We start from the raw sequence: 114,454 nt of genomic DNA on the forward strand, positions 1-114,454 counted from the left end.
GATGCCCGCGGCTTCCGCGCCGAACAGCGTGACGAACGCTTCGGGCACCAGAGGCAGCATGAAGCTGACGACGTCGTCGGGGCCGACGCCGAGCGCATGAAACATGTTCGCGGCCTGCGTCACCTTCGCAATGAAATCGCGATAGGTGATGACGACCGGCGTATCGGCGGGATCGGCATTCTGCAGAAACTGGATCGCCGGCGCATCCGGATTCGCAGACGCCCCGCATTTCAGCGCCTCGTAGGTGCTCTCAGCGGCGATGCGTTCGCCGTAAGGCGTCTGCTCGAAGGCGCGGATGTCAGCCGTGCTGGCGAATGTCGGATAATCGCTGCCGATGGCGCGATCGAGCAGATGAATGCCCTTGGGAATACCCATGGCCTGTCCTCCCAGTGTCGTGTCCTCGTCCGGCCTGATTCAGCCGGTGATCGCGCGCGGGCTCTGTGGCCCGTTCGTCGCGATCGTCAAAAGACAGGATGAGGGAGAATCCGTCTTGCGTCTATCCCGGCTTTGCCGGGCAGGCGAACCCATTTGCCGCAGCCGCACTGCCGTAGGGTGGGCTAAGGCGCGTCCACCGGTGCTGCTCCGCGCCATTCAGCTGACGCGCCGTGCCCACCGTCGATCAACGCGCGAGCTCCGCAATGGTGGGCACGTCGCGCGCGCCAGTCTTTACATCACAGCCGCCGCGGGCGCGCCTTTGCCCACCCTACGGCCCCCGCCGCTTCCGCGTCATTGCGAGCGTAGCGAAGCAATCCAGGGCCCCGCCTACCATGCTGGATTGCTTCGAGGAGCCGGTCATCGGGCCGCGCTTCGCGCGGACCCGTTGGCTCGCAATGACGGGAGGATAGAGCTCGGAACTGAATGTCCGCAGCGTCGCAGCAAGGCAATGCTCAGCTCGCCGCGTCGATCAAATTTTCCAGCAGCCGCTTCAGCTCACCCGTGGCCTTGTCGCCGTAGTTCTCCAGGATGTGCGCCTCCTGGCTGGCGGCGAGCGAGTTCAGGCGCTTGCACAGCGCCTTGCCGCGGTCGCTGATGAACATCAGCACCTTGCGGCGATCGTGGGCGTCCTGGCGGCGGTAGACCAGCGAGTCCGACACCATGCGGTCGATCATCTTGGTCAGGGTCGGATGGTTCAGCAGCACGGCCTCGGCGAGGTCGCCCATCGAATGCCCCTCGCCGTCGGAGAGCACCTTCAGGATGCGCCACTGTTCGACGGGTACGCCCTCCGTGCTCAGGCGCGATTCCAGCTGCCGGTTGATCTCCCGGTTGGCCTGCGCGAGCAGATAAGCGAGATGTTCGGTGAGAGGCGTGTTGGGATTTGGCGATTTGGCCACGATGAACTTCGCTTGCGGTCCCGATTTGAATGATTGTCCGGCAGTTGCTGCCCGATCTATATGCATTCGAATTCTTGAACATTCAACATTTTCGAATAGGATATTTGCCGAACGCGTGCTGATTTTGACGGCGTGAGACCACAGGCCCACACTGGGCCCCTCACGGCCGCGGCCAAGGAGTGGGTGTGCTCTCGACGGGATCTGTCACGGCCGGGCACTGCAGCCTGCCGCCCTCCCTGCTGTTCAGGAGCCCGCCCAAGCGGGTTGGCCTGCCGGCGCTCGCTCCCTTCGATCCCGATCGCTTTGCGCGGCGCGGCCGCCACAACAAGCTGCGCATCGGCAACTTCATCACCTTCTCCGGCTCGCCCGGAATCTGGGGGCCGGCGGCGACCAACAGCGCGCTGCTTGCGGTGTCCGAGATCAATCGCTGCGGCGGCATCCTCGGCCGCGAGATCGAATTGTCGTTCTACGATTCCGGCGGTCCGGTCGAGGAGGTGGTCGCGCGCGCCAGGGACGCGCTCGATTTCGACGACATCGACGTCGTGATGGGCTCGCATATCAGCGCCGTCCGGCTGGCGCTGCGCCGGCTGACGCGCGGCCGTATCCCTTATGTGTATACGCCCGTCTATGAAGGCGGTGAGCGCACGCCGGGCGTGATGGCGATCGGCGAGACGCCGCACAGCCAGACCCGGCCTGCGATCCATTGGCTGGCGGAGAACAAGGGCGCCAAGCGCTGGTACCTGATCGGCAGCGACTATGTCTGGCCGTGGCAGTCGCACCGCTCCACCAAGACCTACATCACCGAGGCCGGCGGCCAGGTGGTCGGCGAGGAATTCGTCCCCGTCGGCGAGGATGATCACGAGGCGCATCTGGCGCGCATCCGTGCCGCGCGTCCCGACGTGGTGCTGATCTCGCTGATCGGCACCGACAGCATCACCTTCAATCGCGCGTTCAGCGAATCCGGCCTCGCCGCGACGACGTTGCGGCTTGCCGGCGCGGTCGACGAGACCGTGCTGCTCGGCATCGGTGCCGACAACACCGAGAACCTCTATTCCGCGTCCGGCTATTTCAGCTGTATCGGCTCCAAGGCCAATGACGACTTCATGAGTCGCTACAGCGCTATGTTCGGCACTGAGGCGCCGCCGGTCGGGTCGGTCGGCCAGTCGAACTATGAAGGTCTGCGTTTCCTAAAAGCCGCCGCCGAGCGCGCCGGCGCGCTGTCGCTGCGTCCGCTCGCCACCACCGGCCGCAACATCGTCTATTCCGGCCCCCGCGGCGACGTCGCCATCCGCCACGGCCGCGCCAGCATGGCCATGCACCTCGCCGAAGCCGACGGGCTGGATTTCAGGATCCTCCGCACGTTCTGAGCAATGTAAGCTGCAGGATCGGACGCGCGCCGCGTCCCGTGGCTCCACCCTCCCCTCCAGGCAGGGCTATCGCACGTGACGACTGCAGTTTTGTGCTCGTCTCTCACCACGTCGTCATGGCCGGGCTTGTCCCGGCCATCCACGTCGTCCGGCATGCTGAGGACCACGTAGATGCCCGGGACAAGCCCGGGCATGACGGAGTAACCCATGTGCAGGATTGCTCGCCGCGGCAGCTCCGCATCTCCATATGCGAGAGCCCCACTCCAGGTGAGGGTGGCACCTGCATTCACGCAGCTGCGGCGTTCTTGGCCAGCGCTTCCGCGACAACGGCCGGCGCGTCCCCCACCTCGCGGATCATCCGGCTGATCGCCTCATGCGGCATCGGCTTGCCGAACAGGAAGCCCTGCACGCTGGTGCAGCCTTCCTCGCGCAGGAAGGCGAGGTGCTGCTCAGTCTCGACGCCCTCGGCCAGCACGGGGATGTTGAGGCTGCGGCCGAGCAGCAACGTCGCCTTGACGATGGCCGCCGCATGCACGCTGGTCTCGACCGACTGGATGAAGCTCTTGTCGACCTTGATCTTGTCGAACGGAAACACTTGCAACGTCGAGAGCGACGAATAGCCGGTGCCGAAATCGTCCATCGCCACGGTGACGCCGATCGCCTTCAGCGCCTGCATCACCTGCAGCGCGTGCTGGCGGTCGGCGATGATGCCGGTTTCGGTCAACTCGATCTCCAGCCGCTCCGGCGCCAGACCCGTCTCGCGCAGCACCTCGGCGACGCGCTTCGGCAGATCATGGTTGAGCTGCATCGGCGCGACGTTGACCGCGACCTTGAACGGCTGGCTCCAACTCGCCGCTGTCGCGCAGGCGGTGCGCAGCACCCAGTCGCCGATATCGACGATCAGCCCCGTCTGCTCGGCCATCGGGATGAAATCGTTCGGCGGCACGCGGCCCTTGACCGGATGGTTCCAGCGCAACAGCGCCTCGAAGCCGATGATCTCGCCGCTCTGCGTGTCGTTCTGCACCTGGTAGTGCAGCTCGAACTCGTTGCGCACCAGCGCGCGCTTCAGGTCGATCGCAAGCTCGGCGCGGCGCCGGCTGGCCTCGTCCATCGACGGCTCGTAGGTGCAGATCTTGCCCTGGCCGAGGCTCTTGGCGCGATACATCGCGAGATCGGCGCGGGTGAGCAATTCGTCCGAGCTGAGGCCATGCTCGGGATAGAGCGCGATGCCGATGCTGCAGCCAACGGAGAGGCTGCGCTCTTCCCACTCGACCGGCGTCAGCACCAGCATGCGCATGCGCTCGGCGAACTTGGCGGCCTCCGCGCGGGCGAAGATCTCGGCTTTCACGGCCACGAATTCGTCGCCGCCGATCCGTGCCAGGAACTCATTGGGCTGCAACGTCGCGGCGATGCGCTGGGCGATCGCGGTCAGCACTGCGTCACCAGCGGCATGTCCGTGCGCGTCGTTGATGTCCTTGAAGCGGTCGAGGTCGATCGCGAGCACGACGAGATGCGCAGTCTCGTCGCCCTCGGTCAGCAGCGGCGCGAGCCGCTGGCCGAGACCGTTGCGGTTCGGCAGGCCGGTCAGCGGGTCCTGCAGCGCCAGCTGCCGATAGCCTTCCACCGCCTCCTGCGCCGCCTGCATATCGATCATGTAGGCCGACGCCGCCATCGCCATGATCAGGCCGATGCCGGTGACGATGCTGATCAGCATTACGCTGTCGGACAGCGCCTGTGCCGGCGCATCGGCTCCGGCCATCGGCGCCAAGGTCAGCGCCGCCATGCCGGTGAAATGCAGGCTGAGGATCGCGAGCACCATCGCGAGCGAGCCGCCGTACTTGCAGAACCGCGTGACCGGGCGCGCGATCCGGTTGGCCGCGACCGCCCCGAAGCCCATCGCCAGCACCAGCGAGAGCAAGATCGCCGGTGCATGCCAGGTCCTGACGCCGTCGAGATTGAGCGCGCTCATGCCGGTGTAGTGCATGGCGGCGATGCCGAAGCCAAACACGGCGCCGCCGATCTCGATCAGCGGGCCGCGCTGCGTGCGCGTGGTGATGAAGAAGCCGAGCCAGGAGAACGCGACCGCGAGGCCGAGCGAGGCGAAGGTCAGGCCGGCTTCGAAGGAGCGGCTGCCGGGTGCGTCATAGCCGAGGATCGCGGCGAAATGCGTCGTCCACACCGTGCCGCCGGCGACGAGGCCCGCGAGAAACAGCAGATGAAAGCGGCGCAATCCCGTGTTGCGGCGAACCCGGGCGAGCAGACGCATCGACAGGATGGAGCCGAGCACGCAGACCAGCAGCGCGGCGGCGACGTAGCGGAGATCGTGATCGGCAGGCAGGCAGGACAGGATGGTCAACATCGGCAATGAACCCTTACGCAGGCCAGCTACGAACCGGGGCGGCCTGCGTTTTGGCGCACGGGATTCGCGGTTAGCAAAGCGTCAATGCGGGCAGAAAATCTTGGCCCGCGCCGAGTCATGCACAAGGTTTCGAAGCCGACGATTAAGGCGCGCGTGCCGTGGGCCGAGCTCCTCCGAGGAACCCCGGACATCGTGAGCAAATGTCCAACGGGTCGCCTCACTCTGCGCAGAGCTGGAACCTGCGACCTACTTGCTCGCGACATTGCCCGGTAGCGCATAGGCGCGAACATAATCGCCGAGCTTGGTGCCGAACGAGCCGTGTCCGCCATCGACCGTGACGACATATTGCCTGCCGCCCACTTCGTAGGTCATCGGCGTCGATTGCCCGCCGGCCGGCAGCCGGTCCTGCCACAGCATGCGGCCGTCCTTGATGTCGAAGGCGCGGATGTAGTCGTCCATCGTGCCCGACAGGAACGCGACGCCGCCCGCCGTCACCATCGGGCCGCCGAGCATCGGCACGCCCAGCTTGAACGGCAGCGGCAGCGGCGCCTGGTCGCGAATGGTGCCGACGCGGTGCTGCCAGACGATCTGGTTGGTCTTGAGGTCGATCGCGGCGAGGCTGCCCCAGGGCGGCGCCATGCAGGGGATGCCGAGCGGCGACAGGAAGATGCCGAGGTCGACGCCATAGGGCGTGCCGTACATCGGCTGCACGCCGAGCTCGGTGCCCGGCGGATGCGCGGAATTCGGCGCGGCCGGATTGTCCTTGCCGCGCGGCACCAGCCGCGACACGAACGGGATCGATTGCGGATTGGCGATGGCGATCTTCCGGACGGGATCGATGGCGATGCCGCCCCATTCGAACATGCCGAAATCGCCGGGATAGACCAGCGTGCCCTGCTCGGAGGGCGGGGTGAACGGCCCCTCGTAGCGCAACCGCTTGAACTTGATGCGGCAGGCGAGCTGATCGAACATCGTCGCGCCCCACATCTGCGCGCCAGTGAGGTCCTTGCGCGGACGGAAGCTCAGCTCCGAGAACGGTTGCGTCGGTGACAGCCGGTCGCCGGGAGCTGCGCCTTGCGGCACGGGCTTCTCCGGCGCCGGAACTAACAGGTGCCCATCGCGGCGGTCGAGCACGAAGATGTTGCCGGTCTTGGCCGGCACGTAGATCGCCGGCACCACGCCGTCTTGGCCTGGCATGTCGACCAGGCTCGGCTGCGACGGCATGTCCATGTCCCAGAGATCGTGATGCACGTTCTGGAACGACCAGCGCAGTTTTCCCGTGGCGATGTCGAGCGCCACCAGCGCGGAATCGTAGCGCTCATTGTCGGCCGAGCGGTTGCCGGCCCAGATGTCGGGCGAGCTCGAGCCGAGCGGGATGTAGACCAGGCCGAGCGCCTCGTCGGCCGCGCCGACGCTCCAGCCGTTCGGCGAGCCCGGCGTGAAACGATGCGTGTCCGACGGCATCTCGTTGGGATCGGGATTGCCGGGATCGAACGCCCACAACAGCCTGCCCGAGTAGACGTCGAAGCCGCGGATCGCGCCCGACGGCACCTTGTTGGAGTAGTTGTCGATCACGGCGCCGGCCATGATGACGACCTTGTCGGTGACCACGGGCGGCGAGGTGCCCTCGTAGAAGCCGACCGTGGTGATCTCGTTGCCGGCTTTCAGGTCGATCTGGCCGTGATCGCCAAAGCCCTCGCACGGCTTGCCGCTGTCGGCGTCGAGCGCGAACAGCCTTCCGTCATTGGTCGGCAGGAAAATGCGTTTGGCGCATTCGCCCGGAGCGGCCGCGCCTGACACGTCGACCGCCCCCGGCTTGGTCTCGTGATAGGCGACGCCGCGGCAGGTCATGTGCTGGAAGTTCTTGTGGTGCTCGATCTTCGGATCGAACGTCCAGCGCAGCTTGCCGGTCGCGGCATCCAGCGCGAACACCTTCTGGTGCGGCGAGCAGGTGTAGAGCAGGTCGCCGATCTTCAGCGGCGTCACCTCGTTGGTGAATTCGTCGGGATCATCGGGTCCCTTGCGATCGCCGGTCTGGAATTCCCAGGCGAGCTGCAGGTTCTTCACATTGTCAGCATTGATCTGCTTCAGGCTGGAGAAGCGCGTGCCGAAATTGCTGGCGCCATAGGCGGTCCAGTCGGCTTGCGCTTCCGCAGGCGCGGTATCGGTCCCCGCGGTCGCAGCCGCCGCCTGCGGCAGCGCGCCGTTGACGCCGAAGCGGTCGCCGCGCAAGGAGGCGCCGAGCACGACGATGGCCACCGCGAGCACGGCCACGAGCCCCCAGCGCGCCGAGCGCATGTCGCCGAGGAGATGCGCGGTGATGAACGGCAGCAGCAGCCAGATGCCGAGCGGCGCCAGCACGTCGCCGCGCGGCGCCAGCGACCAGAAGTCCAGCCCGACTTCCCAGATCGCCCAGATCATCGTGCCCAGCAGCAGCGCCGCGTAGAGCCACAACGCCGACGCATGCCGTCGCCACAGCAGCCATGCCGTGCCGAGCAGCGCGGCGCCGGCGATGACGTAGTAGAGCGAGCCGCCGATCACGGCGAGCCAGAGGCCGCCGGCGAACAGCGCCAGCCCCATCAGTGCGACAATGATGGCAGTGAAGGTCAGCAGCGGCGCGCGCTGCAGCTCGCGGGCGGCGGCCATGCGCGGCTCCAGGCTGATGAGAACGAAGCGCGGCAGGACGCCGCAGTCGCGTCATGAACGGCGGGGCAGCGCGGAAGTTCCTGGTCCTCGCCCAGGAGGCGAAAGTCGTCTGCAATGCTCCGCTGCGGTGCTCCGCCGAGCGGCGCCCTCCGCCGCAGCCGCCCCATCACACGCGGTTTTGTGAACCCCCGGGCCGGAACGGGTTGCCGCTCCATGACGGAATTAATACGATCCGATGTCAGTCACATGAAAATTGGAGTGCCGGATGCGTGCGCAGTCGCGAGCTTTGTCGAACCCGGTCGCCCTGTGGTGGGCGATGCTGACCCTGGTCAGCTTCGCCAACGTCGTGTTCTGGTTCATCCTGTATCGCCAGCTCGGCGGCGGCAGCGGCGCGCTCGCCCAGTCCTCGGACACCAGCGCGATGCTGGCGCTGTCGGCCGCCTATGTGTTCGGCTGCGCCTTCCGCTCGGTGCTGCCGCGCGCCGACGTGCAGCGCATCTGCCTGGTGGATAGCTGGCTGTCGAGCGTGTTCGTCGGCCGCACGGTGGCGACCATCGCCGAGATCGCCTTCGCGGCGCAATGGGCGATCATCCTGGCGCAGCTCGGCGCGATTGCCGACGCCGAGACCGCGGTCAACATGGCGCGCCTGATCGTGCCGATCATCGTCGTCGCCGAGATCTGCTCCTGGTACGCGGTCGTCACCAAAAACTTTCTCTACAACGCGATCGAGAACTCGCTGTGGGCGGTCGCCTTCCTGCTCGTCGGCATCGGCCTCGGCCGGCTGTTGCCGGAGTTCGATGGCCTGGTGCGCGGGCTCCTGATTGCGGGCCTGGTCGGCATCGCCTGCTATCTCGCCTTCCTCGTCGTCGTCGACGTGCCGATGTACGTCAAGCGCTGGCGCATCGAGCGCGCTGCCGGCAAGCCGCTGCTGCATCCGCTGGTGGGGCTGCGCGATTCCGCCACGCAGTGGACCGTCACACATGACATTGAGCATTGGCGCGAAGAGATCGCCTGGATGTCGCTGTATTTCAGCGCGGCGGTCTGGGGCTCGCTCGCGCTGTGCGCGCTGTCTGCGATGAACGATCACCTGCCGCAGGTCCGCGCGCAGGCCTCGGCGCCTGCCGCAATCGTGCAGCCGGTGCAGACGCGCTGAGCGAACGCGACATCTCTGAGACGACAAATCTGAGACGACAAAAACCCGCGGTGCATGCACCGCGGGTTCTTCTTTTTCCGGCCTCAGCCATGCAGCGTGAAGTGATGCGAGTCGTCGATGTGGGCGACGTGGCTGAAATCGTGGTGCGGGGCGTCGTGCGCGCCGTTGGCGTGGCTGAAATCGTGCGGCGGAACGATGCCGGTGTTGCCCGCCTGATGATCGTGGCCATGGTCGCCGAACCCGTGATTGCCAAGCCCGTCGGCGATGATCGGGTGATGGGACGAGCCCTCGCCATGCAGTGGCAGATGGAACACGCCGGTGTTGGCGCCGCCGCCATGGCCGTTGTCGCCGGCCTGGTGGATCGCCTGCGCGATCTGGTCCCAGAACCCGCCACCATGGCCGCCAGTGTGGCCGCCCTCATGGCTGCCGCCGAGCACGTCACCGGCGAGCTTGAACAGGTCGTTGAGCGCGGCATGAGCATTGCCGTGGCTGAGATCGCTGGCCAGCGCGCCGAGATCGTGGCCGATCGCGTTGGCCTGGTGTCCGACCGCATGGGTGAGGTCGCTGGCGGCTTCCGTCAGGCCCGACACGCCGGCGCCGACGGCGTGGCTGATGCCGCCCGTGATCCCGGAGCCAACCGTCTCGGCAGCGTGCGCGACATCGGAGATGACGTGGCCGAGCGGTCCGCCCACCAGGTGGCCGGCATTCGACACCGCATCCGTGACGACGCCGAGCGCACCATGGCCGAGCGTCGTGCCGACCTCGAGGCCGCCCTTCACCACATCGCCCGCCAGATGGATGCCGTCGGCGCCGACATGCGCCGCGGTGTCGACGATCGTGCCGGCCATGCCGAGCGCGCCGTGACCGATCGCGCCGGCCGCTTCCAGGCCGGCATGTCCGAGACCAACGGCGCCATGGACGGCGTCGCCCACAGTTGCGATCACGCCATGCGCCAGGTCACCGCCGACCTTCACGCCACCGTTCACGATGTCGCTGCCGATATGACCGATGTCGTGGGCGACCCCACCGAGATCGCCGTGGACGAGATGGTTGAGGCCGGAGGCGACGTCGCCGACCACGTGAGCGCCGGTGCTGGCGATGTCGCCGGCGATATGACCGGCGGTCGACACCACGTCCTGAACTCCATGAATGATGCTGCCGCCGACCGCCGCGCCGGCATGCTCGACCGCATGCACCACGCCGCCGACGGTGTGGATCGCCTCGCTGCCGAGATGGCCGATGCCGTGCGCCACGTCATGCACGACGTGTCCGACATCGCCGGCGACATGACCCACGGTATGGACCACGCTCGATGCGGCGTCGCCCACGGTGTGCGTGACCTTGCCGATGGTATGGATGACCGAGCCGCCGAGATGGCCGACCTCATGCGCGACGCCGCTCGCCGCATGCTCCACCGTATGCACCACGCTGGAGGCGGCATGACCGACCGCATGGCCGATGTCCGACGCCACATGCGCCACGCCCTTCACTGCTGACCCCAGAGCGTGTCCGATGTCGCCAAATAAGCTCATTGTTGTTCTCCCTCGGTTGGCGTCACCTCACCGCGGGTGACGGCCGAGTTCTCGCAGACCCGGCGCGATCGCTCCGTGAGCCGGGTCACGCAGTAGCCCGGGCGGAAGAATCGTTGGAGGCGAGGCCGGTCGGGATCGCGCATCAAGCGGCGAGAGCTTTGGCTTGCTCGAGCTGTCCTCGTGAGGAGGGCAACCTCTCGAGGCTCCCTCCCCGTTGTGGGCAGGGCTATCGCAGATGGAAATTCTAGGCTCTCCCGACGGACAATTCTGCCGGTTAGTTACTCCGTCATGCCCGGGCTTGTCCCGGGCATCCACGTGGATCTCAGCATGCCGGACCACGTGGATGGCCGGGACAAGCCCGGCCATGACGACGCGGAGAGAGACGAGCGCTAAACTGCGATCGCCATATGCGATAGCCCTGCCCTTGTGGGGGGGGGAGGAGGGGGTAGCCCAGGGGTCGGTGGGTGTGGCCACCCCCCTCCCTAGCCCTCCCCACAAGGGGAGAGGGAACGACCTCGCGCGAGGAGAGAGCACGGCTAATCAATCAGCAGGCTATGCGCCGGCAGCGATCATGTCCGCCATCAGCAGGCCAGTCGTACGCACCATCGGCCTGCGCGCAGAACTCATTTCTCCTTTGCCCTCAAGCTGATTTGGGTTGTCCAGTCCATCCGCCAAAAATATTTCGCTTCGCGATTTCTGAAATTCGTGATTTTATCTCCTCGTCCCGCCTCATCGACGAGGGGCGCTGCGCGGTCGTCACGAAGCGTGGAGTGCGGGATGTGGTGGGCGGGCCGGTTTGCAGCGTGAGATGATCGGATCGTGTCCCATAGAGTGGTGTAGCTGGCATGGTGGATCACCGGGCGATTCCGGTGCGGGCCGAGCTGGTCAGCCTGCCACGGCGGGCAGGCCAGCAATGGGATCATCGCTCAAAGGCGCGATGGTTTCCAGAGTCATGTAGCGGGCGCGCTGGACGGCCCACTCGTCGTTCTGCTCGAGCAGGATCGCACCGACGAGACGGACGATTGCTTCCTCGTTTGGGAAGATGCCGACGACCTCGGTGCGGCGCTTGATCTCGCCATTGACCCTCTCGATTGGATTGGTCGAGTGCAGCTTGGCGCGGTGCTGTGCCGGGAAGCTCATATAGGCGAGCACGTCAGGCTCGGCCTCATCCATGAGGGCGGCGAGCTTGGGCACGTTGGGACGGATCTGGTCGGCGACCTTGCGCCATTGCGCCTTGGCTGCCTCGGCGTCGTCCTGGGCAAAGGCCGTGGCGATGAAGGCGGAGACCACGCGGCGCCCGCTCTTACCGGCATGAGCGAGAGCGTTGCGCATGAAGTGAACGCGACAACGCTGCCAGGTGGCATTGAGCACCTTGGCGACGGTGGCCTTGATGCCCTCGTGAGCATCCGAGATCACGAGCTGCACGCCACGCAGTCCACGGCGTGTGAGCTTGCGCAGGAACGCGGTCCAGAACGTCTCGGCCTCGGACGGGCCGACGTCCATGCCCAGCACCTCGCGTCGGCCGTCGCTGTTGACGCCGATCGCGACGATAACCGCGACCGAGACGATGCGCCCGTTCTGGCGCACCTTCACGTAGGTGGCGTCGATCCACAGATACGGCCAGTCGCCTTCGATCGGACGGGCGAGAAAGGCCTTCACCTTGTCGTCGATCTCGCCACAGAGCCGGCTCACCTGGCTCTTGGAGATGCCGCTCATCCCCATCGCCTGCACGAGGTCGTCGACCGAACGGGTCGAGACGCCCTGGACGTAGGCTTCCTGGATCACGGCGGTCAGCGCCTTCTCGGCCATCCGGCGCGGCTCCAGGAAGCCCGGGAAGTAGCTTCCCTTGCGCAGCTTGGGAACGCGCAGCTCGACCGAACCGGCCCGCGTCTCCCAGGTCCGGTCACGGTAGCCGTTGCGCTGCGCCAGACGCTCGGAGCTCTTCTCGCCATAGGCCGCCCCGGTCAGCCCGGCGACTTCCATCTCCATCAACCGCTGCGCTGCAAAGCCGATCATCTCGCGCAGAAGATCCGCGTCCGGGGCCTTCTCCACGAGTGCGCGAAGGTTCATCATCTCGTCGGTCATCGGTGGTTCCTCGAATCAGGTTGGTGTCAGCAACCCGACCCTACCGGGCAATCGCCGGTGACCACCGCAAAGCCGTCCACCCGCTACAGCGCTATGGGGGAGCGCGCGGGCGGACGGCTTTGCTCTACCGAGTTACACCACGCCCGGGGACACGACCGATGATCGCGCCGACGAACAGATTGGTCCGCACGGTCAAGTCGCGTGGTCCTGGCCTCCCGAAGCTGAGGTCAAGTCCGTGCCGATGCGCAGACGCGCTGGTGCGGATGACGGTGGCCAACAAGCCCGGCGCACCGGGGAGAGCGCGAAGCAGCCGTAAAGCCATCGCGCAGGGAGGGCCGGGTCGTTCCGGCTGGACCTGTGGTACCTGCCGCCTGCATTTTTTTCCGCAGGCGGGCCACGGGCCTCAGTCGAGGCCCGGCTCTCCCTGCACCCTCGGTTCAAAGAGGGTGATCAGTTGCAACACTCGGACGCGAAGAGCGGGCGCGAGAATGCAAAGTCGTCACCGCAAACACCGCTGTCGTCCCGGACAAGCCGTGACGCGCAAAGCGCGTCTCGGCGCCGATCCGGGATCCATACTCCGCAGCAGTCGTATCAGGCACGCTGGAGCATCCTGCTCGCGCAGCGATTCCCGCCGGTGGTTATGGATCCCGCCGTTCGCCGGGATGACACCGATTGCTTGGATGCCGATACGGACCTATCGACACGGAGCGCGGACAGTCGCGACGAGGCAGATCAAGCGATCAGCCAACCGGAATAGCGAGCCTCGTGATGTCGCGCCGGCGGGCCTACTTAAACCCGGCAAACCGGCTGTCGAACGAGTTCGACTGCAGCACGGGCGCGGCGCCGGAGACCAGGGAGGCCTGGGTCTGGGCGGGCGCGGAGGCCGTCGTTGCCGGCGCGTCGCCGGCGGCAGGCTTGAACGGCGGACGCGCGGCGGCCTGCTTGGTCTCGGCCGGCTTTGCGGCCACCGGCTTCGGCGCCGGCTTGGTTTCCGCGGTCTTGCTCTCGGCCGGCTTGGTCGTCGCCGTGGTCTCGGCGGATGCTCCTCCGCCGATGCCGACCTTGCGGGCGAGGCTCGACATGAAGCTCGGCTTCTCCGGCGCGGCCACCGCGGCGACGCGCGTGGAGGGCGCCGTCGCGGCAGGCGATGTCACCGGGGCCGGCGCTGCACTGGCCGGCATCGCTGCCATCTCATTGGCCTCGGGCGCACGCGGCGGATTGACGTGACCGGGGATCGTGCCCGGCGCAGCCTGGAAGTTGGCGAGCGACAGGCCCGGCGCCTCGCCGGCGTCGGACAGGCCGGTCGAAGCCCCCGGCACGCGCGAGGCAAAGATGGGGTTCATGCCGCCGTCGATCCCGGTGTTGAGCTTGGCGACCGGCGTGCCCTTGGCGACCAGCTTGGCGTATTCGGCTTCGTCCGCCTGCTGCTTCTCGCGCACCGCGGTCGTGATCTCGTCCGGCACGACATAGGCCGGGCACTTGGCGGCGGCGTCGAACACCGGGTCACGGGTCGCCCCCGGTGGCTTCTGCGCGTTGAAGACGTATTTCTTCTCGCAGAAATCGACCTTCGGCTCCTGACGGGTGACCTCGAAGGCGTCGTAGCCTTCCTTGATCATGCGCCAGAACGGCATGTTCGGATTGTTGCGGTGCTTGGCCATGTTCACCGGCGTCATCCGGAACGGATAGGCCTGGAACTGGAAGGCGCGCTGGCCGCCGAAGAACGACTCGCGTCCGAGCGCATAGATCTCGGCGATCTGCTCGTCCGTCATCGCAAAGCAGCCGCGCGAGGAGCAGTCGCCATGCACCATCAGCTGCGAGCCGGTGCGGCCCAGCGCCTTGTCGAACGCGTTCGGATAGCCGGTGTTGAAGGAGAGGTAGTAGGCCGATTGCGGGTTCATCTGGCTCGGATTGATCGAGTAGAAGCCCTCCGGCGCCTGTCGGTCGCCCTCGCGCACCTTGGGCCCGAGATCGCCCGACCAGCGGCAGATCGGATAGGATTTGAGCAGCCCGAACTTGCCGGAGCGGTCCTGCTTCCAGACTTCGAGCTCGGCCTCCTGCTTGAACACGCGGACCAGGATCGGCGACTGCGGATCCATGTCCTTCTCGGTCATGGTCGCAACCAGCTTCGGCGGCACCGGCTGATTGGCCTTGGCATTGGTGGCAAGTGCGACCTGGTCGCTGTTGCAGCCGGTCAGCAGCGCGCCAGCGGCCAGCGCGGCCGAGGTCATCAGGACCCGGACGAAAGCGCGGTTGATCAAAGCGAAGCTCCCCGCAAACCCAGCATGTCGCGATACCCCACTCTCGTTTCGACCAATCGGCCGGGAAACTCGGGAGATCCCAGGTCGACCGCGCGCCATGCCACCGTCAAACCAATGATTAAAATTGTACCCTTTGGCCCCGGGAGCCGCAACCCGCGCCACAGCGGTGCCGCGGCGCGCTGGCCCTCGTGGTCAACAAGTTCTAAACAGCAGACCGCGCCGCCACGGCCGAAATGCGGCCAAACGGCTGGAAAGACTCACAAATCCGCGAGCGGCCGACGCGGGCGGGCCGGCTCAGCTCAGCTTGCGGCCGATCTCGATGAACTTCTGCCGGCGCTGCTTGCGAATGGCGTCGCCGTCGAGGCCCTTCAGCTCGTCGAAGGCCTGGGCGATCGCCTCGCCGGTGGCCGCGATCATCGCGGCGGGGTCGCGGTGGGCGCCGCCGACCGGCTCCTTCAGGATGGTGTCGACCACGCCGAAGCGCAGCATGTCCTGGGCGGTGATCTTCATGCTGTTGGCGGCTTCCTGCGCCTTGGTGCCGTCGCGCCACAGGATCGAAGAGGCCGCTTCCGGCGAGATCACGCTGTAGATCGCGTGCTCCAGCATCAGCACCCGGTTGGCGGTGGTCAGCGCGATGGCGCCGCCCGACATGCCCTCGCCGGTGATGATGGCGACGTTTGGCACGCCGAGCGCCAGGCAGGCATCGGTGGAACGGGCGATGGCCTCGGCCTGGCCGCGCTCCTCGGCGCCGATGCCGGGATAGGCGCCGGCGGAATCGACCAGCGACAGCACGGGAATGCCGAAGCGCTCGGCCATCTCCATCAGCCGCACGGCCTTGCGGTAGCCCTCGGGGCGGGCCATGCCGAAATTGTGCTTGAGGCGAGATTCGGTGGTGGCGCCCTTTTCCTGGCCCATCACGCAGATCGGCTCGCCGCGGAAGCGGCCGAAGCCGCCGAGCAAAGCGGCGTCCTCGCCGAACTTGCGGTCGCCGGCGAGCGGCGTGAACTCGGTGATCAGCGCATTGACGAAGTCGGTGAAGTGCGGCCGCTGCGGATGGCGCGCGACCATGGTCTTTTGCCACGGCGTCAGGTTGGCATAGAGGTCGGCCAGCGCCTGGCCGGCCTTCTCCTCGATCCGGCCGACCTCCTCGCCGATATCGGTGCCGGAGGCGGCCATCGCCCGGAGTTCATCGACCTTGGAATCGAGCTCGGCAACGGGCTTTTCGAAATCGAGGTAGCTGCGCATGGGATCCGGCATGGAAGAGCTGAAGGAAGAGCGCTGGGAGACTTAATCGGTTCGGCCTTCGGACCTGAAATCGAGGGACTTCAAGAGCTTAAGCGTCGATCGGTGCGCCGCATCCAGGCGTCGTGCCGGGAGAACGGGCAGGATGGCGCTCTTTCGGGGCAGACGGGCGCGAAGTCAAGCGGGCGGCGCGTCACGCCCCAGGATTTGGCTTGGGATTTGGTTTCGGGAACGTGTGAGGCGGGATCAGGTCTCGGCCAGCGGGTGCAGGTCGCGCACCAGGCTCTTGAGCCGTTCCTCCACCACATGGGTGTAGATCTGGGTGGTCGAGATGTCGGTGTGGCCGAGCAGGGTCTGCACGATGCGCAGGTCGGCGCCATTGTGCAGCAAATGGCTCGCGAAGGCGTGGCGCAGCACGTGTGGCGACACCAGCCGGGCCGGCAGGCCGCTCGCCACCGCGAGCTCCTTGAGGTCGCGGGCGAAGTGCTGCCGGGTCAAATGGCCGCTCTCGCCGAACGAGGGAAACAGCCATTTGCCGAAGGTGGCGCTGGCCTTCTTCTCCGGCTTCTGCCTGTCCAGAACAGCCAGATAGTCCGCCATCGCCTGGCGCGAGGCTTGGTTCAGCGGCACCAGCCGCTCTTTGTTGCCCTTGCCGCGCACCACGATCATGCGGGCGTCGTTGCGGGCCGCCGTGCGCGGCAGCGCCACCAGCTCGGAGACGCGCAGGCCGGTGGCGTAGAGCACCTCGAGCAGGCAATACAGCCGCAGCGCGCGCAGCCGCTGCGAGGGCGAGGCGTCGGCCGCCTCGGAGAGCTCCTTGGCCTTGGTCAGCATGCGGTCGACGTCGCCGATCGACAGCACCTTGGGCAGCGAACGGCCGCGCTTCGGCCCGGACAGGATCGCGGCGGGATCATCGCTGCGAATGCGCTCGCTCAGCAGGAAGCGGAACAGGTGCCGCATGGCCGACAGCCGCCGCGCTACGCTCGAGGACTTGAAGCCCCTGATATCGAGATCGGCGAGATAGTCGCGCAGCGCCTGGGTGTCGGCGGTCGCGAAGCTGTTGGCCTTGCGGGTGAGAAACTCGGAGAAATCGGTGAGATCGCGCCGATAGGCGTCGAGCGTGTTCTGGCCGGCGCCCTGCTCGGCGGCCATCATGTCCAGAAACAGGCTCATCAGCCGGGCGTCGGAGGCCTTGACCTTCATACCGTAGATTCCGCTGGGTCCGAGGCGATCGAATCAGTTCGAAAAATTCGCCGGGGCACGTCGAGCGGTGACTGCGAATCTGGCCGATATCGCGGCGCCGGGCCGTCTCAGACAACCGCAAAAATCTTAATCAATGCCGTGTGGCTTTTCGGTTGTCCGCAGCCGCGCGGCCTACTTCTTCTGGAACTTGTCCGGCGGAATCGACACCGTCATCTCGCGCGACTTGGGGGTGACGAAATTCGCCAGCGCGTAGATCGCGCCATAGACCACGCCGACGATCACGGCGATCACGGTCAGGAAGCGGAACAGGCTGGGCATCGGGGTCGCAGAAGCCACCAGGGAAGGAACGATTTCATCCAACATGTTCGCACCCGGCTGGCAAGCCCGACGGGACCGCCAACGGGACCGCCAGATCGACCCGGTTGCGTGTCGCGGAACAGGATGCCTTTGAAAGCAGCAGGGGCTGGGTTAGAAGCGGAGGGATGACCGAGACGACCCAACCAGCACCCAGCCCAGCCGCTCCGGAGGCCGCGATTGTCGCGGGCCTCGGCAAGCGGCTGATCGTGCTGGTCGGGATGATGGGCGCCGGCAAGTCGACGGTGGGCCGGCGGCTCGCGGCGCGGCTGCGGCTGCCATTCGTCGATGCGGACACCGAGATCGAGACCGCGGCGGGCATGAGCATACCGGAGATCTTCGAGGCGCGCGGCGAGGACTATTTTCGCAACGGCGAGGCGCGGGTGATCGCCCGGCTGCTGGAGGCGGGGCCGACCGTGCTGGCGACCGGCGGCGGAGCCTTCATGCGCGAGGAGACGCGCCAGCGCATTCACGAAAAAGCTGTCTCGGTGTGGCTCAAGGCGGATGCCGATGTGATCATGCGCCGGGTCCGGCGCCGCGCCGATCGCCCGCTGCTGCAGACCGCAGATCCCGAAGGTACCGTCGCGCGGCTGCTGACGGAGCGCGAGCCGGTCTACCAGACGGCTGACATCACCATCTGCTCGCGCGACGTGCCGCATGACCGCGTCGTCGAGGATTGCCTGGAGGCGCTGCAGGCATTCCTGGCCCCCGCGCCGGTGGCCGAAACCGAGGGGCAGCCGGACGGGCCGCAACCCGACCCGATTCAACCCGATCCTCCGCAGGCGATGAGCGCACTCCGATGACGGCACCCCTGAAGCATTCCGATCCGATCATCGTCGACGTCGCGCTCGGCGACCGCGCCTATGACATCGTCATCGGCCGCGGCGTGCTGGCGACGCTTGGTCAGCGCATCGCGTCGCTGCGGCCGGGCGTTCGCACCGCTATCGTCACGGACCGGACCGTCGCAGCGCATTGGCTCGAGCCGACCGAGGCGATCCTGGCGGAGGCCGGCATCCCCACGTCCACCATCGTGGTCGAGGAGGGCGAGGGCTCCAAGACCTATGCCGGCCTGGAGAAGGTCAGCGAGGCGCTGATCACCGCCAAGATCGAGCGCAACGATCTGGTCATCGCGCTCGGCGGCGGCGTGGTCGGCGATCTCGCCGGCTTTGCGGCCGCGATCCTGCGCCGTGGCGTCGATTTCGTGCAGGTGCCGACCTCGCTGCTGGCGCAGGTCGATTCCTCCGTCGGCGGCAAGACGGGGATCAACTCGCCGCAGGGCAAGAACCTGCTCGGCGCGTTCCACCAGCCGGTGCTGGTCATCGCCGATACCGCGGTGCTCGACACCTTGTCGCCGCGCCAGTTCCGCGCCGGCTATGCCGAGGTCGCCAAATACGGCCTGCTCGGCGACGCCAGCTTCTTCGCCTGGCTCGAGGCCAACCACGCCGACATCGTCAAGGGCGGCGCGGCGCGCGAGCATGCGGTCGCGACCTCCTGTCGTGCCAAGGCCGCGATCGTCGCCCGCGACGAGCGCGAGACCGGCGACCGCGCGCTGCTCAATCTCGGCCACACTTTCGGTCACGCGCTGGAAGCGATCACCGGCTTCTCCGACCGGCTGTTCCACGGCGAGGGCGTGTCGGTCGGCATGGTGCTGGCGGCGCAGTTTTCGGCCGAGCTCGGCATGCTGCCGCCCGACGACGTCACGCGCATCGAGCGTCACCTTGCCGCGGTCGGGCTGCCGACCCATCTCCAGGACATCGCCGGCTTCGCCCAGGAGGGCGTCGGCGACGCCGACCGGCTTTTGGCCTTGATGGCGCAGGACAAGAAGGTGAAGCGCGGCAAGCTCACCTTCATCCTGATGGAGGCGATCGGCCGCGCGGTCATCGCCAAGGATGTCGACCCGACACGGGTGCGCGACTTCCTGCAGGCCAAATTGCAGCGCCGCGGCTGATCGCAGCTTTACGCCGCGTTGAGCAGTGGCGGGGCATCATCGGCGGCTTCCCTCGAGAGTGACATCGGCGTCATGGACTGGCTCACACTCACCATCGTCATCATCTGCCTTGGTGCTTCCGCCTTCTTCGCGCTGAGCGAGACCGCGCTCACCGGCGCCTCTCGCGCCAGCATGTTGCGCCTGTCGAAGCAGGGCAATCGCGACGCCGACGTGGTGTCGAGCCTGTTCGACATGCGCGAGCGGCTGATCGGCGCACTGCTGCTCGGCAACAACATCGCCAATATCGGCGCCTCCGCGCTGGCGACCGGAATCTTTACCGCCTGGTTCGGCGAGGTCGGCGTGCTCTACGCGACCGGCGTGATGACAGCCCTCGTCGTGATCTTCGCCGAGGTGCTGCCGAAGACGATCGCGATCAACGCGCCGGACCGGGTGTCGCTGGCGGTGGCCCGGCCGATGCGCGCGACGGTGATCGTGCTCGGTCCGGTGCTGGCGGTGATCGAGGCGATCGTGCGCGGGCTGATGCGGCTGATCGGCTTCAAGGTCGGAGCCAACCAGCCGATCCTGTCGCCGACGGAACGCCTGCGCGGCGCAGTGGATCTGCTGCATCACGAAGGCAAGGTCGAGAAGCAGGACCGCGACATGCTCGGCGGCCTGCTCGATCTGCGCGAGCTGCAGGTGTCCGACGTGATGGTTCACCGCACCGAGATGGTGATGGTGAATGCCGACCTGCCGCAGGAAGAATTGGTGCGCGAGGTGCTGGCGTCGGAATACACGCGCATCCCGCTGTGGCGCGACACGCCGGAGAACATCATCGGCGTGCTGCACGCCAAGGATCTGCTGCGTGCGATCCGCGCGGCCGAAGGCGACGTGACGCACATCGACGTGGCGTCACTCGCGCTGCCGCCCTGGTTCGTTCCGGAGATGCGTTCGGTGTCGGAACAGCTCAAAGCGTTCCGCCGCCGCAAGACCCATTTTGCTTTGGTCGTCGACGAGTATGGCGAGGTCGAAGGCATCGTCACGCTCGAGGACATCCTGGAAGAAATCGTCGGCGACATTTCCGATGAGCAGGACGTGCAGGTCGCGGGCGTGCGCGTGCAGCCGGATGGCTCCGTCGTCGTCGACGGCTCGGTGCCGATCCGAGATCTCAATCGCGCGATGGACTGGACCTTGCCTGATGAGGAGGCAACGACGGTTGCCGGTCTGGTCATTCACGAGGCGCGCTCGATCCCGGAGCGTGGCCAGAGCTTCACGTTCCACGGCTTCCGCTTCCGCGTGCTGCGCCGGGAGCGCAATCGCATCACCGCGCTCCGCATCGTGCCGGTGCCCCGTGGAGAAACGGAGGAGACACGGCCGCGCCGAGCCGGTACGGCGTTCTAATCGGTGGAAGTTGTCAGATCACGCTTCGCCCGGCGCCTTCGCATGCAGCGCGAGCGCATGCACGGAGCCGGCAAGTTCCTCGGACAATGCGGCGTTGATCAGGCGATGACGATCGACGCGGCTCTTGCCGGCGAAGGCCTGCGACACAATATACACGCGGAAATGGGTCTCACCGCTGGGACGGTGTCCCATGTGGCCCGCATGCAGATGCGATTCGTCCTGCACATCGAGGCTTTCTGGAGAGAAAGCTTCGCGCAACTTTTCGATGATAGCATCCCGGGTCCGCATGGTCTCTGGAAATACGCATCAAATTATTTTTCGTCAATCGGCGGTCCCCGCCTGAGGTATTCGCAATGTCAAGACTTGAAGCTTTTCGCGTTGCGTAGTCAAAGTCCGCCATGCCGATCGATTCAAACAAATTCTTCGACTCCATCCGCATCAAGCCCAAGAAGACGGCTGCGCGGCAGCCGGTGGTGCGCGAGGAGGCCCAGCCGTGCCAATGGCCGGACTGCAAGAACAAGGGTTCGCATCGCGCGCCAAAGGGACGCGAGAACCAGCGCGAGTATTGGCACTTCTGTCTCGACCACGTGCGCGAGTACAACCAGTCCTATAATTTCTTCTCCGGCATGAATGCCGATGCGGTCGCGCGTTATCAGAAGGACGCGCTGACTGGACATCGCCCGACCTGGAAGATGGGCGCCAACACCGCGGGCAAGCGCGGTACGGGGAATGCCGAGAACGATCTCGGCGATGCCTCGGATCCGTTCAGCGTGTTCGCCGAGATCAACGGTCGCGCCGGCTGGCGTCCGGGTGCGCAGTCCGCGCCGCCGAAGGCGGAGACGCGCAAGGTGTTCAACGCCGAGCGCAAGGCGCTGCAGGTGATGGGCCTCGGCCCCGACGCCACGCTCGAGGACGTCAAGGTCAAGTACAAGGCGCTCGTGAAGCAGCACCATCCCGACGCCAATGGCGGCGACCGCTCGACCGAGGATCGCCTGATCGAGATCATCAAGGCCTACAACTACCTGAAGACGGTGGTGAAGGGCTGACACGCGGCAGCGTCTGAGCTGCCGCGTGTGTTGTCTTGAGGTTCAGGGCTGCGGCCCGATATAGGCCGAACTCGGCCGGATCAACCGCCCCGTCCGCTGCTGTTCGCGGGCATGTGCGGTCCAGCCCGCGGCACGGGCGACCGCGAAGATCGGCGTGAACGCCTGGCGCGGAATCTTCAGCGCATCGAGCAGGATGGCGGTGAAGAACTCGACATTAGTATCGAGCACCCGCTCCGGATTCTTCCGCCGCAGCGCCTGGCGGATGTAAGCCTCCACCTCGCTCGCGAACGGCAGATCCGCCCCGCTCCCCGCCAGCCGCTCGATCGCGCCCTTCAGCACATCGGCCCTGGGATCGCGCACCCGGTAGATCCGGTGCCCGAACCCCATCAAACGCTCGCCGCGGCCGAGCGCCGCATCCACCCAGGGAGCGATGTTCGCGCTCGTCCCGATCGCATTCAGCATCTCCAGCACCGGCTCCGGCGCCCCGCCATGCAGCGGTCCCGTGAGAGCGCAGTATCCGGCAGTGATCGCGGCGAACAGGTCGGCCTGGGTGGAGGCGACAACGCGGGCGGCGAAGGTCGAGGCGTTCATGCCGTGATCGCTGACGGTCACGAGATAGGTATCGAGTGCCGCGACTTCGCCAGTGGAAGGCGTATCGCCGCGAACCATGCGCAGGGTGTCGGCGGCGTGGCTGAGGTCGGGATTCGGTGCGATCGGCTGCGCGCCACGGGCGCGCTGCACCAGGGCGCCGGCGATCACCGGACCGGCGCCGACGATGGTGGCCTCGTCATCAAGGCCGGGCTCAGGGCGCAGCGCTGCAACGGCGGCGCGGTAGCCGTCGATGATCGACATCCCGGAGGTCGCGGCGAGGAGCTCGGGCAGCCGGGCGAAGGCGCGCTGGCGGGCCATGCCGAGGCTGGCGCGCACGTCGGCCTCGCTGATGCCGCGCTTCGTCGCTGCGCTCCAGAGCCGGGCCGTCACCCCCTCGAAGCCGCTGGCGGCGGCGAGCTCGGCCACGCGATGGCCTGCGATGATCAGCTCGCCCTGCTGGCCGTCGACATGGCTGAGCACGGTCTCGGCGGCGGGGATGCCGTCGAGGCCGATGGGGGACTTCGAGAGCTGGATTGTCATGGCGCGATCTCCTGCGTGAATGGTCACGCCACGAAGATTCGCCCGGTCGACAGATTGATCAATCTTGATTAAGCTGATCAATATGAAAAAAGACAGTGGTCTTTACCTATCGGCCCGTGAGGCCTCCGCCGAGCTCGCGATTACGCCCGCGACGCTGTACGCCTATGTCAGCCGGGGTCTCGTCCGTTCCGAACCGTCACCGGATTCGCGCAGCAACCGCTATCGCGCCGAGGACATAAGGGCGCTTAAGGAGCGGCGCGCGCCGGCTCCGGAGCCGCGCGCCTTCCGCAGCTTCGACGCGGATCTGCCGGTGTTCGATTCCGCGGTGTCGACGATCACCGAGTCCGGTCCGATCTATCGCGGCGTCAATTGCGTCGAGCTGGCGGAGCGGGATTCGCTAGAGCATGCGGCGACCCTGCTGTGGGACGTCACGGCACTCGATCCGTTCGCATCCGAGAACATGCCGCACATCTCGGACGAGATGCGTCTCATTGCCGAGGCCGCCCGGCGCGCCGCGCCGATCGACCGCGCCATTGCCGTGCTGGCGCTGGCGGCACATGCGGATCCAGCAGCGTTCAACCGCGCCCCTGACGGTCGTGCTCTGGTCGGTGCGCGCATTGTCCGGCTGGTGGTCGCGACGATGCTGAATGCGCCGCCTTCTGCCGAGCCTCTCCATGTTCAGGTCGCCAAGGCCTGGGCGCCTGAGCACAAGCATGCACCCGACCTGATCCGCCGCACCCTGGTGCTGCTGGCCGATCACGAGCTGAACGCATCCACCTTCACCGTCCGCTGCGCGGCCTCGACCGGCCTAAGCCTTTACGATGCCGTGATCGCCGGCCTCGCCGCGCTGAAAGGTCCGCAGCACGGCGGCGCCGGCGTGCTGGCCTCGCAACTGGTGAAGACGCTGATCGACCGCGATGTGGCGCCGCTGATCCGCGAGCGCGTTGCGCTCGGCGAGCGCTTCGCCGGCTTCGGACACGGCGTCTACAAGCGCGGCGATCCGCGCGCGATCTCGCTGCTCGATGCGCTGACTCGCGCGGGTGCGCCGCGAAAGTTCACCCGCGAGGTGCCGGAGCGGATCGCGGAAGCCACCGGCGAGTTCGTCAACATCGACTATGCACTCGCCGTGCTGGTGCACAGCCTGCGCCTGCCGGCCGGCAGCGAGCTAGCGCTGTTCGCGATGGCGCGCTGCGTCGGCTGGATCGCGCACGCCTGCGAGCAGCTACAGTTCGGTCGCTTGATCCGGCCGCGAGCCCGCTACACCGGGCCCATCCCGGGACGGGCGGCCAGTCTCGAAACGCTGTAGCGCACCTATTCAGCTGACCCTGCCGCCAGTTGCGTCTCGCGCCGCTTGCGCACCAGCCGAAGCACCAGCCAGACCACGATCGTTCCGGCCACCGCTGCGATGATCCAGGTCGACTTCGCGATGTGGCTATGATGCGGAATGCCGCCATAGCGATGCAGCAGCTGCACCGCGAACACCCCTGGCAGCACATGCGCGCAGGCCCACAGCACGATGGCCGGGATGTTGACGGCGTAGAACCGCGCCGGCGGGATGTCGAGCGCGCCCGCCGTGATCGGCACCACGGCACGGATCGGCGCCACGAACCGGGCAAAGAAGATCGCCAGCGTGCCGAAGCGGTGGAAGAACGCCTCGCTCTGCGCCACCAGGCGCGGATAGTTCGAGAACGGCCAGGCCGTCAGAATCTCGCGCTGCTGGCGATGGCCGACCCAGAAGGCGCCGCCGTCGCCGATCACGGCGCCAAGAATGGCGGCCGCCAGCACCCATTGCAGCGTCAGCTCGCCGCCGGGGATGAGCGCGCTCAGCGCCAGGATGATCGTCGTGCCCGGGACCACGGAGCCCACGATCGGGACCGCCTCCAGCAGCGCCGCCAGGAACAACGTGAGATAGGCCAGCCCCGCATGCGCGGAGACGAAGGCGATCAAGGGGTCGAGCAGATGGGCCACACGGATCCTGCCGGTTGTGACGGAGAAATGACGAGCTGTTCGATAAGTAGGAACCCCGGCCCGGAGTGCCACGTCAGAATGCCGTACGTGTCATGGGGCCAAAAGGTGGCGTGATACGCAGGGCAGCCTTCCAAAAACGTCGGCCCATGCCTATCTCGATGATATAACGACGGAACTTTGATCAAGGCTTAGGCTTCTGCCCGCGCGTGCTCTCTGCTAGGCTGGCGTTCGAAGCCCTTCAACCGCAGCCAAACCATGAAATCTGGTTTCGGGATTGCCCGGGACCTCGGAGGATGAATGACGACCGCCGCTACGACCAATGCGCAGGAGATGACCGGTGTGCCCGACATGAAGGTGTCGGTGCGGCAGGTGTTCGGGATCGACAGCGACCTTGAGGTGCCGGCCTTTTCCGCAACCGACCCGCATGTCCCCGAAGTCGACGCCGACTACCGTTTCGACCGCGCCACCACGCTCGCGATCCTGGCCGGCTTCGCCAAGAACCGCCGCGTCATGGTGACGGGCTACCACGGCACCGGCAAGTCGACCCATATCGAGCAGGTCGCCGCCCGCCTGAACTGGCCGTGCGTGCGCGTCAACCTCGACAGCCACATCAGCCGTATCGACCTCGTCGGCAAGGACGCGATCGTCGTCAAGGATGGCAAGCAGGTCACGGAGTTCCGTGACGGCATCCTGCCCTGGGCGCTGCAGCACAACGTGGCGCTGGTGTTCGACGAATACGACGCCGGCCGCCCCGACGTGATGTTCGTGATCCAGCGCGTGCTCGAAGTCTCGGGACGGCTGACGTTGCTCGACCAGAACAAGGTCATCAAGCCGCACCCGGCGTTCCGCCTGTTCGCGACCGCCAACACGATCGGCCTCGGCGACACCTCGGGCCTCTATCACGGCACGCAGCAGATCAACCAGGGCCAGATGGACCGCTGGTCGATCGTCACGACCTTGAACTATCTCGCGCATGACGAGGAGGTCGAGATCGTGCTGGCAAAGGCCAAGCACTATCAGAACGCGCAGGGCCGCGATACCGTCAACAAGATGGTGCGGCTCGCCGATCTCACGCGCAATGCCTTCGCCAATGGCGACCTGTCGACGGTGATGAGCCCGCGCACGGTGATCACCTGGGCGGAAAACTCCGAGATTTTCGGCGATATCGGCTTCGCCTTCCGGGTAACCTTCCTCAACAAGTGCGACGAGCTCGAGCGTCCGCTGGTCGCGGAATTCTATCAGCGCTGCTTCAATGCCGAGCTGCCGGAATCCGCCGTCAACGTTGCGCTAAGCTGATTGAAGGCGTCGTCCCGGCCTTGAGCCGGGACCCATACGCTGTGACGTTTCGGCGATGCGCCGGAGTTGGCGTCGACACGATGAGATGACCGCCGGTGGCTATGGGTCCCGGCGTTCGCCGGGACGACAGGCCGCAGGGATAAGATGACCACATCCAACAGCAAACTCCGTCCCGGTACCAAGGAAGCGCCGACGGAGCCGTTCAAGCGCTCGGTGACGGGGTGCTTGCGCGCCATCGCGCGATCTCCCGAACTCGAAGTCTCCTTTGCCGCCGAGCGGCCGGGTCTTGCCCCGGGCAAGGCGCGGCTGCCGGAGCCGGCGCGCAAGATGACCAAGCGCGATGCGGCTGTCGTGCGCGGCCACGCCGATTCGATCGCGCTCAAGATCGCCTGTCACGATCCGAAAATTCACCGCAAGCTGATCCCCGGCAATCCGCAGGCGCGCGGCGTGTTCGAGGCCGTCGAGCAGGCGCGGGTCGAAGCGATCGGCGCCAAGCGCATGGCGGGCGTCGCCAAGAACCTCACCGCGATGCTCGACGATCACTTCCATCGCGGCAAGTACGACGAGATCACCGACCGTGCCGATGCGCCGCTGTCGGATGCCTTGGCAATGATGGTGCGCGAGCGGCTGACCGGCATGGCGCCGCCCAATGCGGCGCGCAAGGTCGTCGATCTCTGGCGGCCGTTCCTGGAAGACAAGATCGGTTCGCGTCTCGATGAGCTCGGCCGGTTCACCGAGGATCAGGCCAAGTTCGGCGATCTCGTTCACGACCTGTTGTCGGCGCTCGATCTCGGCGACGAGCGCAATGCTGACTCCGAGGAGGACGAGGACAACGACGACAACCGCGACGGCGACAATGATCAGTCCGGCGCCGAGGGTTCGCCGGAGTCCGATGCCGCGCAGGAGATGAGTGCCGACCAGGCGCAGACGACGTCGGACGAGATGTCGGAGAGCGCGATGGAAGCGGCGCAGGCTTCCGCTTCGGATACGCTCGATGACGGCGAGCTCGGTGACGACGAGACGCCCGGCGAGGCGACGCGGCCGAACCGCAATGGCGCCAACGAGCCGCGCGGGCCGGAGTATCACGCCTTTGCGCCGAAGTTCGACGAGATCATCGCCGCCGAGGATCTGTGCGATCACGACGAGCTGGAGCGGCTGCGCTCCTATCTCGACAAACAGCTCGCGCACCTGCAAGGCATCGTGGCGCGTCTCGCCAACCGGCTGCAGCGCCGGCTGATGGCGCAGCAGAACCGCGCCTGGGAGTTCGATCTGGAAGAGGGCATTCTCGATCCGGCGCGGCTGTCGCGCGTCGTCATCGACCCCTATCAGCCGCTGTCGTTCATGCGGGAAAAGGAAGCGACCTTCCGCGATACCGTCGTGACGCTGCTGCTCGACAATTCCGGCTCGATGCGCGGACGCCCCATTACGGTGGCAGCGACCTGCGCCGACATCCTCGCCCGCACGCTCGAGCGTTGCGGCGTCAAGGTCGAGATTCTGGGCTTCACGACGCGCGCCTGGAAGGGCGGGCAGTCGCGCGAGGCGTGGCTGGCCGCCGGCAAGCCGGCGAATCCCGGTCGCCTCAACGATCTCCGCCACATCATCTACAAGTCCGCAGATGCGCCCTGGCGCCGTGCGCGGAAGAATCTCGGCCTGATGATGCGCGAAGGTCTCTTGAAGGAGAACATCGATGGCGAGGCGCTCGACTGGGCGCACAAGCGCCTGCTTGGCCGGCCTGAGCAGCGCAAGATCCTGATGATGATTTCGGACGGCGCGCCGGTCGATGATTCCACGCTGTCGGTCAATCCCGGCAATTATCTGGAACGTCACCTGCGCCACATCATCGAGGAAATCGAGACCCGCTCACCGGTCGAGCTGATCGCGATCGGCATCGGCCATGATGTGACGCGCTATTATCGCCGCGCGGTCACGATCGTCGACGCCGAGGAGCTCGGCGGCGCCATCACCGAGAAGCTCGCCGAGTTGTTCACCGAGACACACTCGGCGCCGCAGCAGCCTGCGCGTGCACCGAAGCGCAAGCTGCATTGATCCGCCGGCCTAGGGCTGGACGCGTCCCTCCTCCCGACGGGAGGAGGTGGGGGAGGGGGCCCCGCTGACAATGCCGCTGCAGGCGATCGCCGACCGCAGGCGCTTCCTGGCGCTGACTCTCGGCGGAGTGTCGGCGCTCGCCTGGCCCGACGGCACCCACGCGCAGTCGGCCCCGGCCGCGGTCCGGAGGCGCGCCGGGGTTGATGAGCACTCCGTCACCTCAGCGACCAAGATCGAGGTCAAGGCGCGGCCGCTGCCGTCGTTCGATCTGCGCGACCGCACGCATCTGCGCTTCGGCATGCTGCATTATCGCAGCGGCGTCGCGCTGACCTCCTCCTATCCGGGCTTCGGCGGGCTCTCTGGCATCCGGCTGGACGCGAAGGGCGAGCGCTTCCTCGCGATCAGCGATAAGGGCGGCTGTTTCACCGGCCGCATCGCCTATGCTGGCCGCGACGTTGTCGGGCTCGCGGACGTCGAAGCGGCGCCGCTGCTCGGTCCGGACGGACGGCCGATCACCGATCGCGGCTGGTACGATTCCGAGTCGCTCGCGCGCGACGGTGACGTCGTCTATGTCGGCCTCGAACGCGTCAATCAGCTGCTGCGCTACGACTTCGCCAAAGGCGGTGTCGGCGCGCGCAGCGAGATCATCCCGCTGCCGCCTGCGGCCAAGCGCTTGCCCAATAACAAGGGCCTCGAAGCACTGGTCGTCGTGCCGAAGGGTCTGCCACTCGCCGGTACGGTCATCGCGATTTCCGAGCGCGGCCTGGATGCGAACGGCAATCTGCTGGCGTTCCTGATCGGTGGCTCGTCTCCGGGACAGTTCAGCATCGTCCGCAGCAATGATTTCGATGTCAGCGATGCCGTGCTGCTCGCGTCGGGCGACTTGCTGGTGCTGGAGCGCAAGTTCTCGCTGTTCAACGGCGTCGGCATCCGGATACGCCGTATCAAGCTTGCTGATATCGCTCCCGGCGCGCTGGTCGATGGTCCCGCGATCTTCGCCGCCGATCTCGGCCAGGAGATCGACAATCTCGAAGGCATCGACGCGCATGTCACGCCCGAGGGCGAGACCGTGTTGACCTTGGTGTCAGATGATAATTTCTCGATGATCCAGCGTACGCTGCTGCTGCAGTTCACATTGCTGGAATGAGCTGCACTGCATTGCAGCAGCCGCGTTGACCGCGTCCGCGGCATCGCCGACACTTGCTGATAAGACCACACCGTCAACCGCCTCAACCCGGAACCCCGCATGAGCGCCCTGTTCACTCCGATCAAGCTGCGCGGCCTCGAGCTCGCCAACCGCATCGTCGTGTCGCCGATGTGCCAGTACTCGGCCGAGAACGGCGCGGCCAATGATTGGCACTTCACCCACATCAACACGCTGGCGCTGTCGGGCGCGGCGATGTTCTGCATCGAGGCGACGCATGTCGAGCCGATCGGTCGCATCACGCCCGGCTGCCTCGGACTGTGGGACGATGCGACCGAAGCCGCGCTGAAGCCAATTCTGGCCTCGGTGCGCAAGCATTCGAAGACGGCGATCGCGATGCAGCTCGCCCACGCCGGCCGCAAGGCTTCCAGCCACAAGCCGTGGGATGGCGGCCAGCAGATTCCGATTGCCGAGGGCGGCTGGCAGACCGTTGCGCCCTCAGCGTTGCCGCACAAGGACGGTGAGCTGGCACCAGAAGCGCTCGACGCTGCCGGCTTGGCTCGCATCCGCGACGCATTCGTTTCCGCGGCGCAGCGTGCCGCGCGCCTCGGCATCGACGCGATCGAGCTGCACGGCGCGCACGGCTATCTGCTGCATCAGTTCCTGTCGCCGATCGCCAACCAGCGCAGCGACGCTTATGGCGGCTCGCTGGAAAATCGCATGCGCTTCCCTCTGGAAGTCTTCGATGCCGTGCGCGCCGTCTTTCCCGCGGACAAACCGGTGGGCATGCGCGTCTCGGCAACGGACTGGGTCGAAGGCGGCTGGGATCTCGACCAGACCATCGCCTTCGCGAACGAACTGAAGCGCCGCGGCGTCGATTGGATCGACGTGTCCTCGGGCGGTGTGTCGCCGCTGCAGAAGATCACGCTCGGGCCCGGCTATCAGGTGCCGTTTGCCGAGGCCGTGAAGAAGGCAACGGGATTGCCGACGATGGCCGTCGGCCTGATCACGCAGCCGCAGCAAGCGGAGGAGATCGTAGCCTCCGGCAAGGCCGACATGGTCGCGCTCGCCCGCGGCATGCTCTACGACCCGCGCTGGGGCTGGCATGCGGCTGCTGAGCTCGGCGGACAGGTCGCCGCACCTCCGCAATATTGGCGCTCGCAGCCGTCGACGCACAAGGAGCTGTTCGGCCCGACCACGTTCGGCGCACGCTGACGTGCAATTGATCACGATGACCGCGGATCAGCCTTGCGCAGATTCGCGGGTCATCATTTAGCCAGCGACACAGCGGACGATTGCCGCTGTCGAACGAAGTGCTACACTTCGCAGACCACGTGCGGCGTTGCCGACTCCGTTGGTCGTGTTTCGTCTCGCGTGACGATGAGCGCATCACAAAGGTGCGCCGCAGTATAAACGCGAGAGGAAAGCGCCATGGAAATCGGATACTTCACGATGCCCTCGCATCCGCCGGAGTGCGGGTTGAAGGAAGGGCAGGAGTGGGACCTTCAGGTCCTGCGCTGGCTCGATGAGCTCGGCTATCAGGAAGCCTGGATCGGCGAGCATCACACCGCGCCCTGGGAGCCGCATCCGGCGCCCGACCTGATCCTGGCGCAGGCCTTCCGCGAGACCAAGAACATCCGCCTCGGGCCCGGCGGCTTCCTGCTGCCCTATCATCATCCGGCCGAGCTCGCCAACCGCGTCGCGATGCTCGATCACCTCTCCGATGGCCGGCTCAATTTCGGCATTGCCGCATCCGGCCTGCCGAGCGACTGGGCGATGTTCAACGTCGATGGCATGAGCGGGCAGAACCGCGAGATGACGCGCGAGGCGCTGGAGATCATCCTGCGGCTGTGGACTGAGCCCGCGCCGTTCACGCACAAGGGCAAGTACTGGACGGTGACCAAGCCCGACGTGATGTTCGACTTCCTCAAGCCGCACATCAAGCCGGTGCAGGCGCCGCATCCGCCGATTGGCGTCGCCGGTCTGTCCAAGAATTCCGATACGCTGAAGCTCGCCGGCGAGCGCGGCTTCATTCCGATGAGCCTCAATCTGAACCCGGCCTATGTGTCGTCGCACTGGGACTCGGTGGAGGCGGGAGCCGCGAAGTCCGGTCGCAAGCCGAGCCGCAATGATTGGCGGCTGGTGCGCGAGGTGTTCGTGGCCGAGACCGATGAGGAGGCTTGGCGTCTGTCGACCGGCGATATGATGGGGCGCATGATGGGCGAGTACTTCCTGCCGCTGCTCAGCCATTTCGGCTTCAAGGACTATCTGAAGCATTCACCTGACGTGGTGGATTCCGACGTGACCGTGGACTATTGCGCCAAGCGCAACTGGATCATCGGCTCGCCGGCGACCGTCACCGAGAAGATCGAGAAGATCTGGCACGAGGTCGGCGGCTTCGGAACGCTGTGCGTGTTCGGCTTCGACTACAAGCACAAGCCGGAAGCCTGGCACAACTCCTTGCGGCTGCTGAAGCACGAGGTGATGCCGAGGTTGCGCCATCTCAATGCCGACATGACCAAGGCGGCCTAACATCCAGGATTGGACCGGCGTTCCGGCGCCGGTCCGGTCAGCGAGGGTCATTGCCATGCGCATCCGTGTCCGCCAGTCCGCCCACGTGCTCGAACGGTCGGGGCTTGCCTTGGCGGGCGCGGCTTGCGGTGTTTTCGTAGGAGCCCATGTCGGATCCAGCGTGCCGGCGCTGACGACCCAGGGCTTCCTGCTGCTGATGATGCTGTCCGGCGCGTTCGGCTTCTATCTCGGCATCGATACGCCCCAGATCCCGTTCCATCCGCATGAGGAGGGAACGCCGGCCGAGAACAAGATCGACACGGCCGAATTCCTCAGCGCCGTCGGGACCTTTCTCGCGACGCTGACGGCCTTCTTCGCCGTCGGCATCATCATCCTGCGTGAGGACCCGCACATCGTGTGGACGTCACTCATCATGGCCGGTTGGGTCATCGGCGTGGTGATGCAGATCGTCGCCGGCGCGATCGCGCGCATGCGCCGATGACGTCGTGGTCAATTTTTGTGCTGCAGCTGTCGCGACTTTCATCCGCCTTGGCTTAATCGCGCTATGCCGAGTTCTATAGGGCGGAACTAAGAGAGCCTGCGTCCACCTGTTATAGCGCCTGCCTGCTGTCTTCATCCGACCGCGTACGGATCAACGTCCATGAATTCAGGGCCCAGCACGTGGCGTCGCAGGATGCCCATGCGTTCAGAGCAAGCGCCGCATCGAATCGCCGCATGGCGCCATCCCGCGCGTTGGCGCGCTTGATGCATCGCTCCCCATAGGACCATTTGGGAAGCTGATCATGTTGAAGCGGGTGTTGTTGGGTGTGATCATCGGCTGCGGATTGTCCGCGGCTCATGCGGAGGAGCCGAAGCTCGGTGGTGTCGTCAATGCCGTTATCCAGCCCGAGCCGCCCGGCTTGATGCTGGCGATGGTCCAGAACGGCCCGACGCAGATGGTGTCTGGCAACATCTTCGAAGGACTGCTGCGCTACAGCCCCAAGCTCGAGCCGCTCCCCGGCCTCGCCGAGAGCTGGACGATCAGCCCGGACGCCAAGGTCTACACCTTCAAGCTGAAGAAGGGCGTGACCTGGCACGACGGCAAGCCGTTCACCTCCGCGGACGTGCTGTTCTCGATCGAGATGCTGAAGCAGACGCATGCACGCGCCCGCAACAATCTCGTGATGGTCGAGAAGGTCGAGGCGCCCGATGACTTCACCGTCGTGTTCACCCTGAAGGAGCCGTTCGGTCCCTTCATCGGCATCTTCGAGGTCGGCTCGCTGCCGATGGTCCCGAAGCATCTTTACGAGGGCACCGACTACAAGACCAATCCGAACAACAACGCGCCTATCGGCACCGGTCCCTTCATGTTCAAGGAGTGGCAGAAGGGTTCGTTCATCCGCATGGTGAAAAATCCTGATTACCACGAGAAGGGCAAGCCCTATCTCGACGAGGTCTACTGGCAGATCATCCCCGATGCGGCTGCGCGCGCGGTCGCGTTCGAGACCGGCAAGGTCGACGTGCTGCCGGGCGGCTCGATCGAGAATTTCGACGTGCCGCGTGTCTCGAAGCTGCCGGGTGCCTGCGTCACCGGCGCCGGCTGGGAGTTCTTCTCGCCGCTGTCCTGGATGTGGCTGAACCTGCGCAATCCGATCCTTGCCAACAAGAAGGTCCGGCAGGCGATCATGTACGCCATCGATCGCGACTTCGCCAAGGACGTGATCTGGAACGGCCTCGGCAAGGTCGCCACCGGCCCGTCGGCCTCGACGATCAAGTTCTACACCGACGACGTGCCGAAATATCCCTATGATCCGGCCAAGGCCAAGGCGCTGCTCAAGGAGGCCGGCTACAAGGGCGAGAAGATCCGCATGCTGCCGCTGGCCTATGGCGAGACCTGGCAGCGCTGGGGCGAGGCGGTGAAGCAGAACCTGCAGGACGTCGGCATGACGATCGAGACGATCGCGACCGACGTGCCCGGCGGCAACCAGAAGATCATGGACTGGGACTACGACCTCGCCTTTACCTATCTCTACCAATATGGCGATCCCGCGCTCGGCGTCTCCCGCAACTACCTGACCTCGGCGATCGCCAAGGGCCAGGTGTTCAACAATGTCGAGGGCTATTCCAATCCCGAGGTCGACAAGCTGTTCGCCGAGGGCGCGACCGCGCCGACCGACGCCCAGCGCAAGGCGGCCTACGACAAGGTGCAGAAGATCCTCGTCGAGGATGTCCCCGTGGCCTGGCTGCTCGAGCTGCAGTTCCCGACCATCACCAAATGCAAGGTGAAGAGCCTGATCACGACCGGCGTCGGCGTCAACGACGGCTTCCGCGACGCCTGGCTCGACAAATAGCGGCTGTTCAGGGAGCGCGGCCATCAACGCCGCGCTCCAGCGCCTCATTTGATCGTGCCGAGCTGACCATCACGGGCCCTTCATGCTCTCCTTCATCGCCCAGCGCGTCGCGAAGGGTGTCATCGTCCTTCTCGCCATCATCGTGCTGAACTTCTTCCTGATCCGGCTGGCACCGGGCGATCCCGCTGTCGTCATGGCCGGCGAGGCTGGCGCCTCCGATCAGATGTTCGTCGCGCAGCTGCGGGAGAAGTTCGGCCTCGATCGTCCGTTGCCGGAGCAACTCCTCATCTACGTCAAGGGCATCGCCACCCTCGATCTCGGCTTCTCGTTCCGCCAGCAGGCGCCGGTCGCCAAGCTGATCGGCGAGCGGCTGCCCGCGACCCTGCTGCTGACGCTTTCCGCGTTCGCGATCTCGCTTGCGCTCGGCGTGCTGTTCGGTGCCTTGGCGGCGCGGTTCGCCGGGACGTTCCTCGACACGGCCATTACCGTGCTCGCGCTGATCTTCTACGCGACGCCCTTGTTCTGGATCGCACTGATTGCCATTCTCCTGTTCTCCGTCTGGGTCGATTGGCTGCCGAGCTTCGGCTACGAGACCGTCGGCGCCGGCTATACGGGTCTGCGCCACGCGCTCGATGTCGGCGCGCATCTCGTGATGCCGGCTGCGACGCTCGGCCTGTTCTTCATGGCGACCTACACCCGCATGACCCGCGCATCGATGCTGGAGGTCAAGCGGCTCGACTTCGTCAAGACGGCGAGGGCAAAAGGCCTGCGCGATGGCGTCATCCTGCGCCGCCACGTGCTGCGCAATGCGCTCTTGCCGGTCGTAACGCTCGCCGGCGTCCACGCCGGCACGCTGGTTGGCGGCGCCGTGCTGACCGAGACCGTGTTCGCCTGGCCTGGCATCGGCCGGCTGATGTATGACGCGCTGATCCAGCGCGACTACAATCTGCTGCTCGGCGTGTTCGTGGTCTCCTCGGCGATGGTGCTGATCTTCAATCTCGTCACCGACCTCGTCTACCGCCTGGTCGATCCGCGCATCGAGTACGCCTCATGAGACAGTTCTGGCGCACCATGCTGCGCAGCCCGAGCGGCATCATCGGGCTGATCATTCTCGTCCTGGCGATCGTGATCGCGGTCGCCGGTCCGTTCTACTTCCCCAATTCACCGTGGCGCATGGTGCAGCGGCCGTTCGTGCCGCCGTTCACCTTGGCGAAGGTGCCGCTCGGCACCGACGCGCTCGGCCGCGACGTGCTGGCCGGCCTGATCTTCGGCGCCCGCGTCTCGCTGCTCGTTGGCCTCGTCTCGACCTTGGTCGCGCTCGTCGTCGGCGTGCCGCTCGGCGCCATCGCCGGCTATTTCGGCGGCCGCGTCGACGATGCCTTGATGCGCTTCACCGAGTTCTTCCAGACCATCCCGAGCTTCGCGCTCGCCATCGTGCTGGTCGCGATCCTGCAGCCCTCGATCTATTCGATCGTCGCCGCCATCGGGCTGGTCAGCTGGCCGCCGGTGGCGCGGCTGGTCCGCGGCGAGGTGCTTTCTCTGCGCACGCGCGAATACGTCCAGGCCGCGATCGTGACTGGGCAAAGCAATTCATGGATCATCTGGCGCGAGATCCTGCCGAATGCACTGTCGCCGGTGATCGTGCTGGCGTCCTTGATGGTCGCGACCGCGATCCTCCTGGAATCCTCGCTGTCGTTTCTCGGCCTCGGCGATCCCAACCTGATCTCCTGGGGCTACATGGTCGGCGCCGGCCGCACCGTCATCCGCCAGGCGTGGTGGATCACGGTGTTCCCTGGCGTCGCCATCCTGCTGTCGGTGCTCGGCCTCAACCTGATCGGCGAGGGCCTGAACGACGCATTGAACCCGCGCCTCTCGCGCGAGGGCAGGTGAGCATGATCGATCATGACTGCCGTAGGGTGGGCAAAGCGAAGCGTGCCCACCGATTGTCGGTCTCGTCTGCTGATGGTGGGCACGGCGCGGGAGGGAGCGGAGCAAACAACGCGCGGAATCGGCGCGCCGTTGCCCACCCTACGAAATCCTGGCGTGGCGGCAGGTGAACCATGTCTGATCCCGTCGTTGCCATTAAAAACCTTCGTATTGCCTTGCCGAAGGGCGCCGAGCGCGCGCATGCGGTCGATGGCGTGTCGTTCGATCTCACCGCCGGCAAGATCGTCTGCGTGGTCGGCGAGTCCGGCTCGGGCAAGTCGATGTGCGCGCATGCGCTGCTCGGGCTGCTGCCGGACACCGTGAAGGTCGACGGCGGCGAGATCCGCTTCGAGGGACACGACCTGCTCAAGGTCGACGAAGACGGTTGGCGCGATCTGCGCGGTCGCCGCATCGCCATGGTGTTCCAGGAGCCGATGACCGCGCTCAATCCGCTGATGCGGATTGGCGACCAGCTGATGGAGGTGTTCGAGGCACACGACCTGCTCGCGCCCGGGGAGCGCCGCGCCAAGGCGCTGGCGCTGGTGCGCGAGGTCGGGCTGCCCGATCCCGAGCGCATCATCCGCGCCTATCCACACCAGCTCTCCGGCGGCCAGCGCCAGCGCGCGATGATCGCGATGGCGCTGGCGCTCGAGCCGGCGGTGCTCGTCGCCGATGAGCCGACCACCGCACTCGACGTCACGACTCAGGCGCAGATCCTCAAGCTGATCCGCAACCTGCAGGCCAGCCACAACATGGCGGTGATGTTCATTACTCACGATTTCGGCGTCGTCGCCGATATCGCCGACCAGGTCGTGGTGCTGCGTCATGGCAAGGTGGTGGAGGAGGGGACTGCCGAGACCGTGCTCGGCAATCCGCAACACGACTACACCAAGGCGCTGCTCGCCGCGGTGCCATCGTTCGATCCGCCGCCGCGTACGACGCGCGAGGATCAGCCGAAGGCGATCGAGGTCATCGGCCTCGACAAGACCTATGTGACGCCGACCGGCTGGTTCCGGCCGAACCGCGAGACGCGCGCGGCGCACGCGGTGAATTTCGCCATCCATCAGGGCGAGACGCTCGGCCTCGTCGGCGAGTCCGGCTCGGGAAAATCGTCGGTCGCACGGCTTGTCATGCGGCTGATCGAGGCCGATCGCGGCACGGTGCGCATCGGCGACGTCGATCTCACCGCGCTCGACGGACGTGCGTTGCGCACGCAGCGTCATCGCATCCAGATGATCTTCCAGGATCCGTTCGCTTCGCTGAACCCGCGCCGCAAGGTCGGCCGCATCATCGCCGACGGCATGGTCGCGCGCGGTACGCCCCTGGACGCGGCGCTGAAGCGCGCGCAGGAGCTGCTGGGACTGGTCGGGCTCGACGCTGGCGCGATCGAGCGCTACCCGCACGAATTCTCCGGCGGCCAGCGCCAGCGCATCGGGATCGCGCGCGCGCTCGCGCTCGATCCCGAGATCATCGTGGCCGACGAGGCCGTGTCGGCGCTCGACGTCTCCGTTCAGGCGCAGGTGCTGCGGCTGCTGGAGGATCTGAAGGCGCGGCTCGGCCTGTCGATGCTGTTCATCACCCACGACCTGCGGGTCGCCGCGCAGATCTGCGATCGCATCGCGGTGATGCAGAGGGGCGAGATCGTCGAGCTGAAATCGACGGCGGCGCTGTTTGCGAATCCGGAGCACCCCTATACGCGCGAACTGCTCGCGGCCGTCCCCGGGCGCAAGCCGCATCCGGCCGAACTGGACGCGTGAATGAGCTGCAACATAATCGGCGCAATTCAGTTATAACGTGATCAATCGGACCCTGAGCTAGCGCCCATTCGCGAAGGCGGGTTCCGATCAGCATCCGCGCTCGGGCGCAAGCTTGCGAGACGCGCGTCCGCCGATGCCGTCACGGAACCGAGGCCATGCTGTGCCAATCTTGCCAGCACATGCCGGCGTGTTCACCACTCCAATGAGGAAATCCCCGATGTCAGAGCGTAGGCCCACGGCCGCGGTGCTCGAAGCCCAGAAGGCGTTCAAGCCGGCTCCGGCCCCAACCAGTGATTATGAGAAGGCGCAGAGCGCGTTCGATCAGAACCGCGAGCGCCTAAAGGCCGAGCGCCTGGCGCGCGAGGCGGCTTTCGCCGGCAGAAAACATTTTGACAACAAACAGAAGCCGGCGTGAGCGCCGGCTTCGTTTACTCCACTATCGACCGGGTAATGGCCCTCGTGCTCAGCTCCGTGACGGCACGGAGGTGAGCTGACTTTGCGGCCGCTCGCTGCGCGCTGAATTCGTCGACGGAAGTGCGCCCGGCCTGGCCGTGGGCGCTTTCTTCACCGGCGCCGGAAGCAGTCCTTCGCGGATCGCCGCCTTGCGCGCGACCTTGCGCTGGCGTCGGATCGCGTCGGATTTCTCGCGCGTCTTGCGCTCCGATGGTTTTTCGTAGGAGCGACGGCGCTTCATCTCGCGGAACACGCCCTCGCGCTGCATCTTGCGCTTGAGAATGCGCAAAGCCTTGTCGACGTCATTGTCACGTACGAGTACCTGCAAAAGCATCCTCCTTCTTCATCTTGCGATGAGTGTCTGTCGTGTGGAGTCGATCGGCGCGGCGCCAGCGATCACGCCACGTTCGGCATTGTCTGCTTCAGAATCAGAATAATGAGCTGAACGCGATGTAATGAGAAACGAAATGAGAGCTGCGCTGAGACATGGTGATCCGCTTCGTATGAAGGCGGGAGCACGATCGTCTCTCAGCCATCGATGGCCGGGCCGTTACCGATGGTGCTCAGCAAGATAGGCGCGAAGCCTCGATATTGCCAGCGCGTTGGGGTGCAGTGTCACCGGCCGCAAACTATATTTGCCCCGCGCCCTTGTAATCCCCAGGAAAGGGTCTACCTTGAGATTGTTCGATTAGCCGCTGTGCCTTTCTGAATGTGCCCGCGGGCTATTTCCAAAGTCATCGCTCAGTTGAATGATGATATCGTGCGGTGTTCGCGCGATGAATATGCTTGGAGATAGACATGCAGGGTACCGTGAAGTGGTTCAACGGCCAGAAGGGCTTTGGTTTCATTCAACCGCAGGACGGCGGGAACGACGTGTTCGTTCATATCAGCGCCGTCGAGCGTGCTGGTCTGTCCGGTCTGGCCGAAGGCCAGAAGCTCAATTACGACGTGAAGACCGACAAGATGCGCGGTAAGACCAGCGCGGAAAATCTCTCGCTGATCTGATCGACTTGATCGATCTCTAGCCATTTCACGGATGTACTGAAATGGCCGGTATGCCCGCTCGATCTCCAGGATTGAGCGGGCTGTTCGCGTTTCGTCTCGACTAGCAACTCTTGAGAAGGGATCAGTCGATGACAACGAAGCGAGCACTGCAGCCCTCGGCTGAAAGCATTGCGCGGGCGGAGCGCCGGCAGCTCGCCGCCGAGGACGGGGCCAAGGCGATGGCCGAGTGGGATCGGCGCGCCACCGCGGTCCGCAACAACATGGAGCGGCTGCGCGCGCTCAGGCTGGCCAAAGAGGCGCAGGACGCCGCGACGGGCGTTGATGCCGCGTCAACCGCGACCCCCAAGCGGCGCAAGAAGGCCGCTCGATAGTTCGAACCGCGAGCGGCGATGTTCGTTTTACTTGTGAAGCCAGCGTTCCGCGTACAGGTTCCACCTTCCTGCCGAGGAGGCTGACGTGCCCAAATCCGCTGCGAGAGACGTTCGCATTTCGAGGGACGATGCCGAGGGAGGCCAGATGATCGCCTTTGCGCTCGCAATCGGCTCGACGCGACAGGTCTGTCAGCTCGAGACCAGCTTCTGCACCCGCAATCAGGCACTGGCCTATCTGCAACGAAATCGGACGACGTTCGAGCAGCGCGCCCGCGAGCTGTTCGCGCGCGGCGAAGTCACGGACGGCGTGATTCATCTCAAGATGATCTGACGCGTCACGGCCGCAGGCGCTGTGCCATCGAAGGCGGGCGCCGCGCGCGCAGCTCTAGTCCGTCTTTCGCTTGACCGGCAGCGGCACGCGCTCATACGTCGCCGGAAGGTTCACCGGCCGGTAGTCTGTCGACTCCGCGATGCGCATCAGCACGCTCTCATGGATGAATGCGCCGTCGGGAATGAAGCGCGGCTCGCAATCGGGAATGTAGAAGCCGAAATGCGCCTTGCGCTGGGGCCACTCCTTGTACTTCGCCCGCTTCGGCAGATATTCGAGCAGCCGCCAGGCTGGCGTCATCGAATTGTGCAGCGGGCCGCGGATGCTCGGCTCCACATAGGAGAACGGGCTGTTCTTGCGCTGAACGCCCCAGGCGAGCTGATTGACGGTGCGCGGATTGACCGCAAGCCCGGCCTCGACCGCTTCGTCGATCATCCAGAGCAGCGGATATTTCGAGGCTGCTGATTGCGCCTCCGGATAGCCGCCGCCGACGTCGCAATGCACGCCCGCGAACCACACCTGCTTGGCGTCCTGCGGTCCCGCCTTGGCCTTGTTGAAACGATTCGGCGTGAAGGTCTGCGGCATCTCCCACGGCTTCAGCCGGAACATGCAGCGCCGCTCGTCCATGGCTGCGGCCTGGCGAAAGATCTTCACGCTGGGATTACTGATCGTGAACGCCAGCTCCTCGAGGCTCGGCAGCGCGAACAGCCGATCGGTGCGCGGCACGATCACGCTGGCCACCGTATCCCACACGCCAACGAAGTGGATGGTCGGCCAGCGCGTCGAGGTGATGCGGGCGAACTGTGCGGCCTGGTCGTCGCGGCTCTCCGGAATCGGCCCTTCTTCCTCGGTGCTCTCGAGCTCCTTGGTGATGCCACGCCCGGCCTGCGGATTGTCGGACGAGTACTTCTTGTAGGCGATCACGCCGGAGCCGGCGAGATTGAGCTGATCGGGCGAGATCAGTCCGACCTTGTGAATCAGCCCGGCCAGCACGCGCACCGTGTAGGCGCCGCGCGAGAAGCCGAACAGGAAGATGCGGTCGCCGTCCTCGTAATGCGTCGCAAGGAAGCAGTAGGCCTTGATGACGTTGTCATCGAGGCCGTAGCCGGTCGCGAGACCGAGCACCATGTTGAAATTGGTCTTGAAGCGATGCCAGCTGTCGGGCTGCGTCAGGGTGCCGACGCCGGGATCGTAGAACACGGCCTGGTGCGGCGTCGTCTTGTCGGTCTTGCGCAGGCAGCGATAGAGCTTGAGGACGTTGGAAATGTTCTCGCTGATCTCGTTGCCGGTGCCGTCGCAGCAGATGACAATATTCTTCATGACAAAGGAATGTCCGCGATAATGCTACCGCAGCGAGTGTAGAGCATCTGGCCGCGGTTGGGGAGGTCGATGGCCATGACACTTCGTCTGGGGCGCGTTGGTCACCAGGCGGATGACATCGCGATCATCGATCATCGATGGCCATTGTGCGAACGCGACGGCACGAACGCGCTGGCCCGTTCGTCTCGCGGCTTCTGCGCAGGCGCGGTTTGGTGCCGTCATCCCGCAAATGAAAACGGCCGGATCTTGCGATCCAGCCGTTCCGGCAATTCGACTCGCTCAGGCCCGCTCGCGCGGCCGGCGATCAATCCTTGAAGCTCAGCTCGCCTTGGCGACCGGAGCGGCCTCGGCGGCCTTCTTCTCGATCGCGCGCTTCAGCTCGAGGGCGCGCGGCGACAGCGCCGCGGCGTTGGCCTTCAGCAGGTAGGCATCGAGGCCGCCATTGTGGTCGACGCTCTTGATCGCGTTGGTCGAGACGCGCAGGCGCACGTTGCGGCCGAGCACGTCCGAGATGAAGGTGACGTTGCACAGGTTCGGCAGGAAGCGCCGCTTGGTCTTGATGTTCGAGTGGCTGACCTTGTGGCCAACCTGGGGGCCCTTGGCCGTCAGTTCACAGCGCCGCGACATGGCAATAAATCCTCTCTCATCCCCGCACCCTTCGTCCGCTCGTATCGGCGGGCCGCGGGGGTCCAAAACTCGTCCAGCTCGTCTCTGGGAGATGCGGTCCTATAGGGGGGACGCGGCTTTTCGTCAAGGTTTTGAAGGCCACGGCAATTGGCGGGCGTCGGGGCTTGCCAGTACCTGCGTCTGGACGCATGCCGCAGCGAGCAGGCCTGCGGCGTCGGGCCGCAATGCCGGTCGATCAGAAAAGCGGACGTATAATCAATAGTATAGCGTGCAGTTTAGACCATATAAAGGGCGCATTCGGGCGTGATGGATAGGGCACCCGCGAACCCTCCCAGCGCCAGAATGGCGGGCTCCTGGCGCGGTGCCGGAAAAAAGTGCGCGGTTCCGGCAAGTCAGAGGACGAACGTCCCAAGGGTTGTTCGGGCGCAAAGCGCTGGACAAACCGCCATTGTCGGACGGTTCGCGTTGTTCGAAGGCGTTTTTGGCTTAAGTAGCAAGGACGGCGCGTCGGATCAGTCCGACGCTCAGGCAGGCGGATCGGCAGGATCATCCCTCACGTGACCATCATCTCGGCTCCCTCATTCCTCTCGCGTCGCCTGATCGCGGCCGGTTCCGCCCTTTGTCTGTTGCTGCTGGCGCAGAGCGCGCAGGCGCAGGCCCGGCTGGACGCGCAATATGAGGCGTCGCTGGCCGGTATTCCCGTGGGCAAGGGCACCTGGGCCATCGAGATCGGCGACGATCAATACGGCGCCTCCGTGCAAGGCGGTACCGCGGGACTGCTGAAGAGTTTCTCGCAAGGCTCCGGCACGGGCTCAGTGCAGGGCCGCGTCGTCAACGGCGCGCTGGTCGCTCAGAGCTATCAGGCCTCGACCACCACGGGAAAGAAATCCGAGCAGATCCGCATCAATCTGCAGAACGGCACGGTGAAGGATTTCGCCATCGAACCGACCCCGCCGGTCGATGCCGACCGCATTCCGGTGACGGACGCGCACAAGCGCGGCGTGCTCGATCCGATGACGGCTTCGCTGGTGCGCGTGCCCGGCAATGGCGAACTGCTGTCGCCGGAGTCCTGTCGGGGCGCTGCGCCGATCTTCGACGGCCGGATGCGCTACGAGCTCAAGCTCGACTACAAGCGCATGGAGAACGTCAAGGCGGAGAAGGGCTATCGCGGCCCTGCGCTGGTGTGCGCGATCTACTTCACGCCGGTCGCGGGCTACATCCCGGACCGGCCGGTGATCAAATATCTTGCCCAGGCGCGCAACATGGAAGTCTTCTTCGTGCCGCTCGCAGGCACGCGCGTGCTGGTGCCGTTCAGGGTGGTCATCCCGACGTCGTTCGGCACCGCGATGCTGGAGGCGACGACCTTCATGACCCAGGCGACACCGCACGTCGCCAAGACGCAGTAGTGCAGCGGACCATCATTTTTCCGCATGTTCCATGTGCGTCGCTCCGGAAAGCGCCTCCGAGGCTGAATCCGGATTCGGGCGTGATGGCGTGACCGCGCGGCATCGGCTTGATGATGTTGCTTGAATCGTCGCAACACCTCCGATGGCACGTGACGCGGTTGCAGTGACAGCGGTTCGAGAGTGCGCTTCAGGATGCCGCTTCGTCACATCGGTGAATCCGTTTGACTCTTGCCTCGATCTGATTCGACTCAGGTGCGGCGCAAACGCGCTCCGGTTCCCTCGCAAAAGCGTTGCTTGTCGAGCCTCTGAAAACTTGATCTAGTGCTGATGAGATCGCAGAGCGCGAGATGTTGCGGTGAACGAAGCCGGAAAGACGTGGGAGTCAGCGATTCCTTCGTGATTCGTTCTCAAGGCGTTCCGAAGCTTAAGCTGCGTGCCTATATGCGTCACAATGTGAGACAGGGTGAGGAGCGCAGCCTCTCAGTAACGACGACAAATCCAGCATCCATCGCGCCTGACCCGCGCGCCTGCAACGCCGGCTTCGAGACCCAAATTTAACGAATGGCTTTTTCGTCCTCTTCGGCTGCCTCGCCTTTCGAGCGCATGTCCGACCGTGCACCCGACCGTGCTCCCGGAAGCGGCGTCACTGCCGTGCTCGGTCCGACCAACACCGGCAAGACTCATCTTGCGATCGAGCGCATGCTTGCGCACTCCTCCGGCATCATCGGGCTGCCGCTGCGGCTGCTCGCGCGGGAGGTCTACAACAAGATCGCCGATCGGGTCGGCAGCGAAGCTGTCGCGCTGATCACCGGCGAGGAAAAGATCAAGCCGAAAAATCCGCGCTATTGGGTCTCGACCGTCGAGGCGATGCCGCGTGATCTCGACGTGTCCTTTCTCGCCGTCGACGAAATCCAGATCGCCTCCGATCTCGAGCGCGGCCACGTCTTCACCGATCGCATCCTCAATCGCCGCGGCCGCGACGAGACGCTGCTGCTGGGCGCTGCGACGATGCGTCCGATCATCGAGCGGCTGTTGCCGGGCGCTTCGATGGTAACGCGGCCGAGATTGTCGCAGCTGGAATTCGCCGGTGACCGCAAGATCACGCGGCAGCCGCGGCGGACCGCGATCGTCGCCTTCTCCGCCGACGAGGTCTATGCGATCGCCGAATTGATCCGCCGTCAGCATGGCGGCGCGGCTGTCGTGCTCGGCTCGCTGTCGCCGCGCACGCGGAATGCTCAGGTGGCGATGTTCCAGAACGGCGACGTCGACTATCTCGTCGCCACCGACGCCGTCGGCATGGGCCTCAATCTCGACGTCGATCACGTCGCCTTTGCCTCCGACCGGAAGTATGACGGCTATCAGTTCCGCCGCCTGACGCCGTCGGAGTTTGCCCAGATCGCAGGCCGTGCCGGGCGCGCAACGCGTAACGGGACCTTCGGTACTACTGGGCGTTGCGCCCCGTTCGAGCCTGAGCTGGTGAACGCGCTCCAGAACCACACCTTCGATACCGTGAAGGTGCTGCAATGGCGCAATTCGAAGCTCGATTTCGCCTCGCTCGGCGCGCTGCAGGTGTCGCTGGCGCTGGCACCCGGCCATGAGGCGCTGACGCGAGCGCCGATCGCCGAGGATCTGCGCGTGCTCGATCACGCCGCGCGCGACGCCGAGGTGCGCGACATGGCGCATGGCGCCGCCGCTGTCGAGCGTCTATGGGAAACCTGCCAGATTCCCGATTATCGCCGGCTGTCGCCGGCCGCGCATGCGGAGCTGGTCACCACGGTGTTCGGCTTCCTGATGCAGAAGGGGCGTATTCCCGACGCCTGGTATGCGGCCCAGGTCGACCAGGCGGACCGCATAGATGGGGACATCGACACGCTGTCAGGGCGGATTGCACAAATTCGCACCTGGACCTTTGTCGCCAATCGGCCAGATTGGCTGCGTGATCCCGACTATTGGCAGGGAATTACCCGCGAACTCGAAAATAAATTGTCAGACGCCCTTCATGAACGGCTCACAGAGCGTTTCGTTGACCGTCGTACCAGTGTATTGATGCGGCGCCTGCGGGAGAACAGTGTTTTGAATACGGAAATCGGCAAGACCGGCGAAGTGATCGTTGAAGGGCACGCGATCGGCCGCCTGGATGGATTCACCTTCGCCCCCGACGCCGCCGAAGCCGGCTCCGAGGCCAAGGCCTTGCAGGCTGCTGCCCAGAAGGCGCTGGCCGGCGAGATCGAGGCGCGTGCCGAGAAGCTGTCCAATGCGCCGGATGAGCACATCGTGCTCACTGCCGACGGCACCATGCGCTGGACCGGCGACGCCGTCGCCAAGCTGGTGGCGGCCGATGACGCCCTGCATCCGCGACTGCGCATCATTGCCGATGAGCGGCTGACAGGTGCGGCCCGCGACAAGGTGCAGGCCCGGCTCGATCTGTGGCTCAAGACCCATATCGAGAAGCTGCTCGGCCCGCTGTTCGAACTGTCCAAGGCCGAGGACATCACCGGTATCGCGCGTGGCATCGCCTTCCAGCTGGTGGAGGCGCTCGGCGTGATCGAGCGCGCCAAGATCGCGGGCGAGATGAAGGATCTCGACCAGCCGTCGCGTGCCACCCTGCGCAAATATGGCGTGCGGTTCGGCGCCTATCACATCTACGTCCCGGCGCTGCTCAAGCCGGCCGCGCGCGCGCTCGCTGCGCTGCTGTGGGCCGAGAAGCAGGGCAATGTCGACATGTCCGCGCTGACCGGCGCGCAGCATCTGGCAAGCTCCGGGCGCACCTCGTTCCCGGCGGACAAGGCGCTGCCGCGCGACGCCTACCGCGTGCTCGGTTATAAGCAGGCGGGTGAGCGTGCCGTGCGCGTCGACATCCTGGAGCGGCTCGCCGACCTGATTCGCCCCGCTCTGGCGTGGCGCGAGAATACGCAGGGCGAAAAGCCCGCCGGAGCGTTCGATGGTCGTGGCTTCGTCGTGACCCAGGCGATGACCTCGCTCACCGGCTCGGCCGGCGAGGATTTCGCCTCCATCCTGCGCGCGCTCGGCTACCGCATGGAGAAGCGGCCGCCGCTGCCCTCCAAACCGGTGGAGAAGCCGGCGGAGGCCGTCACATCGGAAGCCGCGCCGACCGAAGCCGCGCCGACGGAGGCCGTCGACGCCAGCGCGAGCGAGCAGACGCCGACCGTGGCCGAAGCCGCTGTGGCGCCGGTCACCGAGCAGGTGATGGCCCCGGAGGTCGCTGCGGAGCCTTCCGTCGAGCCGGCGCCGGTCTCGGCGATGTCGTCACTCCCCACGGTCGATTTCGTCACCGCTCCTCCGTCCGAGGAGACGCCTGCAGTCCAGGCTGCTGCCGTCGAGGCCGAAGCTGTGGCCGAGACCCCGGCCGACGCGCTCCCCGAAGCCGTCGCGCCGGAGGCACCGCAGCCCGAAGCAACGCCGGCTGACGTTGTGGAGCCTGCCGCCTCGGCTGAGGCCACGCCGGCTGCCGAGCCCGTGCTGGTCGAGGTCTGGCGTCCCGGCGGACGCTCGGAAGAGCGTCGTCCGCGCCACGAGCATCATCAGCGCAACCGCCATCACCGTCCGCAGCACGATCGCGGCCAGGCCGCCGCTAGCGGCGAGCAGGCTGCGGCGGGTGCCGCACCGGCCGAAGGCGAGGCGCGGGGAGATCGCCATCATCGCGGTCATGGCCGTCGCGACCGGGTCAAGGAGTTCGGCAAGGACTTCCGCAAGGGCTCGCCACAGGCAGGCGGCGAGGCTGCCGCCGGGGCCTCCCCGGCGCGCGAGGATCGCGGGCCGCGCCGCGACAACGATGCCAAAGGACGCGACCAGAACCGCGACCGCAACAAGGGCGGCAAGTTCGGCGGCGACCGCGAGGGACGCGGCGGCCGCGACTTCGGCAAGGGCGGTCGCGACAAGCGCGACAGCGGCCCGGCGCTGCGCCCCTACGCCTCGAGCGGCGGCGGTGGTCGCGATCGCGACCGGCCGGCCGATCCGAATTCGCCGTTCGCCAAGCTGGCCGCGCTCAAGGAACAGCTCGCGGCCAACAACCGCAAGGACTGATCCGCGCGCGCAGCGCCGAGCCAGGGGACAACGCCGACGTCCGACGTTCCTTCAGAGCGCCAGCGCCTCGACAAGTGGCTGTGGCATGCGCGGGTGGTGAAAGCCCGCACCAGCGCCGCAGCGCTGGTGTCCGCGGGCCATGTCCGCATCAACGGCGTTCGCGAGACCTCGCCCGGCCATGGCGTGAAGATCGGCGACGTGCTGACGATCGCGCTCGATCGCAATGTCCGCGTGCTCAGGGTGACCGGCTTCGCCGAGCGCCGCGGTGACGCGACCTCGGTCCGCGGGCTATATGATGACGTCGAGGCCGGCGGGCGTTCGTGAGCGGCTGTGCCAAAGCCATTTGCGATTCAGTTCTTCGCCGCGCTTCCCTTGCGGCACACCACGTCCTGCGCTAGTGCAGGCCTGCCGATTTATTGATCCGTTCCGGAGCCCTGGATGACTTACGTCGTCACCGAAAACTGCATCAAATGCAAATACACCGATTGCGTTGAGGTCTGCCCGGTAGACTGCTTCTACGAGGGCGACAACATGCTGGTCATTCATCCGGACGAATGCATCGATTGCGGCGTGTGCGAACCCGAATGCCCGGCCGACGCGATCAAGCCGGACACCGAGCCGGGGCTGGAGAAGTGGCTCGGCGTCAACGCCGAATACGCCAAGTCATGGCCGAACATTACCCAGAAGAAGGATCCGCCGGCGGACGCCAAGGAGCACGACGGCGAGGCTGGAAAGTTCGAGAAATATTTTTCGTCCAAGGCCGGCGCCGGCGACTGAGGGATTACCATGTGACCGGCGCTGAAGCAGCGCCGGCGGCTTGATGCGGAATCACCGGCCGATCGGAATCGCTACGCGGAAACAATGGGCTAGGACGCATGTTGCGGTGCGGTGACAAGCGCTGCACAAGTGTTCGATTCTGGCACGCTTCACTTAACCCTAACTTCGCGGATCCGTCACAATACCGCCCCTGAGGCCTCTAAATCATTGATTTTTGCGGGAAATGTGCTATATATGGCACATTCTCAGAGCCGAACCCGGCCATGCGTAACCTTTTTTGGCCGCCCTTTTAGGTTCCCGCAACATCAAACAGGGGCGTGGCAGTTCCGCGCGCAGGCTGTGTCACAGAAAACGCGTAAAAAGAGTGCTTCCAAGAGTACAAAAAAAGCCGCCGCGGCCAGCCGCAGCGTTTCCAAGGGCCGTGCCCGGGCTCCTGTAAAGGAGATTCGGGCTGCCGCAAAGGCCTCGGCTGCCAAGTCCACCAAGAACAAAAGAAGCGCAATGCCTGAAAAGACTGCCAAGACTGCCGCGAAAGCATCCGCCGCGAAAACCACTCTTGAAAAGGACTCTGTCGCCAAGGCCGCTCCGGCCAAGGCTGCCGCTGCGCCCAAGGCCACCAAGACGGCCGTTCCTGCTGCTGCCCCTGCTGCCGCCAAGCCCCCCGTTGCCGCCAAGCCGGCTGCCCCCGCTGCGGCCGCGCCGCGCGTCGAGGAGAAGAAATTGCCGACCCAGCGCCAGGGCTTCAAGACCAACGAATTCGTCGTCTACCCCGCTCACGGCGTCGGCCAGATCCTGGCCATCGAGGAGCAGGAGATCGCGGGCGCCAAGCTCGAACTGTTCGTCATCAACTTCATCAAGGACAAGATGACGCTGCGCGTGCCGACCGCCAAGGTCGCCAATGTCGGCATGCGCAAGCTGTCCGAGCCGGCGCTGGTCAAGAAGGCGCTGGAGACCCTGAAGGGCCGCGCCCGCGTCAAGCGCACGATGTGGTCGCGTCGCGCCCAGGAGTACGAAGCGAAGATCAATTCGGGCGACATCGTCGCGATCGCGGAGGTCGTGCGCGATCTGTATCGTTCGGAGTCGCAGCCGGAGCAGTCCTACAGCGAACGTCAGCTGTATGAAGCCGCGCTGGACCGGCTGTCGCGCGAGATCGCGGTCGTGCAGCACTCGACCGAGACCGAGGCCGTCAAGGAGATCGAGACGCAGCTCGCCAAGAGCCCGCGTCGCGGTGCCAAGACCGAGGCCGACGCGGTGGCTGAGGGCGATGCCGACGCCGAGGGTGACGACATCGACGGCGACGACACCGCCGTGGCGGATGAAGCCGCCTGATCACTCGTTAGCGCGTTTTCGAATTAGTTACTTACGAAAGCCCGGCCGCAAGGTCGGGCTTTTTTGCGAGGCCGTGAGGTCATGCCGGCTGCCATGCGCTCCACCAAGCGGCTCCGCACCTTCTGTCGGTTCGCCAGCCTTCTCGCCTATGGCGGGGCGCTCTCGATTTACCATCATGCGCAGCCGATAGCGGCGAAGGCCTACAACGAACCTTGTGCGGGCCAAGGCATGCTCTTCGGCGAGCCGACGTCCGTCGGCGCGCTCTTGCTCGTGCTGCTCGTCGCTGCCGTTCCAGTGCTGCTCGTCCGCGGCACTGCCAGCGTCATGCTGAACCTGGGGCTCGGACTTGTCGAATTGGTGGCTGCGATGTCGTTGCTCGCCACCGCTGGCCGGCCGCCCTATGAATGCTTCACCCAGGCCGGGACCTACGAAGACCATGTCTCGGGGCTCGGCGAGTTCGAGCTCGCGTCAGTGCTGCTCGTTCTGCTCTCCCATCTCCTGCTTGCGGTTGATCTGCTCACCAGGATGGTGCGAGGTTTGATGGCGCGGAGCAGCGCCGAGGACTCCGGATCGCAGCTTTCACGCATCACGACGCGGTCGTGATACGACCAGACCAGAAGACGGCTCCCGGGATCACCCCTCAGGATTGGCCTGCACCAACTGGATCGTGATCGGACGGAGCAGCAGCTGGTTCAGCTCGGGAATGCGCGACGCAAGGAGGCGACGTGGCCCGACCTCCGTGCCCCAGAGCGCGAAGGCGCGCCAATCGACGCTGAACACCGCCAGTGCCGCCGCATCGGCTCGTTCAAGCCGGGACATCTGCTCGTCGATCGACCGCTGAGGACCATAATCGTCGAGCACGAGCTCCGGCTCCGCGATCGGAGGCAGCGCCCGGTACCCGGCCTGCTTGATCCAGGCCAGCCCCTCATTCGTGACGGCACAGCAGTGCGGCATGCCACCGAAGCCGCCGCCACGCAGTCCTCGCTCGATCCACCAGTCGTTCTGCCAGAACAGCATGCCCTCCAGCCGTTCGAAGTGCTCGTTCCAGCCGCCGGCCCTCCAGACCATCTTCATCGCGGGAATGCGCCACTCCTCACCTTTGGCGGTGAAGTAGACGTGCCTCGTGCCCTGACGGCCACCCGCCTGCGTCCGCTCATTGCCGGACGGCTCGAGCTCGACCTCCTTGTGCAGCAGGCCGGCCGCGACCCAGTGGTCGAACCGCTCCTCGCCTTCAAAGCTCATGGGCGGATAGGGCTCGATGAACCGCGCCAGTTTCTTGCGGCCGTCGAGCAGCAGCGGCAGCTCGTAGCCGGTGTGGATCAGATAGGGGGCCTGCTGGATCGATGGGATGCGATCGACGATGAACTCGCGATCGGGGAAGTCGAGGGCAGCCCAGTCGAGGCTGATCCCGAACGCCTCGCAGAGCTTCAGCGCTTCGGCATCGTTGAGATAGAAGATCTTCTGATCCAGCTCGGCCTCTTCGGTTGCGCCGAGCAGGTCGCAAAGCCGAAGACGATCGGTGACCGCGAAACGGGCCTGCAACACCGGGCACCATTGCTCACGATCGAACAAAGATAACAGGAACAGGTGAGGCGTCGGGGAGGGAGAGGTCATGGCCGATATTGCACTCTCCAGGCGCCGGCTCCCGAACCCTCAGCTTCCTGTCACTCCACCACGATCTTCACGCGGTCGCGGACCTTGACTTGGGCGCGGGCGTCGAGGCCGTTGAGGACGCGGAAGCGCTCGATCGGGCGGTCGACGCCGGACATGCGGTGGGCCAGGGATTCGACGGTGTCCCCGGGCTGCACCGTGATGACCTTGATGCGCAGCGGCCGGGCCGACTGGATCTCTTCCAGGCTGAGGCGGCGGAACGAGTTGACCGCCTCCCGCGCGTTGCGCTCGCTCTCGGTGGTCTTCTGCCGCGAGGCGAAGATGAAGCGGTAGACGTCGTTGCCGACCCGCAGGGCATAGACCTTGAACTGCCAGGGATCGCCGCTGGCCGTCGTGGAGGCCGCCGGGAAGCCGTTGATCGTGAGCTCCTCGGTCGCCGACTTGTCGACATTCTCCATCCAGCCGGAATTGAGATAGTCGCCGAGCGTCTGCTGGGCCGGCACGCGCACCACGTCGAAGCGCATCGCCTGGGCGCCGCCCTCGCGCACGCCGATCACGGCCTGCGCGGTGTTGTCGAGCGTGAAGTTCTCCGGCGCCTGGAAGGTGAATCCGAGCTTCGGATGCAGGAAGCGCCGGCCGCGCACGAAGCCCTCGCTCGGGTCCTCGCCGTAGACGATGTTGTCGACCGCCGCCAGATAGGTCTCGCGATCATGCTCCTTGGCATCAGAGGAGACGTATTGCTTGGCGATCGCCGCCGCGTTCTGCACCCGCTCCGGCGTCGCCGGATGCGACGACAGGAAGTCCTGTGCGCGCGGGTCGATGGCGACCTTGCCGGCCTTCAGCTCGGCATTGCGCTCCATCGAGGACAGGAACCGCGCCGCGCCATAGGGGTCGAACTTGGCCTTGGCGGAAATCCCTACGCCGATGCCGTCCGCCTCGAACTCCTGGGTGCGCGAGAAGCTCGCCATCGTCAGCTTGGTCTTGGCCAGAGCCAGCGCCGTGAGGTCCGGATCGTTGCCCATGTCGGAAACGACGCGGGTCACGACGGCCGCCTGGCGGGCCTGATCCTCGCGAATCGCGGCGTGCCGCGCCAGCACATGCGCCATCTCGTGGCTCAGCACCGACGACAATTCCGAGGTGTCGTTGGCGAGCGCGATCAGGCCGCGCGTCACATAGAGCTGGCCCGTCGGCAGCGCGAAGGCGTTGACCGCACCGGAGTTCAGGATCGTGACCTTGTAGCCCTGGTCCGGCCGATCTGACGCAGCGACGAGCCGATCGACGATCTTGCTGATCAGCCCTTCAAGCTGGGGATCCTCATAGGCGCCGCCATAGGTTGCAAGAATGCGCTCGTGCTCGCGATCGCTGGCCGGCGTGGTCTGCACCATCGCGGGCTTGGGTCGCGGCGTCGGCATCGGCGCGGTGGCCTGCTGCAGCTTGCCCATGTCGCTGCAGCCGCCCAGCGCCAGTCCGACGCACAGCAAAGCTGGTGCGATCCGCGAACAGCAGCCCACCATCGTCATGCGCGCTCGAACAGACAAGTTCACGTCGCTACTCACGTACCTTCGCGGATCAGTTGCCGCTCAAAATCTCGATCTGGGTGATCTGGCTCAGTTCCAGTCTCGGGCCCTGATGCGCTTCGACCCAACCGCGCACCTGAACCCGCCGATTCGCAAGTGATTTTGTCTCGATGCCGGCACCTTCCAATACCGCCACCATACGCTTTGGAATAATCACCGCGAAGCCCCGTGTCCAGCTACGAGCGAAGTTCAGATAAGTTGTTGTCCCCGTCTGTCGTACGGACAACACCTTCCCTTCGACAACCGTAAATAGCCCTACGCGAGCCAAAATATCGTCTGGACTTTCCGCGTTTTTTATGACGGTCGCAATCTTCCAGAGCCCGCGCTGCGCCGTGCGCGCCTCGGCCTCCGCCGTTCCGAGGCTGAGGGCGCAGTCCCGGTCCTGAACGTCGATCCCGCGCAGGGCGGCGCCCTGCCGCAGCAGCTCGTTTTGAGCCGGCTGGTCGTCGCCGGCGATGAAGGCGAACGCGCGTTGACGGCCGTACCGGTCGGGTGCGTCATCGTCGCCGCGCAGCACGATGTCCCGGTCGCGCAATAGCGCGCCGAGCGCGTCAATCGCCGCCGCGCGCTGCTCCGGCGGCGGGACCTCGATGCCGGCGAGCCGGATCTCCCGGCCGTCGCTGAGGCGCACGCTGCGTGCATCGACGATGTCGCTGACATGCCCGTCGCCAAGCTCCGCCAACATGCAGGGGGCGGCATGGCTCGGCGACGCCGCGACGACCATTATGGTCGACGCCGCGACGATCATTGTGGTCGACGTCGCCGCGATCGTCGCACTCAGCATTCCGCTGGCGAGCCCTCGTCTGCAGTCGATCATGCGTGCACGCGCCATGCTGCATCATCGCACGAAATTTGCGTTCCACTGAGCGGAAAACAGCGGCATCCGTCTGCTTTGTTAGGCGCTTGCCGCATGCCTGGGCGTGCGTCATGATGCCAACTATCAACGAGGCCGTTGCCATGTAGCGACGTGCCCGGCAGGGAGGATATTGATGAGCGGATCCATTCGCGGCGCGGCGACGTCACTGGTCATGCTGGCGTCGGCGCTGACGCTGTGCGCCAGCGTAGCGCAGGCGCAGAGTAAGCCGCCGTTGAAGATCGGCGGCATCCTCGACATGTCGAGCCTCTATGCCGACATCACCGGGCCCGGCAGCGAGGCCGCGGCGAAGATGGCGGTCGAGGATTTCGGCGGGGAGGTGCTCGGGCGCAAGATCGAGGTGATCGCCGCCGATCATCTCAACAAGGCCGATCTCGCCGCCACCATCGCACGCGACATGCTCGACAACCAGGGCGTCGAGATGATCTGGGACGTCGCAGCCTCCGCCACTGCGCTGGCCGCCGGCGAGATCGCCAAGGCGCGCAACAAGATCATCATCTTCAACGGTCCGGGCTCGGTGCGTCTCTCCAACGAGGCCTGCGGTCCCTACACCGTGCACTACGTGTTCGACACCTTCGCGCAGGCCAACGTCACCGGGCTCGCGGCGGTGAAGTCGGGGCTCGACAGCTGGTTCTTCCTCACCGCCGATTACGCATTCGGCCAGGATCTCGAGAAAGACACCAGCGCGGTCGTCGTGAAGTCCGGCGGCAAGGTGCTCGGCAGTGTGCGCCACCCGCTCAACACCTCCGACTTCTCGTCCTTCCTGCTGCAGGCCCAGGCGTCCAAGGCCAAGGTGATCGGGCTCGCCAATGCCGGCGGCGACACCATCAACGCGATCAAGCAGGCGGCCGAGTTCGGCATCGCCAAGGGCGGCCAGAAGCTGTCGCCGCTGCTCGCCTTCGTCTCCGACATCGACAGCGTCGGACTGGAGACCGCGCAGGGGCTATTGGTCGCCGAAGCGTTCTACTGGGATCTCAACGACGACACCCGCGCCTTCACCAAGCGCTTCATGGAGCGCACCAAGCGCGTGCCGACCTCGGCGCAGGCCGGCGTGTACTCCTCGGTGACGCACTATCTCAAGGCGGTGAAGGCCGCCGGCACCACCGATCCGGACGCCGTCATGAAGCTGATGCGGTCGACTGACATCAACGACATGTTCGCGAAGGGCGGCCGCATCCGCGCGGACGGCCGCATGGTGCACGACATGTATCTGTTCGAGGTCAAGAAGCCGTCGGAATCGAAAGCGAAGTCCGACGACTACAAGCTGCTCGCCACCGTGCCCGGCAACGAGGCGTTCCAGTCGCTGGAGCTGTCGCGCTGTCCACTGGTGAAGAAATAATCGTGGTCATTGCGAGCGAAGCGACGTGTCCGCCTTAGCCCGAAGGGCGACGGCGGAAGCAATCCAGGGCGACACGGGGACTCTGGATTGCTTCGTCGCTTCGCTCCTCGCAATGACGGCCAAATCGGAGACCTCCGCCATGACCACCAATAGCACCGTCCTGCAACACCTCGATTCCGGTCTGCTCACCATCACGATGAACCGCCCGGAGCGGCGCAACGCGCTCAATAGTGACTTGACGAAGGGACTGGTCGAGGCCGCGCAGCGCGCGGCCAATGATGCGGAGGTGCGTGCCGTGCTGCTGAAGGGCGCCGGCGGCACGTTCTGCGTCGGCGGCGACGTCAAGGCGATGGCAGAGGCAAAGACCGCGCCGTCATTCGAGACCAAGGTGACGATGTTGCGCGAGCGCATGGAGGTGTCGCGCGTGCTGCATCAAATGCAGAAGCCCGTCGTGGCGCAGATCGACGGCGCGGCCGCTGGCGCGGGCCTGTCGATCGCGCTCGCCTGCGACCTCCGCGTCGCCGGCGAATCCGCCAAGATCACGACGGCCTTTGCCAAGGTCGGGCTGTCGGGTGATTTCGGCGGCACATATTTCCTGACGCAGCTGCTCGGCAGCGCCAAAGCGCGCGAGCTGTATCTGACCTCGCCGATCCTGACCGCGCGGGAGGCGCTGGCGCTGGGCATGGTGACGAAGGTCGTGCCTGATGCCGAGGTCGACGCCGCTACGCGCGAGCTCGCGCTCTCGCTGGCGCAGGGCCCGAGCGTCACGCTCGGCTACATCAAGCGCAACATCAACAACGCCGAGACGATGAGCCTGGAGGCCTGTTTCGACGCCGAGGCGATGCACCACTCGCGCTGCAGCGAGACCGAGGATCACAAGGAAGCGGCGCGGGCGTTCGTCGAGAAGCGTGCGCCGGTGTTTCACGGGCGGTAGTGGCGCGCTTCTCCGTCATTGCGAGCGTAGCGAAGCAATCCAGAGTCCTTGCTCGGCCCTGGATTGCTTCGCTACGCTCGCAATGACGGCGGCTGGTGCTGCGGAGCTGTGTCGTAGATCAACCTAATGAGTCCGGCCATGCCCTATCTCCACCTGCGCCAGATCTGCCTTGTCGCCCGCAGCCTCGAGCCGGTGGTGTCCGACATCGCCGCGATCATGGGGCTCGAGGTCTGCTACCGCGATCCGCATGTCGGCAAATACGGATTGGAGAATGCGCTGCTGCCGGTCGGGCCGATCCTGCTCGAGGTCGTCGCGCCGATCCGCGAGGGCACCGCCGCGGGCCGCTTCCTCGACAAGTCCGGCGGGCGCGGCGGCTACATGGCGATCTTCTCCTGCGACGATCCCGACGGCCGCGCCGCCCGTGCCAATGCCATGGGCGTGCGCACCGCCAATGTGATCGATCACCCGCCCTATCACGGCGTGCAATTGCATCCGCGCGACTGCCGCGCCGCGTTCATCGAGCTCAACCACACCGACGGCAGCGATGACGTGCTCGGGCCGTATCCGCCCGCAGGGCCGGACTGGACGCGAGCGATCCGCAGCGAAGTGACGACGGCGCTCACGGAGGTCGTGCTGCAGAGCCCGCAGCCATCAGCGCTCGCTGCGCATTGGGGACGGATTCTTGATGTGGGGCCCCAGACGGGAAACGATGGCACTAGCGATCTGGCGCTGCCGAACGCTCGCATTCGCGTTACGCGGGGCGAGCGTGAATTCATGAGCGGCTTGTCCTTTCGCGTGACGGACGTCGCGCGCGTCCCCGACGCTGCGCGGACGCGCAGCTATGCTGTGTCGCGCGATGGCTTCGAGATCGCGGGTGTGACGTTTACTGCGATCAGGTGAGATTGTGAGTTGGTCTCAGATCTCGTCCATCGATTCGCACTCGTTGTGCCCGTCCGATAGACTGCGATCTGGGCTTCATATGTGCCATGCCCCTCACCCGGATTGCGGTGCAATCCGACCTCTCCCCGCAAAGGGCGGGGAGAGGTTGCAGCGCGCGCCGAGAGTAATTGCCTCAACTCACCAAGTGATAGTCGCCATTTTCGTGACGACACGAGCCCTTACCGCAGCGCACGCTGCGCTCCCTCTCCCCGTTCTTCACGGGGAGAGGGTTGGGGTGAGGGGCCGCCGCACGGGAAGTGTTCGTAGTAGAATAGTCGCGTCGTCAAGCCGGCCCCTCACCGCCCCTTGAAATTCGCAAACCGCCGCTCCTCCGTCGCCTTCACGCCTTCCTTGAAATCCTCGGTCGCGCGCAGCCTTGTCTGCTCGGCCAGCTCGTGCTCGGTGGCGGCCATGACGCGGTCGGCGAGGTTGGCGCGCATCGTGGCGCGGGTGGAGAGCAGACCGAGGGGCGAGCATTCGGCGATTTCGGCAGCCAGCTTCATCGCGGCCGTGCGCACCTGGTCCTGCGGCACGCATTCATTGGCGAGGCCCATCTTCAAGGCCTCTTCGCCGGTGACGCGGCGGCTCGTGTAGAACATCAGCTCGGCGTTGTTCTTGCCGACGAGCTCCGGCAAGGTCACCGTCAGTCCGAAGCCGGGATGGAAGCCGAGCTTGGTGAAGTTGGCCGAGAAGCGCGCCTCGGGGCAGGTGACGCGGAAATCGGCGGATACCGCAAGCCCGAGCCCGCCGCCGATGGCGGCGCCATGCACGGCGGCGACGACAGGCTTCTTGCAGCGGAAGATGCGCACTGCCTGCATGTAGAGATGGTTGATCGCCCCGAGGCTGTCGGCCGGATCGCGTTTGGCTTCGGCCGCGTCCTGCGCCTGGCGTGCGGGATCGGTGAAATTGGCGCCGGCGCAGAACGCCTTGCCCTGTGCGGCCAGCACCGAGGCGCGAATCTCGATGTCGCGATCGAAGCCCTCGAGCGCATCCGCGATCTGGTTGATCAGCGAAATGTCGAAGAAGTTGAGCGGCGGCCGGCGGATCTCGATCAGGCCGACATGGCCATGAATCTCGACGCCGATGTCAGGGAAAGTGGTCACGTGGGGCTCCAGTTCTGCTTGTATGGGCGTCATTGCGAGCGAAGCGAAGCAATCCAGAGTCCTTGCTCAGCCCTGGATTGCTTCGCTTCGCTCGCAATGACGGAGTGTGGTTGTCGACGCCGTCAGCTAATAAGGAGGAGATTCGACTTGCCCTCACCGCAACCCAAGCCCGCGCGCGATGATGCCGCGCAGCACCTCCGTGGTGCCGCCCTGGATCGTCAGCTTCGGCGCGGTGCGGATCGCGAAGGTCAGCTGATTTTCCAGCGTCTCGCGATTGCCGGCGTCCTCCTCGACGAAGGCGGCGAGGTCACGCACGCGATGCGGCAGCTGCTGCTCCCACACCGTGCCGACATCCTTGACGATCGACGCCTCGACCACTGGCTCCTTGCCGGCGTGCAGCATGCCGGCAACCGACACCGACATCCGCCGCATCGCATGCAGCTGCGCCACCAGCCGGCCGATGCCCTCGGCGCTGCGCGTGTCGGGATCGGGGCCGACGGCGCGCACCAGCTCGGTCAGCACGTAATAGGTTTCCAGGAAGCGCTCCGGCCCGGAGCGCTCATAGGCGAGCTCGGAGGTCGCCTGCTTCCAGGCGCCGTCGATCTCGCCGAGCTGATGGTCGTCCGGCACGAAGGCGTCGGTGAAGACGACCTCGTTGAACTCCTTCTGGCCGGTGATCTGGCCAATCGGATTCACCTTGATCCCCGGCGACTTCATGTTGACCAGGAATTGCGTCAGGCCGTGGCGGCGGTTCTCCTTGGTCGACGGCGACGTCCGGAAGATCGCGATCATGTAGTCGGCCATGTGCGCCGACGTCGTCCAGATCTTCGAGCCGTTGATCAGCCAGCCGCCATCGGTCTTGGTCGCGCGCGTCTTGGCGGCGAACAGGTCTGAGCCGGAGTTCGGCTCGCTCATGCCGATCGCGAAGCACAGCTCGCCGCGGCAGATGCGCGGCAGGATGTCCGCCTTGATATGTTCGGGGGCGTAGCGCAGCAGGATCGGCCCGCTCTGGCGGTCGGCGACGAAGAAGCGCCGCACGGGCGCGTTGGCGACGCGCATCTCCTCGGTCACCACATAGCGCTCCAGGAACGTGCGCTCGTGGCCGCCATATTTCTTCGGCCAGGTCATGCCGATCCAGCCGCGTTCGCCGACGCGCCGGGAGAACTCGCGCGCATCGGCATCTTCGCGCAGCGGCTGATAGGGATTGAAGGTGCCGGCAGCAATCTCCTCGGCGAGGAACGCGCGCACCTCCTTGCGCAACTCCTCGCATTCGGGCGGCAGGCGGATCGGATCGAAACGAAGTGCGGTCATGCGGCAATCCTCTTCCGTCTCAGCGTGAGGCGACCAGCGGCCATAAGTCATCGGCGCCGCGGGCGGCGACGCGTTGGCCCAGCGCGACGGCCCATTGGCTTTCGGAGCCGAAATCGTCGCGCCAGGCCAGTGCGCGCAACGAGAAGCGATGCAGGATGTGCTCGGTGGTGAAGCCGATCGCGCCATGCACCTGGTGCGCGATCGCCGCACCCTTCTCGGCGGCTTCGGCGCAGCGGATCTTGGCGGAGGCAGCCTCGAGGAAGATGGCGTCATCGAACGCATCAGCGCGCGCGATCGCATCGGCCGCAGAGGTCGCAGCTGCGCTCGCCGCCGCGCTCTCGCCGGCGAGCCGCGCGAGATTGTGCTGCACCGCCTGGAATTTGCCGATCGGCTTCTCGAAGGCGACGCGCTCGCCGGCATAGCGGACGCTGATCTCGAGCAACTGATCCAGCGCGCCGGCGATCTGCAGGCCGCGCACGACGCCGCCCATCAGCATCAGGCGATCCTGATCGAAGCCGACCGGTGCGGGCTTGATCGCGAGCGGCACGGCCTTGTCGAAGGTGACTGAGTCGCTGGGATCATTGGCGAGCGACAGACCCGCATCGATGCGCAACCCGGCTGCTTCGACCAGGGCGATCGAGACGCCGTCTCCGCCATCAGCGACGACGGCGATGTGCTTTGCGCGTGTCGCGAACGGCACGCCGCGCACGCGGCCGGATAATGTGCCGTCGGCGTTGAGCGTGATCCTATCCTTCGGACGCGCCGGCGCGATCGTCATGGCGTCCGCGGGCGAGGCAATGCCGGCCTGCTGCAGCAGCCAGCCGGCCAGCAGCGTCTCGGCGAGCGGGACCGGCAAGGCGAAGCGGCCGGCGGAGTTGATCACGGCAAAGCCGTCGGCGAGATCGGTGCCGGCGCCGCCGAGCTCCTCGGCGACCCAGGCCAGCGGCAGGCCGGCCTCGCTCAGCGCCGTCCACAGCGGCTCTGCCCAGCGTCCGTCCTTGTCGTGATTGATGGTCTGCGGGTCGGCGAGATCGGCGAAGATCTTCTCCGCGGTCGCAACCACGATGTTCTCAGCGTCCGCCACGGCGTTCCTCGTCCTGATCGCTCTGCCTCGCGCGCCGCAGCTGCGTGGCGCGCCGGATGTTTGCACAGCATGATGAGCGCATGCGCTGGTCATGACAAGCGCCGGCGTCGCAACGCCATGTTCATCCGTCGCATGGGGTGCCACCGATTTCCACGCTGCGGAGATTGGCGCGGGCGCCCGCGCGACCGATTTGCAGGCTGCGCGAACTTGGCTAAGAAGATCGAAAGGCGAGAACAGGGAGAGACGGGAATGCCGACCAAGGGTCTTTGCGCGATCGTGACGGGTTCGGCCTCCGGTCTCGGGGCTGCGACCGCGCTGCTGCTGGCCAAGGCCGGCATGCGCATCGTCGTCAACTACGCCAACAGCAAAACCGAAGCCGAGCAGACGGCTGACCTGTGCCGCAAGGAGGGCGTCGAGGTGATCGTCGTGCAGGGCGACGTGTCGCGTGACGAGGACTGCAAGACAATCGTCGCGGCCGCCGCGCCGTGGGGCCGGCTCGATGTGCTGGTCAACAATGCCGGCACGACCAAGCACGTGCCGCATGATCAGCTCGACGGGCTCTCGGCCGAGGACTTCCAGCGCATCTACGCGGTCAACACTATCGGCCCGTTCCAGATGATCCGCGCCGCGCGGCCGCTGCTCGAAGCCGCCGCCAAGGACGCCGTGCGCGCCTCCGCCGTGGTCAACGTGTCGTCGGTGGCCGGCATCAGCGGCGTCGGCTCGTCGATCGCCTATGCCGCCAGCAAGGGCGCTCTCAACACCATGACCTTGTCGCTGTCGCGCGCGCTCGCGCCGTCGATCCGCGTCAACACGGTATGCCCCGGCTATATCGATACGCCCTGGTTCACCAAGGGCCGCGGCGAGGCCGGCGCCAAGCAGGTGCGCGATGCCGTGGTGGCGCGGGTGCCGCTGCGCACGGCCTCATCGGCCGAGGACATCGCACAGCTCGTCACGTTTCTCGCCAGCCCCGCATCAGGGCAGATGACCGGCGAGGTCGTGCGCATGGACGCGGGAATGCATTTGTTGGGGTGAGAACGGTGCCTCGCGCTGACCAGCGGCGAAGCAAGCCGGACCTTTCAATTGGCCCTGGATTGCTTTGCTGCGCTCGCAATGACGGGGTGACGGCGGTGGAAGCCAATTGTCCGCCGGGGGTAAGCAACAGTCTCCGAGATGCTTCTCACAGCGTCTCTCCGGCGATGCTGTGAGTCACGCGCGCACTCTCCATCCGCGGCATTGCGAGCGAAGCAATCCAGGGCCCAGCAAGGACTCTGGATTGCGTCGTTTCGCTTGCAACAGAGGGAGTAGCCGCGGCTACCTGTTGAAGTCGCGAATCGTGCCGCTGGCGACCAGCCGGTTCCAGATGAACAGCACCACCACCGCGCCGATCGTGGCGGTGATGAAGCCCGCGCCCTGGTTGGGCCCGTAATGGCCGATCGCCTGTCCGACCGCGGTGGCGAGGAAGGCCCCGACGATGCCGAGCACGGTGGTCAGGATGAATCCGGACGGATTGTTCGGACCCGGCGACAACAGCCGCGCCAGCAGGCCGGCGACGAAGCCAACGATCAAAATATAGATCATGCGATCATCCTTGCCTGAAGGTCGCGCTCAGATCCGGCCCGCCAGCTCGTGCTCGGTCGGCAGTCGCCCGTCCGGCGTCAGCTGATCGATCACCTTCGGCAGATACTGGCTCAATCCGTTGAGCAGCTCGTCGCGCGACAGGCCGCTCTGTGCGGACATCTGGTCCAGCTGGTCGGCGCCCAGCGCATTGGCGAGATCGCCGGGAGAGATCGGCTTGTTCTCGCCGGGGCTGACCCATGAGTTCGCGGTGTCGCCATGGCCCTTCTCCTGGAACTGGCGGAGCAGATCACCGAGTCCGCCGGACAGCACGCTGCCGGCGGCACCGCCTGCGAGCAGCCCGCCGAGGCCGCCGGCGAGGATGTTCCCAAGACCGCCGCCAAGACCTCCGCCAAGCCCTCCACCAAGCGCGCCACCCAACGCACCGCCGAGGGGGCCGCCCTGCGGCGCCGGCTGCGGCGGCGGAACGGGCGTTGGCGCTGCGTTCGGTTGCTGGCTGTTCTGCGAGAAGTGCTTCACGGCTTTCCACGCGAGCAGCGCGAGGATCGCCATCGTCATCGGCGACATGCCGCCGTTTTTCTCAGTGGTCGGGTGAGACGGCCCGTGCGGGCCGTTCTGCATGCCGTTGAGGATATCGAGTAGACCCATGTGACTGCCTCCTGCGCCCCACGCGGCTCAAGCTATGGGCTTGCCTGGGGCGTGACAAGCGGCGGGCAGTCGCAAGCCGCGCGTGCGAGTGCCGCCGTGCTGCACCACTCGGCGCAGCATGTTCTGACATCATGGGGATGACGGTCGGATGAACAGGCGCGGCAGGCTTGGCCAACGCGTGGCTCGGCGCGGCTTAGTGCGACTTAGTGCGACCTAGTTCTTGGCGTCCGCCCGCTTCGGCGACTTCGCGGTGGGTGCCGTGGCGGTCTGGCTCGGGCCGGTGAACATCCGCTTCAGCTCGTCGAGCTTCTCGGACAGGACGGGAAAGTTGCACGAGAAGGAATCGCGGCGGCCGCCGTCCTTGGCGCATTGCGCCGCCTTGATGCGTGCCCGCGTCTCGGCGGTGGCGCCGGGCGGCGGCGTCTGGCCGGGCTGCGCTGTTGCGCCGGGAGGCTTGGCCGGGCGCGGCAGCGGCGGCGGAGCCGGCATGGCCGGCTTCGGCGGCTCGATCGCAGCGCGGGCGGTCATCTCCTTGAGCGTCGGTGACTGCAGGCCCTGCGGCTGCGGCCGCGGCATCATCGCCGAGCTCATATTGGCGTGACGCTGCCGCTCGAGATATTGCGTGTATTGCTGGTCGATGAACTTCTGCTCTTCCGGCGTCGGGTTGGGCCCGGCGATGTCGAAGCTGCGGTCCTGCATGAAGTCGTAATAGACGTAGCCGCCGCCGACCTTCCGCCTGCCGGCAAATTTGGCGTTGCACTGCGCCAGCGCCGCGGTCTTCTCTTCCTTGGTGGCGGATTTCTCGGCCGCGTCGGCGCATTCCTCGAAATCGGAGGGAGAACGGCTCCACCACTCGGCATGCGCGCGTTGAGGTTGCATGGCGGGCAGGCAGGTGATTGCTGCAAAGACCAATACTGGCAGATGGGGTCGGTACACGAACGGCAATCCTCAGCGTCTCCTCGCCTCAGATGACTGCAGATTGTCGCCATTTTGCGGCGAGGTGTGACTCCAATGCTGCGTAAATTGCGAATTTCTTCTTTGTTTGCCGTGGTTCCGTGATCCCATTGCCACAGTCTGAGGGCGCCTGAGGGGCGCCCGACCGTCAAACAGCCCTTAGCTGTGGCGCCCTTGCGATACGCGGCATGATCTTACCATTTTTCTCCCGCCGTAGTTGACGAATCTAATCTTGACGATGGAAAGATTTGCGTTGACTGACGTCTGGTTCCGACGTACGGTCAATCTTGACAATGGCAAGATCGATCGTCACCGCAGAGCGCGCGGAGGAGGGTGTCATGAGAGTATTCCTCACGGTGAAACTGGCGCTGCTGCCCTTTGTCGTGTTCTGGGTGCTGCTCGCGTGGAACCAGCCGGCATGGGCGGTGTGGTCCGCCCTCGCGATTGCGCTGGCCGGCAATCTCTGGCGGGCCTCCCGCGGCGAGCTCGCGCTGCTCGAGGTCGGCGGCCTCGTGCTGTTCGTGCTGCTGGCGATCGCCAACGACGTCGCGCCGAACTGGACGATGGCCAATGCGCTGTGGCTGTCCTTTGCGGCGCTCGGCCTGGTCAGCTTCGCCTCGCTCGCCGTGGGCAGGCCGTGGACCGCGGATTACTCCCGATCGGCTTATGCCGACAGTGCCGCGACGCCGCAGTTCCATCTCATCAACATGCTGATGACCGGGCTGTGGGGCGTGCTCTTCGTCGTGCTCGGCCTGTGCCGCTGGGCCGGCGTGTCGTCCTGGCTCACGACCGCCATCGTCGTGGCCGGTGCGCTGATCTCGATCTTCGGTCCGCGCTTCGCGATCCGCCAGGCCCTGCAGCGCATGCGGCAGTCGCGCGAGGGGTATCATTGGCCGGCGCCGGCCTTCGCTGCCACCGACGGCTTGGATTGCGATGTCGCGGTAATCGGCGCGGGGATCGGCGGCCTCACCGCTGCCGCCTTGCTCGCGGAAGCCGGGCTGAAGGTGAAGGTGTTCGACCATCACGTCGTGCCCGGCGGCTTCTGCCACAGCTATCTGCGCAAGGCGCATCACGACAACAAGCCGGTGCTGTACCGCTTCGATGCCGGCCCGCATGATTTCTCCGGCGTCTGGCCCGGCGGTCCGGTCGAGAGCGTGCTGCGCCGGCTCGGCGTCGCCGACCGCGTTCAATGGAAGCGCGTCACCCATTCCTACCATCTCGCCGGCCGCCGCATCGACGTGCCCGAGGATTGGCGCGCCTATGTCCGCCAGCTCTGCGAGATGTTTCCGGCCAGCGCGGACGGGCTCGTCAAGCTGTTCGACACGATCCACGCCATCTTCGAGAGCATGTATGCGACCGGCCACGGCCGCAGCGGCATTCCCGGCATGCCCGCAACGATCGAGGAGATGCTGGCCTTTCCGCGCAAGCATCCGCACGCCTTCCGCTGGATGAACCGGCCGTTCGACGAGCTGGTCGCAGCCCATGTCTCTGATCCCGCACTGATCGCCATGCTCAATGCGCTCACCGGCTATCTCGGTGACGGCAGCGAGAAGCTCAGCTGCGCGCAGATGGTCCCGATCTTCGGCTATTACTTCAAGGGCGGCTTCTATCCGGTCGGCGGCTCCGGCCATCTCGCGGACGTGCTGGCGGATGCGATCACCTCCCGTGGCGGCGAGGTGCAGCTGAAATCCAAGGTCACGCGCATCCTGGTCGAACAGGGCCGCGCCACCGGCGTCGCGCTCGGCAATGGCCGAACCATCCGCGCGCAGGCTGTCGTGTCCAACGCCGATCTCGGCCGCACCTTCACCGAGCTTCTCGCGCCCGACGATCTGCCGGCCGCCTTCCGCGCCCGCGCCCAGGACATCGCGCCGGCCAATCCTGCTTCTCGGTGCATCTCGGCCTGGACTTCGTCCCGGACGTCGCGCCCGCGACCCATCTCGACACGCCGATGGGCATCGGCCTTGCCGTCATGTCCAAGCTCGATCCGTCAGCCGCGCCGGAGGGACACGCGACGATGACCATCATCACCCTGGTTTCGCACGACGAGGCGAAGGGCTGGTTCTCCGGAGAGGAGGGCGGCGACGACTGGAAGGCTTGGCGCCGGTCGAAGGAGTACGAGACGCGCAAGCAGCAGCTCGGCGATGCCATGATCGCGGCCGCCGAAACCATCATTCCCGGCCTGGCGCAGCACATCGTCTACCGGACCGACGCCAGCCCCGTGACCTATGCGCGCTATGACCTCGCCAACGCCGGCTCAATCTATGGCGTGGCCCGCGCGGGCCGGCTGAAGGGCGCCAAGGCGCCGCTGCGCAATCTCGTCATCGCCGGCGGCGGCAATGCAGGCGCAGGCGTCGAGGCCGTGGTGATCTCGGGCGCGGAGGCCGCCGAGGCGCTGCTGCCGGGCCTGTTGGCGCGCCAGCCGGCACCGGCTGAGCAGCCGCAGCCCGAGCTGGCCGTCGCGTAAATACGCGACGCGCCCTCAGGGCGTATAGAGATAGCGCAGCAGGGTGCGGCCGACCGTCTCCAGGCTCTGCGCCGAGCATTGCTCGATCGTGTCCTGCGTGGTGTTGAAATAGGGCTCGTAGTCGAAGTCGATGACTAGGAAGCTCGGAATGCCCGCCTGTTGCAAGGCGGTGTGGTCGTCGCTGATCGGATAGGCGGTGGGCTCCGGCGAGAACGCCTGCGGCGCGATCTGGCTGCCGATGCCCCAGAACTTCTTCACCTCGGGCAGCGCCGAATGCAGCGACGACGGCTCCGGCTGCAGCTTGAGATCCTTGTCGCAGACCATGTCGAAATCGACCGCCTTCTCCGGCTTCTGCACCGGATAATAGGTCTTCAGATTGGCCGCGAAATGCGGCGAGCCCAGCGCGCGCCAGGTAGGATCGCCCGCGCCGAGCGATTTCGGGCCTTCCTCGCCATCGAAGAAGATGAAGTCGATGCCGATATCCGGCTTGCCCGAGAGCGACAGCACGCGCGCGGTCTCCAGCAGCAGCGCCACGGCGGACGCCGAGTTGTTGGCGCCGGGCATCGGAGCATCAGGCGATTTCGGATCGCGATAGGCCTTGATGATGCTGTCGTAATGCGTTGCGACGATGATCCGGCGCGGGTTCTGCGCCTGGAAGCGGGCGATGATGTTGGTGAGCGGGATCGCCTTGCCGTCGTCGCCCTTCGCGGTGAAGCTCTGCGTCAGCACGGCCTCGGCCGCGCTCTTGGCCATCGCTGCCTTGATGTAGTCGATGGTCTTCTGGTGGCCCGGCTCGCCCATCGAGCGCGGGGTGAATTTCAGGAGATCGGCGATGTGGCCAAGCGCGCGCTGGCCGTCCCACAGCTCGATCTGGGCCTCCACCGCCCGCGCGGGCAGCGAGGTCAGCAGCAACGCGGCCGTTGCCGCAGTCGCGGCGAGGCGAGGCCAGAACTCGGTCATGCGCAAAGCTCTTCGATGATTGATATCAGGACGTCTTCTTGCCGAACGGAATGAACAGGATGCCGGCGCAAGCGGCGAGCGCGACGGCGAAATAATAGGTGATCGCGCGCGAGCCGATGGTGGGGATCAGCGTGAAGGTCGTGACCAGCGTCCCGACGACATTGCCGATGGTCGAGACGCCATACACCAGACCCGCGACGCGGCCGGCCTCGCCGGCCGAGCGGGTCAAGAGGCTGACCGCGATCGGCGAGAACGTGCCGAGCAGGGTCAGCGGCACCAGCAGCAGCGCGGTCGCCGCCATCAAGGTCGCCATCGGACCATCGCCGAGACTGTCGAGAATGTCCGCCATCACGGTATCCGCCGTCGCCGGCACCAGCGCCATATAGGCCGCCGCGACCAGGATCATCGTGCCGATGGTGCGCGTCGTCGGCTGGCGGTCGACGATGGCGCTGCCGGCGAAATAGCCGATCGCGAGCGCGCACAGCACGGTCGAGATCAGGCTCGCCCAGGCGCCGATGCCGCTGCCGAAATACGGGTTGAGATAACGGCTGCCGAGCATCTCGAAGCCCATCAGCACGCAGCCGACGAGAAACGAGCAGATATAAATCGCCAGCATGCCGGCGCGGGACACCTGCTCGCTCATGGCAGTTTCTTGTTGTGGCGTTCGATGCTCTTCAGCGCTTCCACCGGCGCGAAGTCGTCGGTCAGGATCTTGGCCTTGGCGTCGATCACCTGGCCGTTGTCGATGTCGATCCGCTTGCGCTGCGCCAGCATGTCGGCAAGCTTGTAGCGGAAGCCGTATTCCTTGTCGCGCTCCTGCGCGATCCCGGCGAGATCCTCGGCCTTCTGCTCGTCGCCGGGATAGGCGACCATGACGATGTTGCCGCCGGCCTCGTAGAAGTCGACCTGCGGGAACACGCTGTGGATGGTCTTCACGGCGGCGTCGAACAGCATGGTGGAGGGCTCGACGTTCTGCGCCACCACGCCGCCCTCGGCGAGATGATCCTTGACCAGCTGGTAGAATTCGCGGGTCAGGAGGTGGAACGGCACGAACGGCCCGCGATAGGCATCGATCAGGATGATGTCGTAGCGCTCTTTCGATTCCTGCACGAACAGCCGTCCGTCGCGGTTGGCGACGTGGAAGTTCGGCTCCTCCTTGATGCCGAAATATTTCTTGGCGAGCTCCAGCACCGTCGGGTCGAGCTCGACCGACGTCACCTGCACCTTGGGCAGGAAGCGGTGCAGGTACCAGGCGGTACGGCCGCCGCCGAACCCGATCTCCAGGATCGAGCTGACAGTCTTGGCGTACATCACGCTCGCGGTCATGAAGCGGGTATAGTCGACCGGCAGATCGAGCTCGTCACGGGTGTTGTAGACGCTCTCGGTATAGATGCGCCGGTTGTGACCGAACGTCATGCTGCGGTAAGGCGCCTGCTCATAGACATAGATGTTGTTGTAGAGCGACTCCTTGGACTCCAGCAGATTGCGGGTGTCCTGCGCCTGCGCGGACGCCAGCGAGAGGAGAGCAGCGAGCGCGCCTGAAATGACCGACCGGATGAGCATCGAACTGTCTGTTTCCCTCGGCTTGAAAAATGGAGCGGGCGCGCCTGGCTCGGCGGCGTCGTGGCGCGGGACGGCCGTCCCTCGGTCACGAGCCGCGCTCAGGCACGACCAATACGGCGATCCCGAGGCCGGTTCCGCATCGGCGCCGTTCTCTTAGACCATCGGCTGCCTGCCGGATAGTCAAACCGGCCCGGCCAACGGGGCTGTGATCGGCCGGCTGCGGCCGGTCTTCTGTTCCCGCTGCGGGGGTTTTATGATGAACCCGGCACGGCAGCGGCGTGCCGCATCGATCCGAGGGAGCCATGATGGGGTTGAAGGGGGCGCTGATCGCGTGTTTCGCGCTGATCGGTGGGCTGGCATGGGCCCAGGACGAGACCGCCCCGAACCGGCGGCCGGTCTCGGTCGTGGCCGACGAGCGGATCACGGTCGGCGATGGCGGCGTTCTGCCGCTTTATGTTTCCCGGCCCTGGACCCAGCCGCAGCCCGACATTACGCGTGCCGTGCTGGTCCTCCACGGCCGGCTGCGCAACGCCGACGTCTATTACAAAACGGCGATCAAGGCCCGCGATGCCGCCGGCACGGCCGGAACGACGACGTTGCTGGTCGTGCCGCAATTCCTCGCCGAGCTCGATGTCGACAAGCATCGGCTGCCGCCCGAGACCCTGCGCTGGACGCTCGAGGGCTGGCAGGGCGGCGATGCCGCCATCGCGCCGCAGGCCGTCTCCTCGTTCGCAGCCTTGGACGCGATCCTCGCGCGCTTGGCCGATCGCTCGCTGTTCCCGGCCCTGAGCGAGGTCGTGATCGCCGGCCATTCCGGCGGTGGCCAGGTGGTGCAGCGCTATGCGATCGCCGGCCATGGCGAGGCGGCGCTGACGCAGCGGCAGGTCGCGGTGCGCTATGTCGTCGCCAATCCCTCGTCCTATGCCTATTTCTCCGCCGAGCGGCCGGAGGCCGCGATCGCCGCGACCTGTCCGGGCTTCGACCGCTGGAAATACGGCATGGCCGACCGGCCGCCCTATCTGGCGACGCCGACTTCAGCCGAGCTCGAGAGCGCCTATGTCGCCCGCCGCGTGATCTATCTGCTCGGCACCCGTGACACCGATCCGAACCACCCCGCGTTGGACAAGAGCTGCATGGCCGAAACACAGGGGCCGACCCGCTATGTGCGCGGCCATTCCTATGCCACGGCCATGGCCGCGCGCGATGGCGGCACCCCGAACCATCGGCTTTGGGACGTCGCCGGCGTCGGCCACAATGGCGACCGGATGTTCACCTCATCCTGCGGGCTCAAGGCGCTGTTCGATGTCCCCGGATGTGACACGGCGCCTTGATCCCCGTGGCCGGCGATGCGCCCGGGGAGAGGCTTCCGATCCCGGGCCGGGTCTGCTATGGAGGCGGCGAAGCAGATGCACGTCGGTGCAGGCTCCGGTCCCGTAGCTCAGCTGGATAGAGCGGCGGTTTCCTAAACCGTAGGTCGCATGTTCGAGTCATGCCGGGATCGCCATTCTGCCGCAAACGTCGCGCGGCATTCATCCATCCGTGATCATCAGGTCAAAATGCGCCGGCGCGCGTGATGCCGCGCCAGGTCTCGCCTGAATTGGCCGTTCCGCACGTTGAAGCTTGCATCCGAACGCGAGACGTGGGGACATCATGGGGGCTGTGGCTGTCGACCAGCTGCTGATGGAGGCGGCCGAGCATTACAATGCGGGGCGGGCCGGACCGGCGCAGGCTCTCTGTGGTGGCATTCTCAGGTCCGAGCCGGATCATCTGCCGGCGCTGCATTTGTCCGCGATTCTCGCCTTCAGCGACGGACGGATGGCCGATGGCGCCGCGCTGCTGGCGCGTCTCTTCGCCCAGGATCCCCACCATGCGCCGGCCTATGTGACGCTCGGCGATGCGCTGGCGGTCAAGGGCGAGCATGCCGGCGCGGCGGATGCGTTCGCGCGGGCCGCGGCGCTGCGGCCGCGGGATGCCGACATTCACAGCAGGCTCGGCAGCGCGCTGCTCGCGCTGTCGCGCTTGGCCGAGGCCGAGGCCGCCTATCGCCAGGCTCTCGCGCTCGATCCCGGGCTGCTGCGCGCGCGCTGGAATCTGGCGCTCGCGCTGGCGAGGCAGGGTCGGCTCGACGAGGCCGAAGCCGCCTATCGCGCGCTGCTCGACCGCGATCCCTGTTATCCCGATGCATGGCGCGCGCTGGCGCAGCTCCTGGCCGATCAGGCGAGGGATGCGGCGGCGGTGCCGGCCTATCAGCAGGCGCTGGCCGCGCGGCCTGATGATGCCGGCCTCCATCACGGCCTCGGCGACGTGCTCTACAGGCAGCGCCTTTTCATGGAGGCCGTGAGCCATTATCGCCGCGCCGCCGGGCTCGCGCCCGATGACGTCCATGCCGCGCGGATGCTCGGGCATGCCCTGCACGAGGCTGGGCGTCCGGCCGAGGCCGTCGAGGCCTATCGCCGCGCGGCGCTGCTCGATCCGACCGACGTCGTCGTGCTCAGCAATCTCGGCGCCTGCCTGTGCGGCATCGGCCAGCTCGACCCGGCGATGGCGGCGTGTGAGCATGCGCTGGCGTTGCAGCCGGATCATGCGCCGGCCCACACCAATCTCGGCATTATTCATGAGAAGCGTGGCGAGATCGATGAGGCCGTCGCCGCGCATCGCCGCGCGGTCACCGCCGATCCCGCTTATGCCAAGGGCTACGCCAATCTCGCGGTGGCCTTGCGCAATGCCGGCGACATCGATGCCGCGCTGGCGGCCTCGCATCAGGCGGTCGCGCTCGCGCCCGACGATGCGCTGGCGCGCTACAACCACGCGCATTTCCTGCTGATGTGCGGTGATCTCGCGAGCGGCTTTGCCGAGCATCGCTGGGGCCGCGACTGCCCTGAGCTGTCAGCGGGCATGCCGCGCTTCGATGCGCCGGAATGGCAGGGCGAGCCACTCGATGGCCGCACGCTGCTGCTGTTTGCCGAATACGGCATCGGCGATGCGCTGCAATTCGTCCGTTACGTAGACCGCGTCAAGACGATGGGCGGCGCCATCGTGCTGCAGGTGCAGCCGGCGATCGCAGCGCTGCTGCACGGTTTCGATGGCGTGACGGTCGTCGCCCGCGGCGAGCCATTGCCGCGGTTCGACCTGCAGCTGCCGCTGATGGATCTGCCGCGCATCTTCGGCACGACGCTCGAGAGGATTCCAAGCGACGTGCCTTATCTCGCCGCCGATCCGGTCAAGGTTGCCGCCTGGCGCAACGTGCTCCGCCGCGCGCCCGGGCTCAAGGTCGGCGTGGTCTGGGCCGGCAATCCCAGGCACAAGGGCGACCGCCAGCGCTCGCTGGCGGCGGAGGCGGTGCTGCCGCGGCTGGTGATGCCGGGTGTGCAACTCTATTCGCTGCAGAAGGAGCCGCGGCCCGCCGACGCGCCCACGCTGCTCGATCTCGGCACCGATGTCATCGACCTCGCGCCGCTGCTGAAGGATTTCGCCGAGACCGCGGCCGCCGTCGCGGCGCTCGATCTCGTCATCTCCGTCGATACGTCAGTGGCGCATCTCGCCGGCGCACTGGCGCGGCCGGTCTGGGTGCTGTTGCCCTACGCCCTCGACTGGCGCTGGCTGCGCGACCGCGAGGATACGCCGTGGTACCCGACCATGCGGCTGTTGAGACAGGAGAGGCCGATGGCCTGGGACGGCGTGCTGGCCCGGGCGGCCGAGCAGCTCGCGCGCGTGGCGGCAGGTGAGCGCGGACTGCTTTTGCCAAACGCGTCTGCGTCGTAACCGACGCTCGATCCACGCTCTCCGCTGTCGTCCCGGCCTTGAGCCGGGACCCATAACCACAGGCCGTTATTTGGCGAAGATCGACGCTCAGCTTGCCCTTCATAAAGATCACGCGCTATGGGTCCTGGCGCGGAGGCCGGGACGACAGCGGTGGGTGTCGCGCGAGCTCGGCCACGTTGGTCACGACACGGCCGCTGCTTGCTCCGCCAGCAACTCCCGCACCCGCGGCACCACCACCTGGCCATACAGCTCGATGCTGCGCATCAGCTTGGCATGCGGCAGCGGCCCCGCCGAGTATTTCAGCTGAAACCGCGACAGGCCGAGCGCCTTGATCGTCGTGGCGATCTTCTGCGCCACCGTCTCCGGCGAGCCGACATAGAGCGAGCCGTGATCGGCCTCCTGCACGAACTCGTCACGGCCCATCGGCGGCCAGCCGCGCTCGCGGCCGATGCGGTCGCGCATGGTCTTGTAGTCCGGCCACAGCTCCTCGCGCGCCTGCGCGTCGGTGTCGGCGACATAGCCGGGGGAATGCACGCCGATCGGATTCATCGCGCGGCCGAACTGCTTGATGGCCCGATGATAGAGATCGACATAGGGCGCGAACCGCGTGGGATCGCCGCCGATGATCGCCAGCATCAAGGGTAGCTCGTAATGCGCGGCGCGCACCACCGATTCAGGGCTGCCGCCGACGCCGATCCAGGCCTTGAGACGGCCATGCTCGACCGGCGGATAGACCAGTTGCTCGCGCAGCGGCGGGCGCAGGTTGCCCTGCCAGGTCAGCGGCTGCTGCGGCAGCAGGCTGACGAACAGATCGAGCTTCTCCTCGAACAGCGCCTCGTAATCCTTGAGGTCGAAGCCGAACAGCGGAAAGGATTCGGTGAAGGAGCCGCGGCCGAGGATGACCTCGGCGCGGCCGTTCGACACCGCGTCGAGCGTCGAGAAGCGCTGGAACACGCGGATCGGATCGTCCGAGCTCAGCACCGTCACCGCCGAGCCCAGCCTGATCTTCGTGGTGCGCGCCGCGATCGCCGCCAGCGCCACCTCCGGCGCCGAGATCGCGAAATCGCCGCGATGGTGCTCGCCGAGCCCGATGAAGTCGATCCCGAGCTGATCGGCCAGGACAGCCTCCTCGACCACGTCGCGGATCACCTGGGCATGCGGCGCGGTCGCGCCGTCCGTGCCGCGGGTGACGTCGCCGAAGGTATCCAGGCCGAATTCGAGTGCTGCGGTCATGTGCCATTCCATTGCGTCGCGCCGTCATACGGCGTCCCGGTGTCAGCTGGAAGGGGCGGAACCGGATTGCAAGCAGGCGATGGCGAAACACAGGGTTTCGCTGTTGCTGCAGCGCCAACCGCCGATGCGGCGGGTGGCTCTGTCTCTCGTGGCACGTCATGCCCGGGCTTGTCCCGGGCATCCACGTCTTGCTCAGCACGCCGAACGACGTGGATGGCCGGGACAAGCCCGGCCATGACGGATGAGAGAGCGGGGCACAAGCACCTATATCCATCCGGACAGAGAAACTTCAAAGATTCATCTTTCGTTTTTCCGAAAACTATGCTCTACTGCGCGTATCCCGCCTCATCGATGAGGGGCGTACGCGCGGTCGTCACGAGACGCGAGGCGGGGATGCGGTGGCCGTGGCGGGTCGCAGCGTGACGCAAGTCGCGCCGACGAACGATCCGCTGCGGACGGTCAAGCCGTGTGGTCCTGGCCTCCCGACGCTGAGGCCAAGCCGGTGGTGTGATCCATCGGCGACGGGGGCAAGACAGCCGGTCCCCGGGGAGAGCTCGGAGCAGCCGTAAGCCCATCGCGCAGGGAATGCCGGATTGTCGGCTGAACCTGTGGTACCTGCCGCCTGCATTTTTTTCCGCAGGCGGGCCATGGGTTGCGGCCAGCACCCGGCATTCCCTGCGCCCTCATCTTTATCGAGGGTGTTCCATCCAGCCGAACTCGGGCGCATCAGGCCGCGAGAATGCGAGCGCTTGTCTGCAGCTGACACGAGGCCGCGTGCGCCTCTTGCGCGGTCATGCCATGTCAAAAAATGGGCGTGTGGGCCGGCTGCGCATCACCTAGGCTCGACGGAGTTCGTCAGACGGGATCACGCGCATGGTGGCAGACAGCGACTATCAAATCTACGAGGCGGGCGATGTCGTGCTTCAGTCGGGCGCGACGTTCCCGTCGCTGCGCCTCGCCTACAAGACCTACGGCACCCTGAATGCCGCCAAGGACAACGTCATCCTCTATCCGACCTCGTTCGGCGCCCAGCACACCGACATCGAATGGCTGATCGGACCCGGCGGCATTCTCGACTCCGACAAATACTTCATCATCATCCCGAACCTGTTCGGCAACGGCCTGTCGTCGTCGCCCTCGAACACGCCGGTCGGTGAGACGCCGTTCCCGGCGATCAGCTATCACGACGCCATCGCGGTCCAGCGCCGGCTCCTGGAGGAGCAGTTCGGCATCCAGAAGATCGCGCTGGTCTATGGCTGGTCGATGGGCGGCATGCAGGCCTATCACTGGGCGGCGCTCCACCCGGACATGGTCGAGCGCGCCGCCGTCGTCTGCGGCAGCGCGCGCTGCTCGCCTTACAATCATCTGTTCCTCGATGCCGTGAAAGCCGCGCTGATCGCCGACCCCGCGTACCGCAACGGCCGCTTCGTGGAGAAGCCGGTGGCCGGGCTGCGCGCCATGGGCCGCATCTATGCGGGATGGGCGATGTCCTACGAGTTCTATCGCGACGAGGTCTGGCGCGAGCAGGGTTTTGGCTCGCAGGAGGACTATCTCGCCGCCACCTGGGACACCGCCTTCGCGCATCGCGACGCCAATAATCTGCTGACGCAGATCGCGATCTGGCAGGGCGGCGACATCAGCAACTGCGCGGCGTTCTCGGGCGATCTCGATCGGGCGCTGTCGGCCATCACTGCGCACATGCTGCTGATGCCCGGGCAGACCGACCGCTATTTCGACTGGCGCGACAATGAGCGCGAGCTGCCGAAGCTGGTCCATGCGCGCTCCGCCGCGTTGCGGCCGATCCCCTCGGTCCATGGCCACCGCGCCGGCAATCCAGTCCGCATCCCCGCCGATCGCGACTTCATCAAAGCCCAAATGTCGTCCCTTCTCCAAAGCTGAGTTCAATATGACCGACGTGCCCACCGACGAATTCGCGCCGCGCCCGAAGCTGCTGACACCGCCGGTGTTGCAGCAGCTCTGCACGCGCTCCAACCTCAAGGGCGCGCTGCGCACGCTCAGCCATTACGGCGCGATCATCGCCATGGGAGCGCTGATCGCAGCGATCACCTCGACGCAGGGTGTGTTGTGGGCACTGCCCTTGCTGCCGGTGCAGGGTGTGCTGATCGCCTTCCTGTTCATGGCGGTGCACGAGACGGCGCACAAGACCGCGTTCGACAGCCGCCGGCTGAACGTCGCGGTCGGCAATCTCTCCGGCTTCCTGATCGGGCTGCCCTACGAATATTACTGCCTGTTCCACTGGGAGCATCACCGCCACACCCAGGATCCCCAGCGCGATCCCGAACTGATCGTCGGCCCCAAGCCGCGCTCGGAAACGCAGCTCGCGATTGCCTATTCCGGGCTGGTCCAGGTCGCCGGCCGTCTCAGGCTGGTGCTGAAGCATGCCGTGACGGGCGAGGTGACCGTGCCCTGGGTGCCCGCCGGCCGCCGCCCGATCATCGTGCGCGAGGCGCGTCTCTACGTCGCCGGCTACGCGCTGCTGCTGCTCGCCTCGCTGGCGCTGCACAGCGCGTTGCTGCTGTGGGTCTGGGTGCTGCCGCTACTCTTGGGGCAACTGATTCTGCGCCCCTATCTCTACGCCGAGCACACCGGCTGCGATCACACGAAAAGCGCCTTCCACAACACCCGCACCACCTTCACCACGCAATTCGTGCACTGGCTCGCCTGGAACATGCCGTATCACGTCGAGCACCACGCCTATCCCGCCGTGCCGTTCCACGCGCTGCCGAAGCTGCATGAGATCGTGGATGGCGAGATCAAGTATCGCGGCGAAGGGTATGTTGCGGTGACACGGCAGACCTGGGCGTGGTTTCGCGCGCACTTTGACGGAGCGAAGCCCTGAAGCAAATGAGTTCGCGCTCAAGCCATCGCCACGCAGACGGTGTACCCTCTCCCCCAAGGCGAAGCAATAGCTTCGCCAGGGTGGGAGAGGGTGGCTTTCATGCGCAGCATGAAAGCCGGGTGAGGGGTTGCCACGAACTCAGGCCTGAATTTGGGGCGACCCCTCACCCGAGTGAGTTTGTGATTACCAGCTGTGTAGCCCTCTCCCACAAGGGGAGAGGGCACAGTCATTGGCACCGTAGGAACACTTCTGAGCCTGCGTTAGCTCACCGCCACCGCTCGCGCATCCGCGCACCCAGATCAATCCGTGGCCCCGAGCTCGCATACGCCGCGCCCGCCTGCACCTTCGGCCAGCTCACACGGTCGAACAATTGCACCAGCGCCTCCGGAATGAAGCGCGTGCGCGAGGCGTAGACATGACGATCGCCGCGCACGGGCTGGCCATGGACGAAGAAGCGCTGCGGCACCAGCAGATGCAGATCGTCCTTGGCGCGGGTCATGGCGACATAGAGCAGCCGGCGCTCCTCCTCCAATTCGGCATTGGAGCCGGCGCCGAGATCGGACGGCATGCAGCCGTCGACGACGTTGAGCACATGCACCGCAGTCCACTCCATGCCCTTGGCGGAATGGATGGTCGAGAGAATCAGATAGTCCTCGTCCAGCAGCGGCACACCGGCCTGATCGGAGGTCGCGTCGGGCGGGTCGAGCGTCAGCTCGGTGAGGAAGCGCTCGCGCGACGGATAGCCGCTGGCGATCTGCTCGAGCTGCAGCAAATCGGCGCTGCGCACCTCGGCATCCTCGTGCACGCGCTCGAGATGCGGCTGATACCACTGCCTGACGCGCTCGATGTCGGCAGGCCAGTCGGAGACCCGCAACTGTTCGAGCGTATGCACGAACGCCGCCCAATCGTCGCCGGCGCGCGCCGGCGCCGCTTGTGCGCACAACGCACCGATCGGATCGGCGCTGTCACTGATCGCATCGAGCAGCCGCTGCGCCGACGCCGGACCGATGCCCGGAATCAGATGCAGCACGCGGAAGCCGGCGATGCGATCGCGCGGATTCTCGATGAAGCGCAGGCAGGCCAGCATGTCCTTGACATGCGCGGCATCGAGAAACTTCAGCCCGCCGAACTTCACGAACGGAATGTTGCGTCGCGTCAGCTCGATCTCCAGCGGCCCGCTATGCGAGGACGTCCGGAACAGCACCGCCTGCTGCTTCAGCACGATGCCTTCCTCGCGCTTGGCCAGCACCTGCTCGACGATGTAGCGCGCCTGGTCGGCCTCGTCGCGCACCGTCACCAGCTGCGGCTTGCGCGACGCAATGCGGTCGGTCCACAGATTCTTGGTGAAGCGCTCGCGCGCCAGCCCGATCACCGCATTGGCGGCGGACAGGATCGGCTGGGTCGAGCGGTAGTTGCGGTCCAGCGTCACGATATCGGCGCGCGGATTGAACTGATCGGGAAATTCCAGAATGTTGCGCACGGTCGCGGCGCGGAACGCGTAGATCGACTGGGCATCGTCGCCGACCACGGTGAGGCCGGCGCCGTCAGGCTTCAGGCCGAGCAGGATCTGCGATTGCAGCCGGTTCGTGTCCTGATACTCATCGACCAGCACGTGATCGAAGCGCTCGCCGATCTCGCGGGCGATGATCTCATCCGCCATCATTTGCGCCCAGTAGAGCAGCAGATCGTCGTAGTCGAGCACGGCATTGGCCTGCTTGGCCTCGACATAGGCCGCGAACAGGCCTTTCAGCTCGCCGGCCCATTCCGCGCACCAGGGAAAATGTCGCACCAGCGCTTCATCCAGCGGCATGTCGGCATTCACGCAGCGCGAGTAGATCGCAAGGCAGGTTCCCTTGGTCGGAAAGCGCCGCTGCGTGTTGGACAGGCCGCGCTCGTGCCGCACCAGATTCATCAGGTCGGCGGAATCCTCGCGATCATGGATCGTGAACACGGGATCGAGGCCGATGCGCTCGGCGTATTCGCGCAGCATCCGCGCGCCCAGGCCGTGAAACGTGCCCGCCCATGTCAGCCCCGACGTGATCGCCTCGGCCTGGCTGCCCAGCACTTTTCGCGCGATGCGCTCGACGCGCCGGCTCATTTCGCTCGCCGCGCGGCGCGAGAAGGTCATCAGCAGGATGCGGCGCGGATCGGCGCCGTTGACCAGCAGATGCGCGACGCGATGCGCCAGCGTGTTGGTCTTGCCGGAGCCCGCACCCGCAATGATCAGCAGTGGCGGTCCCGGTGCGGCCAACGCACCGCCATGCTCGACGGCGCGGCGCTGCTCCGGATTGAGATCGTCGAGATATGTCGCGGCCGCTGCCTGCACGAATCGCCCCTCAGCATCAGAGATTCCGCGATTTGCGCCATGTGCGCAACGACATGGCCCACTTGCGGCAGCGTTTTACATGATTCGCAATCGGTCTTTTTTGCCACGGTTGCCCACAGAGCGTCCGCCAGCCGCTTGCGCTGGGCGTTGCGGACTCCTATCCAATCAGCCCCGTCACGAATCTCGGAAGAACACCGTGTCGAATTTTGCCTCCATCATCGCTGCTGAGCTCTCCGTCAGGGACGCCCAGGTCCAGGCCGCGATCGACCTGCTCGACGGCGGCGCGACCGTTCCGTTCATCGCGCGCTACCGCAAGGAAGCGACGGGCATGCTCGATGATACGCAGCTGCGTACCTTGGAGGAGCGCCTGCGGTACCTGCGCGAGATGGATGCACGCCGCACCGCGATCATCGAGAGCATCAAGTCGCAGGGCAAGATGACGCCGGAGATCGAGCTGGCGCTGGCGACCGCCGACACCAAGGCGCGTCTGGAAGATATCTATTTGCCGTTCAAGGAAAAGCGCCGCACCAAGGCGCAGATCGCCAAGGAAGCCGGGCTCGAGCCGCTCGCCGACATGCTGATCGGCGATCCCATGAAGAACCCCGAGGAGGAGGCGAAGGCCTTCATCAAGAAGGACGGCGACAATCCGGTCAAGGACGTCAAGGCTGCGCTCGACGGTGCGCGCGCGATCCTGGTCGAGCGCTTCGCCGAGCACGCCGATCTCGTCGGCTCGCTGCGCGAGGAGATGTGGACCCGCGGCGCCGTCAAGTCGACGGTGCGCCACGGCAAGAAGACCGAAGGAGCCAAGTTCGCCGACTACTTCGATTTCTCCGAGCCGTTCACCAAGCTGCCCTCGCATCGCATTCTGGCCATGCTGCGCGGCGAGAAGGAAGAGATCCTGCAGCTCGATTTCGGCGACGGCGAGCCGGAGGATTCGAAGGATCCGTCGCTGTATGAGAACCGCATCGCGGTGACCTTCGGCATCTCGCGCCAGGGTCGTCCGGCAGATCAGTTCCTGTCCGACTCCGTGCGCTGGGCCTGGCGCACGCGCATCAAGACCTCGCTCGCGCTCGATGTCCGCATGCGGCTGTGGCAGGAGGCCGAGAAGGAGGCGGTTCGCGTGTTCGCCGCGAACCTGCGCGATCTCCTGCTCGCGGCGCCCGCCGGCGGACGCGCCACGCTGGGCCTCGATCCGGGCTTCCGCACCGGCGTGAAGGTCGCGGTCATCGACCGCACCGGCAAGTTCGTCGATCACGCCACGATCTATCCGCACGAGCCGCAGCGGCAGTGGAACGAGAGCATGCTGACCTTGGCGCAGCTCTGCATCAAGCACCGCATCGAGCTGGTCGCGATCGGCAACGGCACGGCGTCGCGCGAGACCGAGAAGCTGGTCACCGACCTGATGAAGCTGAAGCCGGACCTCAAGCTGACCAAGGCCATCGTGTCGGAGGCCGGCGCGTCGGTGTACTCGGCCTCGGAATTCGCCGCCAAGGAATTCCCCAATCTCGACGTCTCGATCCGCGGCGCGGTCTCGATCGCGCGCCGCCTGCAGGATCCGCTCGGCGAGCTGGTGAAAGTGCCGCCGGCCTCGATCGGCGTCGGCCAGTATCAGCATGATCTCAATCAGTATGAGCTGGCCCGTGCGCTCGATGCCACCGTCGAGGACTGCGTGAACGCGGTCGGCGTCGATCTCAACACCGCCTCCGCACCGCTGCTCGCGCGCGTGTCCGGCATCGGCGAGACCTTGGCACAGAACATCGTCGCGCATCGCGATGCCAACGGTCCGTTCCCGACGCGCGACAAGCTCAAGGACGTGCCGCGGCTGGGACCGAAGGCGTTCGAGCAGTGCGCGGGCTTCCTGCGCATCCGCGACGGTGACAATCCGCTCGATGCCTCCGGCGTGCATCCCGAATCCTATCCGGTCGTGAAGAAGATCCTCGAGGCGACCAAGAGCGACATCAACGTGCTGATCGGCGAGACCAAGACCTTGAAGGCGCTCAATCCGGCGAAATTCGCCGACGAGCGCTTTGGCGTGCCGACCGTCACCGACATCATCAAGGAGCTGGAGAAGCCGGGCCGCGATCCGCGACCGGAGTTCAAGACCGCGACCTTCCAGGAAGGCGTCGAGAAGATCACTGACCTCAAGCCCGGCATGATCCTCGAGGCGACCGTCACCAACGTCGCCGCGTTCGGCGCCTTCGCCGATATCGGCGTGCACCAGGACGGCCTGATCCACATCTCGGCGATGTCCGAGAAGCGCATCAACGATCCGCGCGAGGTGGTGAAGCCGGGCCAGGTCGTGAAGGTCAAGGTGCTCGACGTCGACGTGCCGCGCCAGCGCATCTCGCTGACCTTGCGGCTGTCCGATCCGCTGCCCGCCAAGGGCGAGAAGCGCACCAGCGCGCGGCCGCCGGCTGCGGCGCGCATGACCACGCGCGAGGAGAAGCCGTCGGGCGGCGGCGCCTTCGCCGCGGCGCTGGCGAAAGCCCAGGAGCGCCGCAAGGGCGCGTGAGGCGCTGTGCTCCGTTTCGGAGACAACGCGCCGCGGCATGGTGTCCATTCCGCGGCGCTGAACTAAAAAGTCCGTCTCGACTTCCGTCTCGACTTGGCCATGCTTATCTCCTCCGGCGAGCGTTGTCTGAGGGCGAGGGATGGCGAACCGCACCGTGATCATTGCCGGGGCCACCGGCCTCGTCGGCCGTGAGCTTTTGCGCGGCCTACTCGCCGATCCCTCAGTGGACCATGTCCACGTCTTAGGCCGCCGCTCGCCGCCTGTGGTTTCACCGAAGCTGACAGCCCATGTCGTCGACTTCGCCGCGCTGCCCTCTTTACCTGCTGCTGATGAGCTCTATCTGGCGCTCGGCACGACCATCAAGGTCGCCGGCAGCCAGGCCGCCTTTCGGGCCGTCGATCACGACGCCAACCTCGCCGTCGCCAAGGCCGCGCTCGCGAGCGGCGTCAAACGCGTCGGGCTGGTCAGCGCCATGGGCGCCGACGCCAAGTCGCGCATCTTCTACAGCCGCGTGAAGGGCGAACTGGAAAACGATCTGGCCGCGCTGCCGTTCGCCGGACTCGTGATCGCGCGGCCATCGCTGCTGGTCGGCCCGCGAGAGGAACTTGGACAGCCGGCCAGGCCGGGCGAGGAATGGGGCAACAGGCTCAACCAACTAATCGGCTTTCTCATTCCGCCGAACTACAAGCCTATCCCCGCCGCCGACGTTGCGCAGGCGCTGGTGTCCACCGTTCCTGCCGCTGTCGGTACTCAGGTTCTTCTATCTGGCGCGATGCGTCGATAATTGGTGCGCCACTCTTGCGGCCTCGGATCGTCGCTTCTATTTATCAGAAATTCGAGATTGACTCAGGCGGTCCTGATGATCGCCAGGAAGGCCGTAGTTTTACGGGGAGCGGCTTCCGGCGAGTGTTAGTTCTCCTATCAAACAGATCCTGCTGATTAACCTATGATATTCGATGAGTTGAGGAATCGGCGCGTGCTCGCTTTTAACACCTTAACCATATCTGCCTGCTACCACTGCGGTGAGAACAACGAGCTCGGGATCTCATGCGCAGACAGCTTCGAGATGTTTTTGTTGCGGGACTGATGGCAGCGGCATTGCTCGGCTCGCATCCAGCGGCGGCATCGCCTCGCATGGTCTCGCTGGTGTTCAACTCGCAACCGCAGAACCCGCAGCAGATCGGGTCGGACGAGTTCCGGACGAAGCTTCAGGCGCTGGCGGGCAAGAAGCTGATCATCGATGAGCGCGCCGGCAATTCGTTCGGCAGCGAGGCGGCGGTCCTTGCGGCGACGCGAACGGGCGCAGTTGACATCGCGGTGGTTTCCGGCGGCATCGCCAGCGCGGTCGTTCCCGAGCTTGGTGTGTTCGACATTCCCTTCCTGTTTCGCGACACTGCCCACGCCAAGGCCGTCGCGACCGGCCCCGTCGCAGCTACGATCGGTGCGAAATTCGCCGACAAGGGACTGGTGCTGCTCGCCCTCGGTAAACAGGGCTTCCGCAACCTGACCAATTCGAAGCGCCCGGTGCGGACCGTCGACGACGTCAAGGGGCTTAAGATCCGCGTCATCCCCAATCCGGTCTATCAGATGACCTTCAAGGCGATGGGCGCCGAGGTTCTGCCGATGGACTTCCCATTGGTCTATGCCGCGCTCAAGGACGGGCGCCTCGACGGCCAGGAGAATCCGGTGGCGACCATCGCCGCCAACCGGTTCGAGGAAGTTCAGAAGTACCTCACTCTGACCGGCCATTTCTTCGCGCCGATCGCGTTCGTCGCCAATCGCGCGACGTTCGAGCAGCTCGACGCAAGCGAGCGCGACGCGCTGATCACGGCCGCCCAAGCCGCCGCAGAAGTGACGTGGCAGGCGCAGCTCGACGCCGAGAAGCTCGCCGACCTGCGCAAGGGCGGCATGGATGTGATCGAGACCTTCGATCGCAAGACCTTCGTCGATGCGGTCAAGCCGCTCGACCCCGAATTCGAGAAGCGCTTCGGCAAGGAGCTGCTCGCCACCATCAGGTCCACGCCGTGAACCAGCCAGGTCATTCCATGAAACTCTCTTCGATGATGTCGTGGATCGGCGTCCGCCCGCGGATCTTCGGCGGCTTTGCGCTGATCCTGAGCTTTCTCGTGCTGCTCGGCGGCTTCGCCATGAGCCAGGTCGGCCGCATCGGCGGCACCGTCGATGATCTCGTCGCCAGCGCCGCAGGCGATGCCGGCATGTCGCAGGTGCGCGCGGCGCTGCTCACGGCCAATGGCGCGGTGGAGAAGTTCATCCGCACCTGGAGCGTGGGTGACAAGGATGCGGCGGGCAAGGCGATCGATGCCGTCGGCGGACTTGCTGACGAGGTCGAGAAGCAGTCGGGCAAGCTGAAGGTGATCGCCGACGGTGTCGGCTCGGTGAGGAGCGCGCTCGCCGCCTATCGTTCATCGTTTGGCGCCGCTGCCGAGGCGGTCGACCGCCTGCGCGTCGCAACAAATAAGACCGAGGCGCTTGGCGCCGTCGCGGGCGTCAATGTCGGCGGCATCCAAGTCGCCCTCGCCAACCGCGCGGGCCGCGAGCCGCTGCTGAATCCATTGCGTCTCGCCAGCACCGTGGATGCGGCGCGCGTGGCGGTCATGCGCTACACCAACTCACAATCTGCCAACGATGCCGAGGACGCGCGGCTCACCTTCGTCTATGTGAAGCTTGCGCTCGCCGATTCCGAAGCTGAACTGGCCGGCGTCGAGGAAGCCAAGCTGAAGGGCCTGATTGCTGCCCTCAAGGAGGCGGTGACTGCCGATGCAGCGGCGCTTGAGGACGTCATCAAGGTCACGGCTGATTTGCGCGCCAAACAGGCCGAGCTCGTCAAGGCGAGCGCGGCGATCGACGAGCAGGTAGGGCGCATCAATCAACAGCTCGGCACGGCTCGCGCAGAACAGGGCGCGAAGACCGGCGTGGCCGTTGCCGAAACGCGCCAGACCGTGATCGTCACGGCCGCCAGCGCCGTCGTGCTCGGTGCCATCCTGGCCTGGCTGATCGGCGCCAGCGTGTCGTCGCCGATCCGCAACATGACCGATCGAATGCAGTCGCTGGCGGCCGGCGAGTTGGAGCAGCCGATTCCCGGCGGCGAGCGTCGTGACGAGATCGGACGGATGGCGCGCGCGGTGGAGATCTTCCGCGACAACGCGCTGGCCGTTCGCCGCATGGAGCGGGAGGCCGCTTCGCAGCGCGAGGCGACGGAGGCCGAGCGCGCCCGCATGATGGCCGATCTCGCCGGCCGGTTCGAACAGGGCATGCAGGGCGTGATCACCGGCGTCGGCGGGCGCGCGACTGACATGGGCCAGAGCGCCAGGGACCTGGCGAAGATCGCCGAGCGTGGCCGCGGGCTCGCGGAAGCCGTCGCCAATCGGGCCGAGCAGGCGTCCGTGAATGTGCAGACCGTGGCGTCGGCAACGCAGGAGCTCGCGGCTTCGATCCGTGAGATCTCCGGCCAGGTACAGCGCTCGGTCAGCGTCTCCACACGCGCGACGCATGAGACGCAGCGCACGTCGGAACTGATCAATGGCCTGTCCAGCGCCGCGGAGCGGATCGGCACGATCGTGCAGCTCATCCAGGCGATCGCAAGCCAGACCAACCTGCTCGCGCTCAACGCGACCATCGAGGCCGCGCGCGCCGGCGAAGCGGGCCGGGGCTTTGCGATCGTTGCGAGCGAGGTGAAGAATCTCGCCTCGCAGACGGCGCAGGCGACCGAGCAGATCTCGAGCCAGATCGCGACCATTCAGGGCGCGACCGAGGAGACGGTCGGCGCGATCGCGCAGTTTGGGAATACCGTTCGCGAGATCGCGGAGATCTCCAACGCGATCGCCGCGGCGGTCGAGCAGCAGGGGGCCGCGACCAGCGAGATTGCCCGCAATGTCGAGCAGGCGGCGAGCGGCACCGCGGCGGTCACGCAGGAAATCGGCGACGTGCGTACCGTGGCCGGACAAACCGATGCGGGCGCCGAAGCCGCGCTGACGGCTGCCGCGGCGCTGCAGCAGCAGGCGGAGTCGCTGCGCAGCAACGTTGCGGACTTCCTGCAGACGATCCGGACCGCGGCCTGAGGATCGAACGAATGAGGTCCGCAGGCGGGTCGTGACCCTGGCTGCGGGAGTTGACGTCTGCCGCGTGCGGCAGCAAGCATGATGCGATGACCGTTCCGCAGTTGCGTTCACTCCAACTTGCCGTGGAGGGCGCCGACGCGGTGTCCGCGCTGCTGCTCGCTCCGCCGCAGGCCCGCGCCTGCTTCGTGTTCGCCCATGGCGCCGGGGCCGGCATGACCCATGCGTTCATGGCGCAGGCAGCCGATGGCCTCGCCGCGCACGGCATCGCCACGTTGCGCTTTCAGTTCCCCTACATGGAGAAGGGCAGCAAGCGTCCCGACCCGCCGGCGCTGGCCCAGGCCGCCGTACGCGCGGCAGCTGCCGAGGCGGCGCGGCTCTGCCCGGGTCTGCCGCTGATTGCCGGCGGCAAATCCTTCGGCGCGCGGATGTCCTCGCAGGCGCAATCGGTCCAGCCGCTGCCGAAGGTCGTGGGTCTCGCCTTCCTCGGCTTCCCGCTCCACCCCGCCGGCAAACCGTCCATCGCCCGCGCCGATCACCTCGGCGGCGTCGAAATTCCGATGCTGTTTCTGCAGGGCACGCGCGACAAGCTAGCGGAGCTGCCGCTGCTCGAACCTGTCGTAAATGGCCTGGGGCCGATGGCGACCTTGCATCTGATCGACCAAGCCGATCACGCTTTCCACGTGCCGGCGCGCTCCGTGCGGAATGACCGGGATGTGATGGTCGAGCTGACACAGGCGTTCGCGACTTGGCTCGAGGGGCTCGGGGTTCGCAGCGTCTGACGCGCTGAACCGATGGCTCCGACGAAAACTGAAAGAGAACAAAAAAGGAACTTTCAATGGATCCAGGGTTGAGTCATAGTTCCAGCGAGGCATTCCGGTCCTGCTGTTTCCGATCATCCCGAGGAGCTCATGAGAAGGATCATCTTGAGAAGGATCATCTCAAGTCTCTCGCTGCTGGCGGTTTGCGCAGCGAACCTGCCGGCGATGTCGGTTCGCGCCGAGGACGGCTTGAAAGGCATCGAGACCTTACATGGCGCGTGCAAGAAACTGACGGTTGCGGCAAAGGACCGGACCTCTGAATGCAAAGGCGTCCTGCTCAATACGCGCTACGATGACGGCCGGACCGGCTACTATTTCGTGACGCTGGACGGAGCGATCATCACCTTCTCGAGCCCCGGCGAGGCCGACCCGCGGACGGCCGCGACGGCGCGCGCCTATCCGGTCGATATGATCATCTTCAAGGCCGAAGGTGACATTCGCAAGCTCGCCGCCAAGGGCGCGTGCCGCGCAACGCTTCCGTCTGGTGCTCTTTCCGGACTGAGCTGCCGAGCCGACAGCGAGGTCGGCCGCTTCGAAGGCGAGTTCACGGCCGGCACCAAGGCGCCCGGCCTGTAAGCAGCGGCTCTTCCGCAAGATTTGGCGCGACATCAGGCTCGAAATATTGCAACAAGTCGGCGTCATCGTTGGGCTTGGTGCGCAGGTCGCCCGATCTTGGAGAGTTTGATGTTCCGATACCTCGGCTTCGTCCTGGGGCTGCTCTTGAGCCTCGTGTCGATCAGCACCGCGCTGGCCGACGACGCGAAGCTCCGGATCGGTGTGCTCCGCCTGTCGTCGTCAGCGCCCGTGTTCATCGCGCTGGACAAAGGCTACTTCCGCGACGCCGGGCTTGATGTCGAGCTGAAGTTCTTCGATGCAGCGCAACCGATCGCCGTGGCGACGGCCACCGGCGATGTCGATGTCGGGGTGACCGCGTTCACCGCAGGTCTCTACAATCTCGCCGGCAAAGGCGCTCTCAAGATCGTTGCCGGCATGAGCCGCGACCGGCCCGGCTATCCGCTGATCGGCTACTTCGCCAGCAACAAGGCTTACGAAGCCGGGCTCAAGGCGCCGAAGGACATCGCCGGCAAGCGCGTGGCGATGACGCAGGTCGGGTCGAGCTTCCACTACTCGGTGGGACTGCTCGCCGAGAAGTACGGTTTCAAGCTGTCCGACGTGAAGATCGTGCCGCTGCAGTCGATGTCCAACATGGCCGCCGCCATCAAGGGCGAGACGGTGGATGCCGCACTGATGCCGGTGTCCGTCGCGCGCAAGCTGATGGAAGAGGGCGCGGTGAAGCATCTCGGCTGGGTCGGCGACGAGACGCCGTGGCAGGTCAGCGGCGTGTTCGCCGGACCGAAGACCCTGGCCAATGCGGCGCTCGTCGGCAAACTGCTGGCCTCGCTGCAGCGAGCCGAGCGTGAGTATCATGATGTCGTGCTGTCCACCGTGAAGGATGGCAATGCCGCGATCGACGAGAAGACCAAGCCGCTGCTCGAAATCATCGGCAAATACACCAACCTCCCGGTCGAGCAGGTAGTCGGCAATTGCGCCTATATCGATCCCGCCGGCAAGCTGGACGTGAAGAACATCGATAGCCAGATCAAATGGCTGCAAGGGCAGGGGTTCGCTGATCAGGGCTACGATGCAGCCGCGATCATCGCGAAGGAGTTCGTCAAGCCGGACTGATGGGAGTGGAAAGCAACACAACCGCCGCCGGATTACCAAGATGGACCTGATCGCCGACGCCATCAGTCATCGCTTCGATGCGCTCGAAGTGCTTCAAGACGTCTCCTTCACGGTTGGAGCCGGTGAAGTCGTCGCCATCGTAGGTCCTTCCGGTTGCGGCAAGAGCACGCTGCTCTCGATCCTCGGTGGCCTGTTGCAGCCCACGCAAGGGGAGGCGCAACTGCGCGGCGCCGCGCCGCCCGGCAGCCTCAACCCGCTGACCTTCGTATTCCAGGATTTCGCTCTGCTGCCCTGGGCCAGCGTGGAAGACAATGTCGCTTTCCCGCTGCTGCATACGTCGCTCTCGGCATCGCAGAGCGCTGCCGCCGTCGACGATGCCTTGCGGCGCACCGGGCTCGTCGACTTTCGCCATGTCTACCCCAGGCAGTTGTCGGGTGGCATGCGCCAGCGCGTCGGCATCGCCAGGGCGCTCGCGGTGCGCCCGGCGATCCTGCTGATGGACGAGCCGTTGTCGGCTTTGGATTCGCAGACACGCGAGCTCCTGATGGAGGACTTCGTCGATCTCCTGGCCGACGGAGCCATGGGCGCGGTTTACGTGACCCATAACCTCGAGGAGGCTGTGCGGCTCGCCGATCGTATCGTCGTGCTGTCACGACGCCCTGGCCGCATCCGCAAGGTGGTGAGCGTGCCGGCGACGCGGCAGAGCCGCGGTGAGGCCGTGACGCGCGCGCAATTGCTCGAGCTGCAGAACGAATTGTGGGCGCTGATCCGGACCGAGGCGATCGACGCCGAGCGCGAGGTTCAGAATGCTTGAGCGCTCTCCGGCAGACCGGGCCGAGATCGTCGGCGCGCAACCGACCCGCAAGGTCCCGTTCCGAGGCGGCGGCTTCGCGCCGTCCGCGAGCCGCTGGGCGGGTTGGCTGGCGCTCGCCGGGGTGCTTGGCATCTGGCAGTCGGTCGGCAGTCTCGCTCTGGTCAATCAATTGTTCCTGCCGACGCCGTGGACGATCCTGCGCGCGCTGGTCCGTCTCGCCGAGAGTGGCGCCCTGTGGCAGCACGTGTCGGCGTCGTTCGTGCGCATCGTAACCGGGTGGGCGCTCGGCACGGCCTCCGGCATCGTCGTGGGCTTTGCCATCGGCCTGTGGCGGGTCGCCCGCAGCATCGGCATCACCTTCGTGTCGGCGCTGTTCCCGATCCCGAAGATCGCCGTGCTGCCGCTCTTGATCTTGTGGCTCGGAATCGGCGAGCAGCCGAAGATCGCGACGATTGCGCTCGGCGTGTTCTTCTCGACTACGATCTCGGTCTATAGCGGCGTCGATGCGGTGCCGCGCAATCTGATCCGGATGGCCCAGAGCTTCGACGTGCCGTTTCCAACCATCGTGCGCAAGGTGATCTGGCCCGGCGCGCTGCCGTCGATCCTGGCGGGCTTTCGCATCACCGCATCCGTGGCGCTGATGCTGGTGGTCTCGGCGGAGATGATCGGCGCCGAGACCGGCATCGGCACCTTCGTGCTGCAGGCCGGCAATCTGATGCAGACCGATCAGCTGATGGCGGGCATCCTGATTCTGTCGCTGTTCGGCCTCGCCGTCGGCAAGCTGATCAGCCTGCTGGAAGCACGGCTGCTGCACTGGCGCTAGCGCATCACGCGTTGCCGCGATCCTCACGGAACAGGTCCAGCTTCTCCTGCACGGGACGATCGGAGAACGAGAACAGCACGGCATCCTCATCCGCCTCATGGCTGACCCATTGCCAGCTCGGCACCACGAACAGATCGCGCGGTCCCCACTCGAACGTCTGATCGCCGATGCGGCTGCGCCCCCTGCCTTCGATCGCGGTGAAGACCGTCGCATCGGTGGAGCGATAGCGTGCCGTCTTGAAGCCCTTCGGGAGCAGCTGGATGAAGGTGCCGATGGTCGGCATCGCGAAGTCGCCGGTCTCCGGATTGGAGAATTTCAGCTTCAGCCCATGGCACGCATCCCATTCCTCGCTACGCTTGGCGTTCTCCAATGCCTCGCGTGTGTAGGAATAGGGATAGTTGAAGATCGGAGACGTGCGCGATTTGCGCTTGGCATCGACCGGCAGCAGATTGTGCCCGTAGCGGGCAAAACTGTCGCCGATGGGACGCGCGACCTTCTGCTGATCCTCCTGCGATCCTTGCGCGAAGGACGCATCGAGGAACTGCACCAGGGGAATGTCGAGGCCGTCGAGCCAGAACATCGGCTCCGAGGTTTCGTTGCCGTGATCATGCCACGTCATTGACGGCGTGATGATGAAGTCGCCGGGCTCCATCAGGGTCCGTTCTCCGTCGACCGTGGTGAATGCACCCTTGCCCTCCAGCACGAAGCGCAGTGCCGACTGGCTGTGGCGGTGGGCCGGCGCGATGTCGCCGGGGATGACCATCTGAACGCCGGCATAGAGCGAGGTCGTGACCTTGGACTGGCCGCGCAGCCCCGGATTTTCAAGGATCAGCACCCGACGTTCGGCTTCCTTGGCCGTGATCAACCGCCCGGCCTCGATCATGTAGTCGCGGATCGCCGCGAACTGCCAGAGATGGGGACGGCACGCGCTCTTCGGCTCGGGCGTGATGAGATCACTCATCACCGTCCACAGCGCCGTCATGTTCTCGCCGTCGATCTTCTTGTAGAACGCCTCGCGTTCCGGGGTCGAAACTGCGGCCATGCGCGCCTCCCGATCAGATGTCTTTCTTGATTGACAGTATACTGTCAATTCGCCTACCGTCAATTGCAACCAGAGCTATCATTTCGGGAGGACGACCACGATGAAGCTGCACGGCTATTTCCGCAGCAGCGCATCCTATCGTGTCAGGATCGCGCTGAATCTCAAGCGTCTGACGGCGGAACATCTGCCGCATCACCTCCGCAAGGGCGAGCAGCGCGCGCCCGCTTATCTCGCTCTCAATCCCCAGGGCTTCGTTCCGACCCTGGAGGACGACAGCGGCGCGACCCTGATCCAGTCTCTGGCCATCATCGAGTGGCTGGACGAGACTCACCCCGAGCCGCCGCTGTTGCCCGAGGATCCCCTGCGCCGCGCTCAGGTCCGCGCCTTCGCACAGGTGCTCGCATGTGACACCCATCCGGTCCAGAACCTGAAGGTGCTGGCGCGGCTGCGCGAGCTCGGCCTGTCCGAGGACAAGGTCACGGCCTGGGCCGGCTGGGCCAATCGCGAGGGCCTCGCAGCCTGTGAGGCTCTGATCAAGCATGAGCCCGGGCCGTTCTGTTTCGGAGCCGCGCCGACCCTGGCTGATCTCTGCCTGGTGCCGCAGCTCGGCAATGCTCGCCGCTTCGGCGTCGATGTCGCGGCGTTCCCGCGCCTGCTGCAGGCGGAGGCTGCCGCGAAGGCAACGCCGGCGTTTGCGGATGCCGCCCCGGAGCGTCAGCCCGATGCCGAGTAAGCCGCCTGAGATCACGATGGACGCGGTCTACACCAAGCCGGGCTATCTGTTCCGGCGGATGCAGCAGATCGCAGTGTCCATCTTCATCGAGGAATGCCGCGAGTTCGACCTCACGCCCGTGCAGTACGCCGCGCTGGTTGCGATCCAGAATCACCCGGGCATCGATGCTACCAGGCTGTCCGCCGTGATTGCCTTCGACCGCTCCACCCTTGGCAGCGTGATCGAGCGGCTCGAGACCAAGGGCCATGTCGAACGCAAGCCGTCGGCCGAGGACAAGCGGGTCAAGCTGCTCTATCTGACCAAAGCCGGCGGGGCTCTGCTGCGAAACATCATGCCGTTCGTCGACCGCGCACAGGCGCGCATGCTGGCGCCGCTGAAGGCGGCCGACCGCAAGGCGCTGATGGCGCTGCTGTCGCAATTGGTCGATCTCAACAACGAGGTGTCGCGCGTGCCGCTGCGCGCCGAGGACGCGCTGGAGCATCTCGGTAAGAGCAGCTGAACCGTGGCGCTCGTGCATCCTCTGCGAACGGCGTTTGCTCATAGCCGCATCACCGCCTGACGATCGATCTTGCCGGTGCCGGTCTTCGGCAGCTCGTCGATGAAGACGATCTCACGCGGATATTTGTAAGGCAGCAGCTTGGCCTTGACGTAGTCTTGCAGCGCCTTGGTCATGACGGGCTCATCGCGCGCCTCGCCGTTGGTCACCACCACTGCCTTCAGGCTCATCCGCCGGTCGGGCAGCTCGTGCGCGAACACGGCGCATTCCCTGATGTCCGGGTGCTCGGCGAGGCACAGCTCGACCTCGAGCGGATAGACCCATTGGCCGGAGATCTTGACCAGGTCGTCGGCACGGCCGCGGAAGAAGTGAAAGCCGTCGATGTCGCGCACGAAGCGATCGCCGGTGTAGATCCATCCGCCCTCGCGGATCGTCTCCGCGGCCTTGTCCGGCCGGTTCCAGTAGAGCGGCGTGTTGGAATCGCCGCGGACCCAGAGAATGCCTTCCTCGCCGGTCGCTACGTCGTGACCGTCCTTGTCGCGCAATGCGATCTCGTAGCCGGGCACGCGTAGACCGGCGGCGCCGAGCTTCTTGCGATCCTCGCGGTTGGAGAGATAGACGTGCAGCACCTCGGTCGAGCCGAGACCTTCGACGATCTCGAGTCCAGTGAGACTCTTCCAGCCATTGAAGACCTCCGCGGAGAGCACTTCGGCCGCAGACACCGACAGGCGCAGTGACGAGAGGTCGGCTTCTCTCGCGCCCTCGGCCTTGGTCAGCGCGGTGTAGAGCGTCGGCAGGCCGAAGAACACGGTCGGACGGAAGCGGCTGATGGCATCGAAGATCGCCGCTGGCTTCGGCTGGCCGGGCAGCAGCAGAGTCGTTGCGCCGACCGAGAATGGAAAGGTGATGGCGTTGCCGAAGCCGTAGGCGAAGAAGATCTTCGGCACCGAGAAGCAGATGTCGTCCGGCCTCAGCCGCAGCACGTTCTTTGCGAACGCCTGCTCGCTATAGGCCATGTCATGCTGCAGATGGACGATGCCTTTCGGGCGGCCGGTTGAGCCGGACGAGTACATCCAGAAGGCCATCTCGTTGCGATGGGTGTCGGCTTCCGCGAGCTCCGTGGCGAAGTTGACCAGCCACCGATCGACGGCAATGGTCGACGGCGCCGCCGTGGTCGATGCCTCGCCGTTGACGACGATGAGGGTCTGCAGCGCTGTATCCGTGCAAGCCTGGGTGTCGAAGCGTCCGGCAAACTCCGCATCCGCGACGGCGACCTTGGCGCCGGAATCCGCGAGATAGAATTGCAACAGGTCGGGCGGCGTCAGCGTGTTGATCAGCAGCGGCACGTAGCCGGCGCGCACCGCGCCGAAGAAGGCGGCGGGGTAGGCCGGCGTGTCGTCGAGGAACAGCAGCACCCGGTCGCCGCGGACCAAACCAAGCGACGCGAAGCCGTTGCCCCAGCGGCAGGCTTCGGCGCACAGCTCGGCGTAGCTGCGCTGGCCGGCCGGGCCGATCAGCGCAGGTTTATTCGCGTTGCCGCTGGTGAGATTGTCAAACAGGACGCGGCTGGCGTTGTAGCGCGCAGGGATCGCGAAGCCGATCTCGCGGGCGCCGGCGCTGTCCGAAGGAACCTGATCGGCGATCTCCCGTGTCATGCCCGGGCTTCCTCCGTGCGCGATGACTCGTAGCGCGCCATGAACTGCGGTGCCATGGCGCGCAGCCTGGCGTCGTCGATGCGGCCGGAGCGCGTGATGTAGCTGTAGGCAAAGTCCATCAAACCCAGCGTCATGTGCGACGGGAATTTTTCATACCAATCGGCGCTGGTGCGGGCGGCCGTCACCAGCTTCTTCACGATCGGCTGCCGCTCCGCTTGGTAGCGCGCGAGGCCGGCGGAGAGATCGGTTTCGGCATCGAGCGCTTTGGCGAGCGCAATGGCATCCTCGATCGCAAGCCGCGTTCCCGAGCCGATCGAAAAATGTGCGGTGTGAAGCGCATCGCCGATCAGCACCATGTTCCGGTGCCACCAATGCTCGTTCCAGACCCACGGGAAATTACGCCAGACAGAGCGGTTGGAGACCAGCGAATGGCCATCGAGCGTATCGGCAAAGACCTGCTCGCAGACGCGCCGGGACTCGTCGACCGACATTTCGGCGAAGCCGTAGGCCTGCCAGGTGGCGCGATCGCACTCGACCAGAAACGTGCTCATGTCCGGCGCATAGCGGTAGTGATGCGCATTGAAGGTGCCGCGATCCGTCCTGACGAAGGTCTGCGACAGCGTCTTGAAGGTCTTGCTGGTGCCGTACCAAGCGAACTTGTTGCTCGAGTAGGACACCGAGAAGCCGAAATCGCCCTCGAAGCTCCGCCGGACGAGCGAGTTCAATCCGTCGGCGGCGACGATCAGATCGTAGCCCGAGAGCTGATCCAGTGACTGGATCGTCGTGCCGTAGCGCGCGATGACGCCGACGCTCTCGGCGCGTTCTTGCAACAGCTTCAGCAGTTCGAGCCGGCCGATCGCGGAGAAGCCGACGCCGTCGATCTCGACACTCTCGCCATGCAGATTGAGCGTGATGTTGCGCCAGCTCTCCATGCGCGGCGCGATCGCATCCACCGTGTCGGGATCGTCGGCGCGGAGGAATTCGAGCGCCTGGTCGGAGAACACGACGCCGAAGCCCCAGGTCGCACCGGCCGGATTCTGCTCGAACAGATCGACGACGGCGGCTGGGTGCCGCTTCTTCCAGAGATAGGCGAAATACAGCCCGCCAGGGCCGCCGCCGAGTACGGCGATGCGCAAGGGCGCTCTCCCAATTGACAGTATACTGTTTATTTTGAGCCGGAGACTAATCCCTCGTTCTGATGGACGCTAGAGAAATCTTATTGCGAGATGTCGGGTGCGCCCGGTGCTGATCCCAAGACACGGGGTGCAAAGATGGCGTCGAGCGCGGCGAAGCTGGCGGTCTCCACCAGCTCGGGCGCGTGCTCGCCGAGCGCTTCCATCTTGACGCCCGAATTGATTTCGAGCACCCGCCATTGGCCGTCCGCCAGGACCACATCGACTGACGCATAGCGGATGTTGATCACGCGTGCGGCCTCCTGCGCCAGCGCCGTGCAGGTCTCGCGCAGCTCGCCGTCCCTCAGCAGCACCGGTTGAGCGCCGAATTCAAGGTTGTGCCGCCAGCTTAGCAGGCGCTGCTCGCCTTGCGGGATGATCGCGTGCAGCGTCGATGCATCGAACTCCGCAGCGAGGCGTCGAAGCAGCTGTGACTGCTGCTGGACCGGCACAGCCCTCAGCGCGAGCTCGCGCATCGAATGAATTCCGTTGCCCGTTACGACGGGCCGCTGCTTGCGGTAGACAATCAGTGGAACGCCATCGAGCAGGATGACGCGAACTTCGTCAGCGATCTCCAGCAGCGGCGCAATCGCTACGCTGGCTCCGGTGTCGAAGATGAGGGTGAGCGCGTCCTTGAGCTCGGCCGCCGTGTGGACGCGGGTCACTGCGCGCCCCGACGTGCCCTCGTTCGGCTTGACGACCAGCCCGTTCGGATATGCCTCGAGCAATTCCAGAATGGATGCCCATTCAGGCTCGCTGACACCCCTCATGGCCGGGCCAAGAAAGAACGCGTGCGGGACCGCGGGAACTCCGGATGCCGTCAGCAGGGTGGCCGTGGCGGCCTTGTCGCAGGCAATTCTGTGCGCCACCGCACTGTTCAGGCCGAGATCATAGCCGAAGATCAGGTGACGCTTGGTGGCGTTCCCGAGCACCAGCAACCAGCCGTCCTCCCGGACGTCGAGCGAAATGCCCCGCTCTGCGCAATAGCGGGTCACGGCTGCGAGCTGGTGGTGCGGATGGTTAATCATTGCTCAAGGATTGGGCCGCGGCTGCGGAATTAAAATGCTGGAAAGCCATGATCTCGGCAAGTAAATTACCGATATCGTTTGTGTACGAACGAATGGCAGGTCGAGGCGATCCGGCACGGGTCGGCATGCGTTTGATCGTGATCAATGGTGCAGTCATGCGGGTTGATTATTTGCTGTTTTCACGTACATCAGGCGCCGAAAATCGCTGGGATCTATAGGGTTTTTTGCGGTCCTGCCTCGTCACGACTTGTTTCTTCCAACTTCAGCCCACGTGAAAAAACAAACGACATGAGCGCGTTCTATAAAGAGAAAGTTCTTTCTGTTCACCACTGGACGGACACCCTGTTCTCCTTCCGGGCGACCCGCGATGCGGGCTTCCGTTTCCAGAATGGTCAGTTCGCGATGATCGGCCTCGAGGTCGAGGGCCGCCCGCTGCTGCGCGCCTACAGCATGGCGAGCGCCAATCACGAGGAGGAGCTCGAGTTCTTCAGCATCAAGGTGCAGGACGGTCCGCTGACCTCGCGCCTCCAGAAGATCAAGGAAGGCGACACCATCCTGGTCGGCCGCAAGGCGACGGGTACGCTGATCCCCGACAATTTGCTGCCCGGCAGCCGGCTGCTGCTGCTGTCGACCGGCACCGGTCTTGCGCCGTTCGCAAGCCTGATCAAGGACCCCGACGTCTACGAGCGGTTCGAGAGCATCGTGCTGGTGCATGGTTGCCGCCAAGTCGCCGAGCTCGCCTATGGCGAGAGCGTCGTCGCGAAGCTGCGCGAGGATGAGCTGTTCGGGGAGCTGCTGGAAGGCAAGCTGCACTACTATCCGACCGTCACCCGTGAGCCGTTCCGCAATCGCGGCCGCATCACCGACCTGATCTCGTCGCAGCAGCTGTTCAACGACCTCGGCCAGCATGCGCTCGATATCGCCAAGGACCGCGTCATGATGTGCGGCAGCCCGGCGATGCTGGAAGAGCTCAAGACCATGTTCGAGTCGCGCGGCTTCCTCGAGGGCAGCGGCAATGAGCCCGGCCATTTCGTGATCGAGAAGGCGTTCGTCGAGCGCTGAGCCGCCGACCTCGCAGCCTTGGAATTCGTCAAAGAGCGCCTCGACGCAATCGGGGCGCTCTTTTCGTTGGCAATATCCTCCTTGCACGCGCCGAAGCGGCTGTGCGATTTTCGCCCACAAGACCGGACCTGCAGACGTCCGGCGCGACACAGGGAGGGGACCTGGATTGCCTGACGGGCGGCCATCCCCGCGATAGCAAGGGGAACGGCCATGGATTCCATCGTTCGCAGACAGACGCTCGGTGACCTCCTGCGGCGGAGCGCAGCGCGCACGCCGGGCAAGACGGCCGTGATCTGCGGCGACACCAGCTGGACCTACGCCGAATTCAACGCCATCACGGATCGCCTCGCGGCGGGTCTCGCGGCCCGCGGCGTCGGCAAGGGCGAGCGGGTCGCGATCCTCGCCCGCAATTCGCATGCCTTCGCGGCGCTCCGCTTCGCACTGGCGCGCCTCGGCGCCGTGCTGGTGCCGATCAGCTTCATGCTCAAGCCGGAGGAGGTCGCCTACATCCTCAAACATGCCGGCGCACGGCTGCTGGCGACGGACAGCGGCTTTGCCACGGTAGCGCGCGCGGCCAAGGCGCTGGCGCCGGCGGTCGAGCAGATGATCTGGCTGCCATCGGAAGGGCCGAGCGAACGGCAAGCCGACATGATCGACTTCGCCGAGCTCGCAGCGTCGACGGCGGCCGTGCCTGCCGTCGAGATCGCCGGCGGCGACGTCGCGCAGATCGTCTACACCTCGGGCACGGAGTCGCTTCCGAAGGGCGCGATGCTGACCCATGACGCCGTCATCTGGCAGTATGTGAGCTGCATTGTCGACGCGGGCATCGCCGCGGACGACGTCACCTTGCATGCGCTGCCGCTGTATCACTGCGCGCAGCTCGACGTGTTCTTCGGCCCCTCGATCTATGTCGGCGCCACCAACATCATCACCGCGTTTCCGACGCCTGACAATCTGCTGCCGCTGATCGCGAAGCACCGCATCAGCTCGTTCTTCGCGCCTCCGACGGTGTGGATCTCGATCCTGCGCTCGCCGCTGTTCGAGACGACTGATGTCTCGACCCTGCGCAAGGGCTATTACGGCGCCTCGATCATGCCGGTCGAGGTGCTGCGCGAGCTCGCGCAGCGGCTTCCCAAGGTGCGGCTGTGGAATCTCTACGGCCAGACCGAGATCGCGCCGCTCGCGACGATGCTCGGACCGGAGGATCAGCTGCGCAAGCCCGGCAGTTGCGGCCGCGCCGTGCTCAATGTCGAGACCCGGGTGGTCGACGACGACATGAACGATGTCGCGGCGGGCCAGGTCGGCGAGGTCGTGCACCGCTCGCCGCACCTGATGCTCGGCTACTTCCACGACGACGAGCGCACCGCTGCCGCCTTCCAGGGCGACTGGTTTCACTCCGGCGATCTCGCGACCATCGACGAGGAGGGCTACATTACCATCGTCGATCGCAAGAAGGACATGATCAAGACCGGCGGCGAGAACGTTGCCAGCCGCGAGGTCGAGGAGGCGCTGTACCAGATCCCGGAAGTCTCCGAGGTTGCGGTGGTCGGCTTGCCGCATCCGCGCTGGGTCGAAGCTGTCGTGGCCATGGTCGTCGTGAAGTCCGGCTGCGAGCTGACCGAGGAGGCGCTGCTCAAGCAGGCCTCCAGCCGGCTGGCCTCGTTCAAGACGCCCAAGCGTGTCGTATTCGTCGATGCGCTGCCGAAGAACCCCAGCGGCAAGCTGTTGAAGCGGCAGCTGCGCGAGGCGCATTCCAGCCTGTTCGCTGAAGGCTGAGGCAGCGCGCGACAGCCGGGTCAATTGCTCTCCCGGGTAGGTCCGTAGGTACGGCCGGTGCATGAGGATGGGACGTCGCGGCGGTGCGGCGATCCAGTGGAGACTGTGGTATCCGCGCCGGTCGCCGAGGGCTTTCGACGATGTGATACCGTCGACGGTCAATCGCGCGCGCTTGTGTAACGATTGTTTCGTGATGCGCGTAGTAGTGTCATTGCTGACCGTCCACGACCCGTTCCGAGGCCTTCCATGGACACGCTGCTGCTTCCGTTCTCGCCGCGCTACATCGTGCTGACGATCTGCGCCACGGCAACCGCCCTGCTGCTCGTCCTCGGCATCTACGACCGCAAGATCTTCGATCTCGTTCTCATTCCGTTGCTGATCTTCGGGGCACTGACTGCGCTCGGCGTCCGGGACTTGCTGCAGAGCAGCCACGCGGTCCTGCGCAACTACCCGATCTCCGCGCATCTGCGCTTCATCCTCGAGGAGATCCGCCCGGAGATGCGGCAGTATTTCTTCGAGAGTGAGAAGGACGGCATGCCGTTTTCGCGCGACACCCGCGCGGTGGTCTATCAGCGCGCCAAGATGGTGCTCGACAAGCGCCCGTTCGGGACCCAGGAGGACGTCTATCGCGAGGGCTACGAATGGATGCACCATTCGGTGTCGCCGAAGCCGCATGCGGAGGAGAAATTCCGCATTACCATCGGCGGGCCCGAATGCACCAAGCCGTATTCGGCCTCGGTGTTCAACATCTCCGCCATGAGCTTCGGCGCGCTGAGCCCCAACGCGGTGCGCGCGCTGAACGGCGGTGCCAAGCGCGGCGGCTTTGCCCACGACACCGGCGAGGGCGGCTTCAGCCCGTATCACGCCGAAATGGGCGGCGACATCATCTGGGAGATCGGCTCCGGCTATTTCGGCTGCCGTCACCGTGACGGCAGCTTCGATCCCGATGCGTTCGCGCGCGTTGCGGCGACCGAGCAGATCAAGATGGTCGAACTCAAGGTCAGCCAGGGCGCCAAGCCCGGCCATGGCGGCGTGCTGCCCGCGGCGAAGGTGTCCGAGGAGATCTCCAAGATCCGCGGCGTCGCGATGGGCGAGGACTGCATCTCGCCGCCGGCGCATCGCGCGTTCTCGACGCCCATCGGCATGATGCAGTTCATCGGCGAGATGCGCCGGCTGTCGGGCGGCAAGCCGGCCGGCTTCAAGCTGTGCATCGGCCATCCCTGGGAGTTCCTGGCGATCTGCAAGGCGATGCTGGAGACCGGCATCTATCCCGACTTCATCGTCGTCGACGGCAATGAGGGCGGCACGGGCGCCGCGCCGCTGGAGTTCATGGACCATCTGGGCATGCCGATGCGCGAGGGCGTCAATTTCGTGCACAATGCGTTGGTCGGCATGAACATCCGCGATCGTGTCAAGATCGGCGCCTCCGGCAAGATTGCCACCGCTTTCGACATGGCCCGCGCCATGTCGATCGGCGCCGACTGGTGCAATTCGGCGCGCGGATTCATGTTCGCGCTCGGTTGCATCCAGTCGCTGAGCTGTCATACCGACAAGTGCCCGACCGGCGTGGCGACGCAGGATCCGACGCGCGCCCGCGCGCTGGTCGTGCCGCACAAGATCGATCGCGTGTTCAACTATCATCACGCGACCCTGCATGCGTTGACCGAGCTGCTCGCCGCCGCCGGCTTGGAGCATCCGCAGGACCTGCGTCCGATCCACTTCTCACAGCGGACGTCGACCACCGAGGTCTCCTCCTTCGCCAAGCTGTATCCATCGCTGCGCCAGGGCGAACTGCTCGAGGGCACCCAGGATGTCCGCTTTCGCGATGCCTGGGCGATGGCGCGGCCTGATACGTTCGCGGCGGTACAGTGAGGCCAGCCCAAACTTTTTTGGGAACCTCCGAGCCCCAACCCCATCTAAGGCAGGTGTGCTCAGTTGGGATGATCGATCATGTCTTGGACCACGGCGACGGCGGCCCTTGCTGCGACTGGCGAGAATGAGCTGATCCAACGGGCGAAAGCCCGTGACGAGGCGGCGATCCGTGCCATCCTCCAGGCCAATAATCGCCGCCTGTTCCGGATTGCTCGCGGCATCTTGCGCAACGACAGTGAGGCCGAGGATGTGGTCCAGGAGACCTATCTGCGTGCCCTGACACATCTGGACGCGTTTCGCGGCCAATCCAGCCTCTCGACGTGGCTGGTTCGCATCGCGATGAACGAGGCGATGGGACGGCTGCGCGGGCAGCGGCCCGTCCTGCAGTTGAATGTGGACCGGGAGGACAGGCCGGCGGCCGAGGTGATCCAATTCCCTTCGACGTCGAGCGACCCGGAGAAGTCCATGGCGCAGCGCCAGGTCCAGACAGTGGTTGAGCGGGCCATCGATGAGCTGTCGGAGCCGTTCCGGCTCGTCTTCATCGCCCGCGTGATCGAGGAGATGAGCATCGAAGAGACTGCGGACCTGCTCGGATTGAAGCCCGAGACCGTGAAGACGCGGCTGCATCGCGCCCGCGCCATGCTGCGCGAGAACGTCGAGAAGGAGATCGGCCCCGTCCTTCTGGACGCGTTTCCCTTTGCCGGCCATCGCTGCGAGCGGCTGACGGATGCGGTGCTCGCGCGTCTCGGATTCCCGGCCTGAAGATTCCTGGGAACGTCCGCCGATATTTTTCATCCAATCCCTGTGCAGCCATTCACCCGCCGGCGACGAGATCCGGCGACACAGGAGATTGAAGTCATGTTCAAGCATATCACTGCGACAGCCGTCGCGCTCTGCCTCACGAGCAGCGTTGCGTTCTCGCAAGGTGCCAAGCTCGGCGACCCACAGATCGCTCATATCGCCTACACGGCCGGCGAGATCGACATCAAGGCCGCGAAGCAGGCGCTCGACAACGCGAGCAACAAAGAGGTCAAGGAGTTTGCCCAAGGCATGGTGCGCGACCACGAGGCGGTCAACAAACAGGCCCTCGCTCTGGTCAAGAAGCTGAAGGTCACGCCGGAGGACAACGACACCAGCCGTGCGCTGTCGAAGCAGGCGGCCGAGAAGCTCAGCGAGCTCGGCAAGCTCAAGGGCGCTGAGTTCGACAAGGCCTACATTGCCAACGAGGTCGCCTACCACAAGACCGTGAACGGCGCGCTGGAAACCCAGCTCATTCCGTCGGCGAGCAATCCCGAGCTGAAGGAGCTGCTGCAGACCGGCCTCAAGCTGTTCCAGGGGCACCAGCAGCACGCCGAGCATGTCGCGGCGGATCTGAAGTAGGAGCAGTCCATGCGGTCGGGACGTATTGCTTTCATGAGCCTGCTTGCGCTCGTTGCAGTGAGCGTTCCGGCGCGCGCGGCCACGATCCGGATTACGATCGATAAGCTCGCGTTCTCGCCAGCCTCGGTCTCGGCCAAGGTCGGCGACACCGTCGAATGGGTCAACAAGGACGCGCTGGCGCATACGGCCACCGCGCGCAATGGCGACTTCGACGTCACGCTGCCGCCGAGCAGGACGGTCAGCTCGGTACTCAAGAAGGCAGGCACGGTCGAGTATTATTGTCGCTTTCATCCGAACATGAAGGCGGCCCTGGCGATCGCGCCATGATGCCCGAAGGCTCAATGCGGGTTCTCCAGGCTGAAGGTCTCCGACTGCTCGTCGTAGGAAAACAGCTCGGCGTAGCGGCCCCAGGAGACGATGGTCTGCAGGGTCTCGTCGGCATATTGCTCGGACATGTAGTCCTCGAGCTCGATGCGGAAGCGGGCGGCGGGGGCTGCGTGCGAGGGACGGTCGTCGAGCACGCGGCGGATCAGCCCCATCAGCGGCACGTTCTCCATCAGGTGCGCGGCGAACAGTTTTTTTCGGTCGTCGGTTTCGAGGTCGGCGAAGCGGCGGCCGGCTTCGGTCAGGGTGAGATCGCCCTCGCTGAGATGCGCGAAGCGCAGCAGTTGCAGCGCTTCGGCGAGCGGAAAGATTTCGTCGACTTCGAGCTGCAGGTGACCGGCGAGCACGGGAAGGTCGGCGTGGCCCTTGTACGGCTCGCCGGCGAGCGCCTCGATCAGGCCGGAGATCGAGTTCGAGGAGACGTGGCTGAGCACCATGCCGACGCCGGCGCTGGCGGTGCTCGGCAGCTTCGGCTCGGGCCGCTGCGTCATGCGGGCATAGAGGCTGTCGACGAGCTGGCGGAACGCCGGATCGAGCCGGTTGCGCGGATGGGCTAAGTCGATCTTGAACTCGGCGGCGACGCGGCCGGGATTGGAGGAGAACACCAGCACGCGATCGCACATCAGCACCGCCTCCTCGATGTTGTGCGTCACCATCAGCACCGATTTGATCGGCAGCCTTCCGTCGGTCCAGAGATCGACGAGGTCGGTGCGCAAGGTCTCCGCGGTCAACACGTCGAGCGCGGAGAACGGCTCGTCCATCAGCAGCAGGTCGGGATGCACGACGAGGGCGCGGGCGAAGCCGACGCGCTGGCGCATGCCGCCGGACAGCTCCTTCGGAAAGGCGGATTCGAAGCCGTCGAGGCCGATCAGGTCGATCGCGGCCAGCGCGCGCTTGCGCCGCTCGGCGCTGTCGATGCCGAGCGCCTCCAGGCCGAGCTCGACGTTCTGCAGCACCGTCAGCCAGGGAAACAGCGCGAAGGATTGGAACACCATGGCGACGCCGCGCGGTGGGCCGGCGATGATCTCGCCGCGGCATTTGGCTTCGCCCGATGACGGCGACACCAGGCCCGCGATGATGCGCAGCAAGGTCGACTTGCCCGAGCCGGAGCGCCCCAGCAGGCCCACGATCTCGCCGGCGCGGATGGTGAGATCGACCTTCTCCAGCACGACGAGATCCTCGCCGCTGCCTTTCGGGAACATCCGGCTGACGCTCTTGATCTCGATCAGCGAGGTATTCTTGACCTGGTCGCGCATGACAATTCTCCCGGTCAGCCGAGCCGCAGCCGGCGTTCGCCGAAGGCATAGAGCGGCCGCCACAGCAGCCGGTTGAACAGAGTGACGAGAATGCACATCACGGCGATGCCGAGCACCACGCGCGGAAAGTCGCCGCGTTCGGTGGCATCAGCGATATAGGCGCCGAGGCCTGAGGCCGTCAGATGCGTATCGCCCCAGCTCGCCACCTCGGCGACGATCGCCGCATTCCACGAGCCGCCGGAGGCCGTGATGGCGCCGGTGATGTAATACGGGAAGACACCCGGCAGCACGACCTTGAACCACCAGCGCCAGCCGGTGAGGTGCAGGCTCGCCGCCGCCTCGCGCAGGTCGGTCGGGAAGGCGCTGGCGCCGGCGATGACGTTGAACAGGATGTACCATTGCGTGCCCAGGACCATCAGCGGGCTGAGCCAGACATTGGCGTCCAGTCCGTAGCGCACGATCAGCACGACGAACACGGGGAACGCGAGGTTGGCCGGGAAGGCGGCGAGGAATTGCGCCAAGGGCTGGATGCGCTCGGCGAGCTTGGGCCGCAGCCCGATCCAGACGCCGACCGGCACCCAGATCAATGAGGCCAACGCAATGAGTACGGCGACGCGGACCAGCGTGATCAGGCCGTAGCCGAGCGCAGAGAGAACGTCCGACGGCGCCAGGGTCGCCGAGAGATAGAGATAGGTCTTCCAGCCGGCATAGGCGCAGCCGAGAATGACCACGGCGAGCCAGAGGCCGTCGACGAGCTGCGATGGCGGCGCGTGGCGCACCGGAGCGCTCCAGGCCTGCGGCCAGTTCAGGCGCAGGTTGGAGAACGAGCGGTTGATCGCCGCGAACGGGATCGAGATCGACCGCAGCGCGCGGGTGCGCCGGAACAGGTCGAGCATCCATGAAACAGGCGGATTGCCTGACGCGGTCTGCTCGAAGCGGAATTTGTCGGCCCAGGCGACGATCGGGCGGAACAGTAGCTGGTCATACGCCGTGATCACCAGCAGCATCGTCAGCAGTGCGGCGCCGATCGCGGCGAGATCCTTCTGCTGGATCGCGAGCGCGACATAGGAGCCGATGCCGGGCAAAGTGACTGTGGTGTTGCCGACCGTGATCGCCTCCGACGCCACGACGAAGAACCAGCCGCCGGACATCGACATCATCGCATTCCAGATCAGGCCGGGCATCGCATAGGGCACGTCGAGCCGCCAGAAGCGCTGCCAGCCGGAGAGGTGGAAGCTGCGCGTCGCCTCCTCCAGGTCCTTCGGCACGTTGCGCATCGACTGGTACATGCTGAAGGTCATGTTCCAGGCCTGGCTGGTGAAGATCGCGAACACGCAGGCGAGCTCGGCGCCCAGCACTTTGCCCGGGAACAGGTTCATGAAGAACACGACGGTGAAGGTCAGGAAGCCGAGGATCGGCACCGATTGCAGGATGTCGAGCAGTGGGATCAGCACGATCTCGGCGCGGCGGCTCTTCGCCGCGAGCGCCGCGTAGACGAACGTGAAGAGGAGCGAGCAGACGATCGCGAGCAGCATGCGGAGCGTCGTGCGTAGCGCATAGAGCGGCAGGTTGGACGGGTCCAGCGACACCGGCGCGGTGTCGAGCGCCGACAGCGGCAGCGTGGTCTGCTCGCCGCCATAGACGATCAGCACCATCGCACCGACCACGATGATCAGCGCGACGACGTCCCAGATGTTGGGGCGCACGGCCTCGCGCAGCACGGTGGTCCTGATGTCCTGAAGCAGCATCGGCGTGTCTCGTCTCGGCGGCCGCAGCCATTGGCTGCGGACGGGTCCTCGTCATGGCCTTGAGGGCTAGTCGTGCCGGCTGGCGGCCGGCCGAATCCGCACCCTAAGTGCCCTCTGTGATGGTTTGATTTCAAGCGCTGACGACCGGGAATTCCGGTCTCGACCGGCCTATCAAAGGATATGCGGGCCGCGTCTTCACGTTCCCGCGACATCTTCTGTCCGGGCTGTGCCTGTCGTCGGCCCTCGGGACTTGTGAGGGCGCAGGGAAGGCCGGACCTCGACTGAGGCCCGTGGCCCGCCTGCGGAAAAAAGTGCAGGCGGCAGGTACCACAGGTTCAGCCGGACAGACCCGGCCCTCCCTGCGCGATCGGTTTTAACGGCTTATACGTGCTCTCCTCGGTGCGCCGGGCTTTCTGGCCACCGTGGCGACGACACGCGTTACGCGCGCTGCCGCGGACCTCAGCGTCGGGAGGTCAGGACCACACGATTTCGCCGTCCGTGATGCCAGCGCTCGTCCAGCGCCGCCATCACGTCCATCGCATTGCCGGCCCAACGTTCGTGACGACGCGTACGCCCCTTGTGTACGCGATATCTGCCAGAATGTGCGAACGGGCGGTTCTCGCAAAACCGCCCGTCGCTGGATCTGAGCCCGTTACGCCCCAAACGCGGCAGAGCCTGTATCAGAGCGAGGGACAGCTCCGGTGATCTTCCTCAACCCGAACAGTTGCAAGGGCTTCGAGCCCATACAAGGCAAGGAAGGGAGTGGATGATGACACAGATCGCAAATGGTGTCGCTGGTATCGATGTGGCCAAGGACAAGGTGGACGGCTGCATTCGGAAACTCGGAGTACGGCAGACATTCCCGAGCAGTTCGCTTGGGCATCGCCAGTTGGTGGCCTTGCTTCGCAAGCACAAGGTGACCAAGGTCGTCATGGAGGCCAGCGGCGGCTATGAGCGCGAATGGGCCAAGGCGCTGCGCGAGGCCGGGATAGAGGTGCGGATCGTTGATCCCAAACGGGTTCGCAGCTTCGCCTTGTCGGCGGGGCGACTGGCGAAGAACGACACGATCGACGCGGAGATGATTGCCTGGTTCGCCGAGACGTTCGATGAGGCACCGAGCCAGACCTACGATGCTGCACGCGAGGAACTGGCGGGGCTGGTGAAAGCGCGCAAGAACCTGATGGATCTGAAAACCCGTTTGCAGAACCAGAACGAGCATGTTGTGCCGGATTGGCGCAGAAGGCCCATTCCCAGGTGTTGAAGACGCTCGCGGCCCAGATTGCGAAGCTCGAGGCTGCGATCTTCGCCAGGGTCAAGGCGACGCCGGAATTTGCCGAGCGCGCCGAGATCATTGAAAGTGTGCCGGGGCTTGCCGGCATGACCTCCGCGCTCCTCATCGCAGGAGCGCCGGAACTCGGCAAGGTGAGTGATAGGATCGCCGCTGCCCTGATCGGTGTTGCCCCTTACGACGACGACAGCGGCAAGCGCCGAGGCGAGCGCCACATCAAGGGAGGTCGGCGCTGGGTGAGAAACGGCCTGTTCCTTCCCTGCCTCGGAGCAGCGACGCAGCATAATCCGGTGCTCAAGACCTACTATGAACACCTCATCGCCAAGGGCAAAGAGCCGAAAGTTGCCCTCATCGCCTGTATGCGCAAGCTGATCATCATCCTCAACACGATGATCGCCCGCGGCGAAAAATGGAATCCCACGCAGCCGCGCGTTGCGATGAACTGATCGAGCGCCACATGCGCTCGGTTCACGACCGAGCGCATGCCAAGCCAACAGGACGGCGAGCGGACGGGGTCAAGGCCTTCAGCCGCCGAAGGCGGGGGCGCGTCTCGCGCCAGCCTTGAGGCCGGCCGTTCGCCGGCCTACCTCGAAAGCACAGTTGCTCATCAGGACCGGAACGGAGGGAGGATAGAACGGAAGTTATGATTTTCGGAAGCGGTTTATTTTTCGCGGAGGATCTTGAAACGGGGCTTCGTGTTGGGCGCGCAACGGAAATGAGTGTTTTGGCGCAGGCTGTCAGAGGGCTGCATTAGCCCTCTGCCGCCGTGTTGGAGATCGGCACTCCGCCCGACGGGCGAATCGGACATCGAAGAATTGTTTGTGGCACGTAGAGCGCGGTGGGCTCAGTGCAACCTCTCCCCGCCCTTTGCGGGGAGAGGTCGGATTGCGCAGCAATCCGGGTGAGGGGCATGGCACAAGTGGAGCTGCATTGCAGGTCTATCGGACTCACGGGCCGGTGCTAATAGTTCGCACCGCCCGTGTGGCTGCCCCTCACCCCGACCCTCTCCCCGTGAAGAACGGGGAGAGGGAGCCTACCGTTCGGGCGGAAAGAGCAGGCGCTCACCTACCCCACATTCGGCTCGGCGCCGTCCGGCGCGAGCTTCGTGGCCAGGATCTTGTCGATGCGGCGGCCGTCGAGGTCGATGATTTCGAAGCGCCAGCCGTCGAGCTCGAAACTCTGGCCGACCTCGGGCACGCTGCCGAAGTGCTGTAGCACCAGACCCGCGACGGTGTGATAGCCGCGATGCGGCGGCACTTCGATGGCGAGGGCATCGGCGAACTCGTCGAGTGGCATCCAGCCGGAGACCAGCAGCGAACCGTCGTCGCGGCGGACGCAGGCGGGCTCAGGTGGGCCTTCCTCCGAGGAGAACGCGCCGACGATGGATTCGAGAATGTCGGCTGCCGTCACGACACCTTCGAATGCGCCGTATTCATCGTGGACCAGGCCCATATGCACCGGCGCCACTTTCAGGATTGCGATGACGTCGCGAGCATCGACGGTCGAGGGGATGATCGGCACTTCGCGCACCAGGCTGCGCAAGTCCGGCGTCTCGTCGCGCAAATAGGCCGCCAGCAGATCCTTGGCCTGCAGCACGCCGATCGGGCGGTCGCGCTCGCCGTCTGAGACGGGCAGGCGCGAATGGGGGCTCTTGGCGAGCAGCTCGCGGATCGTTTTGGGGTCATCGTTGAGATCGACGACATCGACCTCCGGGCGCGGCGTCATGATGGCGCCGACCGGGCGGTCGCCGAGCCGCATCACGCCAGCGATCATCTCCTTCTCGCCCGGCTCGAGCACGCCGGCGGTCTCGGCCTCGCGGACGAGATGATGGATCTCGGCCTCAGACACCTTCTCCTCAGCCTCGCCGGAGCGCCCGAGCAGCGCCAGGATCAGCTTGCCGGACACATCCAGCAGGACCACCAGCGGGAGCGAGACCTTGGCGAGCAGCTGCATCGCCGGCGCAACCCGCACCGCGATCGCCTCGGGATCACGCAACGCGACCTGCTTCGGCACGAGCTCGCCGACGATCAGGGTGGCATACGTGATGATGGTGACCACGAGGCCGACGCCGACGATGTCCGCGACCGAGGCCGACAATCCCAGCTCGAGCAGCGTTTGCGTCAGCCGTTGGCCGAGCGTGGCGCCGGAAAAGGCGCCGGAGAGTACGCCGACCAGGGTGATGCCGATCTGCACGGTCGACAGGAAGCGTCCGGGATCGGAGGCCAAGGTCAGCGCCCGCCGCGCGCCGGACACGCCCTTTTCCGCCAGCAGCGCCAGCCGGGCGGGGCGCGAGGACACGATGGCCAGCTCGGACATGGATAACAGTCCGTTGACGACGATGAGGACGACGATGATGGCGAGTTCGGCGGACAGCATTGCGACCTGATGTGGCGCCCGGACGGGCGGGAACGGAGACAGCTCCTAGCATATGGGGATGGCCGCCGCCCATTGCCGCGTTGCGGTGCGCGCATGGCGGTTGCGGTCGGAATGCTGGTCGATCTGGGCCGTTGGCGGTGCGTCACACTCGCTGTCGTCCCGGCCTTGAGCCGCGACCCATAGCCACCGGCTGAAATGAGGCAGGCAACTGGCAGTGACGTTCCTCGATAGCGTCCGCGGTATGGGTCCCGGCTCAAGGCCGAGACGACACTGGAGTTTGGCGAGGCGTTACTGGCTCCACGGCGTCATTGCGAGCGTAGCGAAGCAATCCAGAGTGGTGGGCGGGACTCTGGATTGCTTCGTCGCTTCGCTCCTCGCAATGACGGTGCGTGAGGATACAGCTGCAGACCTACTTGCGACCGCGCTCGCTTCGGGCGGTTCGGCCTCAAAAATCGCCGTGCAGACGTCCCGAGAAGATCGACACCGGGCCGCGGTCGGCGTTGTAGGCGGGGTTGTTGACGAACTGGTAGTCGGCCGTGAAGGTCAGGTATTTGTTGATCGAATAGGCGTAGTAGGCCTCGATGATGGTCTCGCGGCGATAGTTCAGCGCGCCGTCGCCGATCAGGGGGCCGAGGCCGCCGGCGGCGAGGAAGGCGCGGTGATCGCCCGACAGGCCGTTGGTGACGCCGGCGATGCCGATCGTGTCGTCGGGGCGGCCCCAGCGATTGCCCTTGATCGAGGCGCCGAGCGACAGGCTGTTGTCGATGTCGGTGAACGCCATGATCTCGGTCTTGCCGTCGTTCCAGCTCCAGCGGCCGAACAGGCCGAGCTCGTCCGACAGCGCCTGGTCGAAGCTGACGACATAGCCGTATTTGCTGCGGCCGCGACGGGTCTGGGTGATGTCGGCATTGAGCGCGGGATTGTCGAGCGTCTCGCGATAGCTGCCGGAGAACACGCTGTTGAACCAGCCGATGGTGCGCAGGTGTCCCGGCTGCGAGAACAGCTGATAGCGCATTTCCAGCTCGAGCACGTATTCGCCGCGCCGGAACACGTTCATGTCGAAATTGTTCGAGTTCGAGGTGGCGTCGACCAGGAAGTAGCCGGTGCGCAGCGCCCAGTTCTTCTGGTTCAATTCGGCGGTCGCGCCATAGGTCAGGCCGAGCTTGTCGGCGGCGTAGTCGAAGGCGCCGGGCGCCCACACCGACCAGTTCATGAAGTCCTTGCGCGCATCCTTGGCGTAGGCGTTGCCGTCGAACACGTCGAGCACGGGGAATTTGCCGATCTGGAACGTCAGGCGCGAGATGTCCTGCTTGCCTGAGAGCTGCAGCTGGCCGGAGCCGAGCTGCTCCTGCTCGCCGCCGAAGCCGAAGGTCTGGCGCAGGAACAGCCGCGACGTGTTGTAGTGCGGGTAGGGGAAGTCGGACTTCTGCGCCTCGCCGTTGGAGAAGCCACCGAGCCCGACGGTGTTGCTGAGGCCGAAGCCCTGCAGCAGCTCGGGATTGTAGTAGACCTCGCCGCCGTCCCACAGCCGTGCATTGATGAACAGGCTGTTGCTCCAGGTCTCCTGGAATTGCCGCGCCGGCGTCAGGCTGTTGGTCCCCGTGTAGGGCGCACGAAAGGCCGGATAGCCCTGGCCGATGACGGTGGACTGGCCGTGGATCTCCCAGCGGTCCGACTCCGTGTCGGACGGATCGTTCTTGAGCTTGAGCTCGGGGCCACCAGCGAAATCGAGCTTGCGGTTGAGGCCAACACGCAGGGTCTGGAAATCCAGCGCGGAGGTGTAGTTGGCTCCGTTGGAGAAGTTGACGCCGCCATTCTCGAAGCGGTTGTAGAGATATTCGAGCCGCCAGCTCCAGTGCGGCGCAAAGCCGCGCTCGATGCCGGCGCCCACCACCCAGCCAAGCCGCGTCGTGAGCAGCTTCTCGTTGGCGGTCGCCGTCGTGTTGATGAAGCGACCGCCGGTAAAGGCGAGACCGCCGGTGGCATAGACCAGCCAGTCGCCCTGGGCGTAGCCGACGCGGCCGCGCGCCGTGGCGACGTAGTCCCACAGCTCGGACACGTTCGAGCCGGGCGTGCCGAGCATCGCGACGGTGTGGTTTGATGTCAGATAGTTCGGGAAGCTGAAGTCGCCTTCCAGGCCGAGCAGCAGGCCCGAGCGGGTTACCCAATTGTAGCCGGCCTGCACGCCGCCGGTGAGCCCGCTGAACCGGCTGCCGGCGCTGATGTTGCCGCTCGGATCGGTCAGGGTCGCCCGGGCGTGGTCACGGGTGTAGCCGGCATGGCCACCGACATAGAGCCCGGTCCAGTCGAACACGGTCTGCGCCACCCGGGTCTTGACCGGCAAGTCGGCGGCCGCAGCGGGCGCCGCCAGCGCGGCGATCACGGCGCCGGCCAGGATCATCTCCGGGGTGCAGTTCGAGCGGATCATGGCGGCAGTTTCCCCAAGGCAGAAGCACACGACGGGCAAAGTCACACCTGATTGCCCGCGCACAGTCACGAGAAGATTACGGAGTAGCCGAACTTCGATCAGAAATGTGGACGAGCTACGGTAATTTGGGGATGATTTATATTGCGATTAAGTCGCAACAGCAAGATGCGCGCGATTGGCGTGCATGTCCGTGATGAGGTGTGATGTTCAGGCAACAGACAGCCCGCCCGGGACGCCGGGCGGGCTGTCGAGACTCGGATGGCGAAGGTGGGACCGCTCGGGCGGCGAAGAGCGAGGCTGCGCGTTCGGCCCGGCGGGCGTGGGCCGGCCGGGGCCAAGACCAAGGCCGGTATCAACAGCCGCAGGCCCGGACGCGGCCGACATACTGGCCGTAGATGTTGTACTGCGGCACCCAGCGGCAATAGCGATAGCCGCCGCCATAGCCGTCATTGCTGGCGGCGATGGCGCTGCCGACGACCGCGGCCCCGACGAGGCCGGCGCCGACGCCCCACCCCCAGTGATGATGGTAGCCGCCGGCGGCGGCCGGCGTGGAGGTCGCGGCGATGCTGCCGGTGACGGCGAGTGCGGCGAGCGCAACGGCGGCAAGCTTGGACTTGATCGACATCTCAAGGCTCCTGTTGTGCGTTGGGGCGGCCGGTTGCTGGTCGCTTGCCAATTGGACGGAGCCTTTTCGAAAGCGGTTCGAATCGCACCGGCGTGGTCCGGCGGCGCTTCGAATTTGTTAGTTGTTGCAGGGGCTTGTCGCCGAATCAGAGGCTTGGCAGAGGGCCTGCGCGGAGCGTGTTCACGTCGAAGTTATCGACATCTTCGAGCAGCGCGCAGAAGGCGCGCGCGCCGTGGTCGAGCACGCGCTCGCCCTTCTCGGCCGAGGCCTGCGTGGCGTCGCCGACGGCGCCGCTCGCGTTGAGATCCTGCGTTTGCCACGCCAGCGGCGCGGGGCGTTGCGTCGACAGCACGTGGTGGCGCGTTTCCATGGCCGCGCCCGAGGAGACGAAATCGGCGATGGCGTCAGTGCGCACCAGCGCGGGATGCCGCGCCAGCATGATCGAGGTCTCGACCGCGCCGCCATGGATGCCGTGACGCAGCTCGTCTGCGGAGAAAAGCCCATCGGGGGCGCCGAAGCGCGACCACGACGTCGTCACCACCAGCATGCGATGCGCGGCGCGCAGATCCTGCGCCACCAGCGTCATCGCGGCGCTGTTGCCGCCATGGCTGGTGACGATCACGAGCTTGCGGATGCCCGCGCGTGCAACGCTGTCGCCGAGCGCGCGCCAGCTTTGCAGCGCGGTCACGGTCGGCAGGGTCAGCGTGCCCGGAAAATCGATGTGCTCGGTGGAGATCCCGACCGGCTGCACCGGCAGGACCGTCACCGGCAGGGCCGGCGGCAGCAGCGCGCGGACGCGGGCGAGATAGGCGTCGGCGATGTAGACGTCGGTGCCAACAGGCAGATGCGGGCCATGCTGCTCGGTGGCGGCAAGCGGCAGCACTGCGATCCAGCTCGCCGCCTCCGGCGTTCCCAATGCAGGCCAGCTCAGTTCGGTCCAATCGCGGGGCGGCACGGTCATCGCGCGGGTAGTTTCCTTCGTCCGTCGGGCAGGGTAGTTATCACCGGACGATCTTAACATGTTCAGCCAGAAAGAACCGGGGAGACCAGGCATGGCGCAATCGCTTCTGTCGCGAACGTTAATGGCGGCATGGCTGGTCATCGGGGGGACTTTGGGCACAATGGCGGGGACCGCCCAGGCCCAGACCCTGGACAAGGTCTCGTTCGGCACCAATTGGGTGGCCGAGGCCGAGCATGGCGGCTTCTTCCAGGCCGTCGCCGACGGCACCTACAAGCGCTACGGGCTGGACGTGACGATCGTGCCGGGCGGCCCGAACGAGAACAACCGGATGCTGCTGATCTCCGGCAAGATCGAGTTCTTCATGGCGGCGAATACGCTGATGGCGTTCGATGCGGTCGCCAACAACGTGCCGGTGGTGTCGATCGCGGCGATGTTCCAGAAGGACCCGCAGGTGTTCCTGACGCACCCGGAGTCCAAGGTCACCAAGCTCGAGGAGCTGAAGCCGCTGACGATGTTCGTCTCCAAGGAGGGCATCTCCAGCTACTATCAATGGCTGAAGTCGGAATATGGCTTCTCCGAGAAGAACGTCCGGCCCTACACCTTCAATCCGCAGCCGTTCATCGCCACGCCGCAGAGCGCGATGCAGGGCTATGTCACGTCCGAGCCGTTCGCGGTCGAGCGCGCAGCCGGCTTCAAGCCGGGCGTGATCCTGCTGGCCGACAACGGCTTCAACACTTATTCGACCCTGATCGAGACCCGGCGCGACCTGATCGAGAGCAAGCCGGACCTGGTGCAGCGCTTCGTCGATGCTTCGATCATCGGCTGGTACACCTACATCTACGGCGACAATTCCGCCGGCAATGCGCTGATCAAGAAGATGAACCCGGAGATGACCGATGATCTCCTGGCCTATTCGGTCGCCAAGATGAAGGAGTATGGCATCGTCGATTCCGGCGACAGCCTCGACAAGGGCATCGGCGCCATGACCGAGGAGCGCATCACCAGCTTCTTCGACAAGATGGTGCGCGCCGGCGTGGTCAAGCCGACGATCGACTATCGCAAGTCCTACACGCTGCGCTTCGTCAACAAGGGCGTCGGCGTCGATCTCAGGCCGAAGCAGTAGGACGCGTGATCGAACGATCCCGCAGATGAGTTCATCCCCTTCGGCCCCGCGTGCCGCCGATGTCGCGGTGCGGCTGCGTGCCGTCACCAAGGTCTACGAGTCCGGCGTCGCCGCGCTCGGGCCGATCGATCTTTCGATCGGCAAGGGCGAGTTCGTCTCGCTGCTCGGTCCGTCCGGCTGCGGCAAGTCGACGGCGTTGCGGCTGATCGCGGGGCTCGCCGGCCCGAGCAGCGGCACGCTCGAGATCGCCGCGGCATCGTCGGCGACGCATCCGGGCCATCGCATCGGCTTCGTGTTCCAGGAGCCCACCCTGATGCCCTGGACCAGTGTGCGCGACAATGTCGGCCTGCCGCTGAGATTCGCGCATGTGCCGGCGGCGGAGGCGCGGCCGCGGATCGATGCGGCGCTGGCGCAGGTCGGGCTCGCCGATTTCGCCGACGCGTTTCCGCGCGAGCTGTCCGGCGGCATGAAGATGCGGGCGTCGCTGGCGCGGGCGCTGGTGACGCGGC

Annotated in this window: 97 protein-coding genes, 1 tRNA gene and 1 pseudogene (2 of these 99 only partly in view); 59 read left to right on the forward strand and 40 right to left on the reverse strand. The window is 65.7% G+C overall.

Translation table 11 applies throughout. The features are described from left to right. Together BRAD285_RS00275 and BRAD285_RS00280 are read right to left on the reverse strand one after the other, a co-directional pair. Window positions 1–375, reverse strand: the 5' end (the start) of a protein-coding gene (locus tag BRAD285_RS00275; protein WP_006610231.1) for an acyl-CoA synthetase. It extends 1,545 nt beyond the left edge of the window; the window shows 375 of its 1,920 coding nt (coding positions 1–375); the start codon lies at window positions 373–375; the stop codon falls past the left edge of the window. 512 nt (window positions 376–887) lie between these two features. Continuing rightward, window positions 888–1,331: a MarR family winged helix-turn-helix transcriptional regulator gene (locus BRAD285_RS00280; protein WP_006610230.1), complete on the reverse strand. Its 444-nt coding sequence runs from the start codon at window positions 1,329–1,331 to the stop codon at window positions 888–890. A 185-nt stretch (window positions 1,332–1,516) separates the two neighbouring features. On the opposite strand from BRAD285_RS00280, the gene BRAD285_RS00285 reads away from it, so the two are divergent. Further along, window positions 1,517–2,698, forward strand: coding sequence for a substrate-binding domain-containing protein (locus BRAD285_RS00285; protein WP_035645033.1), 1,182 nt, complete (start codon window positions 1,517–1,519; stop codon window positions 2,696–2,698). Between the two features lie 286 nt (window positions 2,699–2,984). Here BRAD285_RS00285 and BRAD285_RS00295 read toward each other — a convergent pair whose 3' ends face one another. Next, the gene (locus BRAD285_RS00295; protein ID WP_035645030.1) at window positions 2,985–5,057 is read right to left on the reverse strand and encodes a bifunctional diguanylate cyclase/phosphodiesterase; all 2,073 of its coding nucleotides are present in this window, start codon (window positions 5,055–5,057) and stop codon (window positions 2,985–2,987) included. A 246-nt stretch (window positions 5,058–5,303) separates the two neighbouring features. After that, window positions 5,304–7,703 carry a membrane-bound PQQ-dependent dehydrogenase, glucose/quinate/shikimate family gene (locus BRAD285_RS00300; RefSeq protein ID WP_006610227.1) on the reverse strand — a complete coding sequence of 800 codons (2,400 nt, stop codon included), beginning with the start codon at window positions 7,701–7,703 and terminating at the stop codon, window positions 5,304–5,306. Window positions 7,704–7,968: 265 nt separating this feature from the next. Between BRAD285_RS00300 and BRAD285_RS00305 the strand changes: the two genes are divergently transcribed. Further along, window positions 7,969–8,856, forward strand: a complete 888-nt coding sequence (locus BRAD285_RS00305) for a hypothetical protein (protein WP_035645027.1) — start codon at window positions 7,969–7,971, stop codon at window positions 8,854–8,856. An 83-nt stretch (window positions 8,857–8,939) separates the two neighbouring features. Here BRAD285_RS00305 and BRAD285_RS00310 read toward each other — a convergent pair whose 3' ends face one another. The 6 genes from BRAD285_RS00310 to BRAD285_RS00335 all read right to left on the reverse strand — a co-directional run bounded on the left by BRAD285_RS00310 (window position 8,940) and on the right by BRAD285_RS00335 (window position 17,494). After that, entirely contained in the window at window positions 8,940–10,388 is a 1,449-nt protein-coding gene (locus BRAD285_RS00310; protein WP_006610225.1) for a hypothetical protein, read from the reverse strand. Between the two features lie 885 nt (window positions 10,389–11,273). Beyond that, window positions 11,274–12,473, reverse strand: a complete 1,200-nt coding sequence (locus BRAD285_RS00315) for an IS256 family transposase (protein WP_087877558.1) — start codon at window positions 12,471–12,473, stop codon at window positions 11,274–11,276. 785 nt (window positions 12,474–13,258) lie between these two features. Then, window positions 13,259–14,731, reverse strand: coding sequence for a murein L,D-transpeptidase family protein (locus tag BRAD285_RS00320; protein ID WP_006613635.1), 1,473 nt, complete (start codon window positions 14,729–14,731; stop codon window positions 13,259–13,261). A gap of 294 nt (window positions 14,732–15,025) precedes the next feature. Continuing rightward, a complete protein-coding gene (locus BRAD285_RS00325) occupies window positions 15,026–15,988 on the reverse strand; it encodes an acetyl-CoA carboxylase carboxyltransferase subunit alpha (protein WP_006613636.1) in 963 nt (320 codons plus the stop codon). Between the two features lie 231 nt (window positions 15,989–16,219). Further along, the gene (gene xerD / locus BRAD285_RS00330; RefSeq protein ID WP_035647718.1) at window positions 16,220–17,176 is read right to left on the reverse strand and encodes a site-specific tyrosine recombinase XerD; all 957 of its coding nucleotides are present in this window, start codon (window positions 17,174–17,176) and stop codon (window positions 16,220–16,222) included. Between the two features lie 171 nt (window positions 17,177–17,347). After that, window positions 17,348–17,494 carry a hypothetical protein gene (locus BRAD285_RS00335; protein ID WP_006613638.1) on the reverse strand — a complete coding sequence of 49 codons (147 nt, stop codon included), beginning with the start codon at window positions 17,492–17,494 and terminating at the stop codon, window positions 17,348–17,350. Between the two features lie 164 nt (window positions 17,495–17,658). Here BRAD285_RS00335 and BRAD285_RS00340 point away from each other — a divergent pair, with 164 nt between their 5' ends. From BRAD285_RS00340 to BRAD285_RS00350, 3 genes are all read left to right on the forward strand, one after another. Further along, window positions 17,659–18,333 (forward strand): shikimate kinase, encoded by a 675-nt coding sequence (locus BRAD285_RS00340; RefSeq protein ID WP_006613639.1) that lies wholly within the window; start codon window positions 17,659–17,661, stop codon window positions 18,331–18,333. Next, window positions 18,330–19,478, forward strand: a complete 1,149-nt coding sequence (aroB, locus tag BRAD285_RS00345) for a 3-dehydroquinate synthase (RefSeq protein WP_006613640.1) — start codon at window positions 18,330–18,332, stop codon at window positions 19,476–19,478. The genes BRAD285_RS00340 and aroB overlap by 4 nt, the downstream gene beginning before the upstream one ends. A gap of 72 nt (window positions 19,479–19,550) precedes the next feature. Further along, window positions 19,551–20,855: an HlyC/CorC family transporter gene (locus tag BRAD285_RS00350; RefSeq protein WP_006613641.1), complete on the forward strand. Its 1,305-nt coding sequence runs from the start codon at window positions 19,551–19,553 to the stop codon at window positions 20,853–20,855. Between the two features lie 18 nt (window positions 20,856–20,873). Here BRAD285_RS00350 and BRAD285_RS00355 read toward each other — a convergent pair whose 3' ends face one another. After that, a complete protein-coding gene (locus BRAD285_RS00355) occupies window positions 20,874–21,143 on the reverse strand; it encodes a BolA family transcriptional regulator (protein WP_006613642.1) in 270 nt (89 codons plus the stop codon). Window positions 21,144–21,253: 110 nt separating this feature from the next. On the opposite strand from BRAD285_RS00355, the gene BRAD285_RS00360 reads away from it, so the two are divergent. Next, on the forward strand, window positions 21,254–21,901 hold the full coding sequence (locus BRAD285_RS00360; RefSeq protein ID WP_035647721.1) for a J domain-containing protein: 648 nt from the start codon (window positions 21,254–21,256) through the stop codon (window positions 21,899–21,901). Window positions 21,902–21,943: 42 nt separating this feature from the next. Here the strand turns inward: BRAD285_RS00360 and BRAD285_RS00365 are convergent, their stop codons facing one another. Then, entirely contained in the window at window positions 21,944–23,032 is a 1,089-nt protein-coding gene (locus BRAD285_RS00365; RefSeq protein ID WP_006613644.1) for a citrate synthase/methylcitrate synthase, read from the reverse strand. Window positions 23,033–23,114: 82 nt separating this feature from the next. Here BRAD285_RS00365 and BRAD285_RS00370 point away from each other — a divergent pair, with 82 nt between their 5' ends. Next, window positions 23,115–24,338 (forward strand): citrate/2-methylcitrate synthase, encoded by a 1,224-nt coding sequence (locus tag BRAD285_RS00370; protein WP_006613645.1) that lies wholly within the window; start codon window positions 23,115–23,117, stop codon window positions 24,336–24,338. Between the two features lie 5 nt (window positions 24,339–24,343). On the opposite strand, the gene BRAD285_RS00375 is transcribed toward BRAD285_RS00370, so the two are convergent. After that, entirely contained in the window at window positions 24,344–25,000 is a 657-nt protein-coding gene (locus BRAD285_RS00375) for a DedA family protein (RefSeq protein WP_006613646.1), read from the reverse strand. A gap of 297 nt (window positions 25,001–25,297) precedes the next feature. Between BRAD285_RS00375 and cobS the strand changes: the two genes are divergently transcribed. The 11 genes from cobS to BRAD285_RS00430 all read left to right on the forward strand — a co-directional run bounded on the left by cobS (window position 25,298) and on the right by BRAD285_RS00430 (window position 38,446). Beyond that, entirely contained in the window at window positions 25,298–26,296 is a 999-nt protein-coding gene (gene cobS, locus BRAD285_RS00380) for a cobaltochelatase subunit CobS (protein WP_035647724.1), read from the forward strand. A 144-nt stretch (window positions 26,297–26,440) separates the two neighbouring features. Then, window positions 26,441–28,342, forward strand: a complete 1,902-nt coding sequence (gene cobT, locus BRAD285_RS00385) for a cobaltochelatase subunit CobT (RefSeq protein WP_006613648.1) — start codon at window positions 26,441–26,443, stop codon at window positions 28,340–28,342. 70 nt (window positions 28,343–28,412) lie between these two features. After that, window positions 28,413–29,489 carry an esterase-like activity of phytase family protein gene (locus tag BRAD285_RS00390; protein ID WP_006613649.1) on the forward strand — a complete coding sequence of 359 codons (1,077 nt, stop codon included), beginning with the start codon at window positions 28,413–28,415 and terminating at the stop codon, window positions 29,487–29,489. Between the two features lie 99 nt (window positions 29,490–29,588). Next, complete coding sequence (locus tag BRAD285_RS00395; protein WP_006613650.1) at window positions 29,589–30,701, forward strand: NADH:flavin oxidoreductase/NADH oxidase; 1,113 nt, start codon at window positions 29,589–29,591, stop codon at window positions 30,699–30,701. 216 nt (window positions 30,702–30,917) lie between these two features. Beyond that, window positions 30,918–32,018 (forward strand): LLM class flavin-dependent oxidoreductase, encoded by a 1,101-nt coding sequence (locus tag BRAD285_RS00400; protein ID WP_006613651.1) that lies wholly within the window; start codon window positions 30,918–30,920, stop codon window positions 32,016–32,018. 55 nt (window positions 32,019–32,073) lie between these two features. After that, complete coding sequence (locus tag BRAD285_RS00405; protein ID WP_006613652.1) at window positions 32,074–32,499, forward strand: hypothetical protein; 426 nt, start codon at window positions 32,074–32,076, stop codon at window positions 32,497–32,499. 301 nt (window positions 32,500–32,800) lie between these two features. After that, window positions 32,801–34,348, forward strand: coding sequence for an ABC transporter substrate-binding protein (locus BRAD285_RS00410; protein ID WP_035647727.1), 1,548 nt, complete (start codon window positions 32,801–32,803; stop codon window positions 34,346–34,348). An 82-nt stretch (window positions 34,349–34,430) separates the two neighbouring features. Further along, complete coding sequence (locus BRAD285_RS00415) at window positions 34,431–35,402, forward strand: ABC transporter permease (protein ID WP_006613654.1); 972 nt, start codon at window positions 34,431–34,433, stop codon at window positions 35,400–35,402. Then, the gene (locus tag BRAD285_RS00420; protein WP_006613655.1) at window positions 35,399–36,238 is read left to right on the forward strand and encodes an ABC transporter permease; all 840 of its coding nucleotides are present in this window, start codon (window positions 35,399–35,401) and stop codon (window positions 36,236–36,238) included. The genes BRAD285_RS00415 and BRAD285_RS00420 overlap by 4 nt, the downstream gene beginning before the upstream one ends. Window positions 36,239–36,408: 170 nt before the next feature. After that, the gene (locus BRAD285_RS00425; RefSeq protein ID WP_006613656.1) at window positions 36,409–38,031 is read left to right on the forward strand and encodes an ABC transporter ATP-binding protein; all 1,623 of its coding nucleotides are present in this window, start codon (window positions 36,409–36,411) and stop codon (window positions 38,029–38,031) included. Between the two features lie 217 nt (window positions 38,032–38,248). Beyond that, window positions 38,249–38,446 carry a hypothetical protein gene (locus tag BRAD285_RS00430; RefSeq protein ID WP_006613657.1) on the forward strand — a complete coding sequence of 66 codons (198 nt, stop codon included), beginning with the start codon at window positions 38,249–38,251 and terminating at the stop codon, window positions 38,444–38,446. 48 nt (window positions 38,447–38,494) lie between these two features. Here BRAD285_RS00430 and rpsU read toward each other — a convergent pair whose 3' ends face one another. After that, window positions 38,495–38,812: a 30S ribosomal protein S21 gene (gene rpsU, locus BRAD285_RS00435; RefSeq protein ID WP_006613658.1), complete on the reverse strand. Its 318-nt coding sequence runs from the start codon at window positions 38,810–38,812 to the stop codon at window positions 38,495–38,497. A 470-nt stretch (window positions 38,813–39,282) separates the two neighbouring features. Here rpsU and BRAD285_RS00440 point away from each other — a divergent pair, with 470 nt between their 5' ends. The 3 genes from BRAD285_RS00440 to BRAD285_RS00450 all read left to right on the forward strand — a co-directional run bounded on the left by BRAD285_RS00440 (window position 39,283) and on the right by BRAD285_RS00450 (window position 40,191). Beyond that, on the forward strand, window positions 39,283–39,489 hold the full coding sequence (locus BRAD285_RS00440; RefSeq protein WP_006613659.1) for a cold-shock protein: 207 nt from the start codon (window positions 39,283–39,285) through the stop codon (window positions 39,487–39,489). 128 nt (window positions 39,490–39,617) lie between these two features. After that, window positions 39,618–39,860, forward strand: a complete 243-nt coding sequence (locus BRAD285_RS00445) for a hypothetical protein (RefSeq protein ID WP_006613660.1) — start codon at window positions 39,618–39,620, stop codon at window positions 39,858–39,860. 145 nt (window positions 39,861–40,005) lie between these two features. After that, window positions 40,006–40,191 carry a hypothetical protein gene (locus tag BRAD285_RS00450; RefSeq protein WP_006613661.1) on the forward strand — a complete coding sequence of 62 codons (186 nt, stop codon included), beginning with the start codon at window positions 40,006–40,008 and terminating at the stop codon, window positions 40,189–40,191. A 54-nt stretch (window positions 40,192–40,245) separates the two neighbouring features. Here BRAD285_RS00450 and BRAD285_RS00455 read toward each other — a convergent pair whose 3' ends face one another. After that, a complete protein-coding gene (locus BRAD285_RS00455; RefSeq protein WP_006613662.1) occupies window positions 40,246–41,508 on the reverse strand; it encodes a DUF2235 domain-containing protein in 1,263 nt (420 codons plus the stop codon). A 69-nt stretch (window positions 41,509–41,577) separates the two neighbouring features. Between BRAD285_RS00455 and BRAD285_RS35085 the strand changes: the two genes are divergently transcribed. Continuing rightward, window positions 41,578–41,823 (forward strand): hypothetical protein, encoded by a 246-nt coding sequence (locus BRAD285_RS35085; RefSeq protein ID WP_172889723.1) that lies wholly within the window; start codon window positions 41,578–41,580, stop codon window positions 41,821–41,823. 3 nt (window positions 41,824–41,826) lie between these two features. Here the strand turns inward: BRAD285_RS35085 and rpmB are convergent, their stop codons facing one another. Beyond that, a complete protein-coding gene (rpmB, locus tag BRAD285_RS00460) occupies window positions 41,827–42,135 on the reverse strand; it encodes a 50S ribosomal protein L28 (protein ID WP_006613663.1) in 309 nt (102 codons plus the stop codon). A gap of 557 nt (window positions 42,136–42,692) precedes the next feature. Here rpmB and BRAD285_RS00465 point away from each other — a divergent pair. The 6 genes from BRAD285_RS00465 (at window position 42,693) to BRAD285_RS00490 (ending at window position 50,294) form a co-directional block, all read left to right on the forward strand. After that, window positions 42,693–43,541: a DUF3108 domain-containing protein gene (locus BRAD285_RS00465; RefSeq protein WP_035647737.1), complete on the forward strand. Its 849-nt coding sequence runs from the start codon at window positions 42,693–42,695 to the stop codon at window positions 43,539–43,541. 561 nt (window positions 43,542–44,102) lie between these two features. Next, window positions 44,103–47,585: a helicase-related protein gene (locus BRAD285_RS00470; protein WP_006613665.1), complete on the forward strand. Its 3,483-nt coding sequence runs from the start codon at window positions 44,103–44,105 to the stop codon at window positions 47,583–47,585. Window positions 47,586–47,678: 93 nt separating this feature from the next. Then, entirely contained in the window at window positions 47,679–47,909 is a 231-nt protein-coding gene (locus tag BRAD285_RS00475) for a S4 domain-containing protein (RefSeq protein ID WP_006613666.1), read from the forward strand. A 114-nt stretch (window positions 47,910–48,023) separates the two neighbouring features. Then, a complete protein-coding gene (gene fdxA, locus BRAD285_RS00480) occupies window positions 48,024–48,362 on the forward strand; it encodes a ferredoxin FdxA (protein WP_006613667.1) in 339 nt (112 codons plus the stop codon). A 501-nt stretch (window positions 48,363–48,863) separates the two neighbouring features. Further along, window positions 48,864–49,691, forward strand: a complete 828-nt coding sequence (locus BRAD285_RS00485) for a CarD family transcriptional regulator (protein ID WP_083846439.1) — start codon at window positions 48,864–48,866, stop codon at window positions 49,689–49,691. Window positions 49,692–49,772: 81 nt separating this feature from the next. Next, entirely contained in the window at window positions 49,773–50,294 is a 522-nt protein-coding gene (locus BRAD285_RS00490) for a hypothetical protein (protein WP_035647742.1), read from the forward strand. 30 nt (window positions 50,295–50,324) lie between these two features. On the opposite strand, the gene BRAD285_RS00495 is transcribed toward BRAD285_RS00490, so the two are convergent. The 3 genes from BRAD285_RS00495 to BRAD285_RS00505 are packed head-to-tail and all read right to left on the reverse strand — an operon-like array spanning window position 50,325 to window position 53,627. Next, complete coding sequence (locus tag BRAD285_RS00495; protein WP_006613670.1) at window positions 50,325–51,305, reverse strand: hypothetical protein; 981 nt, start codon at window positions 51,303–51,305, stop codon at window positions 50,325–50,327. Between the two features lie 50 nt (window positions 51,306–51,355). Continuing rightward, window positions 51,356–52,822: a M48 family metalloprotease gene (locus BRAD285_RS00500; RefSeq protein ID WP_006613671.1), complete on the reverse strand. Its 1,467-nt coding sequence runs from the start codon at window positions 52,820–52,822 to the stop codon at window positions 51,356–51,358. A gap of 49 nt (window positions 52,823–52,871) precedes the next feature. Further along, complete coding sequence (locus BRAD285_RS00505) at window positions 52,872–53,627, reverse strand: thermonuclease family protein (RefSeq protein ID WP_006613672.1); 756 nt, start codon at window positions 53,625–53,627, stop codon at window positions 52,872–52,874. A gap of 280 nt (window positions 53,628–53,907) precedes the next feature. Here BRAD285_RS00505 and BRAD285_RS00510 point away from each other — a divergent pair, with 280 nt between their 5' ends. The 3 genes from BRAD285_RS00510 (at window position 53,908) to BRAD285_RS00520 (ending at window position 56,926) form a co-directional block, all read left to right on the forward strand. Next, window positions 53,908–55,092: an ABC transporter substrate-binding protein gene (locus BRAD285_RS00510; protein ID WP_006613673.1), complete on the forward strand. Its 1,185-nt coding sequence runs from the start codon at window positions 53,908–53,910 to the stop codon at window positions 55,090–55,092. A gap of 139 nt (window positions 55,093–55,231) precedes the next feature. Beyond that, a complete protein-coding gene (locus tag BRAD285_RS00515) occupies window positions 55,232–56,026 on the forward strand; it encodes an enoyl-CoA hydratase (RefSeq protein WP_006613674.1) in 795 nt (264 codons plus the stop codon). A gap of 138 nt (window positions 56,027–56,164) precedes the next feature. Beyond that, on the forward strand, window positions 56,165–56,926 hold the full coding sequence (locus BRAD285_RS00520; protein WP_006613675.1) for a VOC family protein: 762 nt from the start codon (window positions 56,165–56,167) through the stop codon (window positions 56,924–56,926). 335 nt (window positions 56,927–57,261) lie between these two features. On the opposite strand, the gene BRAD285_RS00530 is transcribed toward BRAD285_RS00520, so the two are convergent. From BRAD285_RS00530 to BRAD285_RS00540, 3 genes are all read right to left on the reverse strand, one after another. Next, window positions 57,262–58,068, reverse strand: coding sequence for an enoyl-CoA hydratase/isomerase family protein (locus tag BRAD285_RS00530; protein ID WP_006613676.1), 807 nt, complete (start codon window positions 58,066–58,068; stop codon window positions 57,262–57,264). Window positions 58,069–58,221: 153 nt separating this feature from the next. After that, the gene (locus BRAD285_RS00535; protein ID WP_006613677.1) at window positions 58,222–59,379 is read right to left on the reverse strand and encodes an acyl-CoA dehydrogenase family protein; all 1,158 of its coding nucleotides are present in this window, start codon (window positions 59,377–59,379) and stop codon (window positions 58,222–58,224) included. Between the two features lie 19 nt (window positions 59,380–59,398). Beyond that, the gene (locus tag BRAD285_RS00540) at window positions 59,399–60,463 is read right to left on the reverse strand and encodes an acyl-CoA dehydrogenase family protein (protein WP_006613678.1); all 1,065 of its coding nucleotides are present in this window, start codon (window positions 60,461–60,463) and stop codon (window positions 59,399–59,401) included. A gap of 249 nt (window positions 60,464–60,712) precedes the next feature. On the opposite strand from BRAD285_RS00540, the gene BRAD285_RS00545 reads away from it, so the two are divergent. Continuing rightward, a complete protein-coding gene (locus BRAD285_RS00545; protein ID WP_006613679.1) occupies window positions 60,713–61,495 on the forward strand; it encodes an SDR family NAD(P)-dependent oxidoreductase in 783 nt (260 codons plus the stop codon). Window positions 61,496–61,774: 279 nt separating this feature from the next. Here BRAD285_RS00545 and BRAD285_RS00550 read toward each other — a convergent pair whose 3' ends face one another. The 3 genes from BRAD285_RS00550 to BRAD285_RS00560 all read right to left on the reverse strand — a co-directional run bounded on the left by BRAD285_RS00550 (window position 61,775) and on the right by BRAD285_RS00560 (window position 63,565). Next, window positions 61,775–62,041: a GlsB/YeaQ/YmgE family stress response membrane protein gene (locus tag BRAD285_RS00550; protein ID WP_006613680.1), complete on the reverse strand. Its 267-nt coding sequence runs from the start codon at window positions 62,039–62,041 to the stop codon at window positions 61,775–61,777. 27 nt (window positions 62,042–62,068) lie between these two features. Beyond that, the gene (locus tag BRAD285_RS00555; RefSeq protein ID WP_006613681.1) at window positions 62,069–62,686 is read right to left on the reverse strand and encodes a YidB family protein; all 618 of its coding nucleotides are present in this window, start codon (window positions 62,684–62,686) and stop codon (window positions 62,069–62,071) included. A 213-nt stretch (window positions 62,687–62,899) separates the two neighbouring features. Then, entirely contained in the window at window positions 62,900–63,565 is a 666-nt protein-coding gene (locus tag BRAD285_RS00560; protein ID WP_139020671.1) for a hypothetical protein, read from the reverse strand. Window positions 63,566–63,978: 413 nt separating this feature from the next. On the opposite strand from BRAD285_RS00560, the pseudogene BRAD285_RS00565 reads away from it, so the two are divergent. Next, window positions 63,979–66,104 (forward strand): annotated as a pseudogene (locus BRAD285_RS00565) (FAD-dependent oxidoreductase). Window positions 66,105–66,119: 15 nt separating this feature from the next. Here BRAD285_RS00565 and BRAD285_RS00570 read toward each other — a convergent pair. From BRAD285_RS00570 to BRAD285_RS00580, 3 genes are read right to left on the reverse strand one after another with little or no spacing between them, the layout of a single operon-like run. Next, a complete protein-coding gene (locus tag BRAD285_RS00570; RefSeq protein WP_035647744.1) occupies window positions 66,120–67,064 on the reverse strand; it encodes a M28 family peptidase in 945 nt (314 codons plus the stop codon). A gap of 25 nt (window positions 67,065–67,089) precedes the next feature. Further along, a complete protein-coding gene (locus BRAD285_RS00575) occupies window positions 67,090–67,707 on the reverse strand; it encodes a fused MFS/spermidine synthase (RefSeq protein WP_006613686.1) in 618 nt (205 codons plus the stop codon). Continuing rightward, window positions 67,704–68,627, reverse strand: a complete 924-nt coding sequence (locus BRAD285_RS00580) for a spermidine synthase (protein ID WP_006613687.1) — start codon at window positions 68,625–68,627, stop codon at window positions 67,704–67,706. The genes BRAD285_RS00575 and BRAD285_RS00580 overlap by 4 nt, the downstream gene beginning before the upstream one ends. A gap of 302 nt (window positions 68,628–68,929) precedes the next feature. Here BRAD285_RS00580 and BRAD285_RS00585 point away from each other — a divergent pair, with 302 nt between their 5' ends. The 3 genes from BRAD285_RS00585 to BRAD285_RS00595 all read left to right on the forward strand — a co-directional run bounded on the left by BRAD285_RS00585 (window position 68,930) and on the right by BRAD285_RS00595 (window position 72,389). After that, the gene (locus BRAD285_RS00585; RefSeq protein WP_050886928.1) at window positions 68,930–69,958 is read left to right on the forward strand and encodes a hypothetical protein; all 1,029 of its coding nucleotides are present in this window, start codon (window positions 68,930–68,932) and stop codon (window positions 69,956–69,958) included. Between the two features lie 96 nt (window positions 69,959–70,054). Continuing rightward, a tRNA-Arg gene (locus tag BRAD285_RS00590) sits at window positions 70,055–70,131 on the forward strand. Between the two features lie 146 nt (window positions 70,132–70,277). After that, complete coding sequence (locus BRAD285_RS00595) at window positions 70,278–72,389, forward strand: tetratricopeptide repeat protein (protein ID WP_035647746.1); 2,112 nt, start codon at window positions 70,278–70,280, stop codon at window positions 72,387–72,389. 180 nt (window positions 72,390–72,569) lie between these two features. Here the strand turns inward: BRAD285_RS00595 and BRAD285_RS00600 are convergent, their stop codons facing one another. Further along, on the reverse strand, window positions 72,570–73,622 hold the full coding sequence (locus tag BRAD285_RS00600; protein ID WP_006613690.1) for an LLM class flavin-dependent oxidoreductase: 1,053 nt from the start codon (window positions 73,620–73,622) through the stop codon (window positions 72,570–72,572). Between the two features lie 873 nt (window positions 73,623–74,495). Here BRAD285_RS00600 and BRAD285_RS00610 point away from each other — a divergent pair. Together BRAD285_RS00610 and BRAD285_RS00615 are read left to right on the forward strand one after the other, a co-directional pair. Continuing rightward, window positions 74,496–75,521 carry an alpha/beta fold hydrolase gene (locus tag BRAD285_RS00610; RefSeq protein ID WP_006613264.1) on the forward strand — a complete coding sequence of 342 codons (1,026 nt, stop codon included), beginning with the start codon at window positions 74,496–74,498 and terminating at the stop codon, window positions 75,519–75,521. A 7-nt stretch (window positions 75,522–75,528) separates the two neighbouring features. Next, window positions 75,529–76,482 carry a fatty acid desaturase gene (locus tag BRAD285_RS00615; protein WP_172889726.1) on the forward strand — a complete coding sequence of 318 codons (954 nt, stop codon included), beginning with the start codon at window positions 75,529–75,531 and terminating at the stop codon, window positions 76,480–76,482. Between the two features lie 265 nt (window positions 76,483–76,747). Here the strand turns inward: BRAD285_RS00615 and BRAD285_RS00620 are convergent, their stop codons facing one another. Then, window positions 76,748–78,808: an ATP-dependent helicase gene (locus BRAD285_RS00620; RefSeq protein ID WP_006611701.1), complete on the reverse strand. Its 2,061-nt coding sequence runs from the start codon at window positions 78,806–78,808 to the stop codon at window positions 76,748–76,750. A 196-nt stretch (window positions 78,809–79,004) separates the two neighbouring features. Here BRAD285_RS00620 and BRAD285_RS00625 point away from each other — a divergent pair, with 196 nt between their 5' ends. The 9 genes from BRAD285_RS00625 (at window position 79,005) to BRAD285_RS00665 (ending at window position 89,540) form a co-directional block, all read left to right on the forward strand. Continuing rightward, window positions 79,005–81,320 carry a Tex family protein gene (locus BRAD285_RS00625; protein ID WP_006611700.1) on the forward strand — a complete coding sequence of 772 codons (2,316 nt, stop codon included), beginning with the start codon at window positions 79,005–79,007 and terminating at the stop codon, window positions 81,318–81,320. Between the two features lie 139 nt (window positions 81,321–81,459). Further along, window positions 81,460–82,104, forward strand: coding sequence for an NAD(P)H-binding protein (locus tag BRAD285_RS00630; protein ID WP_006611699.1), 645 nt, complete (start codon window positions 81,460–81,462; stop codon window positions 82,102–82,104). A 263-nt stretch (window positions 82,105–82,367) separates the two neighbouring features. Next, a complete protein-coding gene (locus tag BRAD285_RS00635) occupies window positions 82,368–83,348 on the forward strand; it encodes a TRAP transporter substrate-binding protein (RefSeq protein ID WP_006611698.1) in 981 nt (326 codons plus the stop codon). A gap of 35 nt (window positions 83,349–83,383) precedes the next feature. Next, entirely contained in the window at window positions 83,384–85,399 is a 2,016-nt protein-coding gene (locus tag BRAD285_RS00640; protein ID WP_006611697.1) for a methyl-accepting chemotaxis protein, read from the forward strand. Window positions 85,400–85,485: 86 nt separating this feature from the next. Then, a complete protein-coding gene (locus BRAD285_RS00645; RefSeq protein WP_035646165.1) occupies window positions 85,486–86,178 on the forward strand; it encodes an alpha/beta family hydrolase in 693 nt (230 codons plus the stop codon). A gap of 144 nt (window positions 86,179–86,322) precedes the next feature. Continuing rightward, window positions 86,323–86,793, forward strand: a complete 471-nt coding sequence (locus tag BRAD285_RS00650; protein ID WP_139020616.1) for a hypothetical protein — start codon at window positions 86,323–86,325, stop codon at window positions 86,791–86,793. Window positions 86,794–86,901: 108 nt separating this feature from the next. After that, window positions 86,902–87,903 (forward strand): ABC transporter substrate-binding protein, encoded by a 1,002-nt coding sequence (locus tag BRAD285_RS00655; RefSeq protein ID WP_006611694.1) that lies wholly within the window; start codon window positions 86,902–86,904, stop codon window positions 87,901–87,903. A gap of 40 nt (window positions 87,904–87,943) precedes the next feature. Next, the gene (locus BRAD285_RS00660; RefSeq protein ID WP_006611693.1) at window positions 87,944–88,717 is read left to right on the forward strand and encodes an ABC transporter ATP-binding protein; all 774 of its coding nucleotides are present in this window, start codon (window positions 87,944–87,946) and stop codon (window positions 88,715–88,717) included. Continuing rightward, a complete protein-coding gene (locus BRAD285_RS00665; protein ID WP_006611692.1) occupies window positions 88,710–89,540 on the forward strand; it encodes an ABC transporter permease in 831 nt (276 codons plus the stop codon). The genes BRAD285_RS00660 and BRAD285_RS00665 overlap by 8 nt, the downstream gene beginning before the upstream one ends. A gap of 4 nt (window positions 89,541–89,544) precedes the next feature. Here BRAD285_RS00665 and gtdA read toward each other — a convergent pair whose 3' ends face one another. Next, a complete protein-coding gene (gene gtdA, locus BRAD285_RS00670; protein WP_006611691.1) occupies window positions 89,545–90,582 on the reverse strand; it encodes a gentisate 1,2-dioxygenase in 1,038 nt (345 codons plus the stop codon). Window positions 90,583–90,682: 100 nt separating this feature from the next. Here gtdA and maiA point away from each other — a divergent pair, with 100 nt between their 5' ends. Both maiA and BRAD285_RS00680 read left to right on the forward strand, forming a co-directional pair. After that, complete coding sequence (gene maiA / locus BRAD285_RS00675; protein ID WP_006611690.1) at window positions 90,683–91,315, forward strand: maleylacetoacetate isomerase; 633 nt, start codon at window positions 90,683–90,685, stop codon at window positions 91,313–91,315. Next, complete coding sequence (locus tag BRAD285_RS00680) at window positions 91,305–91,814, forward strand: MarR family winged helix-turn-helix transcriptional regulator (protein WP_006611689.1); 510 nt, start codon at window positions 91,305–91,307, stop codon at window positions 91,812–91,814. The genes maiA and BRAD285_RS00680 overlap by 11 nt, the downstream gene beginning before the upstream one ends. A gap of 38 nt (window positions 91,815–91,852) precedes the next feature. Here BRAD285_RS00680 and BRAD285_RS00685 read toward each other — a convergent pair whose 3' ends face one another. The 3 genes from BRAD285_RS00685 to BRAD285_RS00695 all read right to left on the reverse strand — a co-directional run bounded on the left by BRAD285_RS00685 (window position 91,853) and on the right by BRAD285_RS00695 (window position 95,666). Continuing rightward, window positions 91,853–93,466, reverse strand: a complete 1,614-nt coding sequence (locus BRAD285_RS00685; RefSeq protein ID WP_006611688.1) for a benzoate-CoA ligase family protein — start codon at window positions 93,464–93,466, stop codon at window positions 91,853–91,855. After that, window positions 93,463–94,602: an FAD-dependent monooxygenase gene (locus BRAD285_RS00690; RefSeq protein ID WP_006611687.1), complete on the reverse strand. Its 1,140-nt coding sequence runs from the start codon at window positions 94,600–94,602 to the stop codon at window positions 93,463–93,465. The genes BRAD285_RS00685 and BRAD285_RS00690 overlap by 4 nt, the downstream gene beginning before the upstream one ends. A gap of 80 nt (window positions 94,603–94,682) precedes the next feature. Beyond that, window positions 94,683–95,666 (reverse strand): RimK family alpha-L-glutamate ligase, encoded by a 984-nt coding sequence (locus BRAD285_RS00695; protein ID WP_006611686.1) that lies wholly within the window; start codon window positions 95,664–95,666, stop codon window positions 94,683–94,685. 288 nt (window positions 95,667–95,954) lie between these two features. On the opposite strand from BRAD285_RS00695, the gene BRAD285_RS00700 reads away from it, so the two are divergent. From BRAD285_RS00700 to BRAD285_RS00725, 6 genes are all read left to right on the forward strand, one after another. Beyond that, entirely contained in the window at window positions 95,955–96,728 is a 774-nt protein-coding gene (locus tag BRAD285_RS00700) for a ferredoxin--NADP reductase (protein ID WP_006611685.1), read from the forward strand. A 210-nt stretch (window positions 96,729–96,938) separates the two neighbouring features. Further along, on the forward strand, window positions 96,939–98,504 hold the full coding sequence (locus BRAD285_RS00705; protein WP_006611684.1) for an acyl-CoA synthetase: 1,566 nt from the start codon (window positions 96,939–96,941) through the stop codon (window positions 98,502–98,504). 246 nt (window positions 98,505–98,750) lie between these two features. Next, window positions 98,751–100,376: an FMN-binding glutamate synthase family protein gene (locus BRAD285_RS00710; protein ID WP_006611683.1), complete on the forward strand. Its 1,626-nt coding sequence runs from the start codon at window positions 98,751–98,753 to the stop codon at window positions 100,374–100,376. 78 nt (window positions 100,377–100,454) lie between these two features. Beyond that, on the forward strand, window positions 100,455–101,138 hold the full coding sequence (locus BRAD285_RS00715; protein ID WP_006611682.1) for an RNA polymerase sigma factor: 684 nt from the start codon (window positions 100,455–100,457) through the stop codon (window positions 101,136–101,138). A gap of 96 nt (window positions 101,139–101,234) precedes the next feature. After that, complete coding sequence (locus BRAD285_RS00720; protein ID WP_006611681.1) at window positions 101,235–101,756, forward strand: DUF4142 domain-containing protein; 522 nt, start codon at window positions 101,235–101,237, stop codon at window positions 101,754–101,756. A 9-nt stretch (window positions 101,757–101,765) separates the two neighbouring features. Continuing rightward, window positions 101,766–102,083: a cupredoxin domain-containing protein gene (locus BRAD285_RS00725; protein WP_006611680.1), complete on the forward strand. Its 318-nt coding sequence runs from the start codon at window positions 101,766–101,768 to the stop codon at window positions 102,081–102,083. Window positions 102,084–102,094: 11 nt separating this feature from the next. On the opposite strand, the gene BRAD285_RS00730 is transcribed toward BRAD285_RS00725, so the two are convergent. Both BRAD285_RS00730 and BRAD285_RS00735 read right to left on the reverse strand, forming a co-directional pair. Continuing rightward, a complete protein-coding gene (locus tag BRAD285_RS00730; protein WP_006611679.1) occupies window positions 102,095–103,396 on the reverse strand; it encodes an AAA-associated domain-containing protein in 1,302 nt (433 codons plus the stop codon). A 14-nt stretch (window positions 103,397–103,410) separates the two neighbouring features. After that, window positions 103,411–105,144 carry an ABC transporter permease subunit gene (locus BRAD285_RS00735; protein ID WP_006611678.1) on the reverse strand — a complete coding sequence of 578 codons (1,734 nt, stop codon included), beginning with the start codon at window positions 105,142–105,144 and terminating at the stop codon, window positions 103,411–103,413. Window positions 105,145–105,913: 769 nt separating this feature from the next. Here BRAD285_RS00735 and BRAD285_RS36020 point away from each other — a divergent pair. Together BRAD285_RS36020 and BRAD285_RS36025 are read left to right on the forward strand one after the other, a co-directional pair. After that, the gene (locus BRAD285_RS36020) at window positions 105,914–106,405 is read left to right on the forward strand and encodes a transposase (protein ID WP_244563573.1); all 492 of its coding nucleotides are present in this window, start codon (window positions 105,914–105,916) and stop codon (window positions 106,403–106,405) included. Then, on the forward strand, window positions 106,375–106,878 hold the full coding sequence (locus BRAD285_RS36025; RefSeq protein WP_244563574.1) for a transposase: 504 nt from the start codon (window positions 106,375–106,377) through the stop codon (window positions 106,876–106,878). The genes BRAD285_RS36020 and BRAD285_RS36025 overlap by 31 nt, the downstream gene beginning before the upstream one ends. 619 nt (window positions 106,879–107,497) lie before the next feature. On the opposite strand, the gene BRAD285_RS00745 is transcribed toward BRAD285_RS36025, so the two are convergent. The 4 genes from BRAD285_RS00745 to BRAD285_RS00760 all read right to left on the reverse strand — a co-directional run bounded on the left by BRAD285_RS00745 (window position 107,498) and on the right by BRAD285_RS00760 (window position 112,822). Next, the gene (locus BRAD285_RS00745) at window positions 107,498–108,808 is read right to left on the reverse strand and encodes a hemolysin family protein (RefSeq protein WP_006610875.1); all 1,311 of its coding nucleotides are present in this window, start codon (window positions 108,806–108,808) and stop codon (window positions 107,498–107,500) included. Window positions 108,809–109,253: 445 nt separating this feature from the next. Then, a complete protein-coding gene (locus tag BRAD285_RS00750) occupies window positions 109,254–111,236 on the reverse strand; it encodes a carbohydrate porin (protein WP_035645557.1) in 1,983 nt (660 codons plus the stop codon). A gap of 352 nt (window positions 111,237–111,588) precedes the next feature. After that, a complete protein-coding gene (locus BRAD285_RS00755) occupies window positions 111,589–111,861 on the reverse strand; it encodes a hypothetical protein (protein ID WP_006610877.1) in 273 nt (90 codons plus the stop codon). A 145-nt stretch (window positions 111,862–112,006) separates the two neighbouring features. Further along, window positions 112,007–112,822, reverse strand: a complete 816-nt coding sequence (locus BRAD285_RS00760; protein ID WP_006610878.1) for a creatininase family protein — start codon at window positions 112,820–112,822, stop codon at window positions 112,007–112,009. Between the two features lie 121 nt (window positions 112,823–112,943). Between BRAD285_RS00760 and BRAD285_RS00765 the strand changes: the two genes are divergently transcribed. After that, complete coding sequence (locus BRAD285_RS00765) at window positions 112,944–113,945, forward strand: ABC transporter substrate-binding protein (protein WP_006610879.1); 1,002 nt, start codon at window positions 112,944–112,946, stop codon at window positions 113,943–113,945. Window positions 113,946–113,970: 25 nt separating this feature from the next. Next, window positions 113,971–114,454: the 5' portion of an ABC transporter ATP-binding protein gene (locus tag BRAD285_RS00770; protein WP_006610880.1), read on the forward strand. 317 nt of this gene lie beyond the right edge of the window; only the first 484 of its 801 coding nucleotides appear in the window; the start codon lies at window positions 113,971–113,973; the stop codon falls past the right edge of the window.

Origin of the sequence: Bradyrhizobium sp. ORS 285 (genome assembly GCF_900176205.1) — a bacterium.
GTDB lineage: Bacteria > Pseudomonadota > Alphaproteobacteria > Rhizobiales > Xanthobacteraceae > Bradyrhizobium.

What these genes read in the sequence shown, in the direction of transcription:
- BRAD285_RS00755 (WP_006610877.1), bottom strand. Translation starts at nt 111,861, where the DNA reads ATGTCGATCAAGTCCAAGCTTGCCGCCGTTGCGCTCGCCGCACTCGCC.
- BRAD285_RS00635 (WP_006611698.1), top strand. Translation starts at nt 82,368, where the DNA reads ATGCGCAGACAGCTTCGAGATGTTTTTGTTGCGGGACTGATGGCAGCG.
- BRAD285_RS00295 (WP_035645030.1), bottom strand. Translation starts at nt 5,057, where the DNA reads ATGTTGACCATCCTGTCCTGCCTGCCTGCCGATCACGATCTCCGCTAC.
- BRAD285_RS00315 (WP_087877558.1), bottom strand. Translation starts at nt 12,473, where the DNA reads ATGACCGACGAGATGATGAACCTTCGCGCACTCGTGGAGAAGGCCCCG.
- BRAD285_RS00735 (WP_006611678.1), bottom strand. Translation starts at nt 105,144, where the DNA reads ATGCTGCTTCAGGACATCAGGACCACCGTGCTGCGCGAGGCCGTGCGC.
- BRAD285_RS00760 (WP_006610878.1), bottom strand. Translation starts at nt 112,822, where the DNA reads ATGACCGTGCCGCCCCGCGATTGGACCGAACTGAGCTGGCCTGCATTG.
- BRAD285_RS00425 (WP_006613656.1), top strand. Translation starts at nt 36,409, where the DNA reads ATGTCTGATCCCGTCGTTGCCATTAAAAACCTTCGTATTGCCTTGCCG.
- BRAD285_RS00665 (WP_006611692.1), top strand. Translation starts at nt 88,710, where the DNA reads ATGCTTGAGCGCTCTCCGGCAGACCGGGCCGAGATCGTCGGCGCGCAA.
- BRAD285_RS00575 (WP_006613686.1), bottom strand. Translation starts at nt 67,707, where the DNA reads ATGAGCGAGCAGGTGTCCCGCGCCGGCATGCTGGCGATTTATATCTGC.
- BRAD285_RS00640 (WP_006611697.1), top strand. Translation starts at nt 83,384, where the DNA reads ATGTCGTGGATCGGCGTCCGCCCGCGGATCTTCGGCGGCTTTGCGCTG.
- BRAD285_RS00365 (WP_006613644.1), bottom strand. Translation starts at nt 23,032, where the DNA reads ATGACAATCCAGCTCTCGAAGTCCCCCATCGGCCTCGACGGCATCCCC.
- BRAD285_RS00395 (WP_006613650.1), top strand. Translation starts at nt 29,589, where the DNA reads ATGAGCGCCCTGTTCACTCCGATCAAGCTGCGCGGCCTCGAGCTCGCC.
- BRAD285_RS00455 (WP_006613662.1), bottom strand. Translation starts at nt 41,508, where the DNA reads ATGAAGAATATTGTCATCTGCTGCGACGGCACCGGCAACGAGATCAGC.
- aroB (WP_006613640.1), top strand. Translation starts at nt 18,330, where the DNA reads ATGACGGCACCCCTGAAGCATTCCGATCCGATCATCGTCGACGTCGCG.
- BRAD285_RS00545 (WP_006613679.1), top strand. Translation starts at nt 60,713, where the DNA reads ATGCCGACCAAGGGTCTTTGCGCGATCGTGACGGGTTCGGCCTCCGGT.
- BRAD285_RS00745 (WP_006610875.1), bottom strand. Translation starts at nt 108,808, where the DNA reads ATGCTGTCCGCCGAACTCGCCATCATCGTCGTCCTCATCGTCGTCAAC.
- BRAD285_RS00350 (WP_006613641.1), top strand. Translation starts at nt 19,551, where the DNA reads ATGGACTGGCTCACACTCACCATCGTCATCATCTGCCTTGGTGCTTCC.
- cobT (WP_006613648.1), top strand. Translation starts at nt 26,441, where the DNA reads ATGACCACATCCAACAGCAAACTCCGTCCCGGTACCAAGGAAGCGCCG.
- BRAD285_RS00570 (WP_035647744.1), bottom strand. Translation starts at nt 67,064, where the DNA reads ATGACCGAGTTCTGGCCTCGCCTCGCCGCGACTGCGGCAACGGCCGCG.
- BRAD285_RS35085 (WP_172889723.1), top strand. Translation starts at nt 41,578, where the DNA reads ATGGCCATGACACTTCGTCTGGGGCGCGTTGGTCACCAGGCGGATGAC.
- BRAD285_RS00720 (WP_006611681.1), top strand. Translation starts at nt 101,235, where the DNA reads ATGTTCAAGCATATCACTGCGACAGCCGTCGCGCTCTGCCTCACGAGC.
- BRAD285_RS00700 (WP_006611685.1), top strand. Translation starts at nt 95,955, where the DNA reads ATGAGCGCGTTCTATAAAGAGAAAGTTCTTTCTGTTCACCACTGGACG.
- BRAD285_RS00600 (WP_006613690.1), bottom strand. Translation starts at nt 73,622, where the DNA reads ATGACCGCAGCACTCGAATTCGGCCTGGATACCTTCGGCGACGTCACC.
- BRAD285_RS00490 (WP_035647742.1), top strand. Translation starts at nt 49,773, where the DNA reads ATGCCGGCTGCCATGCGCTCCACCAAGCGGCTCCGCACCTTCTGTCGG.
- BRAD285_RS00645 (WP_035646165.1), top strand. Translation starts at nt 85,486, where the DNA reads ATGACCGTTCCGCAGTTGCGTTCACTCCAACTTGCCGTGGAGGGCGCC.
- BRAD285_RS00405 (WP_006613652.1), top strand. Translation starts at nt 32,074, where the DNA reads ATGCGCATCCGTGTCCGCCAGTCCGCCCACGTGCTCGAACGGTCGGGG.
- BRAD285_RS00550 (WP_006613680.1), bottom strand. Translation starts at nt 62,041, where the DNA reads ATGATCTATATTTTGATCGTTGGCTTCGTCGCCGGCCTGCTGGCGCGG.
- BRAD285_RS00630 (WP_006611699.1), top strand. Translation starts at nt 81,460, where the DNA reads ATGGCGAACCGCACCGTGATCATTGCCGGGGCCACCGGCCTCGTCGGC.
- BRAD285_RS00390 (WP_006613649.1), top strand. Translation starts at nt 28,413, where the DNA reads ATGCCGCTGCAGGCGATCGCCGACCGCAGGCGCTTCCTGGCGCTGACT.
- BRAD285_RS00305 (WP_035645027.1), top strand. Translation starts at nt 7,969, where the DNA reads ATGCGTGCGCAGTCGCGAGCTTTGTCGAACCCGGTCGCCCTGTGGTGG.
- BRAD285_RS00410 (WP_035647727.1), top strand. Translation starts at nt 32,801, where the DNA reads ATGTTGAAGCGGGTGTTGTTGGGTGTGATCATCGGCTGCGGATTGTCC.
- BRAD285_RS00705 (WP_006611684.1), top strand. Translation starts at nt 96,939, where the DNA reads ATGGATTCCATCGTTCGCAGACAGACGCTCGGTGACCTCCTGCGGCGG.
- BRAD285_RS00445 (WP_006613660.1), top strand. Translation starts at nt 39,618, where the DNA reads ATGACAACGAAGCGAGCACTGCAGCCCTCGGCTGAAAGCATTGCGCGG.
- BRAD285_RS00340 (WP_006613639.1), top strand. Translation starts at nt 17,659, where the DNA reads ATGACCGAGACGACCCAACCAGCACCCAGCCCAGCCGCTCCGGAGGCC.
- BRAD285_RS00695 (WP_006611686.1), bottom strand. Translation starts at nt 95,666, where the DNA reads ATGATTAACCATCCGCACCACCAGCTCGCAGCCGTGACCCGCTATTGC.
- BRAD285_RS00615 (WP_172889726.1), top strand. Translation starts at nt 75,529, where the DNA reads ATGACCGACGTGCCCACCGACGAATTCGCGCCGCGCCCGAAGCTGCTG.
- BRAD285_RS00730 (WP_006611679.1), bottom strand. Translation starts at nt 103,396, where the DNA reads ATGCGCGACCAGGTCAAGAATACCTCGCTGATCGAGATCAAGAGCGTC.
- BRAD285_RS00310 (WP_006610225.1), bottom strand. Translation starts at nt 10,388, where the DNA reads ATGAGCTTATTTGGCGACATCGGACACGCTCTGGGGTCAGCAGTGAAG.
- BRAD285_RS00370 (WP_006613645.1), top strand. Translation starts at nt 23,115, where the DNA reads ATGAAAAAAGACAGTGGTCTTTACCTATCGGCCCGTGAGGCCTCCGCC.
- fdxA (WP_006613667.1), top strand. Translation starts at nt 48,024, where the DNA reads ATGACTTACGTCGTCACCGAAAACTGCATCAAATGCAAATACACCGAT.
- BRAD285_RS00485 (WP_083846439.1), top strand. Translation starts at nt 48,864, where the DNA reads ATGCCTGAAAAGACTGCCAAGACTGCCGCGAAAGCATCCGCCGCGAAA.
- BRAD285_RS00325 (WP_006613636.1), bottom strand. Translation starts at nt 15,988, where the DNA reads ATGCCGGATCCCATGCGCAGCTACCTCGATTTCGAAAAGCCCGTTGCC.
- BRAD285_RS00560 (WP_139020671.1), bottom strand. Translation starts at nt 63,565, where the DNA reads ATGCAACCTCAACGCGCGCATGCCGAGTGGTGGAGCCGTTCTCCCTCC.
- BRAD285_RS00440 (WP_006613659.1), top strand. Translation starts at nt 39,283, where the DNA reads ATGCAGGGTACCGTGAAGTGGTTCAACGGCCAGAAGGGCTTTGGTTTC.
- BRAD285_RS00360 (WP_035647721.1), top strand. Translation starts at nt 21,254, where the DNA reads ATGCCGATCGATTCAAACAAATTCTTCGACTCCATCCGCATCAAGCCC.
- BRAD285_RS00450 (WP_006613661.1), top strand. Translation starts at nt 40,006, where the DNA reads ATGATCGCCTTTGCGCTCGCAATCGGCTCGACGCGACAGGTCTGTCAG.
- BRAD285_RS36020 (WP_244563573.1), top strand. Translation starts at nt 105,914, where the DNA reads ATGACACAGATCGCAAATGGTGTCGCTGGTATCGATGTGGCCAAGGAC.
- BRAD285_RS00520 (WP_006613675.1), top strand. Translation starts at nt 56,165, where the DNA reads ATGCCCTATCTCCACCTGCGCCAGATCTGCCTTGTCGCCCGCAGCCTC.
- BRAD285_RS00750 (WP_035645557.1), bottom strand. Translation starts at nt 111,236, where the DNA reads ATGATCCGCTCGAACTGCACCCCGGAGATGATCCTGGCCGGCGCCGTG.
- BRAD285_RS00580 (WP_006613687.1), bottom strand. Translation starts at nt 68,627, where the DNA reads ATGCTCATCCGGTCGGTCATTTCAGGCGCGCTCGCTGCTCTCCTCTCG.
- BRAD285_RS00585 (WP_050886928.1), top strand. Translation starts at nt 68,930, where the DNA reads ATGATGGGGTTGAAGGGGGCGCTGATCGCGTGTTTCGCGCTGATCGGT.
- gtdA (WP_006611691.1), bottom strand. Translation starts at nt 90,582, where the DNA reads ATGGCCGCAGTTTCGACCCCGGAACGCGAGGCGTTCTACAAGAAGATC.
- BRAD285_RS00680 (WP_006611689.1), top strand. Translation starts at nt 91,305, where the DNA reads ATGCCGAGTAAGCCGCCTGAGATCACGATGGACGCGGTCTACACCAAG.
- BRAD285_RS00510 (WP_006613673.1), top strand. Translation starts at nt 53,908, where the DNA reads ATGCTGGCGTCGGCGCTGACGCTGTGCGCCAGCGTAGCGCAGGCGCAG.
- BRAD285_RS00300 (WP_006610227.1), bottom strand. Translation starts at nt 7,703, where the DNA reads ATGGCCGCCGCCCGCGAGCTGCAGCGCGCGCCGCTGCTGACCTTCACT.
- BRAD285_RS00400 (WP_006613651.1), top strand. Translation starts at nt 30,918, where the DNA reads ATGGAAATCGGATACTTCACGATGCCCTCGCATCCGCCGGAGTGCGGG.
- BRAD285_RS00710 (WP_006611683.1), top strand. Translation starts at nt 98,751, where the DNA reads ATGGACACGCTGCTGCTTCCGTTCTCGCCGCGCTACATCGTGCTGACG.
- BRAD285_RS00355 (WP_006613642.1), bottom strand. Translation starts at nt 21,143, where the DNA reads ATGCGGACCCGGGATGCTATCATCGAAAAGTTGCGCGAAGCTTTCTCT.
- BRAD285_RS00610 (WP_006613264.1), top strand. Translation starts at nt 74,496, where the DNA reads ATGGTGGCAGACAGCGACTATCAAATCTACGAGGCGGGCGATGTCGTG.
- BRAD285_RS00495 (WP_006613670.1), bottom strand. Translation starts at nt 51,305, where the DNA reads ATGACCTCTCCCTCCCCGACGCCTCACCTGTTCCTGTTATCTTTGTTC.
- rpmB (WP_006613663.1), bottom strand. Translation starts at nt 42,135, where the DNA reads ATGTCGCGGCGCTGTGAACTGACGGCCAAGGGCCCCCAGGTTGGCCAC.
- BRAD285_RS00685 (WP_006611688.1), bottom strand. Translation starts at nt 93,466, where the DNA reads ATGACACGGGAGATCGCCGATCAGGTTCCTTCGGACAGCGCCGGCGCC.
- BRAD285_RS00470 (WP_006613665.1), top strand. Translation starts at nt 44,103, where the DNA reads ATGGCTTTTTCGTCCTCTTCGGCTGCCTCGCCTTTCGAGCGCATGTCC.
- BRAD285_RS00515 (WP_006613674.1), top strand. Translation starts at nt 55,232, where the DNA reads ATGACCACCAATAGCACCGTCCTGCAACACCTCGATTCCGGTCTGCTC.
- BRAD285_RS00555 (WP_006613681.1), bottom strand. Translation starts at nt 62,686, where the DNA reads ATGGGTCTACTCGATATCCTCAACGGCATGCAGAACGGCCCGCACGGG.
- BRAD285_RS00500 (WP_006613671.1), bottom strand. Translation starts at nt 52,822, where the DNA reads ATGACGATGGTGGGCTGCTGTTCGCGGATCGCACCAGCTTTGCTGTGC.
- BRAD285_RS00430 (WP_006613657.1), top strand. Translation starts at nt 38,249, where the DNA reads ATGTCAGAGCGTAGGCCCACGGCCGCGGTGCTCGAAGCCCAGAAGGCG.
- BRAD285_RS00415 (WP_006613654.1), top strand. Translation starts at nt 34,431, where the DNA reads ATGCTCTCCTTCATCGCCCAGCGCGTCGCGAAGGGTGTCATCGTCCTT.
- BRAD285_RS00655 (WP_006611694.1), top strand. Translation starts at nt 86,902, where the DNA reads ATGTTCCGATACCTCGGCTTCGTCCTGGGGCTGCTCTTGAGCCTCGTG.
- BRAD285_RS00535 (WP_006613677.1), bottom strand. Translation starts at nt 59,379, where the DNA reads ATGACCGCACTTCGTTTCGATCCGATCCGCCTGCCGCCCGAATGCGAG.
- maiA (WP_006611690.1), top strand. Translation starts at nt 90,683, where the DNA reads ATGAAGCTGCACGGCTATTTCCGCAGCAGCGCATCCTATCGTGTCAGG.
- BRAD285_RS00660 (WP_006611693.1), top strand. Translation starts at nt 87,944, where the DNA reads ATGGACCTGATCGCCGACGCCATCAGTCATCGCTTCGATGCGCTCGAA.
- cobS (WP_035647724.1), top strand. Translation starts at nt 25,298, where the DNA reads ATGACGACCGCCGCTACGACCAATGCGCAGGAGATGACCGGTGTGCCC.
- BRAD285_RS00715 (WP_006611682.1), top strand. Translation starts at nt 100,455, where the DNA reads ATGTCTTGGACCACGGCGACGGCGGCCCTTGCTGCGACTGGCGAGAAT.
- BRAD285_RS00595 (WP_035647746.1), top strand. Translation starts at nt 70,278, where the DNA reads ATGGGGGCTGTGGCTGTCGACCAGCTGCTGATGGAGGCGGCCGAGCAT.
- BRAD285_RS00725 (WP_006611680.1), top strand. Translation starts at nt 101,766, where the DNA reads ATGCGGTCGGGACGTATTGCTTTCATGAGCCTGCTTGCGCTCGTTGCA.
- xerD (WP_035647718.1), bottom strand. Translation starts at nt 17,176, where the DNA reads ATGAAGGTCAAGGCCTCCGACGCCCGGCTGATGAGCCTGTTTCTGGAC.
- BRAD285_RS00765 (WP_006610879.1), top strand. Translation starts at nt 112,944, where the DNA reads ATGGCGGCATGGCTGGTCATCGGGGGGACTTTGGGCACAATGGCGGGG.
- BRAD285_RS00420 (WP_006613655.1), top strand. Translation starts at nt 35,399, where the DNA reads ATGAGACAGTTCTGGCGCACCATGCTGCGCAGCCCGAGCGGCATCATC.
- BRAD285_RS00335 (WP_006613638.1), bottom strand. Translation starts at nt 17,494, where the DNA reads ATGCCCAGCCTGTTCCGCTTCCTGACCGTGATCGCCGTGATCGTCGGC.
- BRAD285_RS00505 (WP_006613672.1), bottom strand. Translation starts at nt 53,627, where the DNA reads ATGATCGTCGCGGCGTCGACCATAATGGTCGTCGCGGCGTCGCCGAGC.